The 115343-nt window shown below is 53.4% G+C and carries 74 protein-coding genes (2 of these 74 cut by a window edge); 40 read left to right on the top strand and 34 right to left on the bottom strand.

Features of this window, described 5'->3' with window-relative positions; all coding sequences use genetic code 11:
* Positions 1-1615 carry the 3' portion of a glycogen/starch/alpha-glucan phosphorylase gene (locus tag CMUST_RS10090; protein ID WP_047262414.1) on the top strand. Its footprint begins 773 nt before the window's first position, so 1615 of the gene's 2388 nt are visible here — the last part of the coding sequence; its start codon lies beyond the left edge, outside the window; the stop codon is at positions 1613-1615.
* 67 nt (positions 1616-1682) lie between these two features.
* Here CMUST_RS10090 and CMUST_RS10095 read toward each other — a convergent pair whose 3' ends face one another.
* Positions 1683-1916, bottom strand: a complete 234-nt coding sequence (locus CMUST_RS10095) for a ZIP family transporter (RefSeq protein WP_144414184.1) — start codon at positions 1914-1916, stop codon at positions 1683-1685.
* A gap of 190 nt (positions 1917-2106) precedes the next feature.
* On the opposite strand from CMUST_RS10095, the gene CMUST_RS10100 reads away from it, so the two are divergent.
* Positions 2107-2904, top strand: a complete 798-nt coding sequence (locus CMUST_RS10100) for a DUF1963 domain-containing protein (protein ID WP_047262416.1) — start codon at positions 2107-2109, stop codon at positions 2902-2904.
* Between the two features lie 57 nt (positions 2905-2961).
* Complete coding sequence (locus CMUST_RS10105; protein WP_052844655.1) at positions 2962-3774, top strand: DUF1963 domain-containing protein; 813 nt, start codon at positions 2962-2964, stop codon at positions 3772-3774.
* Here CMUST_RS10105 and CMUST_RS16590 read toward each other — a convergent pair.
* On the bottom strand, positions 3771-3986 hold the full coding sequence (locus CMUST_RS16590) for a hypothetical protein (RefSeq protein WP_144414185.1): 216 nt from the start codon (positions 3984-3986) through the stop codon (positions 3771-3773). The two genes, CMUST_RS10105 and CMUST_RS16590, sit on opposite strands and share 4 nt — an antisense overlap.
* An 84-nt stretch (positions 3987-4070) precedes the next feature.
* Here CMUST_RS16590 and CMUST_RS10110 point away from each other — a divergent pair, with 84 nt between their 5' ends.
* Positions 4071-4862 (top strand): DUF1963 domain-containing protein, encoded by a 792-nt coding sequence (locus CMUST_RS10110; protein WP_047262417.1) that lies wholly within the window; start codon positions 4071-4073, stop codon positions 4860-4862.
* A 538-nt stretch (positions 4863-5400) separates the two neighbouring features.
* Here the strand turns inward: CMUST_RS10110 and CMUST_RS10115 are convergent.
* From CMUST_RS10115 to CMUST_RS10170, 12 genes are all read right to left on the bottom strand, one after another.
* Entirely contained in the window at positions 5401-6306 is a 906-nt protein-coding gene (locus CMUST_RS10115) for a hypothetical protein (protein WP_047262418.1), read from the bottom strand.
* Positions 6307-6580: 274 nt separating this feature from the next.
* Positions 6581-8011, bottom strand: coding sequence for a pyruvate kinase (pyk, locus tag CMUST_RS10120; RefSeq protein ID WP_047262419.1), 1431 nt, complete (start codon positions 8009-8011; stop codon positions 6581-6583).
* Between the two features lie 247 nt (positions 8012-8258).
* The gene (lgt, locus tag CMUST_RS10125) at positions 8259-9242 is read right to left on the bottom strand and encodes a prolipoprotein diacylglyceryl transferase (protein ID WP_083987519.1); all 984 of its coding nucleotides are present in this window, start codon (positions 9240-9242) and stop codon (positions 8259-8261) included.
* An 89-nt stretch (positions 9243-9331) separates the two neighbouring features.
* Positions 9332-10138: an indole-3-glycerol phosphate synthase TrpC gene (gene trpC, locus CMUST_RS10130; protein ID WP_047262420.1), complete on the bottom strand. Its 807-nt coding sequence runs from the start codon at positions 10136-10138 to the stop codon at positions 9332-9334.
* A 332-nt stretch (positions 10139-10470) separates the two neighbouring features.
* Complete coding sequence (locus CMUST_RS10135; RefSeq protein WP_047262421.1) at positions 10471-11106, bottom strand: TIGR02234 family membrane protein; 636 nt, start codon at positions 11104-11106, stop codon at positions 10471-10473.
* A gap of 21 nt (positions 11107-11127) precedes the next feature.
* On the bottom strand, positions 11128-11493 hold the full coding sequence (gene hisI, locus CMUST_RS10140) for a phosphoribosyl-AMP cyclohydrolase (protein ID WP_047262422.1): 366 nt from the start codon (positions 11491-11493) through the stop codon (positions 11128-11130).
* 71 nt (positions 11494-11564) lie between these two features.
* The gene (hisF, locus tag CMUST_RS10145) at positions 11565-12338 is read right to left on the bottom strand and encodes an imidazole glycerol phosphate synthase subunit HisF (protein WP_047262423.1); all 774 of its coding nucleotides are present in this window, start codon (positions 12336-12338) and stop codon (positions 11565-11567) included.
* A gap of 28 nt (positions 12339-12366) precedes the next feature.
* A complete protein-coding gene (locus CMUST_RS10150) occupies positions 12367-13167 on the bottom strand; it encodes an inositol monophosphatase family protein (protein ID WP_047262424.1) in 801 nt (266 codons plus the stop codon).
* Positions 13164-13892 carry a bifunctional 1-(5-phosphoribosyl)-5-((5-phosphoribosylamino)methylideneamino)imidazole-4-carboxamide isomerase/phosphoribosylanthranilate isomerase PriA gene (priA, locus tag CMUST_RS10155; protein ID WP_047262425.1) on the bottom strand — a complete coding sequence of 243 codons (729 nt, stop codon included), beginning with the start codon at positions 13890-13892 and terminating at the stop codon, positions 13164-13166. The genes CMUST_RS10150 and priA overlap by 4 nt, the downstream gene beginning before the upstream one ends.
* 105 nt (positions 13893-13997) lie before the next feature.
* The gene (hisH, locus tag CMUST_RS10160) at positions 13998-14633 is read right to left on the bottom strand and encodes an imidazole glycerol phosphate synthase subunit HisH (RefSeq protein WP_047262426.1); all 636 of its coding nucleotides are present in this window, start codon (positions 14631-14633) and stop codon (positions 13998-14000) included.
* An 11-nt stretch (positions 14634-14644) separates the two neighbouring features.
* Positions 14645-15949, bottom strand: coding sequence for an MFS transporter (locus CMUST_RS10165; protein ID WP_047262427.1), 1305 nt, complete (start codon positions 15947-15949; stop codon positions 14645-14647).
* Positions 15950-15954: 5 nt separating this feature from the next.
* Positions 15955-16176 (bottom strand): hypothetical protein, encoded by a 222-nt coding sequence (locus tag CMUST_RS10170; RefSeq protein ID WP_047262428.1) that lies wholly within the window; start codon positions 16174-16176, stop codon positions 15955-15957.
* Positions 16177-16309: 133 nt separating this feature from the next.
* On the opposite strand from CMUST_RS10170, the gene CMUST_RS10175 reads away from it, so the two are divergent.
* Positions 16310-16501, top strand: coding sequence for a hypothetical protein (locus CMUST_RS10175; RefSeq protein ID WP_144414188.1), 192 nt, complete (start codon positions 16310-16312; stop codon positions 16499-16501).
* A gap of 89 nt (positions 16502-16590) precedes the next feature.
* On the top strand, positions 16591-17049 hold the full coding sequence (locus CMUST_RS10180; protein WP_047262430.1) for a hypothetical protein: 459 nt from the start codon (positions 16591-16593) through the stop codon (positions 17047-17049).
* 1221 nt (positions 17050-18270) lie between these two features.
* On the opposite strand, the gene CMUST_RS10190 is transcribed toward CMUST_RS10180, so the two are convergent.
* The 4 genes from CMUST_RS10190 to hisD all read right to left on the bottom strand — a co-directional run bounded on the left by CMUST_RS10190 (position 18271) and on the right by hisD (position 22697).
* The gene (locus tag CMUST_RS10190; protein ID WP_052844657.1) at positions 18271-19476 is read right to left on the bottom strand and encodes an MFS transporter; all 1206 of its coding nucleotides are present in this window, start codon (positions 19474-19476) and stop codon (positions 18271-18273) included.
* A gap of 69 nt (positions 19477-19545) precedes the next feature.
* Positions 19546-20151 (bottom strand): imidazoleglycerol-phosphate dehydratase HisB, encoded by a 606-nt coding sequence (gene hisB, locus CMUST_RS10195; RefSeq protein ID WP_047262432.1) that lies wholly within the window; start codon positions 20149-20151, stop codon positions 19546-19548.
* 39 nt (positions 20152-20190) lie between these two features.
* Positions 20191-21300, bottom strand: a complete 1110-nt coding sequence (locus CMUST_RS10200) for a histidinol-phosphate transaminase (protein ID WP_047263558.1) — start codon at positions 21298-21300, stop codon at positions 20191-20193.
* Positions 21301-21386: 86 nt separating this feature from the next.
* The gene (hisD, locus tag CMUST_RS10205) at positions 21387-22697 is read right to left on the bottom strand and encodes a histidinol dehydrogenase (protein WP_047262433.1); all 1311 of its coding nucleotides are present in this window, start codon (positions 22695-22697) and stop codon (positions 21387-21389) included.
* Between the two features lie 421 nt (positions 22698-23118).
* On the opposite strand from hisD, the gene CMUST_RS10210 reads away from it, so the two are divergent.
* The gene (locus tag CMUST_RS10210; protein ID WP_047262434.1) at positions 23119-24099 is read left to right on the top strand and encodes a YbjN domain-containing protein; all 981 of its coding nucleotides are present in this window, start codon (positions 23119-23121) and stop codon (positions 24097-24099) included.
* Between the two features lie 16 nt (positions 24100-24115).
* Here CMUST_RS10210 and CMUST_RS10215 read toward each other — a convergent pair whose 3' ends face one another.
* Entirely contained in the window at positions 24116-24766 is a 651-nt protein-coding gene (locus CMUST_RS10215; RefSeq protein ID WP_052844660.1) for a hypothetical protein, read from the bottom strand.
* Positions 24767-24950: 184 nt separating this feature from the next.
* Positions 24951-25610, bottom strand: coding sequence for a hypothetical protein (locus tag CMUST_RS10220; RefSeq protein WP_047262435.1), 660 nt, complete (start codon positions 25608-25610; stop codon positions 24951-24953).
* A gap of 362 nt (positions 25611-25972) precedes the next feature.
* On the opposite strand from CMUST_RS10220, the gene CMUST_RS10225 reads away from it, so the two are divergent.
* From CMUST_RS10225 to CMUST_RS10245, 5 genes are all read left to right on the top strand, one after another.
* Positions 25973-26557 carry a TetR family transcriptional regulator gene (locus CMUST_RS10225; RefSeq protein ID WP_407921991.1) on the top strand — a complete coding sequence of 195 codons (585 nt, stop codon included), beginning with the start codon at positions 25973-25975 and terminating at the stop codon, positions 26555-26557.
* A gap of 15 nt (positions 26558-26572) precedes the next feature.
* Positions 26573-29020 (top strand): glycogen debranching protein GlgX, encoded by a 2448-nt coding sequence (gene glgX / locus CMUST_RS10230; RefSeq protein ID WP_083987525.1) that lies wholly within the window; start codon positions 26573-26575, stop codon positions 29018-29020.
* Positions 29021-29143: 123 nt separating this feature from the next.
* Complete coding sequence (locus CMUST_RS10235) at positions 29144-30463, top strand: exonuclease domain-containing protein (protein ID WP_047262436.1); 1320 nt, start codon at positions 29144-29146, stop codon at positions 30461-30463.
* A 99-nt stretch (positions 30464-30562) separates the two neighbouring features.
* On the top strand, positions 30563-31255 hold the full coding sequence (locus CMUST_RS16035; RefSeq protein ID WP_052844663.1) for a hypothetical protein: 693 nt from the start codon (positions 30563-30565) through the stop codon (positions 31253-31255).
* A gap of 71 nt (positions 31256-31326) precedes the next feature.
* Entirely contained in the window at positions 31327-32343 is a 1017-nt protein-coding gene (locus CMUST_RS10245) for a GTP pyrophosphokinase (protein WP_047262437.1), read from the top strand.
* Positions 32344-32374: 31 nt separating this feature from the next.
* Here CMUST_RS10245 and CMUST_RS10250 read toward each other — a convergent pair whose 3' ends face one another.
* From CMUST_RS10250 to CMUST_RS10260, 3 genes are read right to left on the bottom strand one after another with little or no spacing between them, the layout of a single operon-like run.
* Positions 32375-32770, bottom strand: coding sequence for an RNA-binding S4 domain-containing protein (locus tag CMUST_RS10250; protein WP_047262438.1), 396 nt, complete (start codon positions 32768-32770; stop codon positions 32375-32377).
* 17 nt (positions 32771-32787) lie between these two features.
* Positions 32788-33021 carry a hypothetical protein gene (locus CMUST_RS10255; RefSeq protein ID WP_047262439.1) on the bottom strand — a complete coding sequence of 78 codons (234 nt, stop codon included), beginning with the start codon at positions 33019-33021 and terminating at the stop codon, positions 32788-32790.
* A gap of 11 nt (positions 33022-33032) precedes the next feature.
* Positions 33033-33659, bottom strand: a complete 627-nt coding sequence (locus CMUST_RS10260; protein WP_047262440.1) for a YigZ family protein — start codon at positions 33657-33659, stop codon at positions 33033-33035.
* Between the two features lie 92 nt (positions 33660-33751).
* Here CMUST_RS10260 and CMUST_RS10265 point away from each other — a divergent pair, with 92 nt between their 5' ends.
* Complete coding sequence (locus CMUST_RS10265) at positions 33752-35389, top strand: alpha-amylase family glycosyl hydrolase (RefSeq protein WP_052844665.1); 1638 nt, start codon at positions 33752-33754, stop codon at positions 35387-35389.
* On the opposite strand, the gene ilvA is transcribed toward CMUST_RS10265, so the two are convergent.
* Positions 35386-36696, bottom strand: coding sequence for a threonine ammonia-lyase IlvA (gene ilvA, locus CMUST_RS10270; RefSeq protein ID WP_047262441.1), 1311 nt, complete (start codon positions 36694-36696; stop codon positions 35386-35388). The two genes, CMUST_RS10265 and ilvA, sit on opposite strands and share 4 nt — an antisense overlap.
* 249 nt (positions 36697-36945) lie before the next feature.
* On the opposite strand from ilvA, the gene CMUST_RS10275 reads away from it, so the two are divergent.
* Together CMUST_RS10275 and CMUST_RS10280 are read left to right on the top strand one after the other, a co-directional pair.
* Positions 36946-37377 carry a hypothetical protein gene (locus tag CMUST_RS10275; protein WP_047262442.1) on the top strand — a complete coding sequence of 144 codons (432 nt, stop codon included), beginning with the start codon at positions 36946-36948 and terminating at the stop codon, positions 37375-37377.
* Between the two features lie 39 nt (positions 37378-37416).
* Positions 37417-37848 (top strand): hypothetical protein, encoded by a 432-nt coding sequence (locus tag CMUST_RS10280; RefSeq protein WP_047262443.1) that lies wholly within the window; start codon positions 37417-37419, stop codon positions 37846-37848.
* A gap of 70 nt (positions 37849-37918) precedes the next feature.
* Here the strand turns inward: CMUST_RS10280 and CMUST_RS10285 are convergent, their stop codons facing one another.
* A complete protein-coding gene (locus tag CMUST_RS10285; RefSeq protein ID WP_047262444.1) occupies positions 37919-39124 on the bottom strand; it encodes an MFS transporter in 1206 nt (401 codons plus the stop codon).
* A gap of 197 nt (positions 39125-39321) precedes the next feature.
* Positions 39322-42882, bottom strand: coding sequence for a DNA polymerase III subunit alpha (gene dnaE, locus CMUST_RS10290; protein ID WP_047262445.1), 3561 nt, complete (start codon positions 42880-42882; stop codon positions 39322-39324).
* A gap of 107 nt (positions 42883-42989) precedes the next feature.
* On the opposite strand from dnaE, the gene rarD reads away from it, so the two are divergent.
* Positions 42990-43949, top strand: coding sequence for an EamA family transporter RarD (gene rarD, locus CMUST_RS10295; RefSeq protein ID WP_083987739.1), 960 nt, complete (start codon positions 42990-42992; stop codon positions 43947-43949).
* On the opposite strand, the gene CMUST_RS16370 is transcribed toward rarD, so the two are convergent.
* The gene (locus tag CMUST_RS16370) at positions 43861-44403 is read right to left on the bottom strand and encodes a hypothetical protein (protein ID WP_083987527.1); all 543 of its coding nucleotides are present in this window, start codon (positions 44401-44403) and stop codon (positions 43861-43863) included. The genes rarD and CMUST_RS16370 overlap by 89 nt on opposite strands.
* 111 nt (positions 44404-44514) lie before the next feature.
* Entirely contained in the window at positions 44515-44736 is a 222-nt protein-coding gene (locus CMUST_RS10300; RefSeq protein ID WP_047262446.1) for a YgaP family membrane protein, read from the bottom strand.
* A gap of 413 nt (positions 44737-45149) precedes the next feature.
* Here CMUST_RS10300 and CMUST_RS10310 point away from each other — a divergent pair, with 413 nt between their 5' ends.
* On the top strand, positions 45150-46409 hold the full coding sequence (locus CMUST_RS10310) for an MFS transporter (RefSeq protein ID WP_047262448.1): 1260 nt from the start codon (positions 45150-45152) through the stop codon (positions 46407-46409).
* Positions 46410-46490: 81 nt separating this feature from the next.
* Here the strand turns inward: CMUST_RS10310 and CMUST_RS10315 are convergent, their stop codons facing one another.
* Both CMUST_RS10315 and lspA read right to left on the bottom strand, forming a co-directional pair.
* Positions 46491-47426: an RluA family pseudouridine synthase gene (locus tag CMUST_RS10315; RefSeq protein ID WP_047262449.1), complete on the bottom strand. Its 936-nt coding sequence runs from the start codon at positions 47424-47426 to the stop codon at positions 46491-46493.
* Positions 47423-47905: a signal peptidase II gene (gene lspA, locus CMUST_RS10320; RefSeq protein ID WP_047262450.1), complete on the bottom strand. Its 483-nt coding sequence runs from the start codon at positions 47903-47905 to the stop codon at positions 47423-47425. Before lspA ends, CMUST_RS10315 begins: the two co-directional genes overlap by 4 nt.
* Positions 47906-48021: 116 nt before the next feature.
* Between lspA and CMUST_RS10325 the strand changes: the two genes are divergently transcribed.
* Positions 48022-49059, top strand: coding sequence for a hypothetical protein (locus CMUST_RS10325; protein WP_052844667.1), 1038 nt, complete (start codon positions 48022-48024; stop codon positions 49057-49059).
* Here CMUST_RS10325 and CMUST_RS10330 read toward each other — a convergent pair.
* Positions 49056-49730 (bottom strand): peptidylprolyl isomerase, encoded by a 675-nt coding sequence (locus CMUST_RS10330; RefSeq protein ID WP_052844670.1) that lies wholly within the window; start codon positions 49728-49730, stop codon positions 49056-49058. The genes CMUST_RS10325 and CMUST_RS10330 overlap by 4 nt on opposite strands.
* A gap of 396 nt (positions 49731-50126) precedes the next feature.
* Positions 50127-50747, bottom strand: a complete 621-nt coding sequence (locus tag CMUST_RS10335) for a hypothetical protein (RefSeq protein WP_047263567.1) — start codon at positions 50745-50747, stop codon at positions 50127-50129.
* Positions 50748-51136: 389 nt separating this feature from the next.
* On the opposite strand from CMUST_RS10335, the gene CMUST_RS10340 reads away from it, so the two are divergent.
* From CMUST_RS10340 to CMUST_RS10430, 18 genes are all read left to right on the top strand, one after another.
* Positions 51137-52075, top strand: a complete 939-nt coding sequence (locus CMUST_RS10340; RefSeq protein ID WP_047262451.1) for an asparaginase — start codon at positions 51137-51139, stop codon at positions 52073-52075.
* Between the two features lie 331 nt (positions 52076-52406).
* The gene (locus CMUST_RS10345; protein ID WP_047262452.1) at positions 52407-53261 is read left to right on the top strand and encodes a DUF4132 domain-containing protein; all 855 of its coding nucleotides are present in this window, start codon (positions 52407-52409) and stop codon (positions 53259-53261) included.
* Positions 53262-53264: 3 nt separating this feature from the next.
* Positions 53265-57647: a hypothetical protein gene (locus tag CMUST_RS10350; RefSeq protein WP_047262453.1), complete on the top strand. Its 4383-nt coding sequence runs from the start codon at positions 53265-53267 to the stop codon at positions 57645-57647.
* A gap of 106 nt (positions 57648-57753) precedes the next feature.
* Complete coding sequence (locus tag CMUST_RS10355) at positions 57754-62151, top strand: hypothetical protein (RefSeq protein WP_047262454.1); 4398 nt, start codon at positions 57754-57756, stop codon at positions 62149-62151.
* A gap of 32 nt (positions 62152-62183) precedes the next feature.
* A complete protein-coding gene (locus CMUST_RS10360; RefSeq protein WP_047262455.1) occupies positions 62184-66653 on the top strand; it encodes a hypothetical protein in 4470 nt (1489 codons plus the stop codon).
* Between the two features lie 24 nt (positions 66654-66677).
* Positions 66678-71039, top strand: a complete 4362-nt coding sequence (locus CMUST_RS10365; RefSeq protein ID WP_047262456.1) for a hypothetical protein — start codon at positions 66678-66680, stop codon at positions 71037-71039.
* 24 nt (positions 71040-71063) lie between these two features.
* Positions 71064-75491: a hypothetical protein gene (locus tag CMUST_RS10370; protein WP_047262457.1), complete on the top strand. Its 4428-nt coding sequence runs from the start codon at positions 71064-71066 to the stop codon at positions 75489-75491.
* A complete protein-coding gene (locus CMUST_RS10375) occupies positions 75488-78622 on the top strand; it encodes a hypothetical protein (protein WP_047262458.1) in 3135 nt (1044 codons plus the stop codon). The genes CMUST_RS10370 and CMUST_RS10375 overlap by 4 nt, the downstream gene beginning before the upstream one ends.
* Positions 78623-78659: 37 nt before the next feature.
* On the top strand, positions 78660-79307 hold the full coding sequence (locus tag CMUST_RS10380) for a hypothetical protein (protein ID WP_047262459.1): 648 nt from the start codon (positions 78660-78662) through the stop codon (positions 79305-79307).
* A 43-nt stretch (positions 79308-79350) separates the two neighbouring features.
* The gene (locus CMUST_RS10385) at positions 79351-81231 is read left to right on the top strand and encodes a hypothetical protein (RefSeq protein WP_047262460.1); all 1881 of its coding nucleotides are present in this window, start codon (positions 79351-79353) and stop codon (positions 81229-81231) included.
* A 268-nt stretch (positions 81232-81499) separates the two neighbouring features.
* Positions 81500-84997: a hypothetical protein gene (locus tag CMUST_RS10395; RefSeq protein ID WP_047262462.1), complete on the top strand. Its 3498-nt coding sequence runs from the start codon at positions 81500-81502 to the stop codon at positions 84995-84997.
* Positions 84994-89445: a hypothetical protein gene (locus CMUST_RS10400; protein WP_047262463.1), complete on the top strand. Its 4452-nt coding sequence runs from the start codon at positions 84994-84996 to the stop codon at positions 89443-89445. Before CMUST_RS10395 ends, CMUST_RS10400 begins: the two co-directional genes overlap by 4 nt.
* Complete coding sequence (locus CMUST_RS10405; protein ID WP_144414189.1) at positions 89442-93902, top strand: hypothetical protein; 4461 nt, start codon at positions 89442-89444, stop codon at positions 93900-93902. Before CMUST_RS10400 ends, CMUST_RS10405 begins: the two co-directional genes overlap by 4 nt.
* 9 nt (positions 93903-93911) lie before the next feature.
* Complete coding sequence (locus tag CMUST_RS10410) at positions 93912-96590, top strand: hypothetical protein (protein WP_047262465.1); 2679 nt, start codon at positions 93912-93914, stop codon at positions 96588-96590.
* A 12-nt stretch (positions 96591-96602) separates the two neighbouring features.
* On the top strand, positions 96603-97745 hold the full coding sequence (locus CMUST_RS10415) for a hypothetical protein (RefSeq protein WP_047262466.1): 1143 nt from the start codon (positions 96603-96605) through the stop codon (positions 97743-97745).
* Between the two features lie 398 nt (positions 97746-98143).
* Positions 98144-98791 carry a hypothetical protein gene (locus CMUST_RS10420; protein ID WP_047262467.1) on the top strand — a complete coding sequence of 216 codons (648 nt, stop codon included), beginning with the start codon at positions 98144-98146 and terminating at the stop codon, positions 98789-98791.
* Between the two features lie 301 nt (positions 98792-99092).
* Complete coding sequence (locus CMUST_RS10425; RefSeq protein ID WP_047262468.1) at positions 99093-101849, top strand: hypothetical protein; 2757 nt, start codon at positions 99093-99095, stop codon at positions 101847-101849.
* A 144-nt stretch (positions 101850-101993) separates the two neighbouring features.
* Complete coding sequence (locus tag CMUST_RS10430) at positions 101994-106394, top strand: hypothetical protein (protein WP_047262469.1); 4401 nt, start codon at positions 101994-101996, stop codon at positions 106392-106394.
* A 213-nt stretch (positions 106395-106607) separates the two neighbouring features.
* On the opposite strand, the gene CMUST_RS10435 is transcribed toward CMUST_RS10430, so the two are convergent.
* Positions 106608-107066, bottom strand: a complete 459-nt coding sequence (locus CMUST_RS10435; RefSeq protein WP_047262470.1) for a hypothetical protein — start codon at positions 107064-107066, stop codon at positions 106608-106610.
* A 13-nt stretch (positions 107067-107079) separates the two neighbouring features.
* Positions 107080-107523 carry a hypothetical protein gene (locus tag CMUST_RS10440; RefSeq protein ID WP_047262471.1) on the bottom strand — a complete coding sequence of 148 codons (444 nt, stop codon included), beginning with the start codon at positions 107521-107523 and terminating at the stop codon, positions 107080-107082.
* A gap of 175 nt (positions 107524-107698) precedes the next feature.
* Here CMUST_RS10440 and CMUST_RS10445 point away from each other — a divergent pair, with 175 nt between their 5' ends.
* From CMUST_RS10445 to CMUST_RS10460, 4 genes are all read left to right on the top strand, one after another.
* A complete protein-coding gene (locus tag CMUST_RS10445) occupies positions 107699-110551 on the top strand; it encodes a hypothetical protein (protein ID WP_047262472.1) in 2853 nt (950 codons plus the stop codon).
* A gap of 63 nt (positions 110552-110614) precedes the next feature.
* On the top strand, positions 110615-112132 hold the full coding sequence (locus CMUST_RS10450) for a hypothetical protein (protein WP_047262473.1): 1518 nt from the start codon (positions 110615-110617) through the stop codon (positions 112130-112132).
* Positions 112129-113946, top strand: coding sequence for a hypothetical protein (locus tag CMUST_RS10455; RefSeq protein ID WP_047262474.1), 1818 nt, complete (start codon positions 112129-112131; stop codon positions 113944-113946). Before CMUST_RS10450 ends, CMUST_RS10455 begins: the two co-directional genes overlap by 4 nt.
* Before the next feature lie 26 nt (positions 113947-113972).
* Positions 113973-115343, top strand: partial view of a hypothetical protein gene (locus CMUST_RS10460; protein WP_158408224.1) — the 5' portion only. 378 nt of this gene lie beyond the right edge of the window; 1371 of the gene's 1749 nt are visible here — the first part of the coding sequence; it begins with the start codon at positions 113973-113975; its stop codon lies off the right edge, out of view.

Below are 115343 nucleotides of genomic sequence, written 5' to 3' on the forward strand. Positions count from 1 at the left end.
TCGCGTTCGGCAACAATATTTCTTTGTTTCCGCATCCTTGCAAGCGATGATCGACAATTACATCGCTCACCACGGCGAAGATTTGAGCGATTTCGGAAAATACAATTCGATTCAGCTCAACGATACCCACCCAGTTTTGGCAATTCCGGAGCTCATGCGGTTGCTTCTCGACGAGCACGGCATGACCTGGGAGGCTGCTTGGAAGATCGTCACCGAGACCTTTGCCTACACCAACCACACCGTTTTGGCTGAAGCGTTGGAACAATGGTCCTGCTCCATTTTCCAGCAACTTTTCCATCGCGTCTTCGAAATCGTCGTGGAAATCGATCGCCGATTCCGCGAGGAACTAGCCGAACTTAACATCAACCCCGATCAAATTCACTACATGTCGCCAGTGCGCGACGGCGTGGTGCACATGGCGTGGATTGCCTGCTATGCGGCTTATTCCATCAACGGTGTCGCCGCGTTGCACACCGAAATCATCAAAGCCGATACCTTAAAAGAGTGGTACGGAATCTGGCCGGAGAAGTTTAATAACAAAACCAATGGTGTTACCCCACGTCGCTGGTTGAAGATGTGTAACCCCAGGCTGTCTGAACTACTCACCAGGCTTTCTGGCTCCGATTCGTGGGTAACCAACCTGGATGAGCTAAAGAAGCTGCGTGATTACGTGACCGACGATGCAGTCATGCAGGAACTTCTTGATATCAAGGATGCCAACAAGGTCGATTTCGCCGGGTGGATCAAAGACCGCCAAGGAATCAGCATCGATCCAACTTCCATCTACGATGTTCAGATCAAGCGCTTGCACGAATACAAGCGCCAGCTGATGAACGCCTTCTACGTTCTTGACCTCTACTTCCGGATCAAGGTCGATGGCGAAGCTAACGTTCCACCACGCACCTTTATCTTCGGCGCCAAGGCCGCACCGGGTTACGTGCGTGCCAAGGCTATTATCAAACTCATCAACGCCATCGGCGATCTGGTCAATAATGACCCAGTGGTTTCCCAGAAGCTGCGGGTAGTTTTCGTCGAAAACTACAACGTCTCTCCAGCGGAGCACATCATCCCTGCCGCAGACGTCTCGGAGCAGATTTCCACCGCCGGTAAAGAAGCCTCCGGCACCTCCAACATGAAGTTCATGATGAACGGTGCACTGACACTGGGCACCCTTGACGGCGCCAACGTTGAAATCGTTGATTCCGTTGGCGACGACAACGCCTACATCTTCGGCGCGAAGGTGGAAGAACTTCCGGAACTACGTGCGCACTACAACCCGCACCACCACTATGAGACTGTTCCTGGTCTCAAGCGAGTTCTCGATGCGCTTGTCGACGGCACCCTGCACGACAACCACTCCGGAATGTTCCACGACTTGCGGTGCTCGCTTCTCGACGGCGGCGGTTGGGAAACCCCAGACGTCTACTACGTACTCGGCGATTTTGCGGCGTTCCGCGAGACCCGCGACAAGATGGCTCGGGACTTCTACAACGATCGGCTCGGTTGGGCCAGAAAGTGCTGGATCAATATTTGCGAATCTGGCCGCTTCTCCTCCGACCGCACCATCGGCGATTACGCCCGTGAAGTGTGGAAACTAGAAGCCACCAAGATCTAACACACTGAAAAAAGCTCTCCACCAAGGATTAAAGGAAGTCCTTGGTTGGGAGTTTTTTTGGTTATTCTTAGTCCCCGTTGGGAAAGAGCATCCACATGAAGATTCCCGCAAACGTACCGATAACAACGCCCATAGGAAGATCGTTGATCACGCTTCCCAGGATAAGACCGAGCACCGGCCCCAAGGTCATTGCTGGGAAATAACCAATACCAAAGGTTTTCTTTCCTTCACCCGACTCAACATATAGGTGATCGGGAACACTCATCAATGAATAATTCTTTGATTCCTCGTTGTTCGACATGTCCGCCATGCTACCAAAGCCAGAATCCGCACAAGGAAAACAGATTGTGCTCTCCTTTTCACAGATCATCCTGCACACTTAGTGCATTCGAGGGGCTGAATCATTGATCATTCTCAACCGTTGGTCTTTTCTCTCACCAGTGTTGTTTTCCCGTCGAAAAGCTAAAACGTCGATGCATTAAACTGTTGCTGTGTTTACTAACCCGCAGGACATCGCAGCCGCCATAAGCACGCTTGACGACGGCGTTTTAACCCCCTTCACCGACCACATCTGCCAGGCAGCCAAGCCTGCAATCTGGTTCACGATCGGTGCACCCGTAACCAAAGAAACCCCAATCGGAATAAGCCGGATCGGGGGTGCCCCTGACGTACCACACGACTTCGTCTGGCCCATCCACAACGGCGAACCGCTGACGTTTCTCTACCAATTACTAATCGACGACCAACTCATCGCAGTATTCATCGGCGATGACGACTCCGGCGCTGATGTCCCCCATCACGTGGAATTCTTCCCGAAAAACACTCCACTAGCACCAGCAACTGTCCCGACGAACAGACAACTCCCCTCGTTTTACGACGACACCAACCCCCGCTCCGTATTCGCAACCCCGCACACCCTCACCTCCCACGAAGGACTCGACCTCCCCCGCTGGTTTTCGCGGGCGCACGAAGAACTTTTTGCCGACGACGCCGATTTCCTCGACCAGGAAGATAGCTTCAATGAGTTAAGCCTCATGACGGAACCCAGCGACGACGTCATCGTGCGGTTTGGCGGCTACCACAGCGGCATCGGCTACGACCCGGCAGAGGACATTGATGACGGCAGCGACGCCGCCGACTGGTCGCTATTGACCTGTTTAGAATCCGTAGAACCCTCCGATCAGTTGGAGCTAGACGAGTTGTGCATCTGGGACGCTGGCTACTTCCAAATCTTGCAGCGCACCGATACAAATGGTAACCGCCACACCTACGGATCATTGGAAACCTAAATCATTAAGGCTTTCGCCGTCCATACCTCAACCGCCCGATCGCGCTAGGACACTACTATGTTTCATTCGATACAGGATATTGCCACCGCTATCATCCAAAGGGATCAGAGGATTCTCGACCCGTATACCGAAGTAATCTGCCAATCAGCTAAACCTGCAATCTGGTTCACGATCGGTGCACCCGTAACCAAAGAAACCCCAATCGGAATAAGCCGGATCGGGGGTGCCCCTGACGTACCACACGACTTCGTCTGGCCCACCAACAACGGCGAACCGCTGACGTTTCTCTACCAATTACTAATCGACGACCAACTCATCGCAGTATTCATCGGCGATCACGGCTCCGGCGCTGATGTCCCCCATCACGTGGAATTCTTCCCGAAAAACACTCCGCTAGCACCCGCGGCTGTTCCGAAGAATAGGCAGCTCCCCCGCTTTTACGACGACACCAACCCCCGCTCCGTATTCGCAACTCCGCACACCCTCACCGCCCACGAAGGACTCGACCTCCCCCGGTGGGTTTCCACAGCTTACGAGAAGCTTCTCGACATAGTCCCGGACGATGAGGACATCATTGAAGATTTTGCAGAAACCTACGAACAATTTATTCTCATGGCTGAACCGGACCATGGAAACGTCATTGTTCGCTTCGGCGACTACCATCGTGGGATCGGATACGACCCCGCAGAATTCATCACAGACGGCAGCAATGTGGCCGACTGGTCGTTACTGACCTGTTTAGAATCCGTAGAACCCTCCGAACAGTTAGAACTGGACAAGTTGTGCATCTGGGACGCTGGCTACTTCCAAATCTTGCAGCGCACCGATACAAATGGTAACCGCCACACCTACGGGTCATTGGAAACCTAAATCATTAAGGCTTTCACCGCGCATACCCCGGCCATCCGATCGGAGCACCCGTAACGCAAGAAACTCCAACTGGAATTCGTCGGATCGGTGATGCCCCGGACAACGATCATGGCAGCAATATGGCCGATTGTTTGGTGCTTGGAATCAGTAACGTAATCCGCCGAAACAGCATACGATGATCTTTGTATTCGGAATGTCGGATACTTCCACATACTGCAGCATGTCGACGCATTAGGTAACCGTCGCGTCTATGGCTGCATCACAGACTAAAAATCTTAACGAAAGCGATTAGCCTCATGGACGCCCTCGATGCAATCCGCACCACAATCGATGAAACCGGTGACGAGTACCTTGCCGAATACGCCGACCGCATCATCGCTTCCGTGCGTGAAACGCTCTGCTTTAATATCCTTGCCGCAACCCCCGCCGAGATACCGCTTGGGGTCAGCCGCATCGGTGGCGAACCTGACGTTCCGGCCGAGTTTACTTGGCCGACCGATGATGGTGGCAATCCGCTTGCGTTTTTATTCCAGCTTCAGCTTTCACCGCTTGCCGACGAACTTCTGCTGGTCTTTGCCGGAAAAGAGGCATATCCAGCAGCAGTCCATGTGGAACGTATCCCAACCGGAACCCCGCTGGTGCGTATGCCTTCACCTAAAAACTTTGTGTACCCCTCGTTTTATGCGGTGGGCGATAGCACAAAAGTCCATGAACTTTTCGCCACTCCGCATCTGCTTAGAAGCACCCTCACCCACGACATTCCACGTGAATGTGGCTACCAGTATGAAGAGCTTTTCGGCGACGATTACGACGTCCAAGATACCTACGGGGAGGTGCTTGAAGTAGTCGCCCCGTATGGCGATATTCGATACGGCGGCCACTACGCCGGTTACCACGACCCCAGTGAAGATGCCTGTGAATATCACGGCCTTGACGAATCACATCAAGAAAATTGGCAGCATCTTGTCACCCTGGACTCAATCGACGATTCATTCGTCATCGGGGATTGCGGGTATTTCCAAATCCTGGAACTTCCCGACCCGACTGGTGAACCAGCGAAGCTCTACGGCGGCATGGAATCGTCCTAAAATGCAGTTGGCAGGCTATCTGACTACGGCACCGAATCAGGCAACAGTTTCGCTATAAGGTTGCCGACAGTATCTGCCATTCCGATTATGGCCAAACACCACCAAACCACCACCTGACGTGCTGTAGGAATCAAACCTACGGAATTTTAGCGTCAACTTCTTCGGTTAGAAACCTTATCGACGCATAGGGCGATAGTAGTGATGAGCAGCACGATGTTGTCTTTCGTAATGTGGTCGGAGTGCTTCTTGTGTGCATATCCGAACAGGAAAAACGCAGCACCATATCCAATCTTGCTGGAGGTCCTCAACGCACTGCGACTTTCTGCATCGTTATCGGGCTAGTTTCAAACTCATCGAAACTGGTCATTGTGGCTTTGCCCGTTGCAAGGCTTTGTGGCGCGGGATAGCACCGCCGTGGTCCAGCCGATGCACCTCTTGTTTCTGCGCTACCCCACCGGATGGATCGTCGACAAGCATCAATAAAAGAAGAGTTTCTGTGCATCCTGTGCAGCACAAAAACTCTTAGCTGATGTGTAGCTTATTTATCAGAGGAACCAGAAGATCCCTTTGAAACATTACCTCCCATCCGCTCCCCTAAGTTGTCAAGAGTTTTAAGGAGTGTAGCAATAAAGAGAAGGATCACGTTGTATTTCCCGAAGATGACCGTGAAAAACCGCTGCAAGGAACTTCCCTGGTTTTCTCCTTCAGTTGGATCTTCGCTCGAAATTTTGTCGGTTATCTCTCGGGCATTACTGCTGAAATCGGAAGAAATCGTGCCTGCCACAGATGAACCTGATATCTTTTCCGCGCATGGATCAATGATTGCAATTACAGGCTCCACTCCATCCAGATAGACATCCGACATGGATCGATTAAGGTTTTTTCCGACTGGTGGTGATGCGTTTTGATTGACATACCAAAAGATACTGTCTGCCGCCCTAGCCTGCGTCTTCAGCGTTCGGCGTTCCACCCTCATGTTAAACGGGGCAGCATCAAAGCCCTCAATTTTCATTTCCGATGGCAATATACGCAATAGAAATTCTTTGTACGCTTCGCGGTCACCCACGGCAAGCTTCTTGAATTTTTTCAGGCTTTCCAGCTCCCGTTTTGGGGGTTGGGAGTACCGGCCCTTGGAGATTTGTTTCTCCAGTTCAGCTCCACCGTCACCAGTTTCAAACCAGTGGTCAAATTTCGATTGGTCAATTCCGAGCTCGTCCAAGGCTGCAGCAAGTCCACTGGCTGCACGATCTTTGTGTTTTTCCGCCAACGCATCGATCGCCGAATCATGAATCTGGCCCGGACCAAACACACACCTCTCTTCTTTGGTGTAGTCCGTCATTTCCATGGTGATCCACGGGGTTTCCTGCGCGGCGACCGACACAACCGTCCCTGCACCCACCGCTACGGCTGACACCATTGCGACAGCCAATCGCGACATTCCCATACGAACACTTCCCTTCCAATACGCAAAACAAAACAAACTGGAAGCAACGTCATGCAACACTTCCATACACTTTTTCTGTCTCGCCTTACCAACTGTTACTGAAACCCTATCAATACCCCCACACACCATAACCACCTCGCCGCATCGGCCGTCGACAAGCGAAAGCTAAGCAGCACCTCATGCGGGCTTCTCTTTTCGTCGCCACCAGGCTTTTCCCAGCGTCAAAAAATACCCCCAACTACTTGGCATAGCTGGGGGTTGAGGGCTTAAGGCGTTAGGCCGTTGGTGGCAAGGAAGTATCCTCACCAAGCAGGTGAACGTGAATCATATTGGTGTTACCAGAGACTCCTGGCGGGGTACCAGCAACGATTACCATCATGTCGTCGCGTGAATACTCGTCCATAGCGAGAAGCTGGTTATCAATTTCGAGCAGCATCTCATCGGTGTTGTGCATTGGTGGGGTGAGGAATGTTTCCGCACCCCACGTCAGTGCGAGTTGACTGCGGACTTCAGGCAGCGGGGTGAAAACCAAGAGTGGCAGCCTGGAGCGGAGTCGAGCGACACGTTTAGCGGTGTCGCCGGAGGTGGTGAATGCCACCAGTGCTTTCGCATTGAGGCGTTCGGCGATGTCACGAGCGGAGTAAGAAATAACGCCGCGCTTGGTGCGTGGAATGTGTGCCAGGTCAGGAACGTTGCCGTCGGTTTCCGCGCTGGTAACGATGCGGCTCATGGTACGTACCACGTTGTGCGGGTCGGTACCGACCGAAGTCTCGCCGGACAACATAACTGCGTCGGCGCCGTCAAGAACTGCATTGGCCACGTCAGAGGCTTCAGCACGGGTGGGGCGGGAGTTTTCGATCATGGAATCAAGCATCTGGGTAGCCACGATAACGGGCTTGGCATTTTCCCGCGCGATTTGGATAGCGCGTTTTTGCACCAGCGGCACTTGCTCAAGCGGGCATTCCACGCCTAAGTCGCCGCGAGCAACCATGATGCCGTCAAAAGCGAGGACGATTGATTCCAACGCTTCAACAGCTTCCGGCTTTTCCAGTTTCGCAATCACCGGAATGCGCCGGCCTTCTTGGTCCATGATCGCATGAACCAATTCAACATCTTGTGGGGAACGAACGAAGGAGAGCGCGATGAAATCTACGCCGAGTTTGAGGGCAAAACGCAGGTCTTTGATGTCTTTTTCGCTAAGCGCTGGGACGGAAATGTCCATGCCGGGTAGCGAGACACCCTTGTTGTTGGAAACTGGGCCGCCTTCGACAACTTCACAGATAACGTCATTGTCTTCCACTGCTTTGCACACAAGTGCGACCTTGCCGTCGTCGACAAGCAGCCGGTCACCGGGCTTTGCGTCTTTCGCCAGGTTCTTGTAGGTGGTGGATACTCGGTCGTGGGTGCCTTCACATTCTTCAACCGTGATGCGGACTTCTTCACCGGTGGCCCAGAAGGTAGCTCCGGTCGCGAAGCGCCCTAATCGAATCTTAGGCCCTTGCAGGTCAGCGAGGATACCGACAGCATGCCCGGTCTTGTCGGTTGCTTCACGTACCCACTTGTAGTTTTGCTCGTGGTCAGCATGGTCACCGTGGGAGAAGTTCATGCGGGCGACATCCATGCCGTCTTCCACGAGCCGAAGAATAGCGTCCTGGCTTGCTACTGCCGGACCAAGAGTACAGACAATTTTTGTGCGACGTTCCATGCCTTAAACACTAATCCTGAATCGCCGATCCTGCGAGTGCCAAACGCGAAGAACAAGCAGGAAAGGTGAAAAACTAGCGCAACTCACACCTGACAAACCGAAGAAAAACGGGCATGAGCGGGCACATTCAGACATTTTGGACAGGTACGCGATTTAGCTCACATTTTGCATGCCATCGCTTAGCTGCACGCCAAATGTCATTATTTAGCGCCACATGCACTGGCAATTTACTTGCACGCTACCGAAATTATTGCTTTTCGACGCCGGGCGATTCAATGGTTTGGATTTCCGACTTAGATTCCGGCATGACAGTCTGATCGACACCACCGACTTCCTCAGTAGCAGTGTCAGAGTTGGCGTTTATGCAATGAGCATGTCCCCCGACTTGTTCCGGAGTTTCTCTTCCGGATTTCAGCAGGAAGAAAACCACCAGAGCAAGGACGAAAATGACGGCCGTCACGATTGCGTTGATACGAATACCATAGACCAACGTCGCCTCATCAGTTCGCATATTTTCAATCACGAAACGGCCTGCCGCATAACTTGCAACATACAGCGCGAATACCCGGCCGTGCCCCAGTTTAAAAATGCGATCCATGTTAATGAGGAAAATAAATACGAGAATGTTCCACAACATTTCATAAAGGAAAGTGGGATGCACGGTAGCGATCACTTCCCCGGTAGAACGCCCTGTTAACGGCGCATATTCCCCAGCCGAATTCACCCGGTAGTAAATCTCCAACGCCCAGGGCACGGTGGTCTCCTCACCGTAAAGCTCTTGATTAAACCAATTGCCTAGTCGACCAATCGCCTGAGCCAATACGACACCAGGAGCTAATGCGTCTGCAAAAGGCGCAAACGGAACTTTTTTATACCGAAAGTAAGCATATACGCAGACAGTGCCGACCAAAACGGCACCCATGATCCCTAACCCGCCGTTGGTAATTTTCAAGGCATCAATAGGATTGCAGTCACCGCAAAAATACTTGTCGTAGTCTGTAATCACGTGATACAACCGACCACCAACGATACCCGCCGGGACCGCGATGATAGCGGCATCTAACACCATGTCTGGGTTTCCACCGCGCGCGGCGTATCGCTTTCGCCCGATAGCTAAAGCTACAAGTATGCCTGCGATAATGCATAATGCATATGCACGGATGGGAATTGGCCCTAGGAACCATACTCCTTGGGGCGGCGATGGAATATATGCAAGGGTGGAAACGATCACGCTTAAACTCTCCAAAACTGTTCTCGGCTATTTCTGTGACCTACAACAGTGTGCCCGAAAACTACCCCCAAGACCACATCAGAGGTTCGTTACCTGCTAGGGCAGGCAGGATGTTGGGCTGCGGAAACCAATGCGCGGGTAAGCGCTAGCGGTGACTTGGCCGTAACAAGCGAAGTTCCGATAACCACCGCGTCTGCTCCCCTAGATGCGTATTCGTAAAGTTCTGCTGCGTTACGCACACCAGATAACGCAATCTTGATTACATCACTCGGCAAGCCAGGAGCTATCTCAGCGAATGCCTGCCGGTTCAGCGTCATTGTTTCAAAATCCCGGGCGTTGACGCCAACTATGCTTGCACCTGCATCTATAGCCCGGATTGCTTCCTCAGGATTTCGCACTTCAACTAATGCTGCCATTCCAAGAGACTCCACCCGATCCAACAGTGAGCAAAGATGTGGTTGATCCAAAACCGCAACCCGAAGTGGAATCATATCCGCGCCAAAACAGCGCGCTTCATGAATTTGGTAAGGATCGATGATGAAATCTCGACATAATATCGGAACAGATACGGTTGCCCGGACATCAGCCATTTCCGCCAACGAGCCATGGAACCGTCGTTGCTCTGTATGGCAGGCGATTAGTGCCGCGCCGCCTACCTCAAACTGCCGAGCGAGTTCGGTGGGGGCTTCTTGATACGCGATCCGTCCAGTTTCTGGGTCAAACCGCTTAACCTCGGCAATAAGTTGGCAACCAGGAGCAAGCAGAGCTGACATAACATCACGGGGTGGTTCACAGTCACGGGATCTGGCTTTGATGTCTCGGAATGGGACAACAGCCTCCCGCGCAGCAACGTCGTCTTTGACGCCTGCAATGATCTCTTCAAAGACTGTAGTCACGTCGTTGCCCTACCAATCTCTTAGGGTTGCGCTTTACACAGTGCCGGTTTTTAACGGGCACAAAGCACCGCGATTAAAAAACCTTCCTGTTAAAGGCTAACGCGTGGTTGGGCGACAACTAAAATTGGCAGTGACTTTCGCAGTACTGTGGTCGTGGATTCAATCACCCCCAGCATCACAATCACCCCGGTAGTTGTCATGACACATAAGAATTTATTTGTTCCCGTGATATGAGCCAATTTAGATTCCACCGCTAAATTTTTTAAGTTTTCATAGCGGCAGCAATCGAGTGAAATAAATCACCCCCAGTTTCATTTCATTAGCAAATATGCTTAGCGCTTGGGGTCGGTCGGGTCAATATCTGCATCTAGCGCATCCCACATAATCCGACCAGAATCCGGGTCGGCTTCAAGATCCTCTTCAATGCGCGACTCACGGGTTTGTTTACGCTCATATTGGTTTGCCTTGGGCTTATCTATCCCAGGAGCGACCGCCAGTAACGTACCTGCAAATATTGCCAGCGCAGCACCTAGAACCGCTACGACAACGCCAGTGGAATGTACGGATATATCGGTAATTTCGGCCCAATTGGCCAACAACGCGCCTTTGCTTTGGTGTGCTGTAGCGGTCTGAGAACTCAAAATACTTAAAGCACGTTGTGGATCTGGTCCGGCACCAAGCACAATATCAAGAGCAGACCAGCCAGCAATACCAGCTGCACATGCGGCAATTATCCCGACAACCCGGCGCGCTAAACGTCGTAACGTTAAAGCTGCAACACAGGCAGCCACCAGCACCAAACTTACTGCCGTGGTTTCTGTTGACCAGAGTGCACCGATAATGTCGAGGGTTTTGGTTCCAGATTTGTCGTCGAATGCCTGCACGGTCAGCCAGGTCATCCGGGAAGCCCCCCATAAGATGGCTGCCCCGACACCGATTAATAACGCTGCGATTCGTGTTTTCGTCATTTCGTTACGCCTCGCTAGATGTTAGAGAAGTTGATCCGCATCAAAGCAGCTGCGATCTCCAGTGTGGCAGGCTGCACCTGTCTGTACGACGCTCAGTAGTATGGTGTCGCCGTCGCAATCGAGTCGGACGGATTCCACGTGTTGAGTGTGTCCACTGGTCAAACCCTTGATCCAGTATTCGTTTCGTGACCGTGAAAAATAGGTACCGCGCCGGGTAGCGAGTGTGTAGGCCAGGGCATGCGAGTCCATCCAGGCCATCATGAGAACTTCGTTGCTTTCCGACGCTTGGACGATGGCGGGGACGAGCCCGTCTGCATTGAACCGCACGCGCTCTGCGATATCGGGTGCTAGTTGGTAGTCAATGGGATTGTCTGTGGTGTTGGTCATGAGAACTTTTCGTCGGAGGTTGTGTGGGATGTGATTTTTTCGGCTGGTTGCGGCTAGGTGTTGTGACGAAGTTAGCGAACCTCGTAACCCGCATCGGCGATTTTTGCTTTTACTTCCGGGATAGTTACTTCACCAAAGTGGAAGATGGATGCGGCTAAAACAGCATTGGCACCGGCATTGATGGCGGGTGGGAAATGTTCTGGTGTCCCGGCACCACCGGAGGCGATAACAGGGATGGAGACGGCAGCACGTACTTTTTCTATCAGCTCAATGTCGAATCCTGCTTTTGTTCCGTCTCCGTCCATGGAGTTAAGAAGGATTTCGCCGACCCCTAGTTCTTCCCCACGTTTAGCCCACTCAACGGCATCTAGCCCGGCAGAACGAGTGCCGCCGTGAGTTGTCACTTCGAAGCCGGATGGTTGCGGAATTCCGCCTTCGGGGACCCGTCGAGCATCGACGCTTAGTACCACGCACTGTGCACCGAATCGGCGGGATAGTTCACTCAGTAGTTCCGGCCTAGCAATGGCGGAGGTATTGACGCTTACTTTATCGGCGCCTGCGCGCAAGAGCTCGTCGACGTCTGATTCGCTGCGCACTCCGCCGCCAACGGTGAGCGGGATGAAAACTTGCTCGGCGGTGCGTCGCACAACGTCAAGCATGGTGCCGCGTCCGTCTTTGGATGCGGATACGTCGAGAAAGGTTAATTCGTCTGCACCTTCCGCGTCATATCGGGCGGCGAGTTCTACTGGGTCACCGGCGTCTGTAAGGCCAGTGAAGTTGATTCCTTTGACCACCCTACCGTTGTCAACATCAAGACACGGGATGACCCTGATCGCTACTGCCATTGTGGGTTACGCTCCTTCAAGCTGAGGGTTAATAGGAATCTCGGACTGTGTTCATGGTACTAAGGATTGTTTCATGCGCATTATCCGTGCCAACGATTGCCCCCAGCGACTTGGATGTCCACTCGTTACCGTCAAGGTCGGTGACTTTCGCACCAGCAGCTCGACATAGCAAAACCCCCGCCGCATTGTCCCAAACGTGGGGACTAAAGCTCACCGCACCACCAAATATGCCAGCGGCGGTGTAAGCCAGATCAATACCCACAGAACCAGTAATGCGGGGACGCAGGTAGGTTTTGGTTAATTCCGCAAGTAGTCCGTGTCTCATTAACGATGGGAACTGTGCCTTTTTACTTCCAGTTGTTGAAGAAACGGAGGAAAACCCGACGTGGGCTGCCACCCGAGGTCGTTCGGTGAGGGGGCGTTGTGGTTGTCCGTTGATAAATAGCGGGGAGGAATCGAAGGCACCAAATCGCTGCGCGACCAGCGGAACGCTGGTGATTGCGAGCACTGGCTGATTATCTGACATGAGGCTAAGCAGTATGGCACTCATGGGGTTGCCTGCGGCGTAATTGGCAGTACCGTCGATCGGATCCACCACCCAGGTGAACGTTCCTTGCTGACCACCGTATTCTTCGCCGAATACCGGCAGACCGGTAAGTGCAGTCAATTGTTCGCGTAACACCTGTTCGATGGCAAGATCCATCTCAGTAGCAAACTGTCCGGCGTCTTTGATGTGACTTGGATGTGCCCCTATCCCCTGCCGGAACATACGTTCCGCCTCGTCTACCACAGCCTCAGCGATGTGGTACAGTTCCCGCAGCTCACTCATAACGCGGCAATTGCCTCAGGGAGAGTAAATCGACCTTCATAAAGAGCCTTACCGATGATCGCCGAATCAATGCCTTCATCTTCGTATCGGGCAAGCTCCACCAGATCCGCCACGGTGGAAATACCGCCGGACGCCACAATCTTTGCGTCGGTTGCTTGGGCCACTTCCCGAAGTAGGTCGACATTGGGCCCGGTTAAGGTACCGTCTTTGGACACATCGGTGACTACAAACCGTTTGCACCCATCGGAATCTAGTCGTTCTAATACTTCCCACAGATCGCCGCCGTCGGACACCCAACCGTTACCTCGGGTGCGCCATTCGCCGTCGACAAGCCGAACCGCGATGTCTACCGCAATTTTTTCGCCGTGGCGAGACAGTACGTCCCTGATCCACTCTGGGTTTTCCAACGCGGCGGTGCCGATATTTACCCGGCGCGCACCGGTGGCGAATGCCCGTTCTAGGGAGGCGTCATCTCGAATGCCACCAGTAAGTTCCACATTGATGTCTAGTTGACTGATAACTTCCGCCATCATTTCGTGGTTACTGCCTCGATTAAAGGCCGCATCGAGATCGACAAAATGAAGCCAGGTTGCACCTTGGTCTTGCCATTTCAAGGCTGACTCCAAGGGGCTGCCGTAGTTCTTTTCGGTACCAGCCTCACCTTGGTCGAGCCGAACCGCTTGACCTGCCACAACATCTACCGCGGGAATTAAACAAAACACCATAGTGCTTTAGTGTAGCGTCGAATAACGCCGATTACCTTACATGACCCATTGTGGCGAACAATCTCTTTGATGAGGGCATATCATAAGGAAACCACTTGAAAAATATCACAACTGCTTTAGCCAGTTTTCCAGTAGTGTCGCCCCTGCGTCACCAGATTTCTCTGGGTGGAATTGGGTTGCCCACAGCGGCCCGTTTTCAACGGCCGCCACAAAGTGGCACTGTTCATGGGTGCTCCAGGTGACCTGTGGCGGGGTGGTGAGACCGTCGGGCTGAAATTCCCAGTTTTTTACACCGTAGGAGTGGACGAAATAAAACCGAGTATCGGTATCTAATCCGGCAAACATTTCCGAATCAGCGGCAGCCGACACGGTGTTCCACCCCATGTGCGGTAAAACCGCGGCGTCTAGCTTTTCGACGGTTCCCGGCCACTGGCCACAACCTTGGGTTTGCTCGCCATGTTCTACCCCTTTCTCAAACATGATTTGCATGCCGACGCAAATCCCCATGACGGGGCGGGACCCGGCGAGCCGTTGCCCAATAAGTCGCGGACCATAGATTCGGTTCAACCCAGCCATACATGCCGCATAGGCACCAACCCCTGGAACCAGCAGCCCATCGGCGGCCAGTACCGTGTCCGGATCGGCGGTTACTGTAACCTCCGCACCGACGCGTTCCAATGCGCGATGGGCAGAACGTACATTCCCCGAACCGTAATCTAATAGTGCGACATTCTTTTTCATGGATTCTGATTTTAGCCTTTCCTGTGTTCGGGATTTATTTTTCGGTCCACCACTTCGGCGAACAACCCGACCAAAACTAGCGCAGTGCCTACCAGATATGCGCCTTCGTAGCCGGTTTGAGATGCGACGTAACCTAGGCTTATCGCTCCGATTCCGGTCCCGGTATCAAAAGACGCATTCCAAATCGTTGACGCGTGACCTGTCATCCCCCGAGGTACGCGCATGAACATTTCTAGCATTGCTTCGGTGGCTACAAAACCGAAGCCGCCACCGAATAACACGGCAGAAACCAGCATCCACCATATTGAAGTATCGGTTTTTAAAATCCACACGAAGCTAATAAAGGCGATAAAAACCATGATTAAGCCAGGAATCATCAGTGTTCCAGGGTATCCTAGCCGGTCAGCCAGTGCACCGCAGCCTAGCCGAAATATCATTTGGGTTCCGCCAGCAACCGCGAGCAATAACCCTGCTACAGTAGCGCCGTTGATTGGGTCGGTTTCGCGCACAGTTGCTGGCAAAAACGTCGAAACCGCACCATATCCCATGGAAACGCAGGCAATCGCGATGGCTGGCGCGACAGTAACCCAGAGGGTGGCGGGCCGGGGTCGTCTGTAAATGCGCGGTGATGCGCCGTGCGAGTTTTCCGCTTGTCGACGCTCATTACGCTGCTGATAGTCCTGGTCATCTTGCTGGGTCCACACCGGCTCATCTAAGGATTCCGCTTCCGGTTGCGGGGAGGGAAGAAACAGGCTCACTATCGCCGCCACCAATGCGACAGCGGCACCAACGAAAAAGACGAGGTTGTAGCCACCTGTGGCGTCGACAAGCCACAGCCCCACTGGCATCCCCAACATCTGGGCAGCACCTGTAAACAGTCCGATAATCCCGGACGCTTTACCCAAAGTTCCGGGTGGGGCAAGCTGTGCGATGAGTGCAAACTGCGCCACACATAATGCTCCAAAGCCCATCCCACGGATCGCCGCAACGACCAGCAAGGAAACGCTATCCATTGTCACGACGTACCATGCGGTTGGTAAACCCAACAGCAGCGCAGCAGTGACCATAACCACCCGAAATCCATATCTTCGTACGACTTTCACCGTCACCAGCTGTGTCGCAACAGTCACTGCCATAAAAACCGTGGTCGTCGCACCAGCCAACGTTTCACTGCCGGTCTTGGTGATTACTGCCAGCGGAATGACCGGCAGCATCAATGCAAACGCCATGAAGGAAGCCGCCGTGGCGCAGGCCAAAGCGAAGAAACCAGGAATATCGCTAAGCAACCGCACTTTTTCCCGACCTGATTGCGCCATCCCAATTAGCCCCCAAGTTCACCAATCATCCATAGAATCCCAGCAATCGCCGCGACCGCTGCACAGCCGACAAACACAGCAGCAAGAATGATTGATCCGTTTTTATACATAGACCACGCACCGCCAACAAGCAGCCCAGCGACCAAAAACATCACATACACCAAGACGTAGTTGCCCGAACTTTCGGCCTGCGCCGCGATTAAACCAGAATCAGAAAAACCGGTCATGCCATTCACTTTCATTTTTAACAACTTCAACCCGGATTGAGAGTAACACGCACGTCAGAATAGCAACCCAAGGTTTTCCGCAAGTCGCGAGCAGTTTTTTATGCTGCTTTTCTGTTGTGGGGCTTTTCGCGGAATGGCTCGCGGCGCGTTAGTTGGCTTTGTGGGTGGTGGCTCATTTGGATCCGCGATTGGTGGTGTTGTGGGAGCGATTGCAGCTTCCAAACCCGGAAAAATCGGTGGACGCAAAATTGGCGAACAAATCGATGAATTTTTTAAAGCAAGTACTTTTGCTAACACGATGCTATTAGACTGTGGAACTTTCTAGGGATTTCGTTTCCCAAAGGCAAAATAGGACGATTGAAAATAAAGTGAAAAACAAATGACTGATCGAACTTCTATTCTGATTATCATGGCATGCAGTTTAATTCCTTCGCTTATTTATGCCCATTTTTCGAAGAACGCAGAAAAGAAAAATTCAAAAATAACCCTGCTGGAGGATGGTATTTTATTTTTGAGTTCACAACAAGTCTCTTGCTCGGTGTGATTCCATCGGTGGTAATTAATATCTTTTTATTTCCGGATTTTTGGCTGGAGCGGGATAGAATTCCACTGGCGATAGTACTAACTTTTGCTATCGTTTCTACCTTGCTTGTTGTGGGGTGGGTTCGATTCGGTGGTTTTACGCTTCCATTACGATTTAATACTTTCGTTCCCTTTATTCGCGAGAATTTAGGAAAAAAATCACACCCAGAAATTAATGAAGATAGAACCGAAAAAGTGCGTTTAAGTCCACTTTTTATGGGGTGCGGAGTCTCGTTTATAAGTGCATTCTCAATCATAATTGGCCTGTTATTAATATGGTCACGTTCATAACACATATGGAAGCTAAACCAGCGCCGACGTGCAAGTCTTCCCTCTCCTACTACCTCGGCTCCAACGACATGTTTAACCTACATGAAACACCACTAAACCCAGTTGCACCCTACCGACTTTCCCCACAACGCCGGAACTCCCGCACAACAGCATTGAGATGCCAAAACCATACAAATTAAGAATCCTACTGGCACAACCAGTGCAGGCACGGGTACAGCCATGAGCAAATACAACATAGCCATATAGCCTTGCATCTAATTGATTTCCACATGCAGGATACATTTGAACACTTTAAATTCGAGGAAATGCATCCTTGAACTATCCAGGATTATCGAAGATGCAATTAATATCAGCAGTGGCGACATAGAAGCAGCACAAATTAAAAGTGTTGTACCTTAGCAGAATCATTAGGATCATTTGCCGGAGGAATAGTCGGCGGAGCAGCTGGCGGATTCGTAGGTTCCGCAGCCGGACCGTTTGGAAGTAGCGCAGGAGGAATAGCTGGTGCAATTTATCTTTCAGAAAAATTCAAAAAACCCGCAGCAGAAATCGGCGAATTTATTGACGAAAAGGTGATTGATGGACTTTCGGATTAACCCAGGAGCTTTCATTTTGCTTGCGATAATACCAGCATTTATATACTTAATTTACTATGACTTTTTCCGGAAGAAAGAGCTCAGAAAAAAGCTTTCCCAGGATGGTATTTCTTGTTTGAATACGCATTTTTCTCAGCCCTCGGACAAATCGTGGTTTTTATCATTGGAGTTCTATTTTTCCACAAATATTGGGAAGAAAATTTCCCATTCATTGTCTTATTTTTCATAGCTGTAAACGCTTCAGAATTCGCCTTATGGTTAAGGATAGGAGGCATAATCCCCCAATTACCCATTCGAGAATTCAAACCATTCCTCCGCGAGATAATGGGCAAAGATCCTTATCCTGGTTCCGGCTGTTGTACAACAGCAAACGCTAAGCCAACGCGATTGTTTCTCGGATGCAGCGCGTCCCTCATCCCGCTAATCATTGCACTGATAACGCTGGTGGTTGCTTGGTACCGTCATGTTTGAAGTATTCCAGGTGCAGATGGGACCAATGATTTTTTTCGCATCAGGTCATTGCATGCGAAGATTTCATTGCTTCTGCTTTGTATTGAAAACGATGGCTGCCCAGAACTGTACCCATTGGCTATGCGTAGCAAGCAACATAAACGATTACGTCCAATTAGCGGGAAATCTGGATTCTCACCTTAGCGATCACCGCTGCCGTGATCGCAACTACGAAAATTATTGCAGCAGCAAGGTGGAAAACCCAGCTAAGCGAATACGAGTGGGCCACATAGCCCAGTAGGAATGCTCCACCACCGGTACCGGCGTCAAAACTGATATTCCACACTGCGGAGGCAAGTGACAGCTTTTCTTTCGGCAATCGCTGAAACATCTGCAGCAGTGATTCATTTTGTACCGCACCAAAACCTGCACCAAATACTGCCGCCGCCACAACCAGCCACCAAACGGACAATCCCAGCGCCACCACCCCGGACACCGCAACTAAACCCGTACAGCCGACAAGCAAAGCCGGTACGGTAACGCTTCCGGCGAACCCCCGACGATCGGCGATGATTCCGGCACCAAATCGGGAAACCATCTCCAGCAGCCCCAAAACCGATAGCGCAATGGCGGCCACACGAACCCCGAACGAGGGGTCAACCTGTTGCGCTGTGGCAGGGAAAAACGTCGACACGGCGGCAAACCCCACCGCCATTGCAGCCATCGCCATCGCTGGGAGTGCAACCAACTGCCAGGTTGGTGTGGCTGCACGCGCTGGGCCGCCACCAACAGGTGCCGCTTTGAGCGGTGGAATCCACACGCACACCACCGCAGCTAGTAAACCAACTATCATTGCTGCTACATACACCGGCGTGAACCCGAACCGCTCTGCTATCAGCATTCCGGCCGGCAGGCAGGTCAGTTTTGCGCAGCCAACCGTCAAACCTAACAGTCCGGAGGCTTTGCCTAATAGTGCGGGCGGCGCCAATTCCGCCATGAGCGCGGCACCGGCGACAGTTAACGCCCCAAAACCAATGCCGCGGAGACCAGATACCAGCAAGAGCGGGACTGCATCTAGACTCACTATGTGGCCGAGCGCCGGGATTCCTAGCATTACTGCGGCAAAAAGAACAATTGGCCTGTAACCAAATCCCCGCAGCAAAGCGGGAGTAACCAGTTGTGTTAACACCGTTGCTGCCATGAAAACACCAGTGACGGCACCCGCTAACGCCTCTGCCCCACCCACATTCGATTGAAAAACCGCCAGCGGCACGACCGGCAGCAACAGTGACCAACTGCCGAAAGCTGCGCCGACCGCAATGAACGACGGGACCAGTCCGCGGATCTGCCACAGTTTTAGGTTTTGGGGTGAAGAATGCATAACGAGCATTCTTTTACATTGGAAGCGTTGGTTGCAACACAGCTGGTATCAACACGCATTAGAAAACAGCTACAGCGCACCCTTAGTTGACGGAATACCAGTAAGCCGAGCGTCAGGTTCTAAAGCGACACGGATCGCCCGAGCCACTGCTTTAAATTCCGCTTCGGTGATGTGGTGCGGGTCGCGGCCATAAATGCAGCGCAGATGCAGCGTGATGCGGGCGTGGGTGGCCAATGTTTCAAAGAAGTGTTGGTTAATAACCGTAGGATAATGCCCACCGATTATGGATGTAATCATGTAATCGGGTTCGCCAGTACCCACATAATAGGGCCGATTGGAGAAATCAACCACAGCCTCGCATAGGGTTTCGTCCATCGGTAATTGGAAGGAACCAAATCGCTTAATGCCCCGCTTATCGCCTACTGCCTCGGCTATTGCTTGGCCGAGCACAATCGCGGTGTCTTCTACCGTGTGGTGGGCATCAATGTGGGTATCGCCCTTGGCTAAGACGTGGAGGTCGAAGGCACCGTGCACCCCGAACGCAGTGAGCATGTGATCGAAAAACGGCACGCCAGTATCAATATCTACGGTGCCGGTTCCATCAAGATTGATACTAACCGTGATGTCTGATTCGCTGGTGGTTCGGCTCACCGTTGCGGTTCGTGACAAAGTCATAGGGCGTACGCTTCCTCTTTAATAGTGGGTGGGGTATCGTTACGGTCGGTTGGTTACGGCAAGATCTTTCGCGGCCAATAAAAATGCGTCGTTTTCTTCCGGCAGCCCGATTGTAACCCGAAGATAGCCAGTTATTCCTACATCACGGATAAGCACTCCCCGATCTAAAAACTCCTGCCACGTTTGATGTTGATCCTTAAACGTGCCCAAAAATAAGAAGTTTGACTCGCTGGGTACTACCTCATACCCGTAATCCAACAGGGCTGATTGCACCCGATCTCGTTCCGCCACCAACGTTGCCACGGTGGATAAGGTATCAGTACTGTGCCGCAACGCCGCAATGGCGGCTGCCTGTGACAATGCTGACAGGTGGTATGGCAGGCGCACCAATAGCACCGCCTCAACGAAAGCTGGGTGGGCGATAAAATACCCCAACCGGCCACCGGCAAAATCGAATGCTTTGCTCATGGTGCGCGACACCACAAGTTTGGCGGGGTATTTGGCTATCAGCTCCACTGCGGAGGGTTGTTCGGAAAACTCAGCATAGGCCTCATCGATAATGACTATGCCTTCGGTAGCATTGATAATCCGCTCCATATCGGCCCGGCTGGTTACGTCACCGGTTGGGTTATTGGGTGAGGTGATAAAAATAATATCTGGCTTCTCGGCGGCAATCGTGGACACCGCAGCATCACAATCAATGGTGAAATCCGCGCTCCGGTCGCAGGAAATAAATTCGGTGTATGTGCTCTTTGCCAGGATAGGGTGCATGGAATAGCTGGGCTGGAAGCCCATTGCTTTTCGTCCCGGGCCACCGAATGCCTGGAGCAATTGTTGCAGAATTTCATTGGACCCATTGGCTGCCCAAACGTTTTCTTCGGTCACTGGCACACCGGTGTGGTTGGTGATGTATTTTGCCAGTTCCTGGCGCAGCTCTACGCAGTCCCGCTCGGGATAACGGTTTAGCTGTTGTGCTTGGTTGTGAACCAGCGTGGTTAATTCCGAAATCAGCGCCGCTGATGGCGGGTACGGGTTTTCGTTGGTATTCAACCGAACGGCTACATCTAGCTGCGGGGCGCCATAGGCTTTTTCTTTACGTAGCTCCTCCCGTAATGGCAGTGCGGCAAGCGTTACGTTTTCTGCACTTATATCGCTTGTCGACGCAACCAGGTGCTCAGGTGCAGCGGTAGTTGTTTTATCCACTTTAAGTCTCCATAAAAAACAATCCGCAAATACTACAGATTTTCAAAACGGGCACGAATCGCCTCGCCATGCGCTGGTAAATCCTCGGCATCGGCCAATGTGACGACGGTTTCAGAAATCTCCTTCAAAGCCGCCTCGTCGTATTCAATCAGATTGACCGGACGCGTGAACGTGTGCGTCGATAAACCTGCGCTGAATCGGGCTGTACCAGAGGTAGGTAACACGTGGTTGGATCCAGCGGAATAGTCTCCCAACGGCACTGGCGAGAACCCACCAACAAAAATCGCACCCGCATTTGTAATCCGTTCCGCCACTTCACGTGCCCGTTCAGTGTGGATTTCCAAGTGCTCAGCAGCATAGGCGTCGGCAACCATGATTGCGGTAGATATGTCGTCGACAAGCACAATGCCGGACTGTTGCCCCGTTAGCGCTGCCGCGACCCGGTCTGCATTACGAGTGACACCATATCGGTTGTTCACTTCAGTGACTACAGCATCTGCCAACTCTTGCGAATCTGTAATCAAAACGCTGGCCGCCATGACATCGTGCTCGGCCTGGCTGATAAGGTCGTACGCCACCCACACCGGATCCGCTGAATCGTCTGCGATGATGGCGATTTCGGTGGGACCAGCCTCCGAGTCAATACCCACGACACCAGTAACTAGTCGTTTCGCCGCAGTGACGTAGATATTTCCCGGACCGGTAATCATATCCACTGGCTCCAGATCGCTGCCATCGTCGCCGTAGGCTAAGAGCGCAACCGCCTGGGCACCGCCAACTGCCCACACCTCAGTTACTCCCAACAGCCCGCAAGCGGCCAAGATCGTTGGGTGTGGCAAACCGCCGAAATCTGCCTGCGGTGGTGACGCAATAACCAAAGACTGAACACCAGCTTCCTGGGCTGGTATGACATTCATGATGACTGATGATGGATATACCGCATTACCGCCCGGGACGTATAACCCAACTCGTGCCACCGGCAAGAATTTCTCGGTCACTTTCGCACCTGGATACAACTCGGTGGTGTGCTCTTGCGGTTTTTGATCCGCATGCACTTTACGTACTCGACGAATCGATTCCTGTAATGCCGCGTGCACTTTAGGATCCAAATCCGCTACGGCGTTATCGATGGCTTCTTGCGGTACACGAATGAAATCGTTGCGCACCTGGTCAAATTTCTCCCCATATTCCAAGGCCGCGGCCGAACCTCGGTGCTTTACGTCGTCAACTACCGGCTGGACCGCCGGTAAAACACTTGCCACATCGGTTCCGCCGCGCGGTAGCACCCGACGAAGTTTATGAGTGGTAGGTACGCTACCCCGCAGGTCGATGACGTTAAGCACGGTCTGCCTTTCCGCTTTTAAAAGAAAACTATACAGGTCCACATTATTGTGTCATTAGCCTGGCACCAGCCCAATTACCTCACGGGGGTTTTAACCCCGAACAGGGCAGATATCACCAAAAACCAATCACAATTTCATGCAGGATCATTAATTATATGCAGAAACCGGGGAATCCTAAACCCACAGCAATCAAAACCACACCCACCACGTTTCAACTTCACCTGTTAGTCAAAGCATTAAAGAAATCTCACAGCACACCAACCAACTAACTGGAAACAATCACCAGATGACAGCAAAACCAGTGCTTATAAAGCATAAAACCGCCCATGTAAGAATGAATGTGTAAGGTTTTTCCCACTACCAAAATTTCACAATCCCCACACAGTTCGTCCCACTCCCCCAACATTTGTCAAAGGAAACGATGGCTCACAACAATCACATAGATAGCAATAGCGAAGCATGCCACCCCTCTCACGTGGATTCCTATGCGGTTCGACAGGCCATCGAAGCATTAGGCTACACCTACCGCACCGCAAGCGACCTGACCGAAGATGCCGAGACCACTGATATCGCTTATTCGTTTTGGCCGCACCACCACGTGGCTTTTCGCTTTGATGTACATAACACCCGCATGCTCCACATCAACGGGGACATGTACGGTCGGCTAGATTTATCTGCCGTAGGAAGCGTAGCTAAAACCACCGACGAATGGAACGCTGAACGCGTCGGCCCCACCGTATATTTCACCATTGCTGACGACACCAGCATCCATGTGCATTTCCGCACCAGCTTAGCGGTTACGGAACCTACTTCCGCCACGCAACTACAGTCGTTTATCCGGACAGCACTCGAATCCACCACAATGGCTGTAGAGGTTTTTCTGCACAAACACCCCGACCTTGGTCAAGCCCCAGCAAACAGTGGAAACCACTTCCCCCGAATTGATAAACACCACCAAAGTACAGATGAGCTACCCACCCCGTTGACAGTTTCCCGGATAATAGATTGTCTTAATGATATAGAAATCGACATAGCAAACAGCACCGATGTTTCGGCTACAACCTGGATCAACGATATTCTTATGGGTTTTTATGTAGAAACCGGCCCAAGCCTGTTGGTTAAAGGCCAATGGGATCCTGGCTGCGATCCGGAACGTGACTACATGAAACTAGCGCTTATATGTAATCAATGGAATGAAAACCACCCAGAAACCAAATCGTTTTGTGTTACTGACTTCAATGGTTTGCAGCTACGAGTGGAATATATTGCCGACTGTGGCGCTGGCTGCACCAATGGACAGCTGATGCTGAATCTTAGATTAGCTATCCACTGCATTCTCGCTGCGATCGATCACATAAGCGTGGAATTTCAAGGCTTCTGTGCAGTCAGCTGGCCGGAATAGTTTCACCATTTTTGGGCTATCGATCATCTTTACCATCATTGTTCAGGTATTCCGATCCGACATCGGATAGGGAGTCCTCACGAATGTCAACTTCAGATTTTTCGACCGAGTCATCCAGTCCAGCCGCTGGTTCATCATCAATAGAAATGAATACTTGAAACCAAAAAATCGTCGTTGCAACCGCAGCGGGAAGAACATAACCGGAAATTCCCGGAATCAATCGAGGCACATAATTAATTTCTGTGCCTGGAACCAGGTCCTCACCTGCCGTCGGAATTTTATAAGCCGTAAAGGTCACGACATCACCGATGTAATGAAATACCAAGGCCCCTATAGCGCACCATAACCCGATCCAGCTTAAAAAGAATGCATTACGCTGGGGGCGATATTTTTTAAACCCCCAAATTGCGATGGCAGCCGCCAAGCAGCTTGAAATCACGAGGAACCAAAAGTACCCGATAAATTCCACGTTGTCTTTCGGCTGTAATTCTAAACTTCCATCTTTACCTAAAACGGTGGCTAAATACCGTGGCCGCAACAATCCCCAACCAACACTACATATCCCATAGCTAAAGACACAGATAAGCACCACGCTGGCATAGGCTCCTACGCCACTGGGGGCTGAGATTCGCTCCACAGATTTATTAGGGTTTTTGGTGCGTAACATATGTCTAAGCCTTAACGTGCGGTGTTGATTAGGGTGCGGTTGACGGTTGGTTAAAAAATTTAAGTCTATTGGCTGTAGCCTGCAAAACCGAAAACGACCGCTGGGCATTGCTACACCCAACGGTCATTATGTTATTCAGCGGCGAATCCCCAATCCGCGTGGTGCGGGGTAGGTATAACCGGGATTATTCAGCGCAGAAAGTCCAGCGACCATTTTCGCGACGGAAGCGCTGAGTATTGGTGGTGGTTTCACCATCGGAGGTTCCGGTAACAGATGCAGAAGCAACATCGCCCTGCACACGGATATCAGTGACATTGTCAACATGTGGCTTCGCCTGTGCGAACTGCTCAACCTGGCTCATTGGAACATCTGGGATCTTGTCCAAGTCGAGGGCCTCACGGCCACCATGAGCATCCAGTGCGGCCTGGCACGAGTTGTCTGGGATGTAAGCCATGTAGCTACGTAGGGTGGTGCCGTTGTTCAGACCGTAGACCAGGCCCTCAATTGCGGCTGCATCCTCAGGAGATGCGGGTGCAGCTTCAATTGGCTGGTGGACAACAGCAGGAATTTCTGGAACCTGAAGATCCTCAGGAATCGCGGTCGCTTCAGGTGCAGCTGGCGGCGCCTCGGAAGGTGACTCAGCTGGTTTGCTCATCTCTTCAGCAACAGTGGTGCTTGCGTCAGCAGCAGCGGAAACCGCTTTAGAAGACGCTGCGGCAACCTTGGAGGACGCTGCGGTGGTTGCCTCCTCTTCGGAACCGCAAGCTGCAAGAACAAGAGCACTTGCGGCGATAGCTGCAACTGCAGTTTTCTTCATGTTGCTCACGCGGATTCGGCTCTGCACAGTTTTTCTCCTTTGAATGTGATGTTTTTATTTCCAAACAAACATCAAGTATTTACATCTTAAAAACGCGTATTCTCCCCGGTGAGAATCGGTTGCGTGGATCAGCTTAACAAAGCATTCTCCATTTTCTACCGGTTCACAGACAATTGGCAGAATCCTCCCAGCGATTCCCAGTTATTACAAACCGACCACAGCAAATATCCAGCTTGCCGATACCTTTTCGTTTCTTGTTTTTCGGTTTCCCCATACAACGTCACCTGATAACACTATGCAAGCGCGCTCCCCACATCGCTTGCATATTCGCGCACTGTGTATGCAACCTTGTTGCATACACGCGGGGGGCTTTGCGGTGGTGACAGTAAATGATAGCTAGTATTGAGTTCGTGCAATTAAGCAAGGATTCGATTATTGCGGCCAGTTTAGAAATTCTCAATACCTTCGGCTTGGCAGACATGACCATGCGTCGGGTAGCGACACAACTCCAAGTAGCCCCCGGGGCGCTGTACTGGCATTTCAAAAATAAACAAGCGCTTATCGACGCGACCGCGCGCACAATCCTTGCCGATTTTCTAGATGCAGGCGCTACGCTTGGACACGAAAATTTAACCGCAGCGTGCATGCACATGCGACTGTCGATGCTAGAGCATCGGGATGGTGCTGAATTAGTCAGCGCCGCACTCACTAATTCTCAGTTGCGCACCGAGGTATTAGAGGTGTTCGCCGCAACGCTTCCAGAATCCGCTCCTGCTGCCGGTGTTGCCACTGCCCTACATTTTGTTGTTGGCGCGACAGTTTTTGAACAGACGGAATATTTGCGAATCGCCGCAGAACCTCAAGTGGGGGCGATTGAAACTGAAGAAAACCCGCTGGTACAAGCACAATTAGCGGCAGAGGAACAATTTGCGATGGGTTTAAGAATAATCACCACCGGATTAGCTCACATCTAGCGCTAAAATAGCGCTATGACTGATTCATCCACGGCTTCCGCACGCAAAATCTGGCCCGGCGATGCTTACCCGCTGGGATCAAAATATGATGGGGCGGGAACAAACTTTGCCATCTTTTCCGACGTTGCAGAAAAAGTCGAACTCTGTCTCATCGATGAGGCTGGCGTGGAAGAACGCATCAATTTAGAGGAAGTCGACGCGCACATCTGGCACTGCTACTTGCCGGGGGTACAACCAGGCCAACGTTATGGCTATCGCATCCATGGACCCTATGACCCGGCAAATGGTAAGCGATGCGATGCTAATAAACTTTTGGTGGATCCTTACGCTCGGGCATTTGACGGCGAATTTGATGGTCATCCTTCGTTGTTTAGCTACGACATCACAAAACCCTACGACATCAATTCACGCAATACTGAGGATTCCCTAGGGCATACCATGCTATCGGTCGTGGTAAACCCATTTTTCGATTGGGGTTCCGACCGCTCCCCTAAAATCCCGTATCACGAAACTGTCATATATGAAGCTCACGTGAAGGGCATGACTATGACCCACCCGGATGTTCCTAAAGACCTCCGTGGTACCTACGCGGGGCTGGCGCATCCGGCGATTATCAAATACCTAAAAGAACTTGGTGTCACGGCAATCGAATTGATGCCAGTCCATCAGTTCCTCCAGGACGATCGGTTGCGCGAACTTGGGCTGCGTAACTACTGGGGCTATAACACCTTCGGATTTTTCGCTCCGCAGCAAGACTACGCAGCCAATCGTCAACCAGGTGGCGCGGTGTCAGAATTTAAGGGAATGGTTCGAGCGTTCCACGAAGCTGGTATTGAGGTTATCCTCGACGTGGTTTATAACCACACCGCCGAAGGTAACCACTTAGGCCCCACCATCGCATTCCGAGGTATTGACAATGAAGCATACTACCGGCTTGTCGATGGCTCGAAAGCCTATTACATGGACTACACCGGCACCGGTAATTCGCTTAATGTGCGGGATCCACACTCATTGCAGTTAATCATGGATTCCTTGCGGTATTGGGTGACGGAGATGCACGTTGACGGCTTCCGTTTCGATCTTGCTTCCACGTTAGCTCGTGAGCTTAACGATGTTGATAAGCTGGCAACCTTCTTCGATCTAGTGCAGCAGGATCCGGTGGTGTCTCGGGTGAAATTAATCGCCGAGCCGTGGGATGTGGGCGAAGGCGGGTATCAGGTTGGAAATTTCCCACCTCTATGGACGGAATGGAACGGAAAATATCGGGATACTGTCCGAGACTTTTGGCGGGGTGAGCCGTCAACCCTAGGTGAATTCGCCTCACGCATCACCGGTTCTTCCGACTTGTATGCCAATAACGGTCGGCGCCCCACCGCATCCATTAACTTCGTTACCGCCCATGACGGTTTTACGTTGAATGATTTGGTCAGCTACAACGAAAAACACAACATGGCCAACGGCGAGGATAATCGCGACGGTGAATCTCACAACCGGTCATGGAACTGTGGGGTGGAAGGTCCGACAGATGATCCGGAGATCCTCGCACTGCGCGCTAGGCAGCGACGCAATTTCCTCACCACCCTGCTGCTCAGCCAGGGCACACCCATGATTGCCCATGGTGATGAAATCGCACGTACTCAAAGCGGTAATAACAATGTCTACTGTCAAGACAACGAATTGGCATGGATGGATTGGAGCCTTACCGAAACAAATAAGGACCTTTTGGACTTTACCAAGCGATTGATCCGTATCCGCGCCAACCACCCAGTATTTAGGCGACGTCGGTTCCTCGCTGGTGGACCGCTAGGAGCGGATGCACCTGATCGTGATATCGCGTGGTTGGTTCCGTCCGGGAAACTCATGACCCAGGGTGACTGGGAATTCGCCTTCGGGAAATCACTGATGGTGTATCTTAACGGCCAAAACATTGCCGAGCCTGATGACCGGGGTCAACGAATCAAAGACGATTCATTCCTACTGATGTTTAATGCCCACTGGGACGACATTGAATTCACCCTGCCAGGTAAACAGTTCGGCCGCAGTTGGAAGCTTATTGTGGACACGACTGAAAACACCGGTTACCCGGTGGAAGACAAAACTATCGCTGCGGATGGTTCCATCGTGGTGCCGGCACGCTCCATCATTATCTTCCGCCAGATTGAATCCCCGGTACCGGAGGCTTATGTCAAGTGTGAAGAGGAAGGACATGACCACTTCGGCGACGCTGACAATGTCCCTTGTGATATAAGCTCAGATCAACCTGGTGAGGACCATGTGCTACCGCCAGATAGTTCGGGGCACAATGGCGACGACCTGCACGAGCAATATTTCGGCAGCTCAATTCCAGGCAGCAGAAAAGAGCGGCTAGGTAACCAGACGGAGCCTGCGTCGACAAGCACGCAAGCATCGACTATCGACGATTATTCGGTTAACTCCGCCGCCTACGATCAAACGCATCGCTAGAGGCAGCAACGAGCCACTTGTAGCTTTTAAAGCTTGCACATCTTTGTCACATCAAAGGTGTGTAAGCTGGTGCGTTCCTGCTTGACCATCTACGGGTAATAGACGACGAAAGGTTAAAAATAGATGACTACGATCGCCGCATACGGTGCAACGCTGCATGTAACAAACAATGGCATTAGACTAACCCCAAGTCTTCTCGCAGCTGCGCTCGGTGCCGACGATCGTACTTTTAATCTTTCGGAATCCACCACGGTGGATACGCAGGTTGCACCCACCTCGTACTCATTGGGGTGGGTGCAACTGAGCGGGATACCGGAACTTTTTAGATTTTCGCCGGGTGCTGCACAAGATCAAGAGGCGTTTGTCGCTGCAGTCGCCGCAGCAGCACGAGGTGAAGCGGGCGGCGCGGTTCCTGGTTTGAATTTCGTTGGCATTGATGTGGAAACCGCCAATGCGGATTGGGGGTCAATCTGTCAGATCGGTCTCGTGGAAGTTATCGATGGCGCTATTGGTAAGACTCAGTGTTGGTTGTGCCAACCGCCAACGTCGTTAAGTGATTTCGACCCAGCGAATATCGCAATTCACGGGATACGACCGGAAGATGTCGCCGATGCACCGCCATTTGCTGAGGTTATGGCCGAAGTCGTGGCAGCTGTCGGCGATGTACCTTTGGTGGCGCACAATGCTCAGTTTGATTTCACTGCTTTTTCGCGGGCATGTGCTGCGGCGAAGGTGCCTACACCAGAGTGGGATTTTGCGTGTTCGCTCGCTGCATCCCGCGCCGCAAAACTTGGTGTTGTCAGCCACCGGTTACCGGTCGTGGCGAAGTTCTTAGACGTTTCGCTTCGACAACATCATGATGCCGCAGCGGATGCGGAAGCCTGCGCTGGCATTCTGGTCAATCTTGCGTTGCGTGCTGGTTACAGCGGCAGTTTGAAAGATGTATTTTCCAGTTTCGGTTTTAGCATGGGCAATCTCAATGACAAGCGGGTCTACCCAGTGCTTAATAATCCGCCTTCGACTCGGCGTGCAGATACAGATAACTCAGCGCCAGCCGAATCCACACCGCAACGGCGGTCAGCACCGCAGCCACGTTGGGCTAAAGCCGCGACTCCGGAAGTCATTCCTGAAGCCAATAAAGATGCAGATCCAAATCATCCACTTTTTGGCCACAATGTCACATTGACCGGTGACTTTGAGCCTTTCGACAAAGGGCTCTTATGGGAGAAAATGGCTGATGCCGGGGCGACCATTGGTAAGAATGTAACAAAGAAAACCACGATGTTGGTGATGGGGCCGTGGGATTCGGTAACATCCAAGCAAAAGCGCGCTGAGGAACTTATTGATAAAGGCCAAGACATAGTTATGTGGCAATCTGCCCAGCTTTTCGACGCATTGGGGTTATCTGTTGAAGACGAAGGTGACGATCAACCACCGTTTTAACGGTTGTTGGAAAAATTTTTCTCAATGAGGGAACCAAACGCCCACCTTGGTGAGTCAAACAATATAAAGGGTTTTTTAAAAAGAATCGAGGTTTGACTCATGTCCGTGGCAGCCACTCCCACCACGCGCACGTTACCATCAGCGCAACTGGTTCCAGCTAATTTGAGCCTGGCGCTGGTTGAATCCAGTGACATCAACCCAGACGAACGCAGTACCGACGGCTATCATTCAGTTCCTGCAGAAGTGGCGTTAGCGGCCACGTTGCGGGCGCAGTTTCGGTGCGGCGCTACAGTGCTTAGCCATGAGGGGTTAGCCGCTATGAATCTCACCACTCGCCAAGCATGGAACCGGGCAGCAACAAACATGATCGCACTGGAATGCGACGAGCACGGAGTCGCGGTACGTACCCGCCCTAGTACTTTTCTCAGTAACCATAAAACACCTGGTCTCCAAGTGGATTTCTGTCACAGCTCCCCTACTGCATGGTTAGCACACCCGCACACCTTTAACACGTTATATCGGCACTTATGTAAGCTCATCGGGGACGAGGTTTGCTTTTATCTGCCAACAACCGACATCCTGTTGGCGATCGGGTTAACTGAGAGTCGAGTGGAAATTGAATCGTGGTTGTCAGCCACGGAGATGTTTCGAGCAACCAGCGCCCACCGGGTCTACTATCGGAGCGGTTTCCCCTCCACTCGCCCACCCGCATACCAGCCTGCGTCACCAATCACGGCAACAGCAACAGTGAAGCGTCGAAAAGCAAAAGCCGTTCTTAGACAGGCAGCTTGATAAACTGCTGAAACTGAGTACCCTTTCATGCTGGCAACAAACCGTTTTTAGTAACCCGAAAGAACAACCTCGTGAACTCCGCCAATATTTCCCAGTTGCACCGCAACTACCAGGCATTTCTTTCAGCACATCCCACGGCTGCACAAGATTTCTCCGATGCCATCGAGGATGTTCTTTCCGAGTTCGGTCTCACCTATGACAGGATTAGCGTCCGCATCAAAGAATGGCGCTCGCTGCGTGCCAAAGCCAAAAAACGCCGAGCTGATAACAGTCTTGTGTACCCTAATCCGTGGTCCGATATTCACGACATCATTGGGGTACGGATCACTACCTATCACTCTGCGGAGATACCACAAATTGTTGACGCACTAAGCGCCATGTTTGAGGTGGTACGCAGCGTCGATAAAGCCGCACAGACCCGACTAACAGGTGACTTCGGCTACGGCTCCCATCACCTCATTCTCAAAGTTGACGCCAGGGTCGAGGAACTACACGATTACATCGGGTGGGAATTTGAAGTACAGATCCGCACCGTTCTCCAGCACGCCTGGGCGGAATTCGAACATGACATTCGGTACAAAAGAAGCGGTGACGAGCTTGCGCCTGAGGTTGATCGCGCGTTTACCCTTGCCGCCGGGTTGATCGAATTAGCGGATCAACAATTCGATATGATCGCCGCCGTAAAAGAACCCGCCCCGGTGTCGAACGATTCCGATCTTGATGTTGAGTTCAGCGCCAAAACACTTCCTGGGGTATTAACCGTGTTGCAGGGTAACCGTTTCCCACAATCCCGGTCGGAGCACTACCAATGGCTAGAAGAGCTCTTGCACGCCAACGGCATCACCACAGTTGCACAATTGAAAGATCTCTTTGCAGATAAAGCCGTCGATCGTGTTCAGCGCGCACTTGGTTACCGCTTCCAGCCTGGACATGTGCGCATCATCGACGATTTACTGTTAGATAAATACGGCCAGCAGCACATTGAGCGAACTGGAACCACCGGGAAATACTCGGCACAACGCCGTGGGCGACTGCGTAATCGGTTGGCGCAACTAAAAGCCTCCATCACCGAGGAAACTACATCTTAAATCAACCAAAGGCTGGCCACATGTACCAGCATCACCTACGATCGATCCCCTTGAGTCGGTCGATTTCGCGCCGTTCTTTCTTCGTTGGCCGACCCGCGCCGCGATCCCGGCGCGGCATCGAGTAGATGATTTCCTTATCTGGCGGCGGTGGCGAATGATCAATGTAGCAGCTGCGAGCTAGTGATGCACCGACTCGTTTTTTGATGGTGTTTGCGACCTCGACGACGCGTAGCCTGTGATCCGCCCACACGGAGACTGTGTCGCCGGGTACTACCTGTTGTGAAGGTTTAACGGAGTGACCATTGAGTTTCACATGACCCGCTTTGCACGCATCAGCGGCAGCTGAGCGGGTTTTTAGTAGCCGAACAGCCCAGACCCACGAGTCGATCCGGACAGGTTGCGTGTGCGCTGAAACGTCGTTGGTCATGTTTGTCTTTAATCGGGTTAGTAGTTGTCTTTATGGTTGACAATCTGGTTGATCTTACGCCAGAAATATCCCACGCCAGCAACACCTAGTATGAGGAAAAATATGAAAACTGACAGCTGACCCGATAACGCCCATAGCACCAAGCCTGCACCTACCGAGCCAACGCCGGTTTGGAGCGCCAGTCGGGAGTAGCGCCGAACAGCTTGCTTGCGTTGTTCGATGGGGTTACGGGGGCGAGGTTGTAATGTCATGGTTTCCTATTCTATTCCACCCATGCTATGCCGGAAGAATGCAAGTCTGGTTGTTCACCCAAAAGGGCGGCTATGAGGCCGATAAGTTCGGTTGCGGTACCTGGATCGATTGCCATTGTTATGGTGACCTTTGCGCCGTATCTAACGTCATAAATGTCGATCCCGCGGCTGCGTAGCTCCGATTCAATGCGACCTGCTGCTGCATGGCTGAATTCGCCGGTATATAGCTCCTTTCGGCTGCGGGTTACCTCCTGGACAAGCGGTAGGCACTGCGACACTGAATCGGAATAGGCGTGCACTAATCCCCCAGCTCCTAGTTTGACGCCGCCGAAGTACCGCACGGTAACAGCGGCAATGTCTAGCATTCCGGAGCCGCGTAACACATCAAGCATGGGGGTTCCGGCGGTGCCGGAAGGTTCCCCGTCGTCGCTGGAACGTTCGACGGGGTTGGCACCATCAACATGATAAATATAGGCCGAGCAGTGGTGTCTGGCGTCTGGGTATCGGTGTTTGATGCTTGAGATGAATTCTCGCGCCTGTTTCTCCGATTCCACTCTGGTGATGAAGGTGAGGAATTTCGATCGTTTGATTTCCAATTGGTGAAAGAACTCTTCATCAGCTACAGGTCGGCGGTACATAGCTTGCTAGTCTAAATCACCGCCGTGGTCTTTTTTTAAAAGGTCTCATTGCTTCCTACCGTTTTTGGGTTTCAGTAGTTAAGCTTGAGGGCATGTCTATTTCGGTGGTTTACCCGCTCACTGTCGATTCTGCGCACCGGACGTTGCGGGAATTTCGGTTATGGGCACCGTATGCTGAGGCGGCGGAGTTGGTGCTAGGCGACAAAGCGTTGCCTATGGTTTCCGATGGGGAGTTTTTTGAAGTTACAGCTTCGGCCGCCCATGGAGATCGGTATGGGTTTCGGATTTTAACTTCGTCTGGTTGGTCGCAGGTACTTGCTGATCCGGAATCCCAGTGGCAGCCGGACGGGGTTTCGGGTGTAAGTGCTGTAGTGGATTCTGATTTCGACTGGGGCACAGAAGATGCGTTTCAGCCGTGTTTCGATGTCATTTACGAACTGCATGTCGGCACTTTTTCTGATACTGGCGACTTCGCTGGGGTTACGGCGGCTTTGCCCTATCTGGCCGATTTGGGGGTTACTGCCATTGAGTTGATGCCAGTACAACCGGTGAGTGGTCGGTGGAATTGGGGCTATGATGGTGTGCTTTTCCATGCGGTATCTGAGAGCTATGGTGGGCCGGTTGAGTTGAAGCGGTTAGTGAAAGCTGCTCATGCCAACGGTATTGCCGTCATTCTTGATGTGGTGTTTAACCACTTTGGAATGGAGGGGAATAATGTGGATCTCTTCGGACCATATTCTACTTCCTATACGCCATGGGGCGCTGGGGTCAACCTACGCCATCCGCAGGTGAGGCACTATGTGCTATCAGCAGCGAACCGGTGGCTGACGGAGTTTCGCGTTGATGGGTTGCGACTTGACGCGACCCATGCTTACACCGATCCGGGGATTCTTCAAGAGTTTTCACAGTTGCCTGGGGTGATAATAGCCGAGGATCTACAAGACGATGCGCATCTGCCGGTTGATGCTCAGTGGAATGACAATCTGCATCACGCGCTGCATACTGTGGTGTCCGGAGAATCACACGCGTATTTCGCTGGTTTCGGTTCGGTTTCACGACTCGTTGCGGAATTACGGTTACATTATCCGAGCGTGGTGTACACCACCACTCACGATCAGGTAGGCAACCGACCACGAGGCGATAGACCAAGCATGTCGCTTTCTTCCGAGCAGCAGATACTAAAGATTGCCCTCATGGCGGCTCTTGACGCCTGGCTTATGTTGTTTATGGGGGAAGAATACGGCGCGCGCACACCATTTCCGTTCTTTTGCGACCATGAAAACCCAAGGCTACGCACAGATACGGTCCGGTTTCGCAACAAAATGTTTATTGAGCAGGGGTTAACCGAAACCCCGATCGACCCAACCTCACCGGAGGCGTTTTATCAAGCGATAGTGGATTTTCGCGGCGATCCGGTGGTTACGGAAGGCTACCGCCGTATCCTTGCGTTACGACGCTCGCATCCGATTCATCCACAGGTAGTAGACCAAATACCGGGAACTCCCGTGGTTGTGTTGCTAGGCGACAACTACGCGCTGCTTGCGAACTGTTCCGATGAGCACACAGAACTATCCGAAACGGATCTTAATTTGCTGAGTTCTTCTACCCAGTTAGCGAATGCAACCGTTATGTTCGCCTCACCAGCAACACACGAACCAGGACAACGAGTAGGTGATAGTACAACACTGGAACCGTGGTCGGTACTGTGGCTAGCCGTGCCTTATGTTTAGCTCACAACAAATTCGTATTCCGGAGTGCCTGGTTTTAAGTGCTGGCAGGTGATTCTAGACGCTTCCATGCGTTCGATTAGTCCGTCGAAGTCGCTTGCCCTACCCAACTGCAACCCTACTAGTGCAGTTCCGGTTTCCCGGTTGTTACGCTTGAGATATTCAAAAAGCGTGATATCGTCATCCGGGCCCAAAATATCGGACAGGAAGCTACGCAATTGCCCAGGCTCTTGCGGAAAATTCACGAGGAAATAATGCTTTAGCCCCCGGTGCACCAAGGAGCGCTCCACAACTTCCGCATAGCGCAGCACATCGTTATTGCCGCCGGAAATAATGCATACCACTACTTCGCCGGGGGTGAGGTTTAATTCGTGCAGGGCGGTGGCGGATAATGCTCCAGCTGGTTCTGCAATGATCCCCTCGTTTTGATACAGCTCAATCATTTCGGTACACACTGCGCCTTCCGAAACCACCATGGGATGAAGCCTGCCGAGGTTTGCTTCAATGATCTTGTAATTAAGATCGCCGATTCGTTTTACTGCGGCACCGTCGACAAACGGGTCGATGCTTTCCAAGGTCACCGGGCCATCAGCCGCCAACGCCGCAGCCAAGCTCGCAGCGCCTTGGGGTTCTACCCCCACCACTGCGGTTCGCGGCGCCAGCTCCGCAAGGTAGCTTAGCACCCCAGAAATCAAACCACCGCCACCAACTGGCACAACAACCGTATCCGGCGACTTCCCCAATGCGCTGAGCTGGGCAAGAATCTCAGCGGCAACCGTGCCCTGGCCGATAATGGTATCCCGATCCGCAAACGGTTCCACCACTGTCGCGCCGGTTTCTTTGGCAAATGCGTGCGCTGCCTGAGATGCCTCATCGAAATTAGCGCCAGTGACAACCAATTCCACATTGTCGCCACCGTGGATCATGATGCGATCGCGTTTTTGCTTCGGTGTAGCAGCTGGAACGAAGATATGACCGGTGATCCCCATCGTTCGGCATGCTAACGCCACCCCCTGGGCGTGATTACCCGCAGAAGCAGCAACAATACCAGCGGCCCGTTGGGCGTCGTCAAGCTGGGAGATGGCGTTGACCGCGCCGCGGATCTTGTAGGAACGTACGTCTTGCAGGTCTTCGCGCTTGAGATATACCTCGCACCCAGTGAGATTAGACAACCGGGGACAATATTGCAGCGGCGTTGGGGCAATGGTGGCAGAAATTCGCGCCTGCGCCAGCTGAATATCGGCAGCGTGGATCGCCTCATCGGCAAAAGAGGTAGCAGTGGCGGTCGAATGCTCTGCGGTTTTGTTCATAGCCTTACAGCATAGACCGTTTACACACATTGAATACAACCAGGCTCAACCAACCGCTTTTACCGCCACGCCATCTTTTGGTTCCTCAACTGCGCCACCAAGCCGAATCACCCGCTCCCTTTTGAGGTAGCTTAAGGGTTTGTAGCTTTTCGACGCCTAATTACTGTCAATAACAGTTTCGACCTGATAACCTAAGCCATTGACTACACCTGATCGTGACATCATCCCAGTTCTATTGAGGAGATTCCCTTGCGCACCATCCGCACCACCGCAATTGCTATGCTCACCGCCACCGCCCTACTAACCTCCGGCCAGGCGTTTGCTCAGGAAACCACAACCGAAACCGCCGCTACCGAAACCACCATGTCAAGCACTGGTAGCAACAACGACGGTAAAACGGAGGACAATAAAGGCGACAATAAAAAAGACGACAGCAACAAAAAAGATGATAAGAGCTCTGGCTCAAGCTCCGACGATAAAAACGATAAAGGCAGCACCCCAGATTCCAATTCTGGCTCCGTCGAAATTAACGATAAAGGTTCGCTCATTCGGTTAGGTTCAATGACCACCGACCACTTTAAAATCGCAACCGCTGTCGTGTCACTACTAAGCGCTATTGCTGGCGCGCTCGTTGTCGTTTTCAAGTTCATTCCGGGTGCCAAAGATCTTCTGCGCCGCTAATAATGCCCAGAAAATACTCGCAAGATTAAGTAGGTTTTCATGAAACGCACCCTCATCGCTCTAGTCACCGCCACCGCAGTGACCTTCGGTACCATCACCCCGGCCACCAGCCAGGAAACCACAGCTACTGCAACCGCAGACACTCCCACAACGACAGCCACTGAAACGGCAAAGCCAGATTCATCTTCACCGAAACCACCCGTGACCTCAACTAAATCCTCGGACACCGGCTGGTCGTCTTCCGGAAGCACTCCCCTGGATCTGCTGTTACTCGTTGGCGGAATTGGCACAGCAGTATTCACCGCGTTTCAGATCTACCGGCTGGGAATCAAAGAATTTAACCGCACCATCCACGAAGCTCTCAGCTCCGGACCAGGTGGGGCCATCTCCCAATTAATTTCCGACCGGCTATCTAGCGAAACATCATCGCAGAACATCACCCACTTCAAGCAAACGACCGGATCTTCTTAAAAACCCCACACACCCAAGCCGCAGCACCCCAACCCACATCCGCGATTGGCAGCTGCGGCTTTGTGCATTTCTATAGTTGCCGGTCACTCCGGCGCATCCCCACCGTGAAAAACCGTATTACGACATACACCACAACTGCCAGCCCAAACCCTAAACCAATGCACAAAACCGCGTCAGTTATCCCATACGCTGACCATAACACTCCGAAAATAAGATCAGTGATCGCCATAGCCATACCGATTGCTGCGCTGAAAATCGACCACTGCAAGTTTCGATGCTCATCAACAAAATTCTGATGCGCAATGATCGCAGTCTTTGTAAGGGCAAAACTAACCACCACTTCCGTCAACACAATCGCAACAATTGCGGTAACCGCGCCGGGATATAACCCGAAAACTATAAACCCCAATGACACCATACACAGCCCTACTACCAGCACGAGGTTTAACTGAGCATCAGATAGCTTCCAACTAGAGCACCACGCACCTAAAGCTGCACATGCCGTCATTGTGAGTAACGACAGACCATTGATTTCGATGCCAATTCCCGCGACTTCATTCAGCATTGGTTGCCAGGCAAACAAGACAATTGAAAGCAGACCAGCTGCGATCATCGATATGTACAGCGCAGAAGTCACATCCCAGGTCCAACCCATTGCAGCGCGGCCGAGGAATCCAGCGAACCCCGATTGCGGTGCCTGCCGCTTGGATTCCGGCCATGTCAACGCCAACCACATAGCGGCTGCTATTAAAATCACCCCAGCACTACCTACCAGGTGTTCCGGTTGTACAACCTTAAGGCCAAAAAATGCTGCGGCGGCACCACAACTGCGGCCGATCCACCCCGCTACGCTATGCCACCGAACCGCCTTGTCTCGTAATGTCACGGCTTGCGGCGGGAGGGCATTGATAACCAACGACAATGGCGCACCCGAATATAAGGCTTGGCCGATAGACCACAACGTTAACGAGCCAAGCATCAATAACGGCATAGTTTTGACAGTGACAAAAATCACCAACGCCAATCCCCATAGCATCAAACCGTAGCAAGCGAGCTTCCGGTGCCCCCACCTGTCGCCAGCGTCCCCGCTGAAAATCTCAACGATCGTTGCTATAGCCATCATGAGGAAAAATCCGAAGCCCATTCGTTCCGGATCAAGGCCCGCATCCAGCATCAACGTCACATACACCGCGCCGAAAATGAAGTCTGCTAATCCCACGAGAAGGGCGAGGCAGGCCAAGCGAGTGACCAGAATTGATTGCTGCCGCTGCCGCATCGGTCTCCTTAATCGTTTCGTATTCGCTATATCGTAGCTTGTCAGGATCACACTGTAGTAGCAATGATGTCACAGCTTAGCCGGTGTGCGGCTTCGCACCGGAACGAACCCGGATCTTCTTACTGGCTAAGCGAAAACCCGGCGGCGAACTGGCACCGCCGGGTTAACGTCGACAAGCAGAATCATGGGTGAATGTACTAACCCAAAATCCCCGGTCCCATGGTAGCTTTCAGGTCACCCATGAGGCTTGCCGAGCGGCTTACCCTTAGATGTTCTCCTAAGATAACCACCTTGGATTCCTCGCCGCAGACCAAATTCAGGTACACGTCGGAGTCACCGCTATTGGCTTGCAGCACCCCTTTCAGCTTGGCAATGTTGGCCATCGTGCACTGGTCAGTGCGCATTGTTAGGCGTAACGGCAATCCGGCACCATTACCGGGGCCTAATTCCGGAACCTTCATATCATCGCAGAACACGCCGAATCGGTCATCACGTATGGAGATATGGGCTTTAGCCAGAATAATATTGTCCTCAACAATCTGTGGCCCAACTATCGCATACACCTTGTTAAAGACCAACAGTTCCACCTGAACACCGTGCTGATCTTCAATGGTGACAATCGCCCACGGCGAGCCATCTTTCTTCGATACCCGGCGATCAACCACGGAAATAATGCCGCCGATTTGCACCTCCGCGCCGTTTTTTAATTCCCCGGAAGCAATCAACGACAACGGGGTGTCAATCTGGGCGTCAAGCGCTTCTTCAAATCCATCCAGTGGGTGGCCGGAAACATACAGTCCCAGCATTTCTCGTTCCAGCGCCAACTGGTGTTTTTTATCCCACTGATCGTCCGGAACCGTGACGGTAAAGACATTCTGGGCAGATTCATCCTCCCCACCAAACCCGGCAAACAGGTCAAACTGGCCTTTGTCCATAGCTTTCTTCGGGCCGATGGCAGCGTCTACCGCATCTTCGAACACCATCATCAGACCTTTGCGGGAATGCCCCATGGAGTCAAACGCACCGGCCTTAATCAGGGATTCCGTGACCCGTTTATTGCAGGCAGTCAGGTCGATTTTGTCTAGGTAGTCGGAGAAATCCTTATATAAACCTTTTGCGTTTCGTTCTTTCACGATCGACGCCACCACGTCTTCACCAACGTTACGCACTGCCCCTAGACCGAAGCGGATATCGGTTCCGACTGGCAGGAAGTTATATGCGGATTCGTTCACGTCCGGCGACAACACAGCAATTCCTTGATGACGGCAGTCCGCCAAGTAGATCGCAGATTTGTCCTTTTTATCCGATACCGACGTCAGCAGCGCTGCCATATATTCAGCGGCGTAATTCGCTTTCAGGTAGGCGGTCCAATAAGACACCAAGCCGTAGCCTGCAGCATGCGACTTATTAAACGCATAAGAAGCGAACGGTTCGATGGTTCCCCACAGTGCGTCGACCGCTTCTTTGCTGAATCCGTTTTTGAACATTCCAGCGGAGAATTTTTCGTATTCCGCAGCCAACACTTCAGGCTTTTTCTTACCCATCGCTTTACGGAAACCATCAGCTTCACCAGCGGTGTAATTAGCCACCTTACGAGAAATAGCCATGATCTGCTCTTGGTAGACGATCAAACCATAGGTTTCATCAAGGATTTCCTTGAGGTCTTCTTCCAATTCCGGGTGGATAGGCGTGATCGGTTTGCGCCCGTTTTTGCGGTCCGCGTAATCCAAATGGGCGCCCACACCCATCGGGCCTGGCCGGTACAGTGCCAAGGAAGCAACGATGTCATTGAAGCCGGTTGGTTGCATTCGTTTCAGCAATTCCTGCATGCCACCAGAGTCCAGCTGGAACACGCCGAGGGTCTCGCCCCGTGATAGCAGCTCGTAGACCGCCTTGTTATCGGTGGTGAGGTTCTCCAGATCGATATCCTCATCCCGGTTAATCTTGATGTTCTCCAAGGCATCGCCGATGACCGTGAGGTTACGCAACCCCAGGAAGTCCATCTTCAAAAGACCAATAGCCTCACAGGCAGGATAGGGCCAACCGGTAATCAGGGCGCCGTCTGCGGGGCGTTTCCACATCGGGATGCAGTCAAGCAGCGGCACCGAGGCCATAATCACGGCGCAGGCGTGCACACCGGCTTGGCGGACCACGCCTTCAAGCCCCCGGGCAGTCTCATAAATTTGTTTAACGTCTGGGTCAGTTTCAATGAGTTGTCGGACCTCACCAGCCTCGGTATAACGCTCGTGTTCTGGATCCATGATGCCCGCCAGCGGAATGTCCTTGGCCATAATCGGCGGCGGCAACACCTTGGTAATGCGGTCGGCGATTTGGTAGCCCGGCTGACCATAGAGTGCACGCGCAGAGTCTTTCAACGCTTGTTTGGTTTTCACCGTACCGAAGGTAATAACCTGAGCGATTTTGTCCTCACCCCACCGTTCCGTGGCATAGCGAATCATTTCACCACGGCGGCGATCGTCAAAGTCGATATCGATATCGGGGGCGGAGGGACGTTCGGGATTAAGGAACCTCTCGAACAGCAGGCCGTGTTCCATCGGGTCGATATTGGTGATGGTAAGCGCATAAGCCACAAGCGCACCTGCAGCGGAACCACGGCCGGGCCCGACCCGAATGCCAATGCTGCGGGCGTGTTTAATCAACTCGGCAACGATGAGGAAGTAAGACGGGTAGCCTTTCATATCGATCACGTCGATTTCAAAATTCGCGCGTTCGATGTATTCCCGCGGCACTTCTTTGCCGGGGAACCGTTCTTGGAGGCCCTCCATAACCTGGTGTCGCAGCCACGTGGTTGGTGTGTGGCCTTCGGGCACGTCGGCAATTGGCATGCGGTCGTGGGGGTGTTCTGCCCACACAGAAGAATAGTCTTGGACGCGCTCTGCAATCCATAGGGTGTTGTCGCATGCGTCTGGCACCAGGTGGTCCCAGATCTCGCGCATTTGTTCCGCAGATTTGACGTAGTAGCCGGTTCCGTCGAATTTGAAGCGATCTGGGTCGCTCATGGTTTTACCGGTTTGCACGCACAACATCACCTCGTGGGCGTGTGCTTGGGATTCCAGGACATAGTGGCAGTCGTTGGTTACAAGTGGCGGCAACCCGAGTTTCCGGCCGATTTCTAACAGTTCGCTGCGCACCCGGTTTTCGATATCGAGCCCGTGATCCATGAGTTCGAGAAAGTAGTTGTCTTTGCCGTAGATGTCTTGCCACATCGCGGCGGCTTCGAGTGCTTTGTCGAATTGCCCAAGCCTAAGCCGGGTTTGCACGTCACCTGAGGGGCATCCGGTTGTGGCGATGATCCCAGTGGCGTGTTCGGCGATTAGCTCGGCATCCATGCGGGGCCATTTACCAAGTTGGCCCTCATAAGAGGCCATCGATGAAAGGTAGAAAAGATTGTGCAGACCTTCGGTGGTTTCGGCGATCATCGTTTGGTGCAGGTAGGCACCGGATGCGGAGACGTCGTCGGATTTTTGGGATTCATCGCCCCACCGTTGCCGTTTCATATCGAAACGCGAGCCCGGCGCGAGATAGGCTTCGATTCCGATAATCGGTTTGATGCCAGCTTTGGTGATGGCGTGGTAAAAAGCGTCGGATCCAAACATGTTGCCATGGTCGGTCATGCCCACTGCGGGCATACCTTGACGTTTTACTTCTTCGGCTAGGAGATCAACTTTCGCCATCCCGTCCAGCATGGAGTATTCAGTGTGGTTGTGGAGATGAACGAAGGAGGATTTTTTGGCCATGGGGTTAGTCTAGTGATCCTGTCAAGCAGACGTCACGCATGACCGGTCACGGTGTGTCTGTGGGTGCTTTTCGACGCCGATAGGTGGCGGACAGTACGATGTTGCCTATGGTTTTTGCGTTGGCGGCTTATTTGTTGTGGGGGCTGTTTCCGGCATTTTTCCCGCTATTAGAGCCTGCTTCCCCGGTGGAAATTATCGCGCATCGCATTACGTGGACTGCGGTGATTATGGCTGGGGTGGTTTTTGTCACTGGTGGTTTTCGCCAGTTGCGCCATGCGTCGCTGTCGCTATGGCTGCATATTGCGGCGGCCGGTGGGTTGATTGCGGTGAATTGGTTGGTCTACGTGATTGCGGTGAATTCCAGCCATGTCGCCGACGCCGCGTTGGGTTATTTCATCAATCCACTGGTGAATGTGCTTCTCGGCATTATGTTTTTGCATGAGCGGCTTCGTCCTGCTCAGGTGGCCAGTATTGCTATCGCGGCGACCGCTGTGGCGATTCTGACGCTTCTTGCGGGGCAACCACCGATTGTTGCATTGGTGCTTGCGTTTTCCTTTGGATTCTATGGGCTGGTGAAAAAACGGATTCCGCTGCCAGCTAGCACGTCTTTGGCTGCGGAAACCTTGGTGTTAGCCCCGGTGGCAATCGGATACATCGTGGTTATTGAAGCTACCGGTACAGGAACTTTTACGGGTTTCGGTTGTGGGCATAGCACGCTACTTATATCGGCTGGGTTGGTCACTGCAGTTCCGTTATTGCTTTTTGGAATGGCAGCCAAGCAAGTGCCGTTATCAACAATTGGAATGTTGCAGTACATAACACCTACGATGCAGATGTTGTGGGCGGTATTTGTCACACGTGAGCATATTGAGCCCATCCGCTGGGTGGCATTTGGCATCATTTGGGTGGCGGTTATTCTTTTCCTTTTCGATACATACCGCCATCGTCGTGTTCCGCGTCCTGCCAATAAGGCATCGGCTAGTAGTGAACCGGACGAACCGAGAACCGATTCCATGCCGCATCTGGGGGAAGAACCTCCACCGCCGCCACCTCCGGGGCGTCGATAAGCATGGCCAGCACTGACACTCGGTCATAGACCACTACCCCCGTGATTTCGTTTATGGGCAGGTCGTGGATTTTTAATTGGTGGGCGATATAGTCGCCCCGGGTGGATTTCACCGGCTCTGGGATTCCTACTACCGGGCTACCTGCAACCTGGATGGCGTTAACTCGGGTAATGTTTTCCACCACGGTGCCAACAGACTGCGCTGATTGTGGTTGGGTAAAAGTTACTAAACCATAGCCGACATAGTCGCCGTCGGCGCGCGCCATATCAATCGATTGTGCTGCACGGTTTACGTATGTGTCGAAACTTTCAGATGTTTCTTGACCAAGGCTATCGCCATTAATCAGCATGGGTTTGGCTACCCGGTCACTTCCAGATAGCACCGCTACCGCTGCTAGTAATATGGCGCAGGAGAATCCGGCGATTGCTAGTCGCCACCGGTCGATTGTGTCCACAATGTATTAGAGTGCAGGAGCCGACGAGAAAAGCACAACCGCGCAGCTTTAGCGTTTAAGCCCGTAACGTCTACGGCTCGCTTTTTTAAAAGCTGCGCGGAAACGAGAAAATTATGGGTTGGTGGTGTTATTCGGATCGATGTCGCAGGTGGATTTACCCAAAGCCTTATAGATTGGGCAGAATCCGATGATCGCGGTGACCAGAAGGATAACCGACAAAATCCACATGATGATGGCGAAAATTGCGTTGCTAGCAAGCATGCCACCGAAGCCTATTAGAAGCGATGCCACAACACGAATAATGCGGTCTTGATTAGAAAGATTCTTAGTCATTCCCTGTATGGTATTCCGACTGGCAAAAAACACCAGTCATTGTGGTGTAAGACACAAGATAAGCTGCATTCCCCCACCCTAACGTAGTAATCCGTAACGCCTTTTCATTGCTTATTGCTCCCTTCTAAAAGGTGCAATCTACCCCATAGAGCAGTGCAAAAATGCTACATTAGCAAAATCGCTTACCTTAAAAGCAGTGATGGGAGGTTTGACACCAGCTCGCGAGATTTCGTTAACAACCTGCACCATGAACGATTGCAACAAAACTAAAGCCCCACGGTGGTCGCATAACAACATAAAGTACGCCTGAATTGGGATTGCTATCAGAGCTAACCGTTTGGCAGGTTGTGCGTCTGAAACTTTTCTACCGTTGTTAAGCAAGCGCCACTTCGACTTTCCTAAGGACTGCATTCATGACCAACAAAGAATATGACGGCTCGCTGAAGTCTGTCGCTTTTCGACGTCTTGTGGCAGCGCGAGTATCCAATGAATTCTCGCAGTCAATGGCCACGATCTCGGTAACGGTGCTCCTTGTTGCTATCACCGGGCAGGCTGCTCTGGTTGGCATCAGCGCGGGAGTCTACACTGCTTGTTTGATTCTCAGTCAGATTATCTCTGGTGCTGTTGTCGACCGGGTGCGTGCAGACCGCGCTCTTTTCTGGTCAGCTGTCGTGCAGGCATTAGGGTGGGCGATCGTCCTAGCGGGTGCGTTGCACCATGACCACCCTGTTTTCTTCACCACATTGGTGGTTGCGGGATCAATCATCGGCGGTTTGGCATCTGGTCTTGATGCCCCAGCTGAGTTCGCGTTGACCCGGCAGATTGTGGCTAAGGAGCACTTTCACAAAGCCGCCGCCATTGCCCAAGGGCGGGAATCTTTCGCATCGGTATCGAGTAACCCCATCGCCGGTGTCTTGGCAACCATTGGCCACGCGGTACCCCTTATCACCCAAATTATCTTCAGCCTGCTTGCAGCCATGTTGGTTCCATCATCAACCAGAAGAGAAACTGATACAAAACCGCAGGCTGGCGCAGGCGGAGCCGTTACAAGCTTCGCCAGGGAGGTAACGGAGGGGTTTTCCTATGTGTTCAGCGACAGCGGCCTACGAGCGATAGCATTGATTTCCGGTTTTGCGAATTTCGCCATGGCGCTTTTGCCTATGACACTGCTGGTGCATTTCGCCACAGTGGGTGCGAAATCCTGGAAACTTGGTATTCTGTCGGCGACGATGGGCATCGCCATGATTAGTGGTGCGTGGTTCGCTGAACGTTTTTCTGCGCGGTTTACGTTTTTCGCCGCTGGCGTTGTGGCGTGTGCTGGGCTGACCATTGGCTCTATAGTCCTTCCGGCAACGTTAGGTTCCCTACCGTTGACCTGTGTGGTGCTTGTGGGTATGTTTTTCTTTCTCCCGCTCTTTAACTCTGGTTGCAGCGCATATATGGCCTTTAGTTGTACCGATGAAAACGAAGGACGGGTTGCTGCCGCGACCGGGGTTCCGGGGATGGCACTTATGCCTGTCGGGGCAATTGTTGGTGGTTTTCTCTTTGACAGCTACGGGGCGCTTCCGGGTGTATGGGTCTGCGCTGTGGTCTTCGCAGTCTCGTTGCTGATGGTGGTAACTTCCTCGCGGTTTCGCACAATGCCCCGGTTTACAGACATGGCGGCGCACTAGCTCACTATAGGTGAAGTGGGGTTGGTTGAGGCAGGAATTCTGCTGGGACTGTTGGTTTTTAAGGAGACGAAATCAGCGAAGTTATTGGTTATCTGCACGTAACACATCGAGGGCATGTTGCAGGTCTGGCGGATATGGTGAGGTGATCTCCATCCATCTTCCGTCTGCTGGGTGATAAAACCCAAGTGTCACCGCATGTAACCACTGGCGGATGAGTCCTAAGCGTTTGGCCAGGTTCGGGTCGGAGCCATACATTGGGTCACCGCAGCATGGGTGGTGAAGTGCCGCCATATGTACCCGGATTTGGTGAGTCCGGCCGGTTTCTAAGTGGATTTCTAACAGTGAGGCTTCGGCGAATGCTTCCAAAGTTTCATAGTGTGTTACCGCATGTTTGCCATCACTGGTCACGGCAAACTTCCAACCAGAGGATGGATGCCTGCCGATCGGCGCTTCGATGGTTCCCGTCAACGGATCCATGTGCCCCTGCACCAGCGCATGGTAGGTTTTGGAAACGGTGCGTTCTTTAAAGGCGCGTTTGAGTACCGAATATCCGCGCTCGGAAGCCGCCACCACCATAACTCCACTCGTACCAACATCCAGGCGTTGGACGATGCCGTTTCGTTCAGGTGGGCCGGATGTGGAAATGCGGAACCCAGCTGCGGCTAAGCCGCCGACAACCGTTGGGCCTTCCCAACCAACAGTGGGGTGGGCGGCCACCCCGACAGGTTTATTAACCGCGATCACATCGTCGTCGGAATACAAAATATCCATTCCTTCGACGAGTTCTTCTTTCGGTAGCAACGGCTTTTGCGGTTCGGGAAGCAACACCTCCAACCAGGAGCCGTCGTTAAGCTTGTCCGACTTCGCCACCTGCTTGCCGTCGACGGTCACATCGCCTGCTGCGGCAAGATCGGCCGCAACCGTGCGTGATAACCCCAGTAATTTCGATAGAGCTTGATCCACCCGCATGCCTGCCAAGCCTTCGGGCACTGGTAGGGATCTAAATTCACGGGTCATTTCTCCCCCTCCCCACCGGAGTTGACGAGCCGTGATTGACGGCGTTCTGCAATAAACATCGCAGCGATAAATAACACCACCCCGACCGTTATGGCAGAGTCGGCAATGTTAAACACCGCGAAATTGCCGATGGAAATAAAATCCACCACATGCCCTAAGAAAAAAGCTGGCTCTCTGAATAATCGGTCAATGAGGTTACCTAATGCCCCACCACCAATAAGCGCCAACCCGAGTGCGGACCATCGGTCTTCCACCTTGCGCGAATAAATGATCACACCCAATAAAAATGCGATTTGAAAGCACGTAAACAGCCAGGTAGAACCGGAGCCGATGGAAAACGCCGCGCCGGGATTAAATAACAGACGGAACCTAAACCAATCCCCGATCACGTAGATGATGTGGCCGTTCGAAAGCAGCCGCAACATTAGAATTTTGGTTGCCTGATCGATTACCGCCACCGACACGATGACGATCAACATAAACGCAACAAATGATCGGGTAGTTCTCCTGTCTGTATTAACCACCCGTCTATCTTTTCAAATACACACCAGTCTGCGCCACCTCAGTGGTAAATAACCTCGCTACAGTAGTGAGGGTGACTGATTTTCTCGCCTACGCTGACCGCAGGTTATCTGCAACCGGTTCTGCTACCACGCCGCATGCTTTTCGACGCCGCACGGCACCACGTGCACTCCTTGTGTGCATCGCGGCCGTCAGTGTGTTGTTAACCACCGCATGCACAGAAACCGACACCACCCCGAAAGTCGCGGTGGAACAACCCGTAGGGGTGCAACTTGAAACCCCACGAGTAACGTTGAAAGACCCCGGTACTGGTGAATTGCAAATCATAGAGTTTGCCGATATTGACCGCACCAAGCAGAAACTCTCGCTTAGCATCAAAGATGGATTCAACCAGAGCATTACTACTGCGGATAAGGTTATAGAAGAAGCAGACCAGGCTGCGGAACCCAGCAATACTTTCAGCGCGGCAGTAACCGCCCACACTTTAGCTGCGGAAAACAGCGATGCTTCCAGTCGAAGCGTGTTCTTAGAGCTTGATACCCCCACGCTTTCTGGTGACATTGCACAAAAAGTAACCGATATTGACACCGCCCGGGGGTTCGCGCTTGGGTGGTTCGCCAATAACCAAGGCCAAGTCTCATCGGTGAATTTCACCGCACCGGTAAACGCTAGCGACCAAGCGCGGGCTATCACCGAACAGTATCTCAGCGCGCTGGTGGGAATACCAGTAATTTTTCCAGCCGAGAAGATCGGGGCTGGCGCCACATGGACCGTCGAATCCCGGATCACTGGCCAAGCCACGATGCTGCAAACCATCAATTACACCTTGTCCAAGCTAGAAGAAACCAAGGAGGGCACCATAGTCACCTTGGATGTTGACGTTCAACGCCGACCAGCGCTTGGGGCACTGCAGTCGGAGGAAACCGATGATGAACTAAAGGTCCTATCCGCCACCACCACAAGCGCTGGCACGTTGGAGCTCAATCTCACCCAGCCGCTGCCTCGCTCCGGCGAAATAAAAATGACCACCCGGGTGGTCTACGGAGAGGAAAACGCGCACGTTCGGGTGGTACAAGATACCGCTACTGCGGTGGCATTTAAGAGCGGTTAACGCTTCACCGTCGCCGAATCAATAGTCACAGGTTCAGCGGGTGGGCCGTCGAAAAGCCCACCCTGGGCGCCACGATCGGTGATTGTTTTCAACGTTTCCATACCTTCAGGTTTGATCGTCCCGAACAAGGTATACGCTGGCGGCAGCTGTGAATCTTGGTAATTCAAGAAAAACTGGGAACCGTTGGTGTCAGGGCCAGCATTCGCCATTGCGATGGTGCCTGCTTTATACAAGTTGGTTCCGGCCGATTCCGCCTCGGTTACCGGATACTCATCGGCAAATCTAAAGCCGGGGCCGCCGGTTCCGGTTCCAGTAGGATCACCGCACTGCAACACATAGATTCCCTGGGTGGTTATCCGGTGACAGGTCGTGTTGTCGTAATAACCATTTTCCGCTAGATGCGCAATGATGCTGGTGGTACATGGTGCTTTGTCCGCATCCAAGGTCACTGGAATGTCGCCGGAATTGGTCGAAAACGTCACATCCACCGTGCCTTGAGCAAGTGTATCTGGAACCAAAAGATCACCTGTGGCGCCTTCAGCCGTGATGCCACAGGTGTCCGCCACGGAGTCGGCAGCAGTAGTGTCAGTGGATTTCTCCGAAGAACAGGCTGTTACTCCAAGCGATAACGCGGCAACGGCGACAACAAGAGGGGTTTTTAGTCTACGCATGGCGAACAGTCTAGCCCACCGGGAACCATCACCCACCTGAAACCGGGAATCACAAGAATAACGGCGGCTATGGCGAGTGCGAACCTTGAATGGTTTTCGTTCGCATCCCCTTCAGCCTTTAGACTCGGCAAGACATATTAGAAAGTTTGCATGACGACATCTAGCAAGTATCAGATGTGACCACATGGATGAAGATATATTCATAGTGGCTAGATGTCGTCCACAGTTATACCCAATAAATGACCTCGTATTGATTGAAAAATACAACCAGCTTCCACACTCATTAACCACACAACCTGTGGTCACCACGAACCCCTAGGTATAACAAAACCGCCGCAAACCGATATATTCACCAGCTTGCGGCGGGTTAAGGTCAGCCCAAAAATTTCAGACGGCTTAGTTTGCAGGTGGTTGCTCCGCAGGAGGTGCATCAACCGGTGGCACATCCACAGGAGGCACAGGCTCCCCGGCTGGCGGTTCCGCAGGAGCTTCCTCCGGCACTCCGGCATTCGCATGGCACATTGGCGGCACCTGCTCTGGCTCAACGGTATTGGTAATCAGCGTGCATGCCCACGACTGGGACAACTTCCACACGCCATTTTCAAAAACGAACTCAACATTCTCCGCAGGCTGTGCCTCTCGATCCGGCAGCGTAAAATTCACCGTCGCCAAAACTGAATCTGGGGTATAGCCCGGAAGAATCGGCTGAACCACCTGGAAATCCGCACCGGATTCCTGCTTCGACCGAGCCATGGTTTCAAACAATTCCGGAGCTGCCTCACCGTTTTGCACCGTCTGGGTACGCTGCTCGATTGGGGCATTAGGATCGGAAGCCAATGCCAAAATAGCATTCAACTCTTCCGCTGTTGGCAAAGCCAAGGGCGCCGTCGCCGAAGCGGTGCTCTCCACGCTGGAGCTGCCCGCACCAGATGTTGCCGATTCATCACTGGAACACGCGGCCAACCCCCACACAGTCACCGCAGACACGGTTGCAACAAATAGTTTGGAAACCTTCACAGAAAACTCCTTATAAAGTTCTGCATACACTCGGCACATTCTTTTAACCAAGCGCAACAAAAATGCACCACACTTTCATACAGGACTCATGTGACCTATAAGGCGATGCGGTGGGATGGGCATCAATCTTTTACTACGAAATGGTAACGCCTAAAACTAAATTTCGCATAAACCTCGACATAAACGTGCCCACAATAACACAATTCCTATCACCGCACCTAGGCCACAGATCACGACGGGCCCCCAATAAAACCGCAGCACAACGCGACGTTAGGCGTCGACAAGCACAATGCGACCCAACCCACCAACAAACAGCAAACCTGATAATAAAATTAATGCCGTTGCCGATACCCCACCCCCAAATCAAAAATATGGCACTCTTTATACCCATGACCACCACCCAAGCCCTCCCCAAAGTAGTAGTACTCACCACCGGCGGCACCATATCGTGCACCACCGACCAAAATGGCGCACTCATCCCTACCGTCGATGGTGCAACACTGGTGGCACCTGTCGCTGAACGATTCGCCGGAAACCTCAACATAGAAGTTAGGGAATTAACTCGCCTTGATTCTGCTGCCATGACGTTTGCGGACATCGACGAGATCGTCGCGGCCTGCCACAGCGCACTTAAAGACCCTGCTGTCACCGGCGTTGTGGTCACCCACGGCACCGATTCAATGGAAGAAACCGCCATCGCACTCGATACCTTCCACGCCGACTCCCGCCCCATAGTGCTCACCGGTTCCCAAAAACCACATGACCACCCTGAATCCGACGGTTTTACTAACCTCTTCGAGGCAGTCATGATCGCCTCCGATACTTCCGCCCGCGACATCGGTGTCCTCATCGTCTTCGGCCACGCGGTCTTACCCGCCCGGGGTGCAACCAAATGGCATACCACCGACGAACTCGCCTTTGCCACCAACGCGCCTGAAGAACCACCCCGCGCCGACCTGGTTCCCGCCACCCCACTCGCCGACACCCGAGTCGACATAATCCACGCCTACCCCGGCGCGCCCCGCACGCTTATCGACGCCGCCCTCGCCGCCGGGGCACAGGGCCTCGTGATTGAAGCGATGGGCTCTGGAAACGTCGGCACCGAAATCGGGGTCGCGCTCGGTGATGCGCTAGACAACGGCATTCCGGTTGTTATCACCACCCGGGTGCCACGCGGCGACGTTTCTGGCACCTACGGTGGGGCTGGCGGCGGTGCCACCCTAGCAGCCAAAGGTGCAATCGGTTCCACCTACTTCCGTGCCGGACAGTCCCGCGTTTTGCTTGCGATTGCTATTGCAAGTGGCGTAAGTCCGTTTACGCTGTTTTAAGTTTTATGCACGATAGCCGTATGTCGCCTAAGGTCGGCGGAATAAAAAACCTGCACCAAATGTAAGCCACATATATTCCTCACATCACTGCATGTCATGGTTAGTGCTGGTTAAACCGATGGTTTGATTCCTATCTTTTGGTTCCTCAATTCCGCAACCATCGTCGTGTTTGTACTGGTTGAATTGTCGGGTGTGCCCGAATAACAAAGGTGAGGTATTTGGGGCACATTTGTTGTAGATTCGTGTCTAAAATAACCACGTAATGTGGAACTCGTCGGTGGTTTGGTCATTGGCGGCTTCCAGGAAAATCACGGCAAGCTGAAAGTGCACAATGACTGATTCTGTAGACGGTTGGATTCCTGCTGGTGACTATTTTCTCCGATTGGAAGATGGGCAGATCATTGCCCGAAATGCCAAGGGGAAAACCCTCAAAGCTGTCCCTGCGAAGGTGAAAAAGACTCCCGAGTTTGAGCAGTTGACCGGCTTGGTTACTGTGTTGGCGCAGCATGATGAGGAATGCGCTGACAGTGTTCGAGGGTGGTTCCTAGGCGGGAATAGCATTCCAATAATCGCGGTGCAGCAGGTGTGGCCAGATCCGATTTGGCGTAAGTATTTAGAAAATTTGGTGGTCACCGATGGCTCGGTGGTTGGACTACTGCGTGGGGTGACGGAGACTGGTTTGGCCATTGTGGATTTGGATGGTGAGTCAGTGACGCTTGAGTCGGAAACGATTTCGATTCCGCACCCGGCGGTTATTGAAGATATTGATGATTGGCGGGAATTTGCTTCCGAATTGGGTGCCCAGCAAGGTATCGATCAATTGTTCCGGGAGATTCACCTCAAACCCGCTGATGCTAAGTCGTTGCGTGAGCAGACGCGCAAGTATCAAGACGGCAAATTTGAACAGGCTTCACATTTGACCAGCCGTGGACGCAGCGGCGGTTTCCGCATGAATCTGTATTCCGCCAGCGTTGATGTTGCAGAAAACAACCAAATGGTTACCGCTTTGTTGGAGCTCGATGCCTATGACCCGTTTGATGAGGCGCAGCTTGGCGTTTTGAGATTCAATATCAATGATGTGAATGTCGAATTAGAGGACGTGGGCCCGATCGCGTGGAGTGAAGGCATCCGTATGTGTGAATATCTGTATGCGGGTCGCAAGGTGGAAAACGCTGAGGAGAACTAGTCCATGGCGGTTGGTTTCATACGCCCACACGCTGAGCTTAACGACGTCCCGCTGGTGGCAGCGCGTTACGAAACCGGGTTAGATGACGGTTATCTGGTGGTTCGGCTGGTGGCGAAGCCACTGGTTGAGGCAGAAACTTTGGCATTGAATGCACTGGGCTTGTCCAAAACTGGGCAGAACCCTGTTGGGTTTACCACCAGACGTGCGGTCGGTTTTCCCGCCTGGCCGATTTTTACCGACCCCGCCAATGCGCAACACGCACTCAACGTAGTGGCGGACGTGGAGTGGGCGCGTCGAAAAGCAAAAAATCACCCCGTCCAAGTCAAAGAACGCATCGACGCGCTTGTGGGTACGTTGCAGGCATCGGCGCCGCAGTTTTTGCCCACGTTTTTGGAGGAAATCGCCCGGATTTTCGCGGTGTCCGACAACACCAGCTACGCCAAGCAGTATTTTGGTAAAGCTCGCGAAATGGAGCGAGTTCATGCACTTGCAATCGATCCGATTCGTCATGCTCAAGCGTTTAAAGAATTTGCTTCCTACGGGGTTGTCAGTGCAAAGACGCTTTCTGAAGAATCTCGGGACGTGGCCAACCGCACCACCCCTGAAGAAGCCTACGACTATTTCTTAAGTCTTATCACCGATCAAGCGCGTGCCGGATCGGGGGTTTACACGCATGTTTTTAAAGATCTCCAGGCACTCGGCAGGCAGGTGGGGTTAAGCCCGCGTGAGGTGAATCTGGAATTTGCTGCGGCATATTTACCCACGAGGAGTTTTCCGCATTCTCCGGAAACCCTAATGAACAAAATTTTAAGCTTGGTGCCGGAGCTGAAGAAAACCAAGCCTGAGCTTGTCGATATTCTGTTGACCACAATCCCTGTTAACTGGGATTTTGACACCTATCTTCAGCAGCTACAAAAGCTTGGATTGTGGGAGCAGTTGCAGGATGATCCGAATCGATTTGCAAAGTGGTTGGAATCCCTGATTGAGCATGGAAATTCTCACTCGAATTTTCTCGATCGTTCCAACCCGGAATTTTTGTTAGCTCTCGACGATAATTCCGATGCGCTGGCTGGCATGACACTACGAACTGTCAGCTCGCATTACCATTTGGATTATTTAGATGCGTTTCTTGCCGCCGGGATCAATTGGTCTGCCCTACCACCGAAAAACTCGTGGCAGCCGATGTTTTCTTTTAAAGGCTGGTTGCAGGAACGCTACCGCAATTTGGCGCATATCGTTTCACATGTTGCTATCCAAACCGACTTGATCGATGCTTTGAGTTTTTCCCTCATTGCCAGCCACACCGATGAAATTCTCAGCGGTGAGCCAACCAGGGCGTTGGTGTCGTGGAAGTTGGAAACGCTGCGAAAACCACGGGAAGCTGCCACGGGTTCCAAAGCTTTATGGGACGAGATCAACAACCACATAGAGTGCGTGAGCAATCCTCGACTGCGCGAATTAAACCCAGAAGCGGTAGATGAAATCCTTAAGTTTAGTCCCGCAGCGGAATTAGCGGAGCGGTTGCGTAGGGGTACGGCGGTGGAATACACCTGGCCAGCGTTGGAAGAACTTGCCCCACTACTTGCGGATGAACAATTTACTATTCATGCCAATTTCCCGCAGGTGGCTATCACCCATGACCAGAAAGCATATGTGCTTGATGGTGCTGATGTGACCGAATATCAGTTACCAGCCGGAGATTACGCCCTGGTGGTTCCAACCACCAACGATGTTTTTGTCATATATTTTGACCATTCACTTAAGGAAAAGAAATGGATGTGGCTAAGCGATAGAGTCGCTCACACCATGGCGGATGATTCAATCGATGCATACACCGGCTCATATTCGCAGGTGATAGACGATACGCTTTATATCGGCCCTACTGCGATCACGACAAAGTTAAAATGCGCCCCAACCGGGATGCAGCTGGGTTTTGGGCCGGTCTATGCCGTCGCTACTAAGCAGGATGCCGCGCTGACTGTGCTACCCGTTGGGGGGAGGATTTCACACGAGGATTTTAAAGCACAATTCAAAGCAGGCACCTTAGCGGGGCTCGACATACCGCAGGCCATAGCGGTTGCTGCCACACACGATGCTGTGATCGATCTGACGTTAAGCTTCACGGTGGACGCCACCGTCTCAACTTTTGAATCACCTTTTGGGGTTGATGATGCGCAACACTTTGGATTTTCGCTGGAAACTAAGTCACTGGGGCGATATTGGGTTAGCCCATTAGGTACATTCCATTCCACCGGTGCGCCGTTCCTCGCGGTCAAAAAACCCCAGGGCGACGTGTGGTATATGCGCTCGCCTCGGCACTTCGGCGGGCATGGGCATTTACTTTACGACGCCGCCACCGACGCACCAATCGCGCCATCGCTTGCCCCTGACGGTATGCCGCACATCATCAATCATCTACCGTTTGCTGCTTTCCATCAGCTGCGGCCTAGGAACGAAGAGGTAAGCGCAAAGCTGCGCGCTTGTACCGTAGAACAAGCTGCGGAAATGATAGCCAATCCAGTTGGTATTCTCGATTTCGCGTTAGGAGATGAAACCCTTGCGGCTGCTATCGCCGGAATCATCGCAGATATCAGTGAAATATTTGGGGCGAACATCAAGCTCCCTGCACTTGATAGCATTCCGCAATTCTTGGCCCATCTGTACCAGACAGTTACCCCTGTTGAAGAATCTAACAACGAAATTCCGAAGCCGCCGAGTATTGACATTAACGGGCGAGATTCTTACGAGATTGAGCATGTGCAACAGCTTGCACAGATACTAGCCGCACCCCAACTACAAGGTGAAGTTACGTTTCATCGGTTTAACAACTTCATGCTTGCAACAGTAGCCAAAGAGAAACGGTGGCTATCGTGGCTGGCATCACCTGGACTGCCACTAGATACTGTGCGCATTTACCATGCGTTTTTGACGTGGTGCGCCACGTACGGGGTGTTAGGTACCTGGCGGAAAATTTCCCTTCCCAAGCCAGCCACCCAAAATTCGCCAGAATGCTACTGGGATAACAACGTTTTGGTCATTAACCATTACAATTTCCACGCCAAGCTGTGGAATCCCACCTACAGCATCAAACCAGAGCAGGCTTTTACTGCGCACGGACTCGATGACGAGCTTTTTATGCCGAAAGACGAGTTTACAAAAGCACTCGACGATATCCTCTCCTGGCATGAGCGACGCCACGAATCGAAAACTGCACTGACACCGGGGTGGGACTACGCAACGATTGCGGAAAAGGCGGCTGAAGCTGCCGCTATTTCCACGCTGCCACCACGGTTCTGGTCGTATTTTTTCGCAGGTATCCGCCACCGCTACCGGATGCCCTTTGCACGCGAAAGCGAAAATATCGTCTCCGACATGCTGGGATTATCTAAACGGCACATCACCGCCCTAGAAAAATCGCTTCCATCGAACCTTGGCTACCTTGACGACGACTTCTTGGGCATAGGGTGGCATGAACATTTCCTGACCGACGGCCCTGACATCAACCGGATACAAGCCATGTGGGAACAACTGTGGGGAGCGCCATGGATTCACCTCAACGATGACATGCTTGAGAGGATTCCACACCAGCTCTACAAATACATCGGTGCCAGCTTTCACGGCCAACCCGAGTCCGAAGTCACAGCTGATAATTCGGCATCACCGGAGTTATTGCCGGTCTACGTCACCCTTGCACACGAAGTGCAACCAGGCAGTGAACAAGCACACGCTCTTGCCCACCGCATCCGGGTTTTAGCCGAAGGCGACATCACACACGCCGATGAACCGTTAGGCGCAGATTACGACTCGGTTAAAAACCAGCCTGAGCTACTACCGCGCTACGGATTAAAACTGGTGCGGGAAGGATACCTTGACGTGCTTCTTAAGCATCTTCAGGCTGGAATACCGTGTAGTGGCACCGCACAAGACCCCTGCGTTGCCGCACCCGAAACTGTTGCAGATGCAGCAGAAACCCTCAATATCAGCAACGATGCGGCCAGGTATTTCCTCCAGCTTCTAGCTCTAACCAAACCGACAGACAAAGACGTTAAAGCATGGAATAACTGGAGCAAACACCAGCTGGAACAAGCCTCAGAGGAACTTCTGGGAAAGAATCTCGTCATAAGCGCCAAACGTGCCGGAGCTGGACGAACGATTTTTCTTCCCGGTGGCTGGCTTACAAAAAGCGACGACGGGCCCGCACTGGAAATGTGGAAAGCACCCCATTATCTGCTGTGGAAAGACACCAAAACCAGGCCAGTCCTTTCCACCTGCCCGCCACTTGTTCCGTACCCAGAATTATTCGCCGAAGTCTGGGCGAGGTACACCTCCGGCGATACACCTGGCTACGAAGAACTCAAAACGACCCGCTACCGCAGTAAACGCTGACCAAGGGCGGTGCGAGCTTGCATTCTTCACCAGCGCACACCGCCTGTAGCCACCCCATTTTTACTCTCTGTCGCATGACGCTATCGACTTTGAAAGTAGCCCCTCAATGATTCGTTTGCACTACACCCAGCATCCCAACGATGCGCCGCTTGTTGCCGTTACCTACACAGCCGAAATCCCACTCCCACCTGTGATCCGGCTGGTTGCTGAACCACTCATTGAGGCAGAAAGCCTTTACCTTGACACATTCGGATTGAAAGAAACCACCCGCCACAACTGCGGTTTCACCCCAAAACGCGCAGCAGGCTTCCCCGCCTGGCCAATACTGACCGACCCAGGTAACGCGAAGCACGCCTTAGATCTTATGAAGGAGCTGCAATGGGTGCGTCGACAAGCAAAACACAAGCCGGGAAACGTAAAACAACGCATCGGGGAGCTGGCGGAAAAGTTGCAGGGGTCAGTGCCACACTTCATTCCCACCTTCTTTGAGGAGGTCGCACGGATTTTCATTGAGGCGGAGAACCTCAACTACGCCAAACAGTTTTTCACCAAGGCTCGTGAGGTTGAACGCACCCACGCGCTAGTTATCGACAACGATAGACATGCGTATGCTTTCGACGAATTCGCAGGCTGCGGGGTTGTGGGCGCGAAAACCTTTACCCAAGAATCCCGCGACGCGGCCGCCCGCATGACACCGCATGATGCCTACGATTACTTCTTTAGGCTACTGATTGATCAGTGCAAAGCCGGTGCGGGATTATACGCCAACGCACTCAAAGACCTGCACTTCCTCGGTAAAAAAGCTGGACTCAAGCCCCGCGACATTGACGTTGCATTCACCGCCGCATATCTCCCCACCCGCAGCTTCCCGCACTCCTCGGAAGCAGTGCTGGCCCGCATTGTCAAGGTTCTTCCTGCGCTGGTAAAAAACGAACCTGAGCTGGCGGAAATCATCTACACCACCATCCCGGATCTGTGGAACGTCTACGACTATGTCACCGTATTGCAGGGGGTGAAACTGTGGGAGCCATTGTGTGCGGATTCTGAAAAGTTCGCATCGTGGATAGCCACAATCGTTGACCACCATGAGACGAATTGGAAGTTTTTCCACGTCTCTCACGTTGATCTTCTCAACCAGATTGTTGCACACAAGGATGTTTTGGAGGGCACTTTCCTGCCACTCTCCTACGGTTTCTACCATCTCGATTATTTGGACGCATTCAGTGCTGCCGGAATCCAGTGGGTAGAAGAAGCACATATCAAGCAACGTTGGAAGAGCAAAGAATCTTGCCATTGCGGTTGCTCCGGCAAGTTTGAATTTTCCCACTGGTGCGAGGATCACCACCGTGACCTCGGTTTTTTGGTGGAGCAGGACAAGGTGCGGGAGGCCCTTGTTGCGAGCATTCCATCAGAGTATTTAGCCACGAAGTTAGATGCGCTTTTCAGTAGCGAGCCGGTGAAACAGCTCATTTCCTTGAAACTTACAAGGCTGCGCGAGTTTCGTTCGAACGTGACTGGTTCCAAGGAGCTATGGGCCGACCTCGACAAGAGTAGAAAGCATCTGCATCATCCGCGATTGCGTGCGCTCTACCCTGAGCTTATTGCGGAAATCCTCCACATCGACCCAGCAGCTGAACTGGCGGAACGTCTCCGTCGTGGCACGCTCGTGGAATACATCTGGCCGACGTTCGAATCCCACATCCAATCCCCTCGTACATACAGTACTAACTTCTCATCGACATACCCGTGGGTGTGCGTGAAGAAGCGGGAAAAACTCACTGTCTTCAGCGGTGAGAAGGTGCGCGAATTCGCCTTTCCCCACGATCTTCGGTGGATGCGGGCTATTCCCACTGATGACGATGTTTTTCTGCTCCTGTCAGGTGACAAACTTTTCCGAGACAAATGGATGTGGGTCAACGACGGCACTGTGTTCGACATTAAGCCCGAGGTTCTGCGATTCTTCGGTGCGGAAACTGTCAGTGCTTTCGAGGGTACCGTGTATTTTGGAAAGACGCCGATCCGTAACGGTGATCTGTCTGAAGTGCCGTCTGGTTTCCAGTTGGGGTTCGGCCCTGTGTACGCGATAGGGATCCACGTCAAATACCCGTACGAAGAGATCATTGACCGCGATGTCACTGTTCTGCCTGGTGAAAAGACTATTTCGGGCGAGGCTTTCCACGAGAAGTTCCGTCGTGGCGAGTTGTCGGGGCTTGATTTGCCTCAGGTGAGTGCGGTTGCCACAAAGCACAATGCTGAAATTGATTTCAAACATAGTTTCACTGCGACGGTCACAGAACAGACCACCGACTCCCCCTTCGGTGTTGAAGGCGATCGCCTGTTCAGCATCGCTTTATGCACGAAGGAACAACAAGATTTCCGCGTCAGCCCGCTGGGCGTGTTCGCCACCGATGCTTTTGTGATTAAGCGCCCTAGTGAGGGTGTGTGGTACCTAGATAACGGTGTGAAACCCTCGCTTATCGACGCCGAAACGGGTTCCCCCGTCGCCGGCTCGCTCACGGATCAAGGCGTTGAGCATATTCTTAATGACCTGCCGTTGCACGGTTTCCATTTCCTGCGCCCTCGAAACGAGCAGGTAAGTGCACGGATGCGTAGCTGTTCGTATGAGCAGGCTGCGGAATTGTTGGCCAATCCGTTGAAGATCCTCGACTTCGCTTCTGGGGATGAAACCTTGGCTGCCGCTATCGCGGGAATCATTGTTGAGATTAGTAACATTCATTTGGTTTCGCTCAAGCTTCCACAGGTTGAGTCTGTGCCAGCACCGCTTCATTACTTGTATAAAACTGTGCAGCCGGTAGAGGTTAGTGAGCAGGAAATCCCGGAACCACCAAACCTTGATTCTGCGCACCCCCACAAAGATTTTGCGGTGGCGCTGGTCGATCTTGCCTCGATTCTGGGCAAAACCCGAAACTCTGGAAACGTGCATGTTCTTCGTGAGGCACAATTTATTTTCGACACGATTGGCCGGGAGAAATTGTGGCTTGCGTGGCTGGCGTCACCAGTGCTCTCTCTCGACATGGTGCGCTCCTATCATGCGTTGTTGTCATGGTGTGTCCAACATGGTGTTTTGGGTGTGTGGCGGCGCAGGAGTTTCGCTGAGGATCGTGTGTTTGCCGATATGCGAACGAGGTGGGTAAGCAGCCGGATGTTTTTGGGATACCATGACGGGTTCGGCTACCTGTGGAATCCCTCTGTCACGTCACCACCCGACGAGCCTGTGGTTGAGGAGGCTTTCGACGATGAGCTGTTCATGCCAAGCGAAAAATTCACGCAGGCTCTCGACAAGATTCTCACTTGGCACGAAAATCGTCACGTGGCATCTGCCGGCATGGATTTCTCGTGGACTACCACCACTGTGACTCACGCAGCCGAAGATGCGGCTTCGGTGACCTCGCTTCCGCCGCACGTGTGGGCGTTACTATTCGCGGGTGTTTGCTTCAATTCCGAAACCACCTTGGGTGAGGAACGTGATGCGACGCTCAGCCAATTACTTGGGTTACCGGCCACTACCATCCGATCGTTCCCGAGGAAAGCGATGACCATTTTCGACGGCCGCCACGCAATTTTCCATGCCCTCGCATGGCATGATGGATACTTGGAAGAAGGCCCAAGCATCACGAATCTTCGCGCAGCTTGGGAAAGCCTGTGGGGCCCGGCTTGGATTCACCTCAGTGACGAAATGTGGGACCAAATACCGGCTTCACTTCAGCCGATGGTTGATGCAGGATTCCACAGCAGTGCCCCTGACGCAACCAATTCAAGATACGGGGAAACCGCAGACCTATTATCGGTGTACCTTCACTTAGCGCACCTGGTGGAGCCAGGGAGTGCTAGCGCCCAAGCTTTGGCCATGCGGCTGCAACACGCGATAGAAGATCCCGATTTGCTCATCCACCGTGGTCTCACGTTGTCAGTTAAACCGTTCACGGATCGTCAGGGCAAACCTTTGCCTTCGGCAAATAAAGGCACACTCGACGCACTGCTTACGTACCTCACCCAAGGCACTCCCATCGTGGGATTTAAGCAAGACCCGCAGGTCACTGCACCTGATGTAGTAAGTGATGCTGCGAAAACCTTGAACCTCACCGCCGATGCAGCACGGTATTTCTTACAGCTTCTGGCCCTCCCCAACCCCACCGATGCCAATATCCAACAGTGGAATAGCTGGGACCGGAAACACCTCAACCAGGTCATAGCGGAATTAGCCTCGACCGACCTTGTAGTTCAAGCCCAGCGAGCTGGGTCAGGTCGAAGTGTGTTCCTGCCGGGTCCTTGGTACGACGTTCCCTCCGTTCGCCCCGCACTTGAGGCGTGGAAAACGCCACACTACCTGCTGTGGGAGGAGGCCACCAACCGCCCACTGGTAAAGACGTGCCCGCCGCTTCTGCCCTACCCTGAGCTCTTCCACGAAGTGTGGCAACGGTATAAAACTGGCGACAGTCCACAATACGAACCTCCCGCTTCCCTTCACAACCCGAAAAACTAAGAATCTTCCCCTGGCCCTGAATGTGATCTCACATGATAATTCTTCGTTCCTCTCAAACAGCAAACGATGCACCCCTCGCCGCTGTCACGTACACCACCAACCTTGGTATTCCACCTATAATCCGGTTGGTTGCTGAACCACTCATTGAGGCAGAAAGCCTTTCCCTTGACACATTCGGATTGAAAGAAACCACCCGCCACAACTGCGGTTTCACCCCAAAACGCGCAGCAGGCTTCCCCGCCTGGCCAATACTGACCGACCCAGGTAACGCAAAACACGCCCTCAACCTGGTCAAGGACGTGGAGTGGGCGCGTCGAAAAGCAAAAACCGAAGCGGGCAAGGTGAAAAAACGTATCGACGAACTGGTCACAACACTGCAGTCCTCCGCCCCGCACTTCCTGCCCACCTTTCTAGAGGAAATCGCCCGAATCTTCGCCGATGCAGGAAATCTCAGTTACGCGAAACAATACTTCGGCAAAGCCCGCGACGTTGAACGCGCGCACGATTTAGCTATTGACCAGGCTAGACACGCCCAGGCGTTCGTGGAGTTTGCCCGTATGGGACTTGTGACCGCAAAAGTTTTTTCACAGGAAGCACGCGATGCTTCCAAGCGGCTAGAACCTGAGGAAGCATACCTGTACTTTTTCAACCTGGTTATCACCCAAGCCGAGTCAGGCGCGGAGACATACAGTAAAATCCTCACAGACCTTAAGTTTTTGGGCAAAGCTGCTGGTTTGAGCGAGCGGCAAATCCAGGAAGAATTCACGGCTGCGTATGTACCAACCCGGAGTTTCGCCACAAGCCCAGACGCGGTGCTGGCGGTGGTGCTTCGTACGCTTCCGGAAATAGTAGCCACGCACCCCGAACTACAAGAAGCCCTCTACTCGATCATTCCGGCCCAATGGCACGATGTGACCAACTATGTGGACAACCTGCACAAACTTGGGCTGTGGGAACCGCTTGCGTCCAACCCGGAGCGGTTTCGACAGTGGATTGCGGACATCACTGCCCACGGGAATAAGAAATGGCGATTCTTTGATGCCACTAACCTGGAACTTCTGCGAGCAATTGACCGCAACCATGCGGCGCTAGCCGGGCTCCACATTTCAACGCACAGTAATAAATACCACCCCGACTACCTTGACGCGCTGATCGCGGCGGGGGTGGAGTGGTCGACGATACCACCGTCGGACGAGGCTGAAGCACAATTCATGATGTCCGCGTGGATTAGTAAACACCATCGGGATCTTGCGCACCTGGTTGCGCAGGAAGAATACCGCTCGTGGTTCCTGCGTGGTTTGGCGGATCTGAATATTTCCCGCCACGCCACCGTCCTATTAAGCGGGGAGCCTATCCGCACGGTAATTCGGTGGAAGCTTGAAGAAATGCGGGATGGCCAGACCAAGGCGCGGGGTTCACACCCTGAATGGCTCCGATTGAACTGGCATGCCAGCCGAGTCTCCAGCTCTCGGTTGCGCGCGTATTTTCCTGAACTCATTGCCCAGCTGCTAAGCGTTGACCCCGCCGCAGAGCTTGCCGAACGGCTGCGGCGCGGCACTCTTGTGGAATACACGTGGCCTGAGTTCGAAGAAAACGCCGCCGATTTTATCAACCAGGACACGTCCATTTCCGCAGTATTTCCGTTCGTCACCGCGGTTAATGGGAAAAAAGTTCGTATCTTTAGCGGGGCGTCGGTGCGCGACTGTGAGATCCCGGTCGAGAACGTGGACACCCTGGTTCCCACCGACGACGACGTTTTCGTCGCCTACACCAACTACACGGCGAATGGGTGGGACAGGTGGTGGCTGTGGCTTTCCGACCCACAACCGCACCTAATTACCGCGCCGCCATCATACAGTTACGAGAACACAGGCGGCGAATATGCCACCACTGTCGACGGCATCTTACACATCGGCCCCGCTCCTATCACAGCAGGTGAGCTAGATTCTGACCCGAAAGGGGTCCAGCTTGGGTTCGGCCCAGTGTATGCAGCAAACAACGCACATGCGCAATCATTCACGGTTCTACCTACGATGGCGAAAATCACCACAGCTGCGCTGAATAAGCAATTTGCTGCCGGCACGCTTCAGGGACTTGAGTTTCCTGAGGCTGCCGCGCTGGCGGCTGAGCATGGTGCACAGCTTTCGTTCGGCGACAGCTTTAGCGCCCCTGCTGTGACCTCAACCGTTGACTCTCCATTCGGGTTGGATGATGGTAGGCATTTCGCGCTGGTGCTCGAAACTGAGTCCTCCGGTGCGTATGTGGTCAGCCCGCTAGGGACGTTCCACTCCGCCGATGAATCATTCTTAGCTATAAAGCAACCGCATTCGGGCGTGTGGTTTTTACGGAAATCCGTGATTTGGGCAGAAGGGACGACGCTTTATGACGCCACCACCGACGCCCAGATATCGCCATCACTCACATCTTCCGGCACAAACCACATTCTTCATCGCCTCCCCCGCGCCGGGTTCCACCACCTTAAGGTCCGAAACGAAACCGCAAGTACACGTTTGCGCGAATGCACAACGAAGCAGGCTGCCGCGCTGATTTCCGACCCACTACGCATCCTCGAATTTGCTGATAACGATGTGACTCTCGCCGCTGCGATCACAGGAATCATTGTCGAAGTAGGAAAAATTTCTGGGGTGGAACTCGCCTTGCCTGAACTCGATGAGGTTCCAGAGTGGTTGCAATTTTTGTACACAAGCCATGCTCCTCACATCGTAAGGGATACAAAGAAGCCGGTTGGGAGCAAAACCCACAACATGTTTCCGTCAATTGATGTGACTGAAACAACCCAGCCGAAAAAGGCAGCTGCGGTTAAAATTCCCAATCCACCTGACATTCGACCACATATGTCGGGCGGAAAGGCTGTTGTTTCTATGCACAAGCTTGCAACAATTCTCAACAATCCGCAGGAATCCGGAGCTGTCCATTTCCCCGAGATTTCCATCATGGTGCGTGACACCATCGGCAGGGAAAAGATATGGCTGTCGTGGTTGGCATGTCCAGGCCAACCGCTGGAACGAGTGCGGCTTTTCCACGCTTTTCTCTCCTGGTGCGCGCAGAATCAGGTACTCGGAACGTGGCGTCGTGCCACCCTTGCATCTGATAGTCCCAAGGTTAAAGGTGGAAGCCGCTGGGATAACAAGAGGATTCTGGTCAACGACTACGAACTTCGCGCTTGGTTATGGAACCCCGCTTTAACAGAGCCTCCCCACGAACCACCACAATCGGACACATGTGATGACGAACTTTTCGTGCCAAAAGACGAGTTCCAAACCGCCCTCGATAAAATCCTCGCATGGCACGAAAACCGGCACGCCACCGGCACCCACCTCACACCAGCATGGGGTACAACAACCATCGCTGCGAAAGCCACTGCGGCTGCTGAAGTTTCAACTCTTCCGCCACAAATGTGGGCGTGCTTTTTCACCGCTGGTTACAGCGAAAAAGCACTGCCGTTCCAAGAAGATTGTGTCAATCTCGCCGCTGAAATCTTGAAGCTTCCGAAGGTAACGGTATCGTCCTTCGATCGAAACCTTTGGTCCACATTCCACGATCACCATCGCGAAATTCTTGGCATGGCCTGGCACGACGACTACCTAAACACCGGGCCAGCCATTAACGGCATTCGTGCCGTGTGGGAACGGTTGTGGGGCAGGTCGTGGATTCACCTCACCGACGATATTTTGGATGCCATTCCCGCCTCATATCACTCGGCGTTGAACAACGAATTCCATACCGCGTCTAGTGCACGTTCGTCACGTGCGAAAACCGCGAAGCTGTTGATTGTGTATATTTACCTCGCGCATTTGGTGACGCCCGGCACCGACGAGGCGCGTCGACTAGCAGAGCGCATCAGCGAAATCGCAACCTGTCACGTCCCCTACCCCGATGTTGTGTTAGGGGCAGACTTCACTGAGCAAATAAAACGTTCAGACGCCGAGGCTTTCTACCCTCTAGTGGTTCAGCAAGGATATCTCGATTCTCTCCTCGACTACCTGAAAACCGGCACTGCCGTCACAGGTATCAAGGAAGACCCACACATTTCTAGCCCCGAGACAGTATCTAACGTTGCCACAACACTTGAGATCAGCACCGATGCCGCTAAGTATTTCTTGCAGCTTCTAACGCTAACCAAACCCACCGACGCCGATGTGAAGAAGTGGAACGGGTGGAACAAGAAACAGCTGGAACAGGCTAAACAGGAATTACTGGACAAGGAACTTGTAGTCACCGCCAAGCGTACTGGTACAGGAAGAAGCGTATTTCTACCAGGCGGTTGGTTGGACAAAAGTGACACTGGTCCGGCCATGGAAGTGTGGAAAGCACCCCACTACCTGCTGTGGAAAGACGCCAAATGCCGCCCCATCGTGGAAACCTGCCCACCGCTGGTGCCCTACCCCGAACTTTTCACCGAGGTGTGGGAACGCTACAAATCAGGTGACATACCAGGCTATGAGAAACTCACCACCACCAGATACCGCACCAAGCGCTAACCACCGCAGAAAGCACGACACACAATGATCCACATTAACCCCACCCCAAAAACCCACGACGTATCACTGGCTGCCGTCAGCTACAGCAGTGACCTTGGGCTTGCCCCGATCGTTCGACTCATCCCCGAACCACTCATCATCGCCGAAACACTCGGACTGAAAAACCTCAGACTAAACGAAACCACCCACACACTTGTCGGTTACACACCCAAACGCGCCATCGGCTTCCCAGCCTGGCCAATACTGACCGACCCAGGTAATGCGCAACACGCCCTCAACCTGGTGCAGGACGTGGAGTGGGCGCGTCGAAAAGCAAAAACCGAAGCAGGTGCGGTGAAAAAACGCATCGACCAGCTCACTGGTGTACTTCAGGCATCCGCCCCACATTTCCTGCCCACCTTTCTAGAAGAAATCGCGCGTATTTTCGTTGAAGCTGAAAACCTCCCCTACGCCAAGCAATACTTCGGCAAAGCCCGCGATGTTGAGCGCACACATTCACTAACGGTGGACGCGGAGCGCCACGCCCAGGCATTCGCCGAATTCGCCGCACTCGGCGTTGTCAGCGCGAAAGCCTTCTCCCAAGAAGCCCGCGACGCCGCAACAAGGATGCAGCCACAAGAAGCCTATGATTACTTTTTTGCTCTGCTGATCGACCAAGCAAAATCTGGGTCCACAATCTACGCCAACGCGTTCAAAGACCTCCAATTCTTAGGTAAAAATGCCGGAAAATCCGCAACCGACGTGGAACAAGAACTAGTCGCAGCCTACATACCCACCCGCAGCTTCCCGAAGTCACCGGCATCAGTGCTGAAGAAAATCGTTGCGGTCATGCCAGGTCTACTCGAAACCCGCCCTGAAAGCAGCGAATACTTCTACACTTCCATCCCCGAAAAGTGGGATGTCGTCGAATATGTCACGACTTTAAAGAAACTCAATCTGTGGGAGCCCCTGCACACAAACCCAGAGAAGTTCGTTCCCTGGATTGAAGCACTGGTGGCACACGCTAATTCCGCATGGCGCTACATAACAGCATCCGACCCTGACTTGCTAGACGCAATCGTTGCCAACAAAGATGCACTTGCTGGACTCCCGCTCCTGGTTGAAGCTTCGCAGTACCACCTCGATTACCTTGACGCATTCAGCGCCGTTGGCATGAAGTGGAAACTGAAACCGAGCCAGTATTCGTGGCGCCCCTCCTTCCAATACGACGGGTGGTTTAAAGTTCACCACCGTGACCTTGAGTTTTTACTCCGCAGGGAGGACCTTCGCGATCAGCTTGTTGCGGATCTCCCACCTGCGTCACTCGAAGAGGACTGCACCGCGTTGTTGGAAGCCGAACCAACCCAGAAGCTGGTGGGCTGGAAGCTGGAAACCTACCGTAAACTGCGGGAAAACGCCACCGGATCAATGGAAGAGTGGCGAACTCTCACACACCACACACAGCACATCAACGATCCGCGTATCCGCGAACTTTACCCCGACCTCGTGGCGGAGCTTTTGCACATCGACCCCGCCTATGAGTTGGCAGAAAGGCTACGCCGTGGCACGATCGCGGAATACACGTGGCCTACGTTTGAGAAAACCGTGAGCGCTATGGCTGAGGATGATATTACAATTTCCGCTACCTACCCGTGGGTGTGTCTTCGTGCCGAGAAGGACCTCAGGGTAATCAGCGGCGATGTGGTGCGAACATACCGCCTGCCCAGCATGATGTACGCACAAATGATCCCCACTGACGACGATGTGTTGGCAATCTACTATGATTCCTCTAGCCATGAAAACAAGTGGCTGTGGTTAAACGAAGGCACCTCCTACACCATTGAAGAAACTTTCTATAGTTCCCATTGTGCGGACTATATCAGCACAATTGACGGAACCTTGTACGTTGGCACTATCCCAATCCGAGAAGGTAATTTGAAATCCTTACCGGTGGGTAACCACGTGGGATTTGGCCCAGTGTACGCTGATAAAAATGCTCAGATTGTCGTTCTTCCCAGTGGAGAAAAAATTTCGTCGGAAGATTTTAGAAAGCAGCTAACGCAAGGCACATTACCTGGAATCGATCTTCCTGATGTTAGTGCTGTGGCAGCCGAAAATGGCGCGGAGTTCTCCTTTAACAATAGCTTCACTACAACCACCACTGATGCAACGTTGCACTCCCCGTTCGGTGTTGACAGCGATCGCACGTATGGTATTTCCTTGGAAAAAGACTCGGAAAAATACTGGTATATAAGCCCGCTAGGTACCTTCGTGTCCGATGAAAAGTTTTTCGCGGTGCGCAAACCCCAGGCTGATGTGTGGTATCTACGCAAAGACTGGCGTACTGGACATGTGCTTTACGACGCCGCCACCGACACCCAAATCGCACCATCGCGCATTCATACTGGCCAGGATCACCCGCTGAGCTTGCTGCCACCGGCCGCGTTCCACCAGCTTACGGTCCGCAACGAGAAAGTCAGCGCGAAGATGCGTAGCTGCACTACGGAGCAGGCAGCGGAATTAATCGCTAACCCCTTGAGCATCGTAGAGTTCGCCGATAATGATTCGGTTCTTGCGTCGGCGATTGCGGGAATTATTGCCGATATTGGTGTGATTGACACGGCATCAGTTGAGCTCCCTGTCCTTGACACTGTGCCAGAAGAATTAGAGCACCTTTACGCACGTTTTTCTCCTATGGAGCAATCTGAAGAATCCGTCATTCCCCTACCTCCGTCTCGCTCTGAAAGTGAGATAGAGGAGTCCTTCATCATTAACATGCACCAACTAGCTTCAACATTGAACAACCCGCAGGAAGCTGGCGAAGCAAACGTTAGCCATGACTGCTCCCAGATCGTTGGTACCATTGGGCGGGAAAAGATCTGGCTTACACGACTAGCAACACCAGGGGCTGCATTGGAGGATGTCAGGTTCTTTTGCAAGTTGTTGCATTGGTGCGCCGACTATGGCGTGCTGGGTGTGTGGCGCCGACTGAACCTAACCGACGGTTTCTATCAGGATAGGTGGGAGAACAAGCAGCTTTTTGTTTCACTCTCCAACGTTGTGCTGTGGAATCCCGACATCAGTGATCGCCCCAACCATGTGGAAAAACCCCACACTTTTAACGATGAACTTTTCATGCCCAAGGCTGAGTTCAAGCAGGCCCTTGACGACATCTTGGCGTGGCATGAAAAGCGACACGCTGAAGGAATGGGAATGGTTCCTGCGTGGGGTGACGGTAACGTCACCGAAGCGGCTGCTCAAGTAGCCGCGGTGACCACTTTGACACCGCAGCATTGGGAGTGCCTGTTCGCCGGAGTATTCGACGGCCCACTGACAAGGTACAGCGCTCCTATGACGTGGACTTCAAGAATCACCCCCGAGGAAGCTTCGGAAGTACTGAGCTATACGGAGCGGGAAATCGCATCGTGTATAGAGCACTATCACAAGAACTTCGGCTACTACTTTCAAACCTTTCAAGGGCTTGCCTGGCACAAGGACTACCTCACCGATGGCCCCAGCGCTGCGGCAATCGGTGCAGCTTGGGAAGAAATGTGGGGCACACCATGGATTCATCTCACTAATGAAATGTGGGATACTCTCCCTACTCAATTACAAAACAACGTCGACCACGTTTTTCACGGTGGAATTAAGACAATCAATGGGTCTATCAATTGGTGTTTGAGCAAGGTGATGCCGGTTTATCTCAACCTAGTTCAATTCGTAGAACCATCAAGCACAGAAGCGAAGAACCTTGCCGAACGCATCCTCGAAACCACTCAGTGCACAGTTGATGATCCTCAGGTGCCGTTGGGCTGCGAGTACACCTCAAAACTGTTTAAAAAATCTGAGCCCAATGAGCACTCACTCCGGTTAGCCAAGGAAGGGTATCTCGATTCCCTTCTCCACTACCTCAACACAGGTAAAGCTATAGAGGGAATCGAAGAAGACCCCACCATCAGCGCACCAAACATTGTGGCTGATGCGGCAAAAACCTTGGGCATCAGCGCAAATGCGGCACGCTACTTCCTGCAACTTTTGGCACTGACCCGCCCTATGGATACCCACGTGAAGAAGTGGAATGGCTGGACTAAGGTTCAGCTCGACCAAGCACGCCAAGAATTGGTGGACAAAAAGCTTGTGGTCGTCGCGAAACGCGCAGGCACAGGACGCAAAGTCTTCCTCCCCGGCGGTTGGTTAGAGAAAAGTACCACCGGCCCCGCGATGGAAGTGTGGAAAGCACCACACTACCTGTTGTGGAAAGACACCAAATGCCGCCCCATTGTAGAGACCTGCCCACCACTTATGCCCTACCCCGAACTCTTCACCGAAGTATGGGAACGCTACAAAACAGGAGACGTACCAGGCTACGAGGAACTCACGACCACCAGATACCGCAGAAAACGATAAACCTTTACCTCGGAAAGTCTCCCCATGATTCACATCCACGCAACGAAACAACCCACCGACGATGAACTTCTAGCCGTCACCTACATCACCGGTGGTGTTATCCCGCCGGTGATCCGTCTCGTTGCACACCCCCTTGAGACAGCGGAAACAAAAATGTGGGAGACATTCGGCGCAGAAAAACAACACCACAGCCTCGTGGGCTACACACCCAAACGCACCACCGGCTTCCCCGCGTGGGCTATCCTGACAGACCCGGGTAATGCGCAACACGCGTTGAATCTTGTTGCAGATGTGGAGTGGGCGCGTCGAAAAGCTGCAGCTCAAGCAGGTGCGGTGAAGAAACGGGTAGACCAGCTCACCGGAGACTTGGAAAAATCCGCCCCGCACTTCCTCCCCACCTTTCTAGAGGAAATCGCCCAAATCTTCATCAGCATCGATAAACACTCCCTCGCCGAAAAGTATTTCGCTAAAGCACGCGACGTGGAACGCACCCATGCCCTCACCATCGACATCGACCGCCACACCCAAACGTTCACCGAATTCCTCACCTTAGGCGTAGTAGATCAAAAAACACTGACACAAGAAGCTCACACCGCCGCCACCCACCTGCAACCGTCAAAAGCCTACGAGTATTTCTTCTCCCTGCTGATCACCCAAGCCACCATAGACAAACCAGTACCCGCCAAAGCCGTAAAAGCCCTCACACAACTCGGCACAAACGCAGGCAAAACCACACGCGAAGTACACCAAGAATCCACCGCAGCCTACCTCCCCACACCCGCCTTTGCCATCTCATCAAAAAAGCTCCTGAAAATAGTGCTCAAAGCACTACCCGACACACTCAAAACCCACCCCGAACTGGGCAAACAACTCTACACCTCAATCCCCCTAGAGTGGAACATCAACACCTACATCAAAGCCCTCCAACAACTTGCACTCTGGCAACCACTCCACACAAACCCAGAAAAATTCATCACCTGGCTTGACCTAGTCATTGAACACGGCAACGCACGCTGGGCATTCTGGGCCATTTCCAACCCCGATTTATTGAACGCAATCATCGCCAACACGAAAGTACTCACTGGGCACCGAGTGGAAACGGAATGCTCACACTACCACTTAGACTATTTAGACGCCCTCATCGCAGCTGGCGCACAATGGCAACCCCGAAGAAACCCCAAGACCCAAAAAGTTTCGCTCCCCTTCAACGAGTGGTACGAAAGCCACCACCGTGACCTTGCATTCCTCATGGGAAGGCAGGACCTGCGCGAAACACTTCTCGAAAGCCTGTCTAGCTACAACTTTTCCGAAAACCTTGATGTGCTGCTCAGTGGCGAACCCACGCGCAAACTCATTGGTTGGAAGCTGGAGGAAATTCGCGCAAAATGCGCCAACGCTAGAGGATCATTGGAGAAATGGAGCGAGCTAAAACTCGACAGGAAAAGCTTCACCGACTCGCGCATCCATGAGCTTTACCCCGAATTAGTCGAAGAAATCCTCCACGTCGACCCCGCCGAAGAACTCGCTGAACGCCTCCGCCGCGGAACACTCGTCGAGTACACGTGGCCCACCTTTGAAAAAGTAGCAGCAGACTTAGCTGATTACTCCAATTCGCTTGTGTCGGGAACCTACCCATGGGTGTGGGTTAAGTCAGGGGAAACCTTCATTGTTTGTAACGGTGAGGTGGTGCGAAAATATCATGCACTCGGCAAACGCTGGGTGAAAATAGTCCCCACCGACACGGATCTGCTTGTGATCTACTTCGATTCTTCTTCCCAGAAACACATGTGGATGTGGTTGAGCGAAGACCAACCCCATCAGATCAACGGGTCTGTGTACACCTACCATTTCGCGGAATACACAAACACCATTGATGGAACTTTCTATGCTGGGACTGCTGCCATTTGTGGAGATGATTTGGAGACTGAACCGGCAGGAACCCAAGCTGGTTTCGGCCCCATCTACGCCACCTCACAGCAGTCTCTTGACCACGTAACAGTTCTTCCTAGTGGTGAGAAAATGCCATGCAAGGTTTTCGATAAACGGTTCGCGCAAGGTGCTGTGCTAGGTCTTGAGATTCCCGAAGCTATTGCGGTAGCAGCTCGTCACGATGCACAGGTTTCTTTTTCGTACAGCTTCACTACTATGGCAACGGACACCACCAGCAAATCACCGTTTGGGCATGATGGTGATCGTCTCTACGGCATCTCCCTCACCAGCACGCAGGAAGGATGCTGGTTTATCAGCCCGCTGGGTACATTCCACTGCCCACAAGAGGAAGAATTTTTCGTGGTAGAAAGACCCCAAGCGGGTTACTGGTACTTGCGGAAACAATGGGGAACGTCGCACAAGCTTTTCGACGCCGCCACCGACACCCCCATCGCCCCATCACGCACCCACGACGGGAAAGATCATGTGCTCAACCTGCTGCCACCGGTAGGGTTTCACCAACTAACAATCCGCAACGAAAAAGTCAGTACACGAATGCGTAACTGCACCACCAACCAAGCAGCAGAACTGATAGCAAACCCCTTAACAATCCTTGACTTTGCCGACAACGACTCCATACTTGCCGCCGCAATCGCCGGAATCATCGTAGAGGTCAACGACATTGCACCGATCTCACTGCCCGAACTTGCAGCGATACCCCAAGAATTAGAGCACCTGTACGCAAGTTTTTCCCCACACGAGGACTCACCAGAAGAAATTCCTCAACCACCCATCGAATTTGGGGATCGCTACTCCCTAGATGCTGATGTTTACAATCTTGCCTGCGAGCTTAGTGCCCCACAAAACCGTGGTGCTGCACGCTTTTATCAGGGTTCTGGCTATTTGCGTGACACTATTGCACGAGAAACATTGTGGCTTTCATGGTTGGCCACCCCAACGCTCAATCTCGAAGACGTTCGTTCCTACCACGCATTCCTACACTGGTGCGCCGACTACAACGTATTAGGAACATGGCGCCGAATCATCCTCCCCAAGGATTACTCAACCTCATCGATTGAATATTTGTGGGACAACAATGTTTTCTACATGACTCAAGACGAAGAAAACACCGCACTCTGGAACCCCTCCCTCACCCAGCGCCCCGACATATCTCCCCTACTAGGAGCCCTCGATGATGAATTTTTCATCCCAAAAGAAGAATTCAAACGCAAAATCGACGAAATCCTACACTGGCACGAAAAACGCCACCGGGCCAATAAACGACCAACCCCAGCATGGGACACGATCACCCTTGCCGATGTCGCCGAAAAAGCCTCAACCGTAACCACCCTTCCGCCCCAGCTTTGGGCTTACTTCTTCAGCAGTTTCTACGGCGATCCTTTGGAGTGGAGTGTTCCGGAGTGGATATCCAGCGGCAAAGAGTGGAGTGTGCGGGACCGCTTTGGGCTCAGTGAACGTGAAATTTCCTCCTATATTGAATACGGTTGTGACCACTTCGATTCCCGCCACCTCACGTTCTTAGCAGTAGCTTGGCACGATAATTACCTCGCCCAAGGCCCCAACATAGAAAGTATCGGCGTGGCTTGGGAACAGTTGTGGGGTAAACCATGGATTCACATTACCGAGGACATGTGGAAGGCACTCCCCGTCAGCATTCGTGAGACCGTCAACTCTGACTTCCACGGTGGTATTCGCGCTGGTGGGCTTCCTCCGGAACGGAAAATGGATCGACTGCTGCCACTGTACCTGCACCTAGCACACCTAGTGGAGCCAGCAACGAGCACCGCGCAAACCCTTGCACGCCAAATCCAAGAACTATGCCACGATGCCCACACTGATCCACGAGTTCCACTCGGCTGCGAATACAACCGCGCCGAATCTGAAGTCACTCACCCCAACACCCACGCACTACGCATATACACAGAAGGCCACCTCGACCAGCTACTCACCTACCTCAAAACCGGCACCCCAATCACAGGCACCAAACAAGACCCATCAACCAGCGCACCCCACGTGGTCGCAGATGCAGCGAAAACCTTGAAAATCAGTGCAGATGCGGCACGGTATTTCCTGCAACTTCTCGCTCTTACCACACCCACCGACGCGGCGGTAAAGAAGTGGAATAATTGGGCGAAGAAACAACTCGACCAAGCAACCGAGGAACTTCTAGAAAAAGAACTCATAATCACAGCCAAACGCACAGGCGCTAAACGCAGCGTCTTCCTACCCGGCGGATGGCTGGACAAAAGCGATACTGGCCCCGCTATGGAAACCTGGAAAGCACCCCACTACCTCCTGTGGGATGACACAAAATGCCGCCCCATCGTAGACACCTGCCCACCGATCCTGCCCTACCCGAATCTTTTCGCCGAGGTCTGGGAACGCTACAAATCAGGTGACGTACCAGGCTATGAAGAACTCACTACAAAACGGTATCGAGGTAAAAATAATCTCCGTTTCCTCTCGAACATTGAAGCGAGTAACTACAATTTACGACCATGATTCGCCTGCATTCCACCCCGCATCGCAACGATATTCCTGCTCTAGTTGTCACCTATGCCACGAATCAATTAACCTCGCCAATCATTCGGCTAGTTCCCGAGCCTTTGGAAACAGCAGAAACAGTGGCTTTTTCTGCGGTTGGTGTGGAAAAGATGAATCAGACCCACATCGGTTTCACCCCGAAACGCGCCGCGGGTTTCCCCGCGTGGGCCATTCTCACCGACCCAGACAACGCGCAGCACGCCCTCAACCTTGTTGCGGACGTGGAGTGGGCGCGTCGAAAAGCACATACCCACGCGGGGCAGGTGAAAGACCGCATCGACGAGCTCACTGTGGCCTTACAGAACTCCGCGCCGCATTTCCTGCCTACGTTTTTGGAGGAAATCGCCCGCATATTCGCACTCGCCGGGAATATCCCCTACGGCAAGCAGTACTTCAACAAAGCCCGCGATATCGAGGAATTCTACGCCCTCCCCATCGACAACGAACGCCACTCCCACGCTTTCACGGAATTCACCAAACTCGGGGTAGTCACGGCGAAAGCACTGTCCAACGAAGCAAAAAACGTGGCCACACGCATGGAACCACAGGAAGCTTTCGACTACTTTTTCAATCTATTAATCGACCAAGTTCGCGCTGGTGTCAGCTTGTACGTGAAGGTCTTCAAAGACCTTGAAGCTTTGGCTAAAAACGCAGGCATAGACCCCGAAGCCGCCACAATTGAGCTGATCGCAGCGTACCTGCCCAGCCGGAGTTTCCCCGAAACCCCCGAATCGTTGCTGAACACGATCCTCACGAAGATGCCGCGCGCAGTTGCTCAGCACCCTGACCTTGCGGATATCTTCTACACAATAACCTTCGGAAATTGGGACATCAATGACTATGTGGCGGCGCTACAGAATGCCCAGCTGTGGGAGCCGTTGTGCGCTGACCCCCAAAAAATTGTGCCCTGGCTTGAGGCGAAGATCGCGCTCGGGAACTGGCGATTCAATTTCTTCCATAACACCAACCAACACCTCCTCGACGCTATTGACCGTAACAAGGATGCGCTTCGCGGTCGTCGAATCGCCACCAATCGTGCCACCTACCATCTCGACTACATTGATGCACTTATTGCTGCCGGTGCGCGTTGGTCAACGCTCGATTCCCGCTTCGGGCGGTTAATGGTCGAGTTTTTCGACGCCTGGCTCGCCGACCACCACCGCGACCTCATCCATCTACTGGGCCGGGAAGAAATACGGTGGGATTTTGTTGAATACCTCACGTTTAAGCAACTGGCGAAAAATTGGGACCTGGTTTTCGCGAATGAAACTGTGCTCGGGATAGCCACAGATATGCTTGAAAATCTCCACAAGGAGCTTACGTCTGCCACGGATTTCGCCCGAAAGAAAATGGTGAAGGAAAACCGCAACTATCTCACCGATCCCCGGTTAAGGGAGATTAACCCTGAAGTGATCGCCATGGTCGTTCCAGATACAAACCCCACGGAGGGGATGCAACCAGCAGAGACGACATCGCCTTCAAACTCCGCAGCGTCTCAAGGCTCCGCTACTGGTGCAGCGAACACAATCCCGAAGCCGCCGGAGCTTTGCTCCGACTACACACATTTATGGTTCAATCAGTCCCTGCACAAGCTGGCCGAAGACTTCAACGATCCTCAAGGCACTGGTCATGCGTTGCTTGACTGCCGTCTCCAGGTCTTCGTGGGCAGCATCGGGCGGGAAAAGGTCTGGCTCGCATCCCTCGCCGCGCCAGGAATCCCGCTGGATGTGGTGCGCATCTACTGTGAATTCCTGCATTGGTGCGCCGACTACGGTGTTCTCGGCGCCAAGCTTTCCAGCACCGTGCGTAGTCAACAAATATATGTCCACTCCCAACCGCCCGCCGATCTGAGAGCCTACGACGACTTTTTCGTCCCCAAAGACGACTTTAAGAAAACCCTCGACGAAATCCTAGCGTGGCACGAAAAACGCCACAGCGCGGGGAAACTTCCAACGCTTGCATGGGATAACGTTTCGCTTTACGACATCGCCACGCGCGCTGCTGCCACTTCCACACTCCCACCACGGGTGTGGGCCAGCCTGCTGACAGGAAGCTACCTCCACAAGATCGCGGAACAAACACGCATCAACACTCCCGAACTAGCGAAAGCACTCGGAACCTCCGTGACTGCGCTCAAGAAGCTACGCGCCCACACAGGTGACAATTTCTGCGAACACGACGAAATACTCCTCGGCCTCGGCTGGCACGATAACTACCTCACTGAAGGCCCCAACATCGATGCAATCTGTACCTTCTGGGAAGATAAGTGGGGTGTGCCGTGGATTCACCTCACCGACGACATGTGGGATGGCATTCCCACACAGTTATACGAAAATATCAGCGCAAGTTTTCACCGTGAGCCCTTCCCCAATGACGCATATGTAGCATATAAATTCACCAGCCTCCTTCCCGTTTACCTGCATTTAGCCCACCTAGTGGAACCAGGAAGCGAGGATGCACACACGCTTGCTGGCCGCATCAACGCCATGCGTGACTGCGATTATTCCTCTCCGGTATTCCACGAAACCCGTCATCAGCTCCACTCACTGCAAGCAGTACGCGAGGGCCACCTCGATACGCTCCTCAACTACCTGACGGAAGGAACCCCAATTGCGGGAACCAAGCAAGACCCTCTCATCAGCGCACCAGAATCCGTGGCCGATGCGGCACGGACATTGGACCTAAGCGAGGAAGCAGCCAAGTACTTCCTGCAACTTCTCGCACTTAGCGAACCCACCAATGCGGCGGTAAAGAAGTGGAATAACTGGACGAAGAAAAAACTCGACCAGGCAACAGAAGAGCTCCTGGCGAAAGAACTCGTGGTCACAGCGAAACGCACAGGCGCTAAGCGCAGCGTCTTCCTACCCGGCGGCTGGTTAGAAAAGAGCGACACCGGCTCCGCCATGGAAATGTGGAAAGCACCCCACTACCTACTAAGGGATGACACAAAATGCCGCCCCATCGTAGACACCTGCCCACCGATCCTGCCCTACCCGAATCTGTTCGCCGAGGTCTGGGAACGCTACAAATCAGGTGACGTACCAGGCTATGAAAAACTCACCACGAAACGCTACCGCAGCAGGCGTTAATTCTTCCGCCCCAGAAAGTTCTTACGAAAGGCATCCCATGAAGATCACAGTCCTCGTTGATGGCAACGAATTCTTTGAATACGCATCAGTTTTTCACACCATCGACTGTGACCGGTCGGCTGGAAGTTTCAGTGTTGAATGTGGGGTGTTGTTTGTTCACACCGAACGAGGCTTATTTGTTGGTGACCCCTATGATGAGGATTCGTACCGGGTGGAAGAAATTGAGTCGCTTCCTGGCGATGCCCATCGGGCATTGTTGGATTCCGGTGACGTGCTGAATATTCAATGCGAAAATCCGCTGGATAGCTATATTTTTCAACAGCTACAAACCAGCTTTTCACAGCCGGAGGGAAACGAGGTTTTTGATTCCATCACGGTCGTTTTTAGCCCCGATGGCCTAAGCAGTTGTGATGTGTACCGCGATCCTGACTCGGGAGACCTGATGGAAAGAAACTTTGCGTTGTCCTTACACGTGGGTAGTTCGGAAGGTACGCGTCGGCTCAGGCTTTCCGAGTTCGGGAACGTACTGCACAACCACGAAGAAGTATCCTCGATAGATTTCGTGGAAAGCTCTCTTGTCTGCCACCTGACTAATGGCGCGACGGTTGAACGTGAATTAAAGCTTGCTGGTTTTCTCACAAAAATTATCAAAGATCTGCAGGAAATTTGCAGAAATCCGGCATGATCCCCCTCTCGCCCCTTTTGCGCATGATTACCATGGACACACGATGAAAACCGAACCACGCTTGCATGAAGCTTTGCACGCTACGATCACCACGTACGGTGATGTCAGTGAATATGTGACAGCTATCGAGTCACTTGGCCTGTGGGAACGCCTAACCACCGACCCGGAAGAGTTTGTGCCGTGGCTTCACGCCGCCATCAACTACGGCAATTCAACACAGGAGTTCTTCTACCCCACCAGTGCCAAGTTGCTGGATGCGATTGAGTACAATGCCAACGCACTTGCAGGGCGTGCGATAAGGCTGCGGATCAATTTTTTCCACCTCGACTATCCGGACGCGCTTCTTGCAGCGGGTGTTCAGCAGTCGCAGATTCGCTTCGACCCTAGTTGGCTTCACCCAGTCTTTGATGGCTGGATTGCACAGCACCACCGCGATCTTGGGTGTCTTTTAAGCAATGAAAGAATCCGTGAAGAATTATCGCGGAATTTTCGGTTCGACCTGGTAATTGGCAATGTGGACGCGTTTCTTGGTGCCACGCCGACGAGGGAGTTTTTAAGTTCCATTCTTGAGTGGTGGCGTGATCGCCGCAGAGAACTTACTGGGTTCTTAGGCGAATGGGCGGCGGCGGAATCGACGCTGAAACTTATCGCTGCCGAGCCCCGACTACGGGAGATTAATCCTCAGGCAGTGGTGGAAATCCTGCACTGCGATGCGGCTGAGGAGCTCGCCGCACGCCTGCGCCTAGGCACTCTCGTGGAATTCACCTGGCCCGCTTTCGAACAGGGTGCGGTGTCGCTCATCGGCACGAACGAAACCGCACAAGTGGGCGAAGCTTTCCCGTATGTTTCGGTACGTAAGGGCAAAAAGTTGGTGCTTTTCGACGGCGAAACCACCCGCAGCTTCCTCATCCCCGATACCGCACCCCCAATAGCTGTTGTGTGGCCCGCTTTTCCCATTGACGATGATGTCCTTATCATCTACGAGAACGCCGAGCCCCCGTATGACTACGAATGGATGTGGCTTTCTGATTGCCAACCCCACCTGATGCCCGATGGTTCGTTCGATGCTGTTTCTTTCAATTATCCCCAAAAGATCGGCGACCAGTATTTTATTGGCGGCAATCCAGTTTCCGCTTCTAGCCATGAAATTTCACCGGTGGGGATTCGTCTCGGGTTTGGGCCGACGTATGTCGCTGATGCTGTGGATTCGGAAAACCTCACGGTACTTCCTTGCGGTGAATGCATTCCAGTTGAAGAATTTGATCGGCACTTCGCCGCAGGAACTTTAGATGGCCTCGACATTCCAGAAGCCGCTGCGGTTGCGGCTGAAAGTGGTGTTCCCCTATCGTTTTCGAAAAGTTTCACTGCCACAGCATCGGATTCCACCGCGCATTCCCCCTGCGGTGTTGATGGCAACCGACTGTACGGGTTTTCTTTTTCTGGGTACCTTGACGATGTCACGTTCCAGACATGCTATGTCAGCCCATTAGGCACGTTCTACTCCCATAAGATTCCAGACTTTTTCGCCGTCGAAAAGCCTGCAAGCACCATCTGGTACGTGTGCGAGCCTGAATTTTACGACGACACCATTCGCTTGTACGACGCCGCCACCGAAAACCACATAGCGCCTTCACTCACCCACACGGGCGATCTTCATGTGTTGAACTATCTGCGGCCAGCAGGTTTCCATCAGCTTCGTGTGCGCAACAAGAAGGTTAGCGCGAAGATGCGGGCCTGCACCACCGAGCAGGCACGTGCGTTGATCGACAACCCGTTAAGCATCCTCGACTTTGCCGAGGGCGATGAAACTTTGGCTGCTGCGATCGCGGGAATTCTCGCCGAAATCCGCCAACTTTCCCACGTCGATATGGATCTACCGCCTCTTACGAGCGTGCCGAAATTCCTCACATACCTGTATGAATAGGATTGCGATTGCTAACCCCGCAGATTGTCGGCTGCCTGCGGTGGGCGCGTCGACAAGCAAAAACGACACCGTCGGGTGGGTAGTTACCCTGTTCTCTTGGAAGAAATCGCACGTGTTTTTCGATATTGTGGCAGCGGGCGCGATGAGGCCGGAGCTTAGCTCACCATGGGGAAATGAAAAACTTTCGAAAACCGCCCACTTTTCGAACAAAGATAATAGAAAATAATTGCTAAACCCATTGATCCTCACTGTTAAAAGAACGACCGCCATGAGAAGCACAACGCCACTGTTCTCCGCCCACAACCACCCGTCAAGCATTCTGCTCATGGCGGTCGCATTCACCGCAGATGTTGGTCTCGTTGCCCCGCTGGTTAAGCTTATTCCTCAGCCAATAGTGGAAGCGGAATCGCTCGCGCTTGCGGCATTCCGTCTTATCAAACAATCCCACACCCCGATTGGCTACACCACCCACCAGCCGTCAAGTTTCCTAGCCTGGGCAGTGCTCACCGACCCTACAAACGCGCACCACGCGCTTAGCCTCGTTCGGGAGCTGCAGAAGGCGCGTCGACACGCTGATGACCAGGCGGGGAAGGTGAAAACGCGGGTAGAATCCGTCGCGGCAACCATGCAGGAATCTGTCCCCCACTTTATCCCCGCTTTCTTTGAGGAAATCGCCCGCATTTTCCACCGCGTAAACAACCTTAACTACGCGAAGCAGTTTTTCGGCAAGGCCCGCCAGCTTGAAACGGATCTCAACCTTGAAGTCGATCCCGAACGCCACGCCGCGGTGTTCTCTGAGTTCGCGGGGTTGGGTGTGGTCAGCGCAAAAGTGTTCTCCCTTGAAGCCCGCCGCGTGCTCGCCCTCATGGAACCGCTTAGGGCCTACCAGCATTTTCTCGCATTGGTCATCGCGCATGCACACGGCGGGGTTCCCGCTTACGCGGATGTGTTCAAAGACCTGCGGGGTTTGGGTGCCGCAGCGGGTATCGACGCCAAGGAGGTGGATAAAGAGTTCGTGCTCGCCTACGCCCCCACTCCCGGATTCCCCCGCACCGCTATGGCGCTGCAGCGTAAAATTCTGCCCACACTGAAACGCCTTGTGCCCCAGCACCCGGAGGCTGGTGTGCACCTTGCCGAGTTTATCCCCACAACAACCACCATCGAAAGCTATATTGACCTGCTTAAAGCCGCCAATCTGTGGGAAAATCTGCGCACCGACCCGGCGCGGTTTAGGGCATGGGTTTCGCTGATTCTCAACGAGGCCTACTACATCGACTCGTTTGCGCAGGAACCCCACCGTGAGTTTCTTGAAGCGATCGACGCGAACGCCTCCACCCTTACTGGTTTGCGGGTGACGGGTAACCTGCGTACGTTCCACCTGGATTACCTTGACGCCTTTGTCGCCGCCGGTATTGAGTGCGTGGGGCTAACATCCCGCTACCGCCGCGACATTGCTTTCGACTTCCCCTCGTGGTGTCAGCGCCATTACCGCGACCTTTCCGTGCTCATGGCGGTCAAGGAAATCAGGTGGCGGCTTGTCGACGATCTATCGGCGTGCGTACTTACCGACAATCTCGACGTATTCCTCGAAACGGAAACCACAACCACACTCGTAAAGGAGTGGCTGGAACAATTCCAGCGGAATTGGGTGGTGTCGATAAGTTCCAGCCCCGTCGCAAACTTGTATTCCAGCCGCAAACTGCTCACCGACATGCGGCTTTACGACGTTCACCCGCAGGCGATGCTTAAGATTTTCGGCACCAGCCCCGCCCTAGCACTCCAGGAGAAGCTTGTCGACGAAACCTGGAAAAATGCCATCCCTGATGACGAGCAGGCCGGGGTGAATAAGTTCCGCCTGCCCCGAGTCACAGCCAAGCTGGCGAAGATAACTGAGAAAGAATGCGCCCAGCTGATTGACCAGCCCCTGACGATTCTTGAGGTTGTTGAAGGTGACGAGGTACTCGCCACCGCCATAGCGGCAACCATTGCCGAGATTGGGCAGCTTCCCGATGTGACGCTCATACTCCCCGAACTCACGGAAATCCCCAGCTGGTTAGGCGTGATGTATGGGGTGGCGCCGAAAGAAGAAGGCGACGACCCCACCACCCTTTTCCCACTACCACCCACGTTGGGTCAAGAGTTCTCCGTCAACGATGCCCAGTTCCTTGCCAAGCTGCTGCATAGGCCGAAGGAAACTGGGGAGATCGTGATGGATCACTCCTGCAAGAAGCTTGTAGAAAACATTGGGCAAGAAAAGGTCCTACTTGCCCGACTGTCACGCCCAGGCATCCCCATCGACACAGTGCGGAAGTATCACACATTCTATTCCTGGTGTGCGAACCTGAAACTTTTAGGCACGTGGCGGCGGGAAACACTAGCCGATAACGCGTTCCCGACCTACGGCTTTACCCCACACTGGGATAACAACGCGCTCATCGTGCACACAAACAGCGGCTTCTTACGGTTGTGGAGCCAAGACGTTTCCAACAAACCAGCTGACGGCGATGACTTCTTCGTGGCGCAGGAGGAATTTCTTAGCGCACTCGATGAAATCTTGAAGTGGCACGAAGACCGCCACGAAGCCGACACAACCACTGAGCCTGCCTGGTCTGATGTAACCGTGGCTCAGATAGCCGAGGAGGCAGCACGAGTATCGACCCTCCCGCCGGAAAGCTGGCGCTACTTCTTTGTTGTCGACCGTGACACCTACAACCCCGCAGCGTGGACGGATGAGTGGGAACACAATGCCCAAGAAATCCTAGGGCTCAGTGCTAATAAGCTGGAGCGCGCCTACCACGATTGCGCTGCCCAATTCGGGGAAGACCAGTTTGAGCTGCTCGCCACCGCATGGCATAAGGACATGGTGCGCACCGGCCCCGACATTGGGAAGCTGGCACAAGCATGGGCAAAACGGTGGGGTTCCCCCTGGATTCACCTCACCGATACGATGATGGCGGAAATCCCCGCCCACTACCACCATAAGCTAAGTGGGGAGTTTCACCGAAACCCCCACGACAAATCTGATCCTGAAGGGTGGGCCTTTCGCACATCCCTGCTGGTTGTGTACCTGTATGTGGCGCAACTTGTCGAGGCCTCCAGCGATATTGCACGCGTCCTAGCCCAGAAAATCTCCCACTTTCACGACTACCCAGTCGCCCCCGACGCCCCTGAACTATGCGGCAGCATCGAAAACTTCGGGTTCTTCCACAGCGCACTCGAAGACGAAGCACCCCGCGTGGTGTCAGAAGGCTACCTCGATACCCTCATCACCTACCTAGAAACCGGCACCCCCTTCACCGGTACCGGCCAAGACCCTCGTGCAAACGCACCCACAGTCGTTGCCGACGTGGAGCACACCTTAGGGCTCAGCGCCGACGCAGCCTGCTACTTCCTGCAACTATTGGCGCTGGTCAACCCCACCGACACCAACACCAAAAAGTGGAACGGGTGGAACAAGAAACAGCTCGACACCGCACGCAGCGAACTACTGGTGAAAAAACTTGTCGTCGAAGCAAAGCACACCGGTGCCGGCAGGAGCGTTTTCCTGCCCGGTGGGTGGTGCCAAAAAAGCCATTCAGGACCAGGACTTGAGGTGTGGAAAGCACCGCACTACCTGCTGTGGAACACAGAAAAAGCCACACCTGTAATCCCCACCTGCCCACCAATCCTGCCCTACCCACACCTGTTTGCTGAAGTGTGGCAGCGCTACACTTCAGGCGACACCCCAGGGTATGAAGAACTCAGAACCGAACGTTACGGACAATGACACACACCATCAGAGCCAACAAACGTGACGGCGACGTGCCGGTACTCGCCATGCGGTTTCACAACCCGCACACCAACTTAGCCCTGGTCAGGCTTGTACCCGAACCGCTTGCACAAGCCGAAACACTCGCACTCACACGCATCGGAATGCGGGAGGAAAACCACGCGACCGTGGGGTTCACCCAGCCCAGAGCGCTCGGTTTCCCCGCGCATCTTATCCTCACCGACCCCGACAACGCGCACCACGCGCTCAATCTTGTTGCGGACCTACGGTGGGCGCGTCGACAAGCAAAAACCAAGCCCACGGCGGTAAAAACCCGCATTGATGAGCTAAGCTCCCGCCTCGAAGCATCCGTACCCCACTTCCTGCCCACCTTTTTCGAGGAAATCTCCCGCATCTTCGCCACGGCAGCCAACGCGCACTTAGCAAAGCACTACTTCGGCAGAGCCCGCGAAACAGAACGCGCCCACGACCTTGCCATCGACCCGGAACGCCATACCCAAGCCTTCGCCGAATTCGCCGCTTTTGGGGCCATCAGCGCCCACACATTCACCGAAGAAGCCCACCGCCTGGCAGCACACATGCACCCCGAAGAAGCCTACCGCTACTTCTTCAACCTGCTGCTCAACCAGGCACAAACCGGTGCAGGGCTCTCACTTGTCAACCTCACTGACCTAGAACACCTCGGTATCGCATCTGGGCTTTCCGCAGCAGAAGTCGACGCGGAATTTCTCGCGGAATACGTCACCACGCGCAGCTACCGGAAAAGCACAGCCAGGCTTCTCACAAAGGTGCTGGCAGCCATGCCTACCGTGGCGAAAAACCACGAAGCCGCCCACGCATTCACCTACACAATCCCCACACGCATGACAGCGAAGCAATACTTCGCCGCACTCAACGCATCTGGGTTGTGGGATGTGATCCGCACCCGCGCTGAAACGTTCCAACAGTGGCTTCACACACTCATCGACCAGGAACAATACTCAGGATTTTTCTCCCATTCCGACGGTGATTTCATCGCACAGATCAGCCAGTGCGCCCGGCAAGCAACGGGTATGGTGATCACCGATTATCCGCTTTCCTGCCACCCGGATTACCTCGACGTTTTCCTCGAAATAGGAATCACGATCACCGTAACCAGACGCGAAGAAACCCTGAACTTCTACAACTGGAAAGCCAGCCACCACCGCGACCTGAAATATGTGGCGAAAGACCCCACCTTGCGCCCCACCGCGGTGGACACTTTCTTCCATGTTTACTCCTACCTCAGCTTCGATCCATCTTTCTTCGATCCCTTTTTCGCACTGGACCCCACCCGCGACCTGCTGCGCGAATGGTTGGACAAGGTGCGGGAAAAGAAACAGCAGGCCATTGGTTGCCAAGGGCTATGGAACGAACTCGATGGGCTGCTTCACACACTTCACGATCCACGTTTTGCCGAAATCAACCCCGCTGCCATGGCGGAAATCGCAGAAATCGACGTTGCCGAGGAGCTCGCGGAACGCCTTCGGCGCGGCACCCTTGTGGAATACGCCTGGCCCGCATACGAGTCGGTCGCAGGGGTTGAGGCGATGCAGCAGGATCTGTCGGTGGTCGCCTGCTTCCCATCGCTGGTGGTGACCAAGGACTCAACGCTGAGCATTATTACCGGCGAAGAAATCACCACCTACCCTGCTTTTCCCCACGCGTACCCGTTTAAAGCTGTGATCACGACCGACGATATTTTCCTGTGTTTCCTCAATCTTCACACAGGTGGAACGTACTCCGGCTGGGTTATTCATGGAACCACCCACCCTCTGAAGGTGGCTGAGAAACCTGGAGTCGAGAGCGAATACTGCGCCCCCGTGGATGGTGTGTATTACATTGGCAAGACACCGATCACGAACAAAACCCCACTGACCGATTTCCCTTTCGGCACGCATATTGGAACGAATCCGGTCTATGCAACTACAGGGACAACTCCCCGCGAAACTGTCACGGCGCTTCCCAGCCACAACACTTTTAGTGAAGAAGAGTTCAACACACAATTACGGGCCGGTACCCTCCCTGGGTTGGTTCTACCCCCATCCGTTTTCGATGTGGTCACAGGTGACTACCAGTTTGTCCACGCCTTAAGTTTCCTCGCAAACGCCGTGGACGCGACACAACACTCCCCTCTGGGGGTTGATTCGCAGACCCATTTCGGGTTCTCATTCACCACCAACACGCCACGGCGGTCAAGTTATTGGATCAGCCCACTAGGGGTTTTCCACAAAGAGCTCGACCCGTTCATCGCTATCAAAAAGCCAGGCTGCGACGCTGTCACATCCGATGACGATGTGTGGCTACTGTACAAAACATGGTACGACAACACCGTCACGCTTTACGACGGCGGATCAAGCGCCCCCATCTCATACTCGTTGACGTCAGCGGGCACCCCACACAGCCTCAACCGCCTCCCCGCAGCAGGTTTCCACTCCCTGAAACCCCGCAAGGAATCAGTCTCACGAAAAATGCGCCACTGTACTAGGCAACAGGCCGCGGCACTGATCGCTGATCCCGCAAGCATCCTCGACTTCACGGAACAGGAGGAGACACTCGCAGGCGCAATCGCAGGCATTCTTGCTGAAATCAGCACTATTCGTGGTGTGAACCTCACGCTACCGCAGTGCGCACACGTTCCTTCCTGGTTAACGCACCTGTACGATACCGCACCCCAGGCCAAACTTAGTGATGCCCACATTCCACCACCACCGGAACTCTCGCCCGAAGCATACGGCCTTTTACCCTCCTTGGTGGATACTGGCTACTGGTTCTCCCACCTTCCCCCACAGGATTTTTGCCAGCATGCTGAACAGCTCGCACACGTACTCCGCGATCCGCAACACAGTGGGAGCGTAAAGCTTGACCAAACGAGTGAACTACTCATAGCCGTGATGGGGCGCGAAAAGTTCATTCTCACCGCCTTGTCTGTTCCAGGTATCCCCCTCGAACTCCTCCGCGAATTTCATGCATTCTTCACCTGGTGTGCGCATGTGGGGATTTTTGGTACGTGGCGTCGGGTGACTGAGGCTGACGATTCTTATGCTGATTGGGGAAATTACCACTGGCAGAACCACTATTTCGTTGCCAACCTTCAGTCAGAGGTGGCGTGGTTCTGGAATCCTGATGCTCAGCAACCCCCACCCATAACCTCCGTCGACCCCTTCGACGATGACTACCATGTGACGCACACGCAGTTCCTCGAATCGCTCGACCGCATTGTGTCATGGCGCGAAAACCACAATACAGAGCACACCTGGGATTTAGAAACCCTCAACAAAGCAGCCGTGGAAGCAAGCACTTTCTCCAGCATCCCACCCGCACTGTGGCAACTTTTCCTTTCGGGAAGCCCCACGGCGTTTACCCCTGAGCAGCAGGAAGTAGCATTTTTAACCGCGGGGCTGACAAAACACCAGTATGCCCAGCTGCAAGAGATCACACCGGGGATCTTTAACGGCCGCCAACGAAAACTCATGGCTTTGTCCTGGCACGAAGATTTCTATCACGCAGGGCCATCGCTGTGCGCACTCAAACACGCCTGGCAGCAATTGTGGGGCATGCCGTGGATACAGTTCACCGACGACATGTTTACCCAAGTCTTGCCCGCCATGAAGGCGATGTGGGGTAAGCCGTCGGAACTCTTTCACAGCGAAACAATAACCCCAGGCGACTACGACGACACCTCGAACAACGGGCTTTATACCGTCTACGTTCACCTCGCGCACCTCGTTACCCCAGGCAGTGTAACTGCGCTATCGCTGGCGAAACGCCTAGAAAATTTCGCCACCTACAACGGTGCGGATAAGCACTATCCGATCGGTGGGGACTACCCCACCGCAAAAACCAGCGGCTTCTCCCCCGAAGCATACGCACCCCGCCTCATTGGCGAGGGATACCTAGACATACTCATTGAACACCTGAAAACCGGTGACCCGATTCTCGGCACACCCCAAGACCCCCTCGCAAGTACCGCCGATGTGGTTTCCGACGCGGCAGCAACACTGGGGATCAGCACTGGTGCGGCACGCTATTTCCTCCAGCTCTTAGCACTAGCCAACCCGACCGACACCGCCGTTAAAAAATGGAACCATTGGACGAAGAAACAACTCGATGACGCACGTAATGAACTCATCACACACAATCTCGTCATCGAAGCCGCACGCACCGGTGCTGGCCGAACCGTCTTCCTCCCCGGCGGCTGGCTGCACAAAAGCGATACCGGCCCAGGAATCGAAACATGGAAAACACCCCACTACCTCCTATGGAAAGCACCCAAAACGAGACCCATCATCCCAGGCTGCCCACCACTACTGCCTTACCCACGCCTATTTACCGAAGTGTGGCAACGCTACGCAACCGGCGACAAACCAACCTATGACGAACTCGCACCCGAAAACTACCACCACAACCGGAAAGGACAACGATGATGACACAGCACCCCACATCACCACACAGCGTCCCCCTCATCGCAGTTGCTTTCCGCACCCCCACACATGGCGCAAAGCCTCTGGTCAAACTACTGCCCGAACCCCTAGTACCAGCGGAAACAGCCGCGCTCCAAACAATAGGACTCATACCAGCCACCCACACCCCAGTCGGCCACACCCACAACCGCGCCCTCGGCTTCCCCGCGCATCTTATCCTCACCGACCCCGACAACGCGCACCACGCCCTCAAGCTTGTCAAAGACCTCCAGTGGGCGCGTCGACAAGCAAAAACACACCCAGAAGACGTCGAAGAATTCACAGACAACCTCATCACCCAATTAAGCGCAACAACACCACAGTTTCTTCCCACATTCCTCGAAGAAATCGCACGGATCTACGTGACAACACACGAATTGAACCGCGCGGAAAAATACTTTGAGCAAGCCCGCGAAATCGAACGCACCTATGCGCTCCCCATCGACTGCGAACGCCACACCCACGCCTTTACCGAATTTGCGAAACTTGGAGTAATCGCTGACGAAACTTTCGCACGTGAAGCACGCACCATTGTTGCCCAATTCGACCCAGCAAGTGCCTACGATTACTTCTTCACGCTACTGATCGCATACTCACGCGCGCGAAAAAATCTCTACCCAAAAGCGCTGCGTGACCTCGAAAAATTAGCGAAACAGCTGGGATATTCGAAAAGGCAAGTACGAACACAGTTTGCTGCGGCTTTTATACCGACCCGAGCTTTTTGTGAGTCTTCGGAAAAGCTGCTTGACAAAATTATTAAGGTTGTCCCTGAAGCAGCAAAGGTTAACCCAGAAATACGCAGCCATCTCATGCGGTCTATTCCCAAACACTGCACGCCAAAGCAGTATTTTGCTCTTCTTAAACGAAGTGGCACATGGGATGATATGTGCAATGAACCGGAAAAACTCCGTGCTTGGTTTCAATACATAACTATTTCCAGCCAAGTCGGGTCAATCTTCGGAATGCCTGAAAAATCCTGCATCGACATGCTTCTGGCACAAAAAGACACTTTAAGTGGCGTTAAAATTACGAGCAAACATTCGATACCGGGAGCATTATCAGATTTCCATGTCGATTATCTAGATCTTTTCCTAGAGATAGGTATTTTATTTGACGAGAAATTCAAAGTTGAGGATATCAATTTATTTGACTGGATTTCCCGGCATTACCGTGATCTTAAGTTCCTCGGCCAAAGCAGCGATTTCCGCCCAGCAATTCTCCGAGCGTGTGAACGAATAAGAGATTTTTCAAGCTTTATGGAAAATGAGCACACACGCCACATCGTGTTTCTCTGGTTAGAAGATTTACGTCAACAATACAAAAACGCGATTGGTTCCTACGAGGGATTAACGAAATTCCAAAGTGGTCTCCCCGACCTTGGTGACCCTCATCTCAAAGAAATACACCCCACTGCTGTTGCGGAACTGAAAACCCACGAACCCGCCAAGGCTCTCCAAGAAGCAATCCGCCGTGGCACCAAAGTCGAATACGCATGGCCAGAGTTTGAAAACCTCATCGAAACCATAAGACCAGACGAAGGCATTTCAATATATTCAGCGTTTCCTTACATTGCGGTCTCTCAAGGTTCAACCATGTATCTCCTCAAAGGAGAATCACAACGGATAGTGGAGATTCCCAAGGCATCGCGTATTGCGTTCGCAGTAGTCACCGAAGACGACGTTTTCCTTATCTACAGGGACGCCACCAACAAACATTACTTCTCATTCTGGGAGTCCGAAGGATTCGGTCGGCCGATCAGACACGAGTACGATAACCTTGGGCAAGGTGACTATACGTACATAGTGAACAATATTCCCTACTGCGGTTCAACCCCGATCGTTAAAGGTAAAACACTCCTCGAATTTCCTTACCACGCCAATATTGGGTTTGCCCCCTGCTATAGCAAAGATAGGAATAACCTTGTTACTAATCTTTCCAGCGGTGAAACGATGCCCCTTAGCGAATTCACCGACAAACTTCGAACCGGTTCAACGCCCGGTTTAAATGTCCCGCGTTTCTTTTTAGATCAATTGCCTGATAACGCCACATTTAATTTTTACAATAGCTACGAAGTCGCAGCCGACGCGAGTACGATTTCATCACCTTTGGGTACCGATTCGGGACGCCACTTTACGTATATTTTTACCAAAAGCGATTACAACGATACCTGTTATTGTGTGTCGCCTCTCGGGTCGTACGTTTTCGAATTGGATTATGATCCATTGCACCAATTCAATCTTGCGTTCATGAAAAAACCGTCCGCCGAGAGCGAGGATTCAGATCGCAGAGTATGGCTAATCCAAGGTGGAAAACTCCACGATCTCCCCTCAAGGCTTCCAATCAACCCATCACTGACAGGAACTGGAGAAAAGCACTGTATTGAAAAGCTACCTACCGCAGCATTTCATTATTTAAGCATCCGAAATGAATCAATATCTGAAAACATGCGGAATTGTAGTTTGCAGCAAGCAGCAACAATGATTGCGAACCCAGAGAAAATTTTGGAATTCACCGAAGGCGATAAAACTATTGCAGCCGCTATTGCAGGAATGATGGCAGAAATTGGACAAATCAACGGCTTCGAAATTGTTCCCCCTCCTCTTCCTGTTGTTCCTGATTTTCTGCAGCACCTTTACCAAGTGCTCACGATATCAGAGTTAGATCAGGCTATTCGTCGTGAAATCGCATCGATTCATTCACCCCCACTTATTGAATTCTGGACCGAATCTGATTTTCCCATATCTTGGAGCACAAAATTACAGTATTCCTCAGAAACGATGAAGCTACTTGCTGCCATACTGCGACATCCACAAAAATCGGGAGAATTTCAGATTGATACAGAAGACAGATTTTACGCTCTTCCTTCGATTGGCTGTGAAAAACTCCTGTTAACGTGGTTAGCGTTACCACGCGTCCCTTTGACGATAGTACGCAAATACTATGACTTGCTTCGCTGGTGTGCGGAGGTTGGCCTGTTAGGTACATGGCGTCGGATAACCGTGCGAAGGACGGTAACCTATAACAACAATCGAATCTGGTGGGAGAATAACACTCTTGCCATGGATACTAGTTTCACCGAGGTACGGTTTTGGAATCCTCAAATCCAGGCACGCCCTGCCATTAGCTCGATAGACCCTTTCGATGACGATTATTTCTTGCCCAAGGATGAATTCTTGGCTGCGTTGGATGGCATTCTTGCCTGGCATGAGTCCCGTCATGCAAATGGAATTAGTTCCTACATGGGGTGGGAGGGAAAAACCGTGGAAGAAGCAGCGAAAGAAGCCGCCCAGGTAAGCACGTTCCCGCCATGTTTGTGGCGTCTGTTAATTGCGGGTAACCCGCTCAAACCCTACCGTTTTGAAAGGGATAAGAAACACAAAAAGTATGGAATGAATCCTCGGGAAGATTTAGGAATCTCACTTAAAAGAGCGTATTCGTTTCAGGTCTATATTTATAACGCCATAGGACACCGGTCAGAGAATTTGCTCGCCTTATCGTGGCACAAAGACTTCCTCCGCACAGGGCCATCGATCGCTGGGATCGAGAAGTTTTGGGAACATATGCGAGGTAAACCGTGGATTCATCTCACGGACGACATGTTCAAAGAACTACGTCCAGCGCTGAAAAGACTCAAACACAAGCAGAAAGTAGCGTTCCACGGAACTTCCCGCAGAAAAAAGTTAGCCACGAAACGTGGCAGCTACCGGCTTTTCAACGTGTATGTGCAGCTTGCACATCTCGTGCAACCGGGAACTGAAACGGCACGGACTTTAGCCAAACGTTTCAAAGACTTCGCTTCATTTGATCTTGCGGACGAACGGATTCCTTTGGGCAGTGGCTATCCTGCTGATGATTCGTGGGATGATAGTGCAAAAATTCAGTCACCTTATTTGCTTCAAGAAGGCGCCCTTGACGCACTCATCAACTACCTAAAAACCGGCACCCCGTTCTCCGGCGCCCCGCAAGACCCACTGGTCAGCGCACCACACACAGTAAGCAATGCCGCACAAACCTTAGGCATCACCAACGAAGGTGCTAGGTATTTCCTCCAACTACTGGCACTAGCAAACCCCACAGACAAAAACATCCAAAAATGGAATAGCTGGTCCACACATCAACTCGACCAAGCCCGAGACGAACTACTCGCGAAAAACCTCGTCATCACAGCCGAACGCGACCACACAGGAAGAAACGTCTTCCTCCCCGGCGGCTGGCTGCACAAAAGCGATACCGGTCCTGGAATCGAAACATGGAAAACACCCCACTACCCACTCTGGAAAGCACCCGTCAGTAGACCCATCATCCCAAGCTGCCCACCACTTGTACCCTACCCCGAACTATTCCAAACAGTGTGGCAACGCTACTCCTTAGGTGATACCCCTGGATATGAAGAGCTCACGACAAAACCCCACAGGACATAACCAACAGTCATGAACAAAAAGACACTTCACTCAAGCGTCCCGCTCATCGCAGTCACCTTCCGCACCCCCACACGTGGCGCACAGCCTCTGGTCAAACTACTACCCGAACCCCTGGTACCAGCGGAAACAGCCATGCTCACATCCCTAGGGATGGTCCAACAAACCCACACCCCAGTCGGCCACACCCACAATCGCGCCCTCGGCTTCCCCACACACCCCATCCTCACCGACCCCGACAACGCGCACCACGCCCTCAAGCTTGTCAAAGACCTCCAGTGGGCGCGTCGACAAGCAAAAACACACCCAGAAGACGTCGAAGAATTCACAGACAACCTCATCACCCAATTAAGCGCAACAACACCACAGTTTCTTCCCACTTTTCTTGAGGAGGTTGCACGCGCCCTCGCACAGCACAGGCACGCTGAACAGGCGTCGGCGGTTTTTGGTCGCGCCCGCGAAATCGAAGAGATTCACGGTATAGCCATTGATCCCAAGCGACATGACAGTGTGATGCACGAATTCGCGGGACGTGGGGTTATAAGTGGGCCAGTGTTTTCCCGCGAGACTAAAGCCGCAAGTCAGCGGTTTTCACCTGCTGGTGCTTATGCGTTTTTCTTCGATCTCCTCATCGCCCAAGCGAACGCTGGTGTGGCAACGTACCCGGATGCCCTCACGGATTTAGCTAGGCTTGGCGCGAAGTGTGGGTTGCCCGTTGCGGAAGTCACCCAGGATTTTCTTACGGCCTACTTGTCCACGGCGGGGTTCTTTCAGGAGTCTGCGAGCTTCCTCGATAAATGGTGCCCAATTATTTCCAGTATTCTCAGCTCACGAGCTGATTTAGCTGAACGATTTTTCCGTGAAATACCTAATGCGTGGGAATGGGATGTAGCTCTATATATGGAGGGGTTAAAGAAGTTTGGTTTGTGGCAGCCGCTTATAAGCAACCCGGCGTCATTTACTTCGTGGCTGTCTTTTATCATTGACCACGGTAATTCACAGTGGCATTTTAATTTCTTTCGCCTCAATTCCCACCAGGATCTTTTAGCCGCCATTGACGGAAATAAACGGCAACTCAATGGGGTGAAGATCGCTGTGCGGCAAAGGGTGTTTCACCCCGATTACTTGGATGCGTTTCTTGGGGCGGGGGCGCAACTTTCTATCTTCCCGTTTCGGGGTGAGGTGCGCTCTGACGTTGAGGAGCACTTTGACATTGAACTGTCCGAGTGGATCAAAAACCACAGCCGTGACCTGAGCTTTTTGGTGGAATGGGTCGGGTCGCGTAGGGATGTCTCTTTCGACATCGACCCCACCGACCTTGTACACAATCTTGATGTTCTGCTCAGTTACGGGTCTACGCGAAATGTGGTCAAGGATACGCTGGACACGTTACATGACAAGCGAAAACGCGCCACCGGATCACAGGAGGCATGGTACAAGGTGGAGGATTTTCGCCCCTTCATTGATGACCCACGTCTACGCGAGCTCAACGCGGAGGCAGTCACGGGTATTCTGCACTGCGATCCCGTTGAGGAGCTTGCTGTGCGCCTTCGTCGCGGCACTGTGGTGGAGTATACGTGGCCATTGTTTGAGGCTTTGGCGGATGAGGATTACCAGATTTTTGCGACCTACCCATGGGTTTCACTGGTGAGCGAGCGGCACATTCGTGTGTGTGATGGTGATCAGGTGCGCGAATTTCAGCGGCCACCTTTTGAGATCAACCTGGTTATTCCCACTGAAACTGATGTGTTTGTTTCGTTCACCGTGGCGGACACCGATGAGCCAAAGTGGATGTGGCTTTCTGAAGGGATTTCCCGTTCGTTTTCCACGGTGAAGAAAGGCACGATTCAGGGCAATTATCCACGCGTTATCGAGGGCACGCTTTATGCTGGCCCCGTAGCGATCACCGCAACCACTGCCGCAAATAATGCGGGTGGCCAAATGCTTGGTTTTGGTCCGTTTTACGCCATTTCGTCGTTCGATGATTCTGAGTTTAAAGTTCTCCCCGATAGTACGTGGATTACTGAGGATAATTTCACCGCACAGTTTGCGGCACAGTCTCTTCCTGGTTTGGATATTCCAGCTGCGTCCGCTGTTGCGGCTTCGCATAATGCCTGGGTGTGGTTTAATAGCAGTTTTACGGTTTCGACTACAGATTCCACGCGTTTTTCCCCTTTTGGGGTGGAGGATAATCGGCTATTCGGAATAGGGCTCGTCACCGACGACGTGGAGTATTTTTATGTCAGCCCGTTGGGCGTTTTCCAGGAGCCGACATATGAAGAGTTTCAAGCAATTGCACGCCCTGGTGGCGGCGTGTGGCATTTACGCGAGACACATAACCGCCACAGGGGGCATACGCTTGTCGACGCCAAAACGGGTCTTTCTATCGCACCATCTCGTCATGCTTCAGGTGGGAAGCACCCGTTAGACTTGCTTCCGCCTGCTGGGTTTCACCAGCTTCGCCCGCGCAATGAAAAGGTGAGTGCGAAAATGCGCTCATGCACCCTGGATCAGGCGGCGCAGCTGATTAATGATCCGTTGAGTATTCTCGATTTTGCTGAGCAGGACAAGGTTCTTGCTGCTGCGATTGCGGGAATGATCGCGGATATTCGCGAAATCTCCCATTCAAATTGTGCGTTGCCTTACTACGATTCGGTGCCCAACTTTTTAACCCACCTCTACGACGATTGATCCTCTACCGCCATGCCTGAATTGAGTATTCCCCAACCGCCACGGTTAGCGTCGGATGGTTCTGACGCCGAGTTTGTCGCAGCAGTTCACCGGGTGGCGGCGGCGCTTGCCCACCCGCTAATAGAAGGTGCCGCTGATTTCAGCGATTGGGAGTTTGTGGATACCATTGGCCGCGAAAAGCTGTGGCTAACAGCGCTTTCGCGTGCGCATCTTCCGCTTAATGTGGTGCAGCGTTGGCACGGGTTTCTTTCGTGGTGTGCCACTTATGGTGTGTTGGGTAGGTGGCGTCAAACCCCCATTACTGCACACTCCGCCTACCCGCATGTACAGGAGCATTGGGAGGATTATTCCCTAGTGCACTATTTGTATAATGAACAAAACCTGTTGTGGAATCCTGTCCTCACCACCACACCACCGGTTGCATTCCGCGTTGAGGATTTGTTTGTGCCCACTGATAAGTTCCGCTACGCCCTTGACCAGATCCTTATCTGGCACGAGAAGCGATCCCCCGCGAACCATCCCACCAAGAATCCGTTTGGGGAATTGCTTCAGAAGAAAGCGCAGGAAGCAGCCTTATTCACTCCCCTGCCTAAGAGCGTGTGGGTGCGCATTTTTGAAACCCATTTTCTGGGCAGGCCACACACGTGCCCGCCTGCGGGAATAAACATACGGAATGTCACGGCGTTTCATAAGGCAGTGACTGAGTATGTGAATACTCCCACTAGTATTTTCACGTTGGAGCTCCCGAGCTTTTTCTTCGCCGAAATGTGGCACCCGCTTTTCCATCTAGAGGGCCCTTCCATGAAAAATTTGCAAGCTGTGTGGGCTAGGCGTTGGGGTCAGCCGTGGATTCATTGCGAAGATGAGTGGCTGGAGCAGATCCCCCGCTCGATGTATCCGCAGCTTGCCCAGCTGTTTTTCGCTAATAATCAAGACGGCAATGAAATATCTGCATGCTCATGGCAGGATCGGCTTCCTGTGCTTACCTGCCTGGCGCAGGTGGTTTCCCCGGGCACTCCGGCAGCACGCGTGGTTGCGGATCAGATTGAAGCGGGAATTGCCGTGGCCAGCAACAATAATTCCAATTTTGCGTGTGAATTAAACCTCCTTGAGTATCTGCGTTCCGACACGTCCCGCCGCTTCCCCTCCCCTTGATGCGCTGTGGCTTTCTGGCGTGGCAGCGGGGGTGCAGTTTTCCATCACAAATCGCACACATGGGTGATTATTGCTCGCTACAATTTTGTTGATCTGCACTAACCAACCGCCCTTAGTTTCGCACCATCATGATTGACCTGCGCTGATCACTGAATCTTACTGGGTTTGCGATAGGGCATGAAGACCCCGCCTACTCCAATCGACACGATCGCAGGTCCTTTGCCGCTAAGCGTGCTGCGCCCTCGGTTTTATCCCCCCCTTTTCAAAGACGCAATCTCGTCGACTAGCAGGGACGATTCACACTCGTCACATCACCTATTCAAAAACAACCCCATCCCGCCACTAATCCCTCTAAGCTTTTGAAATAAGACCGCCATATTTTTGAGGACGTGATTGTTATGAAGAAGCAATTACTTGCTTTAACCGCCTGCTCCTTGGTTCTTGCGGGTTGCTCGAATTCTGATACACCCAAAACGACAGAAGCCGCCCCCACAACGTCCCATTCGATCCCTGTACCAAAAACTTCGGTGGAAAATAAGACACCTCTGGCGGATACCGACGTGGGATTTTTGGGGTTGCAAGCTCCCGAAGGCGCAGTCGATATTCATCGTCATTCCTTCAACGAATACGACCCATCAGTCATTGAAGCATTTCCACATTTGCGGCAATATGAGCCAGAAATTCACAGGTGGATGGGTAATTATCCCCATGTCACATACGAACAGATCCTTGAGAAGGTTCGCACTACATTGGGTGAAGATCGCGCTTTTGGGGAGATCAATGGCATGAAGTATGCGGAAATCACCAGCATTCCGAACCCACTCCTCCTTCAAACTGAAGATGGGCAGCAAATGAAAGAGCATCAGCTTTGCTGGGAGGAACAAATAGGGGAAGGTGCCTACCGCTCCCTGACCATTTTTATCCGTGAGTTTCAGTACCCTGAGATGCCAATTTCTGGTGTGGAATACTACTACGCAACCCCGTTCGGCTCCGATTGTAATACTCTGGCGAAAGATGACTTCGACACCTTGTCACAGGGAGGATAAGACTCCAACGATCGCTGGGTATTGCCACACCCCATGAGATTAGCCAGGTTACCCCTAGTGAACCTGACTTACTTTAAGGGCTCCCCACTTGTGTGCGCACGGTTTGGCGTCATGTGCTTTTCGACGCCAAACTAGGCCGCCCCATCGCACTTTCTAGCAGTGCTCCAGGTAGAAAATATTCGTTGAGCCCGCGTAGCAGCGGCGGCATGTTATTCCTCGCAAATCGCACACATGGGTGATTATTGCTCGCTACAATTTTGTTGATCTGCACTAACCAACCGCCCTCATCTCACCCCTCACCATGATTGCTCTGCGCTTTTCTCCTCACCCCACGAATGCCCCGCTTATCGCGGTTGCCTTTCGCTCACCTGCACTTTCCCATCCGATTGTTCTGCTGTGCCCAGAACCCATCGTGGATAGCGAAGTGGAAGCGTTAGGCATGTGTGGTTTATCTGCAACTGGGCAGTCCTTTTGTGGGTTTACGTCACCGCGTGGCTTGGGCTTTTTTGAAAGAACGCTCTTGCACAACCCCGAACACGCACACCGCGCCCGCAGGCTTGTGGCGCGGCTACGGTGGGCGCGTCGACAAGCAATCGCAGATCCCGAAAAAATCAGTGCTTGGGCGGAGAAAACCGCAGCCAAACTGCGCGAAACTGCCCCGAAGCTGTGTGAGTTTTTCTTAGACGAGGTCGCCCGAATCTTTGTCGGCACCCGAAACTTTGATCATGCGCAGCACTTTTTTAGCCACGCGCGTGAGGCTGAACGCGGGCTTTGCCGCACTCCCGACACCATCGAAGTTGTCCGCGATTTCGCGGCCCTTGGGCTTATCGACGCCGCCACCTTGTCCTACGAAGCGCACCGTGATGCTGGGGAGATGTCGCCGCAGGATAGGTGCCAGTTTTTCGGCAAGCTTCTCCTTGCTCAAGCGCATGCAGGGGTAAGCCTATATGAGGAGGCTTTCGCCGACCTGCATCATGTAAGCACGCAGTGCGGGATAGATCTAGGGGAAGTTGAGCTGGATTTTGTTGCGGCGTACTTGCGCACTCCCGCTTTTCGCGACACCGCCGCGGGTCCACTTGAAAGTATCGCTCAGCTGCTTCCCGACGTGATTGCTAGGCATCCTGATAGTGCGGAAATCTTGCTCACGGTTATCCCTCCGAAGTGGCAATTCGTTGATTATTTTCACATGCTTGACAAGTCTGGGCTATGGGAGGTTTTGCGCAACGATCCTGATCGACTGCGCCGCTGGTTCAGCACTGTGGTTGACTGTGCGGGCCACACAAAGTTCTTTAGCAAAACCGATAAGCAGTGTCTGGAGGCTTTGCTGGAAACCGGCACAGCATTAGAGGGACTAACAATCACTATTGGGGTCGAATCCCCGTGGTCAGAGGATAAGTACAGGTTTCACCCTGATTTCGCGGATGTATTGTGCGAGTTGGGTGTCAGGGTGCGTACCCGCATCGAAGACCCCAGTGCTTTCACACACTTTGACCTTGGTGCGTGGGAGGACAATCACCACCGCGATCTGAGCCATCTTGTCGCATGTTCGGATCTTGAGCAGCAGCTTCTTGATTCCGTCACTAGGTGCGGTCGGTGGCGCGTATTCGATGCCCTTTTCGATAATCCCCCAACAAAGGCTCTGGTAGCCCGCTGGATTGATCGCTTCAACGACCAGCAGCGTGCGGCGGCCGGTTCGTTTTCGACTTGGATTGCTTTGGACGAAGAGCTCGCCTGTTTCGAGAATCTTCGCCAAGATCCGCGTCTTGAGGCGATCAACCCGGACGCGTGTGCGGGGATCATGGGGGCGGATCCCGCTGCGGAGCTGGCCGAAAAGATCAGGCGCGGAACGATTGCGGAATACTCGTGGCCCACGTTTGAAAAGATCGTAGGCCCCCACACCCTGGGCAAGGATCAGTCGGTTTTGGGGCATTTCCCCGAGGTGTTTATTGAAGATGATGGGCATTTTTATCTGATTAATGGAACCCACGAACGCGTTTTCCACACAACCGAAAACCCGGAGGTTTATCAGGTTTCACTCACCGATGATGATGTTTTCATTATTTTTGAAGACCGCCACACCATCGCATCACGGTCGATGTGGCTTTCCGAGGGAATTCCGCGCCCTATTTACGCGGAAGAGTTTTGTTACGAGGGGGATTATCCCCTCACGATCGACGGTGTCCCGCACCTTGTCACCTACCCCATCGCCCCTGGCACTCCAGTATCCACGTTCGAGCTGGGCACACACATCGGTGTGGGGCCGGTGTATGTGCAGTCGTGGGAGGAGGACGAAGACATCGTCTTTGTACTCCTCGGTACTAAAACTTTGACAACCGCGCAGTTCAATGCGCAGTTGCGTGCTGGTACGCTTCCAGGTGTGCCGCTGCCAGAAGCTGCTTTTGGGTTCCTGCCAGGGGATGCCGAGCTGGATTTCTCGGAAAGCTTCGTGGTGCCGGCAACTGACACCACCGAAGATTCCCCGCTGGGTGTTGATGCTGGTCTACACTACAATTTCTGCTTCACCAGCGATTCTGAGCCCGGCAAAAGTTGGTGCATTACGCCACTGGGCGCCTTCTGCTTTACTGGTAAACCTTTCGGCGTGGTCCCAATACCCGGCCACACCGATGGTGATGGTGACAGCCCAGTGTGGTTGATCCGTAAAGACAGTTTCGGCCGCACTGCTACGCTTTTCGACGCCACCACCAACACCGAGTTTTTCCCACCGTACACAGGTGCAGGCGATTTCCATGCCCTCAATTCCCTGCCCGTGTCAGGTTTTCACCACCTTCGTGTCCGCAACGAGAAGGTTTCGTCCAAGATGCGTTCCTGTACCACCGGTCAAGCCGCCGAATTTTTGGAAAACCCACTGGCCATCCTCGACTTTGCCGAAGGTGACGAAACCTTGGCAGCCGCCATTGCCGGAATGATACCGGGAACCCAGTGGATGTCTGGAGCAAACGTTAAGCTTCCCCACCTTGATTCGATTCCTCCACCGTTGCGGTTTCTCTATGAGCAGCTAGGCCCTCCACCCAACAGTATTGAAAACAATTCGGTATAAAACTCCTATCCGCTTGGTACCTTCCGCCACCAGAAAGTTGTGTCACAGTGATTCCTCTTCGCACCACCAAAACTGCTGATAACGTGCCTCTTGCTGCGGTGACTTACACCACGCCGATCCTTGGTACCCCCCATTGTCCGGCTGATGGCGGAACCACTTATTGCGGCGGAGACTTTCACTCTCACCACTTTCGGGCTCACGGAATCAGCACGCACCACTGTCGGTTCCACCCCGAATCGCGCCCTTGGCTTCCCCGCGTGGGTGATCCTCAACGACCCCGACAATGCGCAACACGCCCTTAATCTTGTGGCGGACGTGGCGTGGGCGCGTCGAAAAGCAAAGTCTGAGCCGGCGAAGGTACGCAAGCGCATCAATGACCTAGTTTCGGCTGTGGAGAAGTCAGCGCCACACATCCTCCCCACTTTCTTGGAGGAGGTCGCCCGAATCTTCGTTGCACACCAGAACATTAGTTTTGCGCAACAGTTTTTCGGGAAAGCCCGCGATATGGAACACAAGCACGGGCTGAGCATTGACCCTGTGCGCCATGCCCAAGCGTTCGCGGAGTTCGCAAGATATGGGGCTTTGAGTGGGAAAACGCTGCGGCAGGAAGCCCGCGACGTAGCCACACGCCTGAAGCCGCAGGAAGCCTTCGACTACTTCCGCAACCTCGTGCTTATCCAGGCGCATGCCGGTGCGGGACTATACACCCAGTTTTTCCAGGATCTGTCTGGTCTAGCCGCGCCCCTGGGGTTAGACATGCAGGCGGTTAAACTGGACTTTTTCGCCGACTACATCCCTACCCGCAGTTTCCCCGACTCATCGTCTGAGCTGCTCAAGGAGATTTTTGGGTACCTTCCCACGCTTGTACACGACCACCCTGAGCTCGCCGAGGCACTCTATGAGTCCATCCCCAAAGAGTGGACGTTAAACCGTTACGTTGAAATGCTCAACACGACTGGCCTGTGGGAACCATTGTGTGCCGACCCGGCGCGGTTTGCCCAGTGGTTGGATGTGGTGGTTGCGCATGGGAATCGCCATACGGGGTTCTTTGCTAAAACGAATCGGTTGTTTGTAGATGCGGTGGATCGTAATAGGGATGTGCTTGTGGGGGTGCCTTGTGTGACCAAGAGTTCGGACTATCATCTTGATTTTTTGGATGCGTTTGTTGCTGCGGGTATGCGGTGGTCAACGCTTAAGGGTGTGAAGCTGGAAGATTATCGTCTGGATTTTGGTTCGTGGTTGCGCAGGCATGAGCGGGATCTTTCGGCGTTGGTTGCGTTTGTGGGGTCGCAGCCGGTGCGTCCTGAGCGGTCGTGGCTGGTTGATGGGTTGCCGTTGCGGGCGTTGTGGTATTCGGCGGAGTTGTTGTTGGGTGGTGAGGCAACACGGACGGTGGTGCGGTGGAAGCTTGAGGGGTTGCGGGATGCGCAGGTTCGGGCGCGGGGGTCGCTGGCTGCGTGGCAGTTGCTTGAGTGGGATGATCGGTTTGTCCGCGCGCCCCAGCTGCGGGAGGTGTTTCCGGAGTTGGTGGATGATCTGTTGAATCTTGATCCTGGTGTGGAGTTGGCAAAGCGGCTTCAGCGTGGCACGTTGGTGGAGTATGCGTGGCCTAAGTTTGAGGAGGTTGTGCCGAAGCCGTTTACGGAGCGTACGGTTGTGTCGGCGGCGTTTCCGTTTGTTTCTGTGCGTAGGTTTCAGACGTTGCATATTTTTGATGGTGACCAGGTGCGTGTGTGTGAGTTGCCTACACCGGATGTGCTGCACACGGTCCCTACTGGTGATGATGTTTTTGTCACGATTGTCGGGCATTCGAAGCGTGATAGTTATCAGTGGATGTGGCTTTCTGCAGGGGTGTTGCATGCGGTTACGCCGTCGGTTTATGTATGTGCACCTGGCGAGTATGTGAGTTATTTTGACGGCACGCTGGTTATCGGCCCGACGGCGATTGCCGGCGGTGATTTGCCTTCGGAGCCTGAGGGGTTGCAGTTGGGGTTTGGCCCGGTGTACGCAACAAATTTTGCGGATGCGACAAGTTTTACGGTGCTGCCGGGTGGGGAGAAGATTTCGGCGAAGGAGTTGAATCGTCAGTTTGTGGCGGGGGTGTTGCCGGGTCTTGAGTTGCTGGAGGCTACTGCTGTTGCGCGCGAGAATAGTGCTGAGATTAATGTTGCTTTGAGTTTTACGGCCAGCGTGCGGGAGTCGACTGCGGGTTCCCCGGTGGGTGTGGCGGATGGCCGCCATTTTGGTGTGTCGTTGACGGCTGGGCCTAGCAGATGGTGGTGGGTCAGTCCATTGGGGACATTTTACTCAACAATGGGTGCTTTCCAAGCTATGGAAAAGCCGTTGGGTGATGTGTGGTATGTGCGCCCACCTGCGAAGACCGGGGTGGGGCCTTCGCTTTTCGACGCCGCGACGGAAACCGAGATAGCACCGTCGCGGGATCATAGGGGTGAGTATCATGTGTTGACCCGTCTCCCACTCGCGGGGTTGCATCAGCTTCGTGTGCGCAACGAAAAGGTGAGTGAACGGATGCGCGAGTGCACGCCTAAGCAAGCTGCGGCTTTGATTGCCAACCCGGCGAAAATCCTTGAGTTTGCTGATGGTGATGAAACTCTTGCTGCTGCAATTGCGGGAATCATTGTTGAGGTGAGCCAGGTCAGTGGGATGGTGATTACTGTGCCGTGGGTGGAAACACTGCCGAAGTTTCTCACCTTCCTGTACCGTAGTGTGCCGCTCACGCCAGGGTCGCAGCCTGCGAAATTACCTGCTGCACCGGAAAAGCCTGCCGATGTGGTGGCAAAACCTGCATCGACCACGCCGGTGATTCCCGCCCCACCAACTTTAGGGCGTCATTTCAGCGTGAAGCTGCGTCAATCACTCCATGAATTGGCAAAGATGCTACACCTACCCCAGGATGCTTCCAGTGAGTTTGCCTTACACTCTTATGTGTTTTCCGATTTTGTGGGTCAGGAGAAAATGTGGCTCGCGTGGCTTTCCTGCCCAGGTCAACCGCTACAGAAAGTGCAAGATTACCACCGACTTCTATCGTGGTGCGTGGAAAACGAGGTGTTGGGCACGTGGCGAATAATTGAAACCCCGGACGTATCGTCGAAGCAGCCTGAGGGGAAGTTTTGGGACATTTCAGTCGCGGGGAAGGACTTTTCGGTGCGCCTGGTGAGGGCGTCGACAAGCGATGCACCGGAAACCCACGCGTGGGATGACCTTTTCGTGCCAGCAGCCGAGTTCCAAACGGCACTCGATGAGATTCTTGCGTGGCACACAAACCGCGCGAAGAATGACACGCAGCTGACACCCTGCTGGGATGAGGTAACCATCAAGGATGTAGCCGCGCAGGCAGCCGCCGTATCCACGCTTCCCGCCAGCGCATGGGAAAGCCTCTTAAGTGGGGCGTACACATCAATCATCAGCAATGCAGGAAATGGGAATTATGGAGAAGACGACATCATGTCCACGATGTTGAAGATTACCCAGTCTCGTGTACACGGATTCAGCTGGTCTCAGTTCGACCTGTTCGGCGGATTCCACGGACTGATCCTTGGGTGCGGATGGCATAAGGACTTCCTGCGCACAGGACCGGACGTGTCGAAGATTCAGGTGGCGTGGGAAAAACTGTGGGGTAAGCCGTGGATTCACCTCACCGACGAAATGCTTGCGCACATCCCCAGCGAACTTGGCAACGTAATCACCCCTGAGTTTCACGCCGATCCGCGACTCGGCGCAGCAAAACGGAAGCACATAGCGTACGACGATTCCCCACATCAGTCCTTCGGCAGAGAACCTTCACACGAAACTAACGTGGCGTGCCTGTTGCCCACTTACCTGTATTTGGCGCAAACAGTGGACGCAGGAAGCCCACCAGCACTACACATCGCCGCACTACTGAACTACATAGGCACCTTCCCTACACACTCCGATACACCTGTGTTCGGCTGCGACTACCAAAAAGCTCGCACAACTGGGATATGGATAGACAAGATCGCCCCGCAGCTTGTCAAAGAAAGCTACCTTGACACCCTGATTGAGCATCTCACGACCGGACACTCACACTCCGGCGTGCAACAGGACCCAGCCGTCAGTGCCCCAACCATCGTCACCGATGTGGCATCCACTCTCAACCTCAGCCCTGACACCGCCCGCTACTACCTGCAACTTTTGGCATTGGCCAACCCCACAGACATGAACGTGCGGCGCTGGAACAGGTGGACGAAAAAGCAACTAGATAAGGCCCAAGAGGAACTTCTTGCCCAAGAACTCGTTGTGGCTGGGAAGCGGCCCGGATCAAGGCGTAAAATTTTCCTCCCCGGTGGCTGGCTCGATAAAACCGATGATGGCCCGGGGATGGAAACATGGAAAGCCACCCACTACCTGCTGTGGAAAGACACAAAGTGCCGCCCCGTGGTGGTGAGCTGCCCACCCATGATCCCCTATTCACACCTGTTTGCTGAGGTGTGGGCGCGGCATACCTCCGGCGATAAACCGGGCTATGAGGAGTTGAGCACACAAAGCTACCGGTTGAAACATTAGCTTTGCGCTCCCACCTTTTTCATATCCCACTAGGGGCGTGCCGTGGGGCGCACAGCGAGAGTAGGAAGGGTAGGTGTGCACAAAGTGCTGACATTCACTGTGTAAAAAGTATTGACACTTCACGTGCCTACCGTTTTGCATACTTTTCAAATCAGATAGTATGCAAAACTCCCGCGCTCAAATTGTCAGAGCCTTGTATACAACTTCCCTCACTCACAAAATCGAGCCACGTTCCAAATACTCAAGAAACTTTTCACACAGCCCCAGCCCACCATCGATTTCATAGAGGGTGTTCACGAAGTGAGCGATGTGTGAGTCTTGTTGGTCGTCGGGGGTGACGTTGGTAAGAAAATCTGTATCCGATAGGAAAAACACCACGCGAATAATCCGCGCGTCGCGGTCATCACGTTGGCTGCGATCCCAGTAGCCGGTTGCATCCCCATAGTTTCTGAATGCGGATTCTAAAGCCTTTGCAGTTATAGCACCGTCAAGGAAACCGAAGCCGCATTCCACCAGTGAGGCTATTGGTGCAGGGGCGGTGGCAAGCAGCACCACCTTGTCTTTTATAAAGGTGAGGACTGTGCGAATAAACGCGTCGTAGTTATCCATCAGGGTGCCGTCTTCAATGGCATCCACAATGTCGTTGAACTGAGCAATCTCTTCAGGTTCCATCAGCACACTCCTTTCACACAAACAAGGAATAGAACTTTTCACACAACGTCGTATTTTGGTTAATGCCGTAGAGCCAATGAACCAGGTAGGAAACGTGGGAATCTTGCTGGTCGTCGGGGGTGACGTTGGTGAGGAAATCCGCGCTCACGCAAAAGGAGGTGACAATCGCGATAGCTTTTTCACGAAGATCATCAGAGCGAGCTATCCGCTTCGCGGGCGATACGTCCCATGCCGATTGCAAGTCCGCAGCGGATAATTCCCCTGAGAGAAAGCGTTCCCCGTATTCCACAAGGTGAGCCAACGACTCTGCACTCTTGGCATCCTTAGCAAGCGGGACGATTTCCGCCTCGATGAAGCGGAAAGTTTTCTGGATAAACAACTCGTAGTCGGTTTCCACGATGCCGTCTTCAATATCGTCCAAAATGGTGAGGATTCGTGCAATCTCCTGCTGATCCACCGCCACAACTCCTTCACAGACGCACCCTGCTTTCAAAGAAAGTCTAGCCACCACTAGGCAAAAAATTCCCCCACATCCGCGTGCCGAGGATGACGGTGAGTTTTCGGCGTCGACAAGCAAAAACTTTATTAATCTAGGACAGACACTAATCTCGTGCGAGAAAGTACCGTGCACCATGAATCGCTCAACCCAGCAACACCCCCTGATTGCTTTAAGCTTCGACAACGCGCATTATGCGGCACCTGTGGTGCGGCTTGTGCCGAAACCGCAGGTGGCGGCGGAACAGGCGGCACTGAAACACTTCGGCTTCACCCCAACCTCACAGCACATGGTGGGGGTCACGCACACTCGCGCGGGTGGTTTCGCGGCATGGGATACGGCGGCAACCCCGCAGGAAGCGATACGCATTGCGAAGCTGGTGGCGGACGTGGCGTGGGCACGCACAACTGCCCGTGTACACCCTCGTGCGGTGCTGGATCGTTTCTACACCGTTCGCGCACAACTCGAATCACAAACCCCGCACCTTTTGCCAGCATTTTTTGAAGAAGGTGCCCGTGTTCTCGTGGGCCTGGGGCGGGAGGATTTGGCCAAGCAGTTTTTCGGCTGCGCCCGCGACATTGAAGATATTCATGCGCTCCCCATCGACCCGGCGCGTCGTGCGGCGGTGTTTCGGGAGTTTGCCGCGTATGGGGTGGCGGGGGCTGGCGTGTTGCGGAAGGAGGCGACGGTTGTTTCCCGTCGCATGGCGCCGAAGAATGCGTATGAGTATTTCTTGGGCGTTGTTTTGGGGCAGGCGGAGCGTGGTGTGCCCGCTTATGCGGGTGCTATGGCCGATGTGCGCCGGTTGGGCACACAGGCGGGGTTGTCGCAGGCCCAGGTGGATGAGGATTTTTGTGCTGCGTATGTTTCTTCGGCCGCGTTTGTGCGCTCCCCGGGGTCACTAATCCACGAGATTGTTCGTGTACTGCCTGCGCGGAAGGACCCTGAGTTGGGGTGTGTGTTACGTGATGTGGTGCCGCGCCGGGCGGCGGTGGGTGACTATATTTTGGGGTTGCAGAAGACTGGGGTGTGGGATGAGCTGGTGCGGGATTCATCGGCGTGGTGTGGGTGGCTTGAGATGGTGTTTGCGCACGCCCGTAGGTACAGGGAGTTTTTGCAGTCGCCGTGTATGGAGCTTGTCGACGCCATCACCGCGCACCCCGAATTGGTTGCGGGGGTTTCGTTTGATGTAACCCATGTGGGTATCCATGCGGTGTATCGTGAGGCGCTGGTGGCGGCTGGGGCTGTGTATGAAGGCACGCCGCGCGGGGCAGCTCGGGAGGAAACCCTAGGTAATCGCACGGTTTTTGGGGACGGTGTGGTTCCCGCGCCGCCGGTGTTGGGTGATGCGGCGATGGATGTGTTGCACCAGTTTTTTGTCGGCCCGCAGGCGTTTTACTGTGATCGGGTTGCGCTGGCGCACCGTTTGGCTGAGGTTTTGGCTGCGCCGCAGGCTGGTGGTGTGGTTGTGGATCAGGTAGGGCTTTACGTGCCGTTGGGGGTTGGGTGTGAAAAATATATTCTCACCCGCCTTGCCAGTCCCCTGCTTGACCCCGATGTGGCGGAGGAATTGTGCGTGTTTTTCTCCTGGTGTGTGGATGTGGGGTTGGCTGGGCGTTGGTGCATGGAGAAACTGGAGGATTTCTCGCCTTCCCTTGCGCGTGGTCAGGCTATGTGGGTGAATTCGTGCCTTGTCCTACGTGACCGGGAGGGATATGTGCGACTGACGGAAAAGGGGCTGGCGGAACCCCCTGAGGATTCCGGGTGGGCTTCGTTGTTCCTTCCCGCCGAGACCTTCCGCCGCGGGCTAGCAGACATTCTTACCTGGCATTCATCCCGCAAAACAGATGAGAAACCGCGGCTTGGCTGGGAAAATGTGGCGCTGGATGAGGTTGCGCAAGCCCTGGCGATGGACACTGCGTTCCCGCCCATTCTCTGGCGGGTGTTGTTTGCCGGTGTTTACACGGAGGTGGGGTCTTTCTACTCGTGGCCTGAGCATCAGCGCAAAGCATTGAAGCTGTCGAATCGGGCTCTGGGGCAGGCGGAGGATATTCACCACGGCTGTCTTGGTAGTGAGCTTGCGCTGGTCATGGGGGCTGGTTGGCACGACGATTACCTGCGCACAGGCCCACAAGTTCACCAGATCACCACCATGTGGCGAGAGCTTTTCGGTACCCCGTGGATTCACCTTGACGACGCCACGTTTACCGACATTGCGGCCGATGTTGCGCACACGGGTGCGGCGTTCTTTAGTTCCCAGCCGGACTACCAGGCGGTGGAGCCAAGGTATCAGCACACGCTTTTCGACGCCTATCTGCGCCTATGGGACCAAGTAGCACCTGGGAGTGTTCCAGCATGTAACCTTGCCGAACGCATCGAGGCGTTCCGCAGCTATCAGGTGGCCGACTCCCATATTGCGTTGGGTTCCACGCTTGATCCGAGTAGGTTTAAAGCCAGCGAACCGGCAGAGCATTCCCCACGGGCGGTGGCCGAGGGATACCTAGATGAAGTAGTAGGTTACCTACGCACCGGCACCCCACTTGTGGGGGATGCTCACGATCCGAAGCACAGCGCCCCGGAGTGTGTCGCCGAGGCCGCGCACACCCTTGGCATTTCGCCAGATGCTGCGCGGTACTTCCTCCAGCTGCTTGCACTCGCCCACCCTGGAGATGCCAACATTAAACGCTGGAACGGGTGGAAGCCCGCGCAGTTAAATGCAGCATCGCAAGAGCTGGTGGCTGCGAAGTTGGTGGTCCAGGCGGAGCGGAAAGGATCCGGGCGGAAAGTGTTTGTTCCCGGTGGGTGGCTAAACAAATCCGAGACCGGCGTGGGGTTGGAGGTGTGGAAGAAACCCCACTACCTGCTGTGGGACTCACCGGCGCACTGCCCCATAATCCCCAGTTGCCCACCGCTTGTGCCCTACCCCGAGCTGTTTCGCCATGTGTGGCAGCGGTATGTATTAGGTGATCGGCCTGGTTATGGGCACTAGTGCACAGGTAATTTTCAGGCCAAACCCCTGATTCGTGGAAAACCCTGCGCTTAGAATGCAACCATGTCTTTTGTTCAATTAGTGCTCACCGACGATCACACGTTGAACTTTGCCACCATCGACGATTACGTCACCACGCTCATCGACTTAGGCCAGTGGGGTCTTCTCACCCAAAACGCCGCCGAGTTTGCAGGTTGGTTGCAGCATGTTTTCGATATGTCAATCTACTCGTGGGAGTTTTTGGCCAGGCCAAACCCCGCGCTGATTGATGCCCTCCTCACCGTCTCTTTCCCCACCGACTTGCAGCTGAGGGTGTATACCGCACGTGTCAATCCCGACTACCTCGACGCCCTCACCCTCAGCGGTGTGAGCTGGGAACACAACGCTGAATGGGAGGAGGAAAACCCCAGCTCCTTGGACGTGCTCAACCTTGATGCGTGGGCGAAATATGGCACCCGCGACCTTGCGGCGTTGCTTGCCCAAACACACCACAGTTTTGCAGCCCTCAAGTCGATCCCGTTGCGCTGGGCCGAGTGGTCGCAGGACGAGCCCGGCGCGGTCGTCGAAAAGCTGCTGAGATTCGCGCACACGCGTGCGTTTTTATCGCGGGCGCTCGACGAATGCGCCGCACTGCGGGTCGACTATGCCGGGTCGCGACCGGCGTGGCAGGTGTACCGCCGGATACGCGCCCCCTTAGACCGCAGTGAATTGTATGCGCTGAACGAGGGCGCGATGGCAACAATGTTCAGCTTCGACACGGCCGAAGAGTTTGCTCAGCGCCTGCGCTGCGGCACAGTGGTGGAATACACGTGGCCCGACTATGAGTCTTATGCCGAAACACAACACGACTTTGCAAGCTGCCCACTGTTTCCTGCCCATGATCCGTGGCTGTGGGAGGAAGTCACCCGACGGGGTGGGCACGATGAGCGGACGGTGCTACGCGAAATTTTAAACGAACGCGGAATCGACTCGTTTGACCTGAGCACAGTTCCCGAAAAATTCCGGCTGTCCCGCATGAGCTTCCTCCACCCTGTCACAGACGATACCGCCGCCTCACCGCTGGGGTCGGTGGGCGGCCACCACGTTGGCCTGGTGTTCTACTGGGAAGGCCCGTACTTCGAGGAGTTCGTTTTCCTCGGTCCGCTGGGCACTATCACGTGGGAGGAGCAGCCACCTGTTGTGCTGCGGCGCCCCAGCGACGATGGGTTGTGGGTGCAGGATGGTCAGCTTTACGACGCCGCAACCGCCACCGAAATCGAAACGGCTCTCACGCACACAGGCACACCCCACCCGCTGTACTGGATGACCCGCGAAAGCCTCCATTTTCTTCAGATACGCAACAAGCAGGCAAGTCTCAGAATGCGTGGCTGCACCAATGAGCAGGCGCAACAGCTCATCGACGACCCCACACGAATCCTCGCATTCGCTGGCCACGACGAGGTTTTAGCTAGCGCCATCGCCGGAATCCTCGCCAACCTCCTTCACGACGCCGATGGGGCCATTCACCTGCCCGATCTACTCCAGCCCCCGAAATTCCTCACTCACCTGTACGCCACCTACCAGGAACTCCAGCAGCCATGAATCACGATTGTGCACACCCTCTACCCGCGATCACCGCATTCACCACCATCACCGCTTACGTAGACGCACTGGTGGAATCGGGGCACTGGGACGAAATCACCGCCGCCGAAGAAACGTTCACCGAGTGGCTTGGGCAGGTGTTTTCTCACGATTCGTGGGGGTTCTTGTCCCGCTCAGATAACCGTCTCCTTGAAGCAATCACGGGCCTTCACCCCAGCCCTAGCCACGTATTCCCCATTGCGCACGACTCGAAAATACACCTCGACTACCTCGACGCTCTCGCAGCCAGCGGGGTTTCGTGGCAGATCGACCCCGAAAACATCAGTTTCTTGTCATGGTTGGAGCACCACAATCGCGACCTCAATTCCCTCGTGACTGTCCCAGAGGTTCGCGCCGCCCTCCTCGATGATCTTTCCTTCGTTCTCAACGGTTTCCACAACGACTCCTGCGAAACAGACCTTGCAACCCTCCTTGCTTATCCGGCGACGCGCCAGGTGGTCGTCGACAAGCTCACTAGAATGGCCGAGGCGCACGGCACCGTCGCCGGTTCCCAGGAGGCGTGGGAGGATTTCTTGAAAGACTACGGCTGGTTGCAGCGGGCCGACCTGCACGAACTTAACCCCGACGCCATCGACACTTTGTTTCGCTTTGACCCGGCGGCAGAGCTTGCTGTGCGGCTCCAGCGCGGAACACTTGTGGAATACACGTGGCCGGAATACGAAAAGGTCATGGCTGACATTGACGGTGACGTTTTCATCACCGAGCACTTCCCGTTTGTGAGTGTCGCCGACGGCACCACCCTCACCCTTCTCGGCGGTGAGCACCCCCGCACCTTCACTATCCCTACTCACGAAAACCTCCGGCGAGCAATCCCTGTCGAAGATGATCTATTCCTCCACTTCGACGACCCCGAAGGTGCCAGCTACTGGTGGGCAAGCACCAACACCACCACCCGATATGAAACCCCCGCGCACATCCTTAATGCTTTCCACACCGACAGCTACATCTTAGGTAACCGCACCTTCTTCGGCGACGTGGAACTGACCCCCGGTAAAGAACTCACTACCGAACCCGCAGGGGAACTTTTCGGGCAAAACATCCTCTACCACCGCATGTACGTGCCCACCACACCCGGCCCGACAATCCTTCACGGTAAGGCCCCAGACCTCACGTGGGAGATTTTCCACGAACAATTACGCGCCGGGACGCTCCCAGGTATCTCAGTCTTCCCTGATGGTATTCGCGAAATACCAGATGAGCTGAGCTTTCGGTTTTCCAGCTTCATTCACCCCGTCACAGAAGAAACCGCCGCCTCGCCGCTCGGTGCCATCAACAACTACCACTTCTGTTACCGCTTTGAAGCTGATATCGACGACGAATCCGTAGCTCTCGGCCCCTTAGGCTACTTCACGGTTGGCGACGGGGCGCGGACTCCCCTCACCCGCCCCGGTGGCGGCATCTGGTTCGCCTCCGGGTGCGAGGTTTGCGACGGCGAAACACGCACCCAAATCGCACTTTCCCGCACGCACACAGGCGACGAACACAACCTGCATAAGCTGCCGGTTATGGGGTTCCACCACCTCACGGTTCGACATGAGGACGTCAGCCAACGCATGCGCGAGTGCACACCTGAGCAGGCGAAGGCGCTTCTCGACAACCCCACAGAAATCCTCACCTTCGCCGATTACGATGAAGTTCTAGCCGCGGCCATCGCCGGAATCATTGCCGACATAGCATCAATAAAAGAATTCGGGGTTGATCTGCCCGCTCTTGACCAGATCCCTGACTATCTCGAATACTTGTATTCCTCATGACTTCTCAGTTCCCACACTTACACCACATGCCCACTAGGCCATGCACCGTTTCACAGTACGTGCGCAGCCTGAAACGGCAGCGGAAATGGCAGCGTATTTCCTCAACGGAAACTTTTGGCACGTGGCTGGGCATTATTTTCACCCACGCCCGCGACTGTTCCACGTTCCTTGGGCACCCAGACCCTGACGTTCTTGACGCGATCGATACCGTGGGGCACCAACTTTCCGAAACTTTCGCGCTTCCACAAAGCGGGGTTCACCTCGATTACCTTGATGCACTCACCGCTGCGGGAATCACGTGGGAGTTTCTTCCCACGAAGTGGCCGGAGGACGAGTCCGCGCTGAACTTCACCAGCTGGGCTGACACAGGGATGAGGGATTTGGGCGCACTGTGTGGGAAGGAAAGCATCCAGGACACGCTCTGTGCAAGCCTCTACGCGCAGCCTGCTGGGCAGCTCGAACGGATTCTCACCAGGCTGCTTTCTACTCCTGCAACCTGCGCGTTTGTCGCCCGGTGGTTGGGGTGGGTGGCGGGTCGGCGTCGACAAGCGAAAGGGTCTGTGTCGCGCTGGGCGAAACTGCAACCGGTACGCCGATTGTTGTCCAACCCGCGTTTCGCCGCGCTCAACCCCGCCGCGCACCGCGAAATCATGCACGTCGACGCGGCGGAGGAAGTGTGTGCACGGCTGCGGCTGGGGTCGCTTCGCGAATACACGTGGCCGGCATTTGAGGAAACCGTCGCGAGGAAAACCTTCGACCCAACCCTTGTGTGCTGCGACTTCCCCACCGTCGCCGTCTCCGACGGGCACACCGTGACCCTCCTTGTCGGCGATGAGCGACGCAGCGCAACAATTCCCGCCCACACGCAACTCAAGCACGCCGTCGACACCGGGCGTGACACCTACGTCGAGTATTGCGACACGCGCGGAACGTGGCACTACCTGTGGCTTCGCGAGGGAATACCCCGCGCCTTTGACACGCCCGCGCCCCTGATGGAGCGCGAATTTTCCGACGCACAGAAAATCGGCGACACCTGGTATCTTGGGTCAACCCCGCTCACACCGAGGCTCACCCAGCAACCGTACGGGGAACTGTTCGGCCTCGACCCCACATTTTTCTTCACCCCAGACCACACCACCCCACACCCCATGCTCAGCCCTGTCACCTGCGTCAATACCGGCGAAACGCTCAGCCGCGACGAGTTCGACGCCTACGTGTGGGAAACACTGCTTGGGAAACCCCCTCAGATGCGCCCGGGGGAATGGTTCAACTTTTCCAGCACCCTCACCCGCACCACACCTAACACCTGCGACTCGCCGTTGGGCGATGAGAACGGCACACACTACTGCATCATGTTCGGCGGCAATGCGGACGAAGACACTGTTCTTTTCACCCCA

The sequence above is a fragment of the Corynebacterium mustelae genome (assembly GCF_001020985.1).
Taxonomy (GTDB): Bacteria; Actinomycetota; Actinomycetes; order Mycobacteriales; family Mycobacteriaceae; genus Corynebacterium; species Corynebacterium mustelae.

Excerpts from the sequence above, each read along its gene's own strand:
- hisF (WP_047262423.1), bottom strand. The coding sequence starts at position 12,338 with ATGGCAGTAGCGATCAGGGTCATCCCGTGTCTTGATGTTGACAACGGT.
- CMUST_RS10375 (WP_047262458.1), top strand. The coding sequence starts at position 75,488 with ATGATTCGCCTGCATTCCACCCCGCATCGCAACGATATTCCTGCTCTA.
- CMUST_RS10135 (WP_047262421.1), bottom strand. The coding sequence starts at position 11,106 with ATGACGAAAACACGAATCGCAGCGTTATTAATCGGTGTCGGGGCAGCC.
- CMUST_RS10265 (WP_052844665.1), top strand. The coding sequence starts at position 33,752 with ATGTCTATTTCGGTGGTTTACCCGCTCACTGTCGATTCTGCGCACCGG.
- CMUST_RS10095 (WP_144414184.1), bottom strand. The coding sequence starts at position 1,916 with ATGTCGAACAACGAGGAATCAAAGAATTATTCATTGATGAGTGTTCCC.
- CMUST_RS10210 (WP_047262434.1), top strand. The coding sequence starts at position 23,119 with ATGGCTCACAACAATCACATAGATAGCAATAGCGAAGCATGCCACCCC.
- CMUST_RS10430 (WP_047262469.1), top strand. The coding sequence starts at position 101,994 with ATGGCGGAACCACTTATTGCGGCGGAGACTTTCACTCTCACCACTTTC.
- CMUST_RS10330 (WP_052844670.1), bottom strand. The coding sequence starts at position 49,730 with ATGCGTAGACTAAAAACCCCTCTTGTTGTCGCCGTTGCCGCGTTATCG.
- CMUST_RS10255 (WP_047262439.1), bottom strand. The coding sequence starts at position 33,021 with ATGACATTACAACCTCGCCCCCGTAACCCCATCGAACAACGCAAGCAA.
- CMUST_RS10425 (WP_047262468.1), top strand. The coding sequence starts at position 99,093 with ATGATTGCTCTGCGCTTTTCTCCTCACCCCACGAATGCCCCGCTTATC.
- CMUST_RS10165 (WP_047262427.1), bottom strand. The coding sequence starts at position 15,949 with ATGGCGCAATCAGGTCGGGAAAAAGTGCGGTTGCTTAGCGATATTCCT.
- CMUST_RS10180 (WP_047262430.1), top strand. The coding sequence starts at position 16,591 with ATGCAGTTTAATTCCTTCGCTTATTTATGCCCATTTTTCGAAGAACGC.
- CMUST_RS10380 (WP_047262459.1), top strand. The coding sequence starts at position 78,660 with ATGAAGATCACAGTCCTCGTTGATGGCAACGAATTCTTTGAATACGCA.
- CMUST_RS10435 (WP_047262470.1), bottom strand. The coding sequence starts at position 107,066 with ATGGAACCTGAAGAGATTGCTCAGTTCAACGACATTGTGGATGCCATT.
- CMUST_RS10170 (WP_047262428.1), bottom strand. The coding sequence starts at position 16,176 with ATGACCGGTTTTTCTGATTCTGGTTTAATCGCGGCGCAGGCCGAAAGT.
- rarD (WP_083987739.1), top strand. The coding sequence starts at position 42,990 with ATGGTTTTTGCGTTGGCGGCTTATTTGTTGTGGGGGCTGTTTCCGGCA.
- CMUST_RS10345 (WP_047262452.1), top strand. The coding sequence starts at position 52,407 with ATGACTGATTCTGTAGACGGTTGGATTCCTGCTGGTGACTATTTTCTC.
- CMUST_RS10215 (WP_052844660.1), bottom strand. The coding sequence starts at position 24,766 with ATGTTACGCACCAAAAACCCTAATAAATCTGTGGAGCGAATCTCAGCC.
- hisB (WP_047262432.1), bottom strand. The coding sequence starts at position 20,151 with ATGACTTTGTCACGAACCGCAACGGTGAGCCGAACCACCAGCGAATCA.
- CMUST_RS10415 (WP_047262466.1), top strand. The coding sequence starts at position 96,603 with ATGCCTGAATTGAGTATTCCCCAACCGCCACGGTTAGCGTCGGATGGT.
- ilvA (WP_047262441.1), bottom strand. The coding sequence starts at position 36,696 with ATGAACAAAACCGCAGAGCATTCGACCGCCACTGCTACCTCTTTTGCC.
- CMUST_RS10370 (WP_047262457.1), top strand. The coding sequence starts at position 71,064 with ATGATTCACATCCACGCAACGAAACAACCCACCGACGATGAACTTCTA.
- CMUST_RS10400 (WP_047262463.1), top strand. The coding sequence starts at position 84,994 with ATGACACACACCATCAGAGCCAACAAACGTGACGGCGACGTGCCGGTA.
- CMUST_RS10300 (WP_047262446.1), bottom strand. The coding sequence starts at position 44,736 with ATGACTAAGAATCTTTCTAATCAAGACCGCATTATTCGTGTTGTGGCA.
- CMUST_RS10175 (WP_144414188.1), top strand. The coding sequence starts at position 16,310 with ATGGCTCGCGGCGCGTTAGTTGGCTTTGTGGGTGGTGGCTCATTTGGA.
- CMUST_RS10235 (WP_047262436.1), top strand. The coding sequence starts at position 29,144 with ATGACTACGATCGCCGCATACGGTGCAACGCTGCATGTAACAAACAAT.
- CMUST_RS16590 (WP_144414185.1), bottom strand. The coding sequence starts at position 3,986 with ATGTGGAAGTATCCGACATTCCGAATACAAAGATCATCGTATGCTGTT.
- CMUST_RS10310 (WP_047262448.1), top strand. The coding sequence starts at position 45,150 with ATGACCAACAAAGAATATGACGGCTCGCTGAAGTCTGTCGCTTTTCGA.
- lspA (WP_047262450.1), bottom strand. The coding sequence starts at position 47,905 with ATGTTGATCGTCATCGTGTCGGTGGCGGTAATCGATCAGGCAACCAAA.
- hisH (WP_047262426.1), bottom strand. The coding sequence starts at position 14,633 with ATGAAAAAGAATGTCGCACTATTAGATTACGGTTCGGGGAATGTACGT.
- glgX (WP_083987525.1), top strand. The coding sequence starts at position 26,573 with ATGACTGATTCATCCACGGCTTCCGCACGCAAAATCTGGCCCGGCGAT.
- CMUST_RS10385 (WP_047262460.1), top strand. The coding sequence starts at position 79,351 with ATGAAAACCGAACCACGCTTGCATGAAGCTTTGCACGCTACGATCACC.
- CMUST_RS10225 (WP_407921991.1), top strand. The coding sequence starts at position 25,973 with ATGATAGCTAGTATTGAGTTCGTGCAATTAAGCAAGGATTCGATTATT.
- CMUST_RS10455 (WP_047262474.1), top strand. The coding sequence starts at position 112,129 with ATGAATCACGATTGTGCACACCCTCTACCCGCGATCACCGCATTCACC.
- CMUST_RS10260 (WP_047262440.1), bottom strand. The coding sequence starts at position 33,659 with ATGTACCGCCGACCTGTAGCTGATGAAGAGTTCTTTCACCAATTGGAA.
- CMUST_RS10110 (WP_047262417.1), top strand. The coding sequence starts at position 4,071 with ATGGACGCCCTCGATGCAATCCGCACCACAATCGATGAAACCGGTGAC.
- CMUST_RS10280 (WP_047262443.1), top strand. The coding sequence starts at position 37,417 with ATGAAACGCACCCTCATCGCTCTAGTCACCGCCACCGCAGTGACCTTC.
- CMUST_RS10150 (WP_047262424.1), bottom strand. The coding sequence starts at position 13,167 with ATGAGTGAGCTGCGGGAACTGTACCACATCGCTGAGGCTGTGGTAGAC.
- CMUST_RS10360 (WP_047262455.1), top strand. The coding sequence starts at position 62,184 with ATGATAATTCTTCGTTCCTCTCAAACAGCAAACGATGCACCCCTCGCC.
- CMUST_RS10445 (WP_047262472.1), top strand. The coding sequence starts at position 107,699 with ATGAATCGCTCAACCCAGCAACACCCCCTGATTGCTTTAAGCTTCGAC.
- CMUST_RS10315 (WP_047262449.1), bottom strand. The coding sequence starts at position 47,426 with ATGACCCGTGAATTTAGATCCCTACCAGTGCCCGAAGGCTTGGCAGGC.
- priA (WP_047262425.1), bottom strand. The coding sequence starts at position 13,892 with ATGGTGTTTTGTTTAATTCCCGCGGTAGATGTTGTGGCAGGTCAAGCG.
- CMUST_RS16035 (WP_052844663.1), top strand. The coding sequence starts at position 30,563 with ATGTCCGTGGCAGCCACTCCCACCACGCGCACGTTACCATCAGCGCAA.
- CMUST_RS10285 (WP_047262444.1), bottom strand. The coding sequence starts at position 39,124 with ATGCGGCAGCGGCAGCAATCAATTCTGGTCACTCGCTTGGCCTGCCTC.
- CMUST_RS10340 (WP_047262451.1), top strand. The coding sequence starts at position 51,137 with ATGACCACCACCCAAGCCCTCCCCAAAGTAGTAGTACTCACCACCGGC.
- dnaE (WP_047262445.1), bottom strand. The coding sequence starts at position 42,882 with ATGGCCAAAAAATCCTCCTTCGTTCATCTCCACAACCACACTGAATAC.
- CMUST_RS10115 (WP_047262418.1), bottom strand. The coding sequence starts at position 6,306 with ATGGGAATGTCGCGATTGGCTGTCGCAATGGTGTCAGCCGTAGCGGTG.
- CMUST_RS10190 (WP_052844657.1), bottom strand. The coding sequence starts at position 19,476 with ATGCATTCTTCACCCCAAAACCTAAAACTGTGGCAGATCCGCGGACTG.
- CMUST_RS10450 (WP_047262473.1), top strand. The coding sequence starts at position 110,615 with ATGTCTTTTGTTCAATTAGTGCTCACCGACGATCACACGTTGAACTTT.
- CMUST_RS10350 (WP_047262453.1), top strand. The coding sequence starts at position 53,265 with ATGGCGGTTGGTTTCATACGCCCACACGCTGAGCTTAACGACGTCCCG.
- CMUST_RS10250 (WP_047262438.1), bottom strand. The coding sequence starts at position 32,770 with ATGACCAACGACGTTTCAGCGCACACGCAACCTGTCCGGATCGACTCG.
- CMUST_RS10395 (WP_047262462.1), top strand. The coding sequence starts at position 81,500 with ATGAGAAGCACAACGCCACTGTTCTCCGCCCACAACCACCCGTCAAGC.
- CMUST_RS10410 (WP_047262465.1), top strand. The coding sequence starts at position 93,912 with ATGAACAAAAAGACACTTCACTCAAGCGTCCCGCTCATCGCAGTCACC.
- pyk (WP_047262419.1), bottom strand. The coding sequence starts at position 8,011 with ATGGAACGTCGCACAAAAATTGTCTGTACTCTTGGTCCGGCAGTAGCA.
- hisI (WP_047262422.1), bottom strand. The coding sequence starts at position 11,493 with ATGACCAACACCACAGACAATCCCATTGACTACCAACTAGCACCCGAT.
- CMUST_RS10405 (WP_144414189.1), top strand. The coding sequence starts at position 89,442 with ATGATGACACAGCACCCCACATCACCACACAGCGTCCCCCTCATCGCA.
- CMUST_RS10105 (WP_052844655.1), top strand. The coding sequence starts at position 2,962 with ATGTTTCATTCGATACAGGATATTGCCACCGCTATCATCCAAAGGGAT.
- CMUST_RS10355 (WP_047262454.1), top strand. The coding sequence starts at position 57,754 with ATGATTCGTTTGCACTACACCCAGCATCCCAACGATGCGCCGCTTGTT.
- CMUST_RS10420 (WP_047262467.1), top strand. The coding sequence starts at position 98,144 with ATGAAGAAGCAATTACTTGCTTTAACCGCCTGCTCCTTGGTTCTTGCG.
- CMUST_RS10365 (WP_047262456.1), top strand. The coding sequence starts at position 66,678 with ATGATCCACATTAACCCCACCCCAAAAACCCACGACGTATCACTGGCT.